Origin of the sequence: Streptomyces sp. NPDC048182, assembly GCF_043202555.1 — a bacterium.
In the GTDB taxonomy this organism is placed as follows: domain Bacteria; phylum Actinomycetota; class Actinomycetes; order Streptomycetales; family Streptomycetaceae; genus Streptomyces.
The window spans coordinates 53,271-166,729 of record NZ_JBIDAQ010000013.1 but is presented as its reverse complement, the minus strand read 5'-3'; the positions used below and the strand labels follow the sequence as shown (position 1 = coordinate 166,729).

Genomic DNA, 113,459 nt, shown 5'->3' with positions numbered 1-113,459 from the left:
CGGCCCACGCCGTGCGCGTCTGGTACGACACCAGGCCGGGTCCCGTGCCGTGGTCCGTCACGCCGGACGCCTGCTCGAACAGCTCCTGGCGGGTCAGGGGCCGCACGCGCCGGCCGGCGGTGGCCGCCCACACGTGCAGCAGGTAGCTGATGGCGATCTCGGCGCGGGCCTCGGGCTCGTACTTCGGCTCGCCGGAGAACTTGGCCATCCGGTGCTCGGGGGGATACGCCTGGTACGCCTCCAGGCGCGCGGCCAGCTCCTGTTCGGCGCGCGCCGCCGCGCGGTCGCCCTTCACCTGGGCGAGGAAGGCGAGGGGGATGACGTCCCGGCCGTAGAGGTGCTCACGGTCGTTCACCATCGGCATCAGCGGCTCGCCCGCGTCGCTCATGACGCCGAGCAGGGTGCGCCACAGGGCCTGTCCGTTCGGCTGGCGCGTCAGCACCTCGGGCAGCTCGCGGCCGGCGGCCAGGAAGTGGGCGGCGTTGCGGCCGGAGGTGCGCCACAACTCCTCCTGGTAGTGCGGGCCGAAGGAGCCGTGGTTCTCCACGATGAAGGTGTCGTAGAGGTTGCGGGCGGTGTTCTCCGAGACGGCGGCCACGCCGTCCACGAGCGCCGGGTTGGCGAGGTCCGCGGGCGGGAGTCCGGCCTCGTTGCGCGACCAGGTCCCGTACCAGGACGCCCAGGTCTTCGCCCGGGGGTCCTCGGGTGCCCAGGCGAGGGCCGGGGCGAGGGTCTGCGCGTACAGGCCCATCTCCTCCAGCTTGGTGTCGCCGACGTGGCCGCCGGTGAGCCCGTTCGGCGTCCAGTCGCCGGAGTCGGGGTCGTCGCCGGTGCCCAGGGAGGCGGTGTAGGCGGCCTGTTCGCGCACGATGGTGTCCACGTCGGCGCGGGTCGCCTCGTCCAGGTCGTGCCACAGCAGGCGGGCGGCGAGCACGAAGTAGGACTGGAAGGTGGTGTCGAAGAAGAGCTTGCGGCCCCACTCGGTGCCGCCGGTGAGCCGGTTGGAGGCCGCGAAGTGCCGGATGGTGGCCAGGGTGCGCTGCCTGAGGGTGTCGCGGTCGACGCCTGCCCGCCGGGCGTCGTAGGTGCCGTGGGTCAGCAGGACCGCGTTGCCGAGGACCACCGCGAAGCCGAAGTCCTTGGCCGTGTAGTGGCCTTGGGCGGCATTCCATTGCGTCTCCGACCAGCGGGTGTGGTCGAGCAGGACGCGGTGGTACGTCGCGGCGGTCTCGTCCGGGGGCGTGCTCGTGGAGGCGGCCGGGGCGGAGGAGGTCGCGGAGGCGGAGGCGAAGGCGGTGGCGCCCGGGGCGCCGGTGAGTTCGGGGAGTGCGGCCAGTGCGCCCGTCAGACCGGCAAGGTGCAGGAAGCGGCGGCGGTGGATGGGCGGGAGGTGGTGCGGCACGGTTACCCCTGAGACTGGACAACGTTGTCAGATCGCTGGCGCCGTCATCCTCGGGTGCGGTGCGGGCCGGAGTCAACGGGTGTGCGGGGACGGGATCGCCGCCCACGCCCGGCCTCTTGCCGGTCCGGCCGGGGCACCTCTACCTTACTTTTCAGTAAGTTAACTTCGGAGTAAGGAGATTGGGTTGGTCGCCTATCGGACGGTCGTCGTCGGCACCGACGGCTCGAAGTCGTCGTTCGCCGCGGTCGAGGGGGCGGCCAGGCTCGCCGCGGCGTGCGGGGCCGAACTCGTGATCGCCTGCGCCTATCTGCCGATGCAGGGCCCGGAACTGGCCCGCGCGCAGGACCAGCTGGGGGCCGAGGCCTACCAGGTCGTGGGCTCGGCGCCCGCCGAGGACACCCTGCGGACCGCCGGCGACCGGGCGCGGGCCCAGGGCGCGGTGGACGTGCGGTCGGTGGCGGTGCAGGGCGAGCCGGTCGCCGCGCTGGTGCGGGTCGCCCAGGAGAGCGCGGCCGATCTCCTCGTGGTGGGGAACCGGGGGCTGCGCTCCCTCGCCGGGCGCCTCCTGGGCTCGGTGCCGGCGGACGTCGCACGGAAGGCGGGCCTCGACGTGCTGATCGTGCACACCACGTGAGCACGGCGGAACCGGCCGAGGACCGGGAGGTTCCGCCGGACGCCGAGGCGCTCGCCCGGCTCGTCGAGGAGGTGCTGCTGGGCGGCGGCCGGCTCTGGACGCGGGGGGACGTCGCGGAGCGGACCGGGGTCGGGGCCGAGCGCACCGCGGAGATCTGGCGCGCGCTCGGCTTCCCGGCGGCCGGCGACGACGAGCGGGTCTTCACCGACGCGGACGTCGCGGCGCTGTCCGCCGGGGAACGGCTCATCGCGGCCGGGCTCATCACGGGCGAGAGCGAGACGATGATGGCGCGGGCCCTGGGGCATCATCTGTCCCGGCTCGCCGAGTGGCAGGTGCACACCCTCTGGGCCTGGCTGAACCGCGACCCCGCGGTGCCGGTGGACGGTACGGAGCTGGCGGACCGCGCCGCGGCACTGCTGCCGGAGATGGAGCTGCTCCAGCGGCACGTGTGGCGCCGGCACCTCGCCGCGTGCGCCGGGCGGGTGCTGGCCGACGCGGAGGCGGAATCGTCGGGGTCGGGACCGGCAGCGGCGCCGGACGCGGGGGCCGGTGTCCGGGACCTGGCAGTGGGGTTCACCGACATGGTCGGCTACACCCGCATGACCCGGGGGCTCGACAGCGCCGCGCTGGTGCGGACGATCGACCATTTCGAGTCCCTGACCGGCGACGTGGTCGCCGAGGGGCGGGGCCGGGTGGTGAAGACCATCGGCGACGAGGTGCTCTTCGCCTGCGCCTCGGCGTCCGACGCGGCCGGCATCGCGCTGGAGCTCACCGGCCGGGCCGCCGCGGACCCGCGCCTGCCGCCGATGCGGACCGGGCTGGCCCACGGCGCCGTCCTCAGCCGCTTCGGCGACGTCTACGGGGCGCCGGTGAACGTCGCGGCCCGGCTCACCGCGCTGGCCCGGCCGGACACCGTGCTGGTCGACACGGCGTTCGCGGGCGAGGTGGCCGACGCCGCTGCCTACCGGCTGAAGGTGCTCCGGGCGGTCTCCGTGCGCGGCTACAGCAGGTTGCGGCCGGTACTGCTGCGGTCGGCTCAGCCGGTCGCGGGGGCGCAGTGAGGCGGGGCCGGGGGCGGCGCCGGGCCGGGCGCTCGGGCGCCAGGTCGCCGGCCGCCCTCGCCTCCGGGCCGCCTCGGCGTCAGGTGGCGGAGGGGCGGCGGCCACCTCGCCGGTCGGCGGCGCGGCCACCGGTCTTGGCGGCGCCACCGCTCTTGCCGCCGCCACCGGTGGCTCCGCCGGCCGCGCCCCGCCGGCCCGCTCCGCGAGCGGCTCGGCCGGAGGCCGTGCCGGTGGCGGACTGGCGGTCTGAGGTGCGGGCCGGCCGGCCCGCACCGGCGCCGGCCGCGGACTGGCGGTCGGACGTGCGGGCGGCTCGGCCCGAACCGCCACCGGCAGCCGGTTGGCGGTCGGACGTGCGGGCGCCGGTGCGGGGCGCGCCGCCGGTGGCCGTGGCCTTCGCCCCCTCGGCCCCGCCGCCGCCACGGCGTCGGCGGCCGGACCGGCCGCCGGGCTTGGCGGTGCTCCTGCCCTCCGGGCGCGACGACGCGGGGGCCGTCGGCTGCGGGACCACGATGGTGACGGCGACGCCGGACGGCTCCCGGGCACCGGTGATGGTGGTCAGGGCCTCGTCGCCCGAGGTGACACGGGCCGTCCTCGGACGGATCCCGGCATCCGACATGAGCCGGGTGACATCCCGCTTCTGCTCGGGCAGGACCAGCGTGACCACGCTGCCGGAGCCGCCGGCGCGGGCCGTGCGGCCGCCCCGGTGGAGGTAGTCCTTGTGGTCGGTGGGCGGATCGACGTTGACGACGAGGTCGAGGTCGTCGATGTGTATGCCCCGGGCCGCGACGTTCGTCGCCACCAACGCGGTGACCTGGCCGTTCTTGAACTGCTCCAGGGTGCGGTTGCGCTGCGGCTGGGAGCGGCCGCCGTGCAGCGCCGCCGCGCGGACGCCGACGGCGAGCAGCCGCTTGGCGAGCCGGTCGGCGGACCGCTTGGTGTCCAGGAAGAGGATCACCCGGCCGTCGCGGGCCGCGATGCGCGTGGTGACGGCCTTCTTGTCGGTCTCGTCCTGGAGGTGCAGCACGTGGTGCTCCATGGTGGAGACCGCGCCCGCCGACGGGTCCACGGAGTGCACCACGGGGTCGGTCAGGAAACGCTGCACCAGGCGGTCGATGTTGCTGTCCAGGGTGGCCGAGAAGAGCATGCGCTGGCCGTCCGGCCTGACCTGCTGGATCAGCTTGGTGATCTGCGGCAGGAAGCCCATGTCGGTCATCTGGTCGGCCTCGTCCAGCACCGTGATGCGCACCTGGCCGAGCACGCAGTCCCCGCGCTCCACCAGGTCGTTGAGCCGGCCGGGGCTCGCCACGACCACCTCGGCGCCGCGCCGCAGCGTGGCGGCCTGCTTGGTGATGGACAGCCCGCCGACCACGGTGGCGAGGCGGAGGTTCACGGCCGTCGCGTAGGGGGTCAGCGCGTCCGTCACCTGCTGGGCCAGCTCGCGCGTGGGCACCAGGACGAGGGCGAGCGGGGCCTTGGGCTCCGCGCGCAGCCCGGCGGTGCGGGCCAGCAGGGCGAGGCCGAAGGCCAGGGTCTTGCCGGATCCGGTGCGGCCCCGGCCCAGCAGGTCGCGGCCAGCGAGCGAGTTGGGCAGTGTGGCGGCCTGGATCGGGAAGGGCGTGGTCACCCCCTGGGCGGTGAGGGTCTTCAGCAGCCCGGCGGGCATGTCCAGACCGGCGAATTCCTCGACGGCGGGAAGTGCGGGGGTCGTGTTCTCCGGCAGTCGGAATTCACGCGGCGCCGGGGCGGGGCGCCGGTTCGGCTTCTGGGGCCTGCGGGGCATGCGGTGTTTGCCTTCCTGGGGAACAGCACAAACCGGGGTCCGCACCATGACGGTGCGGACCCCGGTGAGCGGATACGCGTCCGGCTATCAGGCGGGGACGATGTTCTCCGCCTGCGGGCCCTTCTGGCCCTGCGTGACGTCGAAGGAGACCCGCTGGCCCTCCTGCAGCTCACGGAAGCCCTGGGTCGCGATGTTCGAGTAGTGGGCGAAGACGTCGGGGCCGCCGCCGTCCTGCGCGATGAAGCCGAAGCCCTTTTCAGAGTTGAACCACTTGACGGTTCCCTGTGCCATGACATTCTCCTTGCCGTAGAGCAGATGCTGTAGAGCAGCGGCCCCATCCGGAGATGCCGGAAAACAAAAGTGCGCCTGATGGATAAACATTCCCGTCAGGCGCACATAGGTTCATGGGTACCACAACTGCAACAAGACGAGCGTACCACAGCCCCCACCGGAGGACTGTCGACACCTGACGACGGCCCGGTTTTCCCCGATACAGCACTTTCCGGCCAACATCTCACCGTGTTCCGGGCCCCGCCGAACCGGGCGACCCCTTCCCTCCTCTCACAGCGCGGACACAGCAAGTGCCCCACTCGGAGGACGAGGGAACGATGACCAGAACGCGCATCACCCGGCTGCGGCGACCGCTGCTCGCCGGCACGACGGCCGTCGCCGCCCTGGCCGTGACGGCCGGGCTCGTGGCCGCCACACCGGAGTCGGCCGAGGCCGCGGCCGAGCCCCGGCTGAGCCTCATCGCCGCGACCGGTTCGATCACGCTCACCTCCTGGAAGGAGGATCCGGGCGTCTATCTCGACCTCGGCACCTACCTCACCGCCGAGGGGACGCCGCTGGAGCTGACGGTGACCCGGAAGTCCTACAAGGACCCGGTGACCGTCACGCAGACCGTCTACGAGGGCGGCAGGGCGAAGCACAGGAAGCTGCCCGCCGGCACCGTCAAGGACTTCTCCGGGCTGCCGGGCTTCGCTCAGGTCACGGTCACCGACCGGGCCGGCCGGAAGGTGCTCACCCGCACCGAGGACTTCTGCCCGAACAACGCCAGCGGCCGGGTGCGCCCCGACGCGCCCGCCACCTCGAAGTATCCGGAGAGCTGCCCCACCAACCCCTTCACCCTCGGTTCGGTGTGGGGCGTCGAGAAGGGCTGGGCCGCCAACACCTACGGGGGCTCCTACTCGGAGCCGGTCCAGTTGAAGGCCGGGACGTACACCGCCAAGGTCGGCGTCGCCAAGAAGTACCGCACCCTGTTCGGCATCGCGGACAAGCCGGCCACGGTGAAGCTGACCGTGCAGGAGAAGAGCTACGACGACGAGTCGGCCGCCCTTCGCTCCGCGTCCGGGACCGCACCGGCCGGCGAGCACGCCGAGCACGCCGGGCACCAGGCCCCGGCCGGCCACGCGGGGCACGCCCCGACGCCCGCCGAGGCCGCCGCGCCGGTGACGAGCGGCGCGGGGGCGTCGTACAACGTGGGTCACGGACCGCTGCGGGCGGCGCCGCCCGCCCTGCCCTGGGCGCTGAAGAAGGAGCAGGCCGCCCGGGCGGCGCGGGTCGGCGACACGGGTGGCCAGACCGACGGCTCGCGCAAGGCGCCGGCGCTCACCCCGCTGTCGAAGCGGCCGGCCGGCGCGCCCTCCGTCCCGGACGTCCCCAAGCCCGACCTGCGCTCGCTGCCCGCCTACGGCATCGTCGTCAGCGACGGCGAGCGGAACATCCCCGGCAAGGACTATCTGGCCTTCAGCGCCAACGTGTGGAACGCCGGTCCGGCGCAGCTGGTGGTGGACGGCTTCCGGTCGCCCGGCAAGGCGAAGATGGACGCCTACCAGTACTTCTACGACGCCCGCGGCAAGCAGGTCGGCTACACCCCGACCGGCACCATGGAGTGGGACCCGCGTCCCGGCCATGTGCACTGGCACTTCACGGACTTCGCCAGCTACCGGCTGCTGAAGGCGGACCGGAAGGAGGCCGTGCGCAGCGGCAAGGAGGCGTTCTGCCTGGCCAACACCGACGCCGTCGACTACACGGTGAAGAACGCCAACTGGCACCCGTACAACACCGATCTGAGCACCGCCTGCGGTGAGGAGCAGTCGATCTCCGTCCGCGAGGTGCTGGACGTCGGCTCCGGGGACACCTACTCGCAGGACCTGCCGGGCCAGTCCTTCGACATCACCGGCGTCCCCAACGGCACCTACTACATCCAGGTGCTGGCCAACCCGGAGAAGCGGCTGAAGGAGACCAGCCTCACCAACAACAGCGCGCTGCGGAAGATCGTGCTCGGCGGCACCCTCGACCACCGGACGGTCAAGGTGCCGGCGCACGACCTGGTGAACGCGAACTGACGGGAGAGCGTCACGGGGTCGCGCCCCCTGTCGGGGTGCGGAACGGGAACGGGGCCCGGAGCATGGAAGGACGGCCCCGTTCCCGGCCCGCCGTCGGAGGCACTCATGACCCACACCCGCGAACCGACCGGCAGCACCCAGACCTCGCACCGCCCGCCGGCCCTGCACGGCGGCGGTGTGCTCATCAGCTTCGCCCCCTGGATCATCTTCGACGTGGTCGCCGGGCCGAGCACCTGGAAACTCGCCGCCTTCACCGCGCTCGTCGCCTCGGTGGTGCTCAGCCTGCCCGACCTGCGGCACGGCACGGCGAAGATCCTCAACGTGGCCGCCATCGTCTTCTTCGGCGTGATCTGGATCCTGGGCTTCGTACTGGACCGCCACGACCTGATCTGGCTGGAGACCTACGCGCAGGTGCTGTCCAACGGCGTCCTCGCGGTGGTGGCCCTCGCCTCGCTGCTGACCGTGCCCTTCACCGAGCAGTACGCCCGGGAGTCGGTGCCCCGGGAGCTGTGGAGCAGTCCCGGCTTCCACCGCACCAACTGGGTGCTGACCGCGGTGTGGGCGGCGGTCTTCCTGATCACCGCCGTCCTGGGTCTGATCGCCGTGCACACGACGGGCGCCGGTGACTGGCTGAACTGGGTGATCCCGATCATCCTGCTGGTCCTCGCGATCAAGTTCACCAAGTGGTACCCGGCGTACGTCCGGGGGCGGGGCTCGCGGGCGGGGTGACCCGCCCGGACCATTCGAGCACCAGCCAGCCCCGGTGCGGCACCTGCGCGGCGGCCTCCAGGACGCCGTCGCGCAGGTGCGCGGGCACCTGTACGGGCTCGGCGAGCGGGGCGAGCAGGTGGGCGGCCGGGGCGGTGACCGTGCCGGGCAGGTGGACGCGGACGCGGGCGGGGTCGGCACTGCCGTTGGCGACGGCCAGGCGGTGCCGGCCGTCGGCCGTGCGGGTGTGGTGCGGGATCAGGTGGGGGCCGCCGGTGAGCAGCGGAAGGCGGGGGCGGGGCCCCTCCAGGTGGCGGATCATGGTGTGCAGCAGCCGCTGTCCTGCGTCGTCGTACGGCAGCAGATGGGGAGAGGTGGCGGCCAGGATGCCGACGCGTCCGCCGAGAACGTTGGTGTGCAGGCAGCGGCCGACGCCCCAGAGGCCGCCGTCGGGCGTGCGGATCGTGCTCAGGACGCGGGTGGCGCCGAGGGCGTGCAGCCGGGCCAGGGCGGGCTGGACGTTGACGCTGAGGACGGTGTCGCCCGCGCACTCGTACGCGTAGGGCCCCGGGGAGGTCTCCTGCTCGCGGGTGGCGAGGCCGTCCACGGCGACGCCGAGCAGGTCGGCGTGTCCGCGCCGGGCGAGGATGTGCGCCGCGGTGCCGTCGAGCAGCAGGCCGCCGGCGAGCAGGGCGCGCACCTCGGTGTCGCCGGGGGCCCACGCGGCGGTGCCGAAGAGGGCGCGGACCGGGGCCCGGCCGGCGGTGACGGGGACGCCGTTGCGCAGGAGGAAGTCGGCGGCGGGGGCCGGGTCCACGGTCAGGTCGTCGAGGACGCCGGGCCGGGCGGTGTGCACCCGGGCGGCCGCGCCGGCGGGGGCGACCAGGCCGAGGCCCGCGGTGGTGGAGCCGCGGTGGGCGCGGTCGGCGACGTGGTCGAGGGCGGGGCGGGCCCGGCGCAGCAGGCCGGCGACGCGGTCGTGGTCGCGGACCCGGCCGCAGTGGGTGGGGTGCAGGTTGAGCAGCAGGGCGTCGGCGTCGGTCAGTTGGGCGGCGACCAGTTCCGACCAGGTCTGCGTGTCGGACTTGGACCAGGCGGTGTGCGGCCAGTTCTCGAGCTCGGGCTCGCAGCGCACGTGGGGCGGGCGCAGGGTGCGCTGGTGCTCCAGTTGCCAGACGGCGCCGCTCAGTTCGCGGCCGGGTGTGTCGGAGTAGCCCGTGAAGTGCGGGCGGTGGTGGGCCGTGCCACCGAGGGTGAGGGCGGCGAAGAGGTCGTCCCAGTCGCGTCCCTCGACGTCGTGCGCGGCGGGGAGGGAACTCATCAGGCCGAGCCGGGTGCGGCCGTCCGACTCGCGGTCGACGGCCTCGGCGACGAGGGCCGCGACCTCCGTCTGGGCGGTGTGCCAGACCTGTTGGAGCAGTGCGCGCCACGGGTGCGGCGGGCCGGGGCGGGTGACGGCGGCGACGACCTCCGCACGGCTGACCGGCCGGCCCACCAGCGGCGCGAGCCGGTCGAGCATGACGGGTTCGAAGCCGCCGCCCCAGGTCACGGGGGCGTGGTTGTGGTAGCGGAAGTCGTCCTCCAGCCACAGCACCCGCGGCGCCAGGCGGGCGAAGCGGCCGTAGTGGCCGGTCAGCCAGGCGCGCCAGGTGGGGCACGCGAAGGACGCCTGGGCGGTGGCGGTGGTGCCGTCGGGGCCGGTCATGGGCGCGAGGCCGAGCCGGTCGCGGCGGCCCCGGTCGGCGTGACCGGTGGTCACCCAGGGGTTGAGGGAGACGCCGAGCCCGGCGTCCCGCAGGACGCCGGCCGCCGTCGCCGCCCGGTCGTACAGACGGTCTTCGTCGGTGCCCGCCGGGTGGCCGGGGAAGAACTCCTCGGCGGCGAGCATCAGGACGACCTCGCCGACACCGGTCTCGTGGCAGTACTGGGCGAGTTCGGTGCTGCGGCGGACGGTGTCGGCTCCGGGACGGAGCTGGAACCGCAGGTGGTACCGGGCGGGCATGGGCGTCCTTCGCGGGTGCCGGAGGGCGTGGTGGTGACGGGTAGCGGGGCCGGACGCCGCCGCGCCCGGCGGTGTCCGGCCCCGGTGTTCAGTGGGACCGGGCGGTGGTGAGGGTGAGGGTCTGCTCGGCCGCCGTCCGGGCCCCGCCGACGCCGCCGCCGGTGTCGGTCCAGGCGCGGGCCGGGGTGGTCTCGGCGAGCCGGCCGGAGCGGGCGGACAGGCCGAGGACGAGTCCGCTGTAGCGGTTGACCAGCCGTACGGTGCCGGTGGCGCGGCCACGGGTGTCCCGGCCGGGGACGACGAACCACTGCTGGCCCACGGTGGGTCCGGCCGCGGGCGCCGCGCTCACGGTGGGCTTCGCGCCCCAGGCCCGGCCCGCGTCGCGGGTGGCGTCCACGCCGAGGAGGCCGCCGGTGGCCGCGTTGGCGATGCGGTAGGAGCCGTCGCCGTTCGCCGTGAACACCCAGCGGGCGCGGGGATCGGCGGGGCCCTCGGGCCGGGAGGTGGTGCCGGTGCCGCCGGCGGCCTGGGTGAGGACGCGGCCGGCGCCGCTGCGGATGCCGGTGGGCGTGCCGGTGGTGACGACGGCGGCCGGGCTGCTGGTCGAGATCGTGGTGTCGTAGTACTCGCCGTCCACGCCGCCGGAGCACTGGAAGGAGCAGTAGCTGCGGAAGGTCTTGCCGACGATGGTGGAGCCGGTGCGGTTGACCGGGTCGAGGACCCAGCGGTACCAGGAGCCGGTGTGGTAGGCGCCGGTGTCGCCGATCAGCCGCCATTTCTGGGTGCTCAGGTCGTCGGTGGCGTAGAGGCGCTGGGGTTCGCCGCTGTCCTGGGTGAGGGCCTCGGGCTGGCCGATGTAGAGGCCGAGGTGGGCGTCGTAGGCGATGTTCATGGTCAGCAGGTCGGACTTGGCGGGCAGCTGCCCGGCGGCCTGCTGCTGCGCGACCGAACCGGCGTTCTGCGGGCGGTAGTCGTGGACGACGGGGGTGTAGCCGGTCGGGTGGCCGGCGTCGACGGGTTCCATGTTGCTCTCCAGGCCGCCGAGTCCGGGCTGGGACCAGGCGCCGTCGTACCACTTGCGCCAGGAGCCCGGTGCCATCTTGGCGGACATCGGGGCGCGGGCCACGTGGGCCCGGCTGCCGTCGGTCCAGCCGCCGGGGACGCCGCCCTTCGGGATGACGCGGGAGTTGTAGTAGACGTAGAAGTAGCCGGAGGCGGTGTCGACGAAGAGGCGGGGGTCGCCGTCGCCGTAGTAGTAGGTCTCGTGCGGGAACGCCCCGGTGTCACCGCGCCGGGTGCTGTAGGGCGAGGTCAGGACGTGGTCCTTGATGGACCAGGTGTGCCCCTGGTCGGTGGAGACGGCGTAGTCGATCGCGTCGTAGTGGAGTCCGTCGCCGAAGGGGTCGGGCGTGAACTCGTTGTGGACCAGGCCGATCCAGTCGCCGGTGTCGGGGTCGGGCCAGACGCCCATCAGGTCGCAGTAGTTCTTCTGCGCGTAGCGCGAGTCCGCGGGCGGGAAGGTGGCCTCGCGGCCGGTGGGGCTGTGGTTGCACCGCCAGGTGGTGTCGTCGTTGCGGTCGCGGGGGTTCGCGGGGTCGACGGCCTCGCTGAGGCCGGCGTCGCGGGTGGCCTTGTCGAAGTCCTTGCCCGAGTAGAACACCCACTCGCGAGGGTCGTCGGCGCCGTACAGGGCGTGCGCGGACTGGTAGTGGAAGGAGCCGTCCTTGTCGGTGAGGACGGCGGCGGGCGAGTCGTCCGGGTGCGTCCAGGGGCCCTTGCGGCCGACGGTCACCGTGTAGGCGGGTTCGTGGTGGGTGGCGGCGTGGCCGCGGTCGGTGGCCGCCGGGGAGGCAGGGGTGGCCACCGACAGCAGGGCGGCGGCCGCGCCGAGCGCGGCGGCGATCCGGGTTCGGGAACGGGCTGACACGGAGGGGTCCTCTCCCGCGGGGTGATTAGTTCGACTACAATCCGAACTAATGAGTGGGCATGTCAACCCCTTGACCGGTCCCGACCGGTGATCGGGCCGGCGGCCGGAGGCGGCTCGGGTGGTGTTTGCCAAGATGAGCACGGTCGAGCGCGGGGAGCGTGAGGAACGGGTGAGGAGCGGGGCGGAAGCGGCCGTACCGGTCGCCGACGGGCGCGGGGCGGTGCGGCGGGCCAATCTGGCGGTGCTCCTGCGCCTGCTGCGGGACGCCGGTCCCCGGTCGCGGGCGCGGATCGCCGCGGACACCGGGTTGCCCAAGCCGACGGTCACCGCGCTGGTGGCCGAGTTGACCGCGCTGGGCCTGGTCCGCGAGGGCCCGGTGCGGCGGGAGGGCTCGGTGGGCCGGCCCGGGGCGCTGGTGCACCTCGACGGCCGGGACGTGGTGGGCATCGGCGCCGAGATCAGCACGAGCTACCTGCGCGTGGTCGCACTCGGCCTGGACGGTGCGGTCGCCTTCGAGCGGCGCACCGCGCTGGCGGCCGGCCGGGCCGGTGCGGAGGCGGTGCTGGACCTCGCCGCGGCGGCGGTGCGGGACTGCCTGAGCGCGCTCGGCGCGTCGGGAGCGCGTGCCGTGGGCCTGACGGTGGCCGCGCCCGGAGTCGTGGACGCCGGGCGCGGCACGGTGCTGTTCGCGCCGGCGCTCGGCTGGCGGGACGTCCCGGTCGCCGGCGGGCTGCGCGACCGGCTGGGGGCCGCCGCCCCCGACATCGCGGTGGAGAACGACGCCAAGGCCGGCGCGATCGCCGAGTACCTGCGCGTACGCGGCGACGACGTCCACGATCTGGTGTGCGTCACCGGGGAGCGCGGGATCGGCGCGGGCATCATCAGCGGCGGCCGGCTGCTGCGCGGTGCCGCGGGGTTCGCCGGCGAGGTCGGGCACATGCCGCTGGGTTCCGGGGCGCGGGCCTGTGTCTGCGGGCGGCGCGGCTGCTGGGAGACCGTGGTGGGTCTCGACGCCCTGCTGTCGGAGGCCGCCGACGGCACGGACCGGGTGCGCGACGACGCCGTGCCGCTGGAGGACCGGCTCGCCGAACTGCGCCGGCGGGCGGAGGCCGGGGACCCGCGCACCGGGCGGGCGCTGGACGGGGTCGCGGCGGGCCTGGGGGTGGGGATCGCCCTGCTGGCCGATGTGCTCAACCCGGCGGTGGTGACGCTGGGCGGGTACTTCAGCCACCTCGGGGACCTGATGCTGGACGGTGTGCGGGCGGCGGTCAGGGACCGGGTGATGGCGCCGGACGGCGGCGGCTGCCAGGTCGACCTGTCGGAGCTGGGGTTCGGCGCGGCGGCCCGCGGTGGTGCGCAGTTGGCCCTGGACGCCGTGTACTGCGACCCCCGGCTGGCGGTCCGCTGAACCCCCCGGCGGGGCGGGGTCAGGCGCCGAGGCCGCTGGGCGCGGTGGGGTGGGGAGCCGCGGAGCGGCAGGGATGCGGGTGGACGTACACCGTGGGGGCCGCTCCCGAGCCGCTGTCGGGGGCGATCGGCTTCGCCTCGCCCTCGATCGGCTCGCCGCAGCGGTCGCACAGATGACTCATCGACGATCTCTCCTCCGGGTGCGGATGTCGGGTCCCGTGGGGTGCCTCCCCACGGGTGCCCGCCCCGCTCCGCATGCCGATCCACCCGATCGGGTGAACCTGCCGGGCCGGCTCCTCGGCGGCGCGAACTCGTCCGCCCCCCGAGCACCCGCGCCGTCGATTGTGAGACACAGCCGGGATGCGGGCCGACGATTCGCCCCTCTCCCCTCCCCCGCAATGTCGACAGATGTCGGCCATGGCCGGGCCGCGGAAGCCCCGGCGGCCGGGCTCCGTCCAGGCACGTTCGGCCCGTTGGCCGAATCCCTCGCCGCTCGCCCGTGGCGTCGTTTCCCTCAGGCACCGTCGGTTACGCGAAGGCCACGGCCCGGGCGGGAACAGGCCCGCCGGGCACGCGACTTCGAGGAGCGACGATGAAGCGGACACTGCACAGGCTGGCCCTGCCGATCGCGGGTGCCGCGGCACTGGCGGTGCTGCCCTCGGCGGCGGCCTCGGCCGCCCCGTCGGCGGCCGAGCCGTGCGTCCAGAAGGTCAATGTCGTCAACAACGGCGCCTATGTGCTGTCGTGGCAGGCGAGCAGCCGCACCGGCAGGCTGTCGGCGGCCACGGACGACTACCCGGTCAACCAGACCCGCACGATCGACCTGTCGACGGCCGGCTACGCCGAGGGCACCCAGGTCAGGCCGCTGGTGCAGGCGGTCGCCGGTACGCAGGAGTTCGGCAACCGGTACGTGTCGTACTGCGCCAACGGACAGAGCGCGACCTACAGCGCCACCGGTACCACGCTGGACCCGGCCGTCACGCTGATCGGCTGACCGGCGCCGCGTGGGCGGTTCCGGCGGCGCGGGTGACGGGTCCCGCCCTCCGAGCGTCGCAGGCGGGCGGGGAGCACATCGGTGTGTGAAGCGTCCGGGGTCGCCCCGGGGTGACCCCGGACGGCCGGGCGGTCGAGCCGTACGCGCGACTACCGGTCGGCGCCGGGTGGCCTCCTCCCCCGGGAGGAGACTCTCCCCCTTGCGTACCGCGACGAAGCCGACGCCGACTTCGACGGCCACCGCGGCGCCGAGCAGGAACCCGCGTGACTCGATGCCGCAGACGGCCGTGACACCGTTGCCCCGGAACGGCCCGGCCAGGCCGCCGATCCATTCAGGGCAGGGCGATGCCGTGGTAGACGCGGTCGAGGAGGCGGTACAGCGGGGGGTCGTAGGTCTGGAGTTCGCGGCGGGTGTTGATCTCGTTGTGGACACCGTCGCCGCCGCGCGGGCCTTCCCGGTTGACGTCGAAGTAGCCTTGCAGGCCCTCCGCCCAGTACTCGGACACGTTGCTGCCCGCGTAGGTGTTGTTCCAGCGGCCGGCGGCGCGGGCCTGCTGGTAGGCGGTGTCCAGGTCGGGGCCGAAGGCGGGGTCGATGTGGCGCAGGGCCATGTCGGCGACGGTGTGCCCGAACTCGTGGGCGAACACGTTCTCGCCGCCCTGGTTGTCCATCAGGTTGGCCTCCGTGCCCACCGACACGGGCAGGAAGTCGGTGGCGCCCATGCCGGCCCAGTAGCGGTCGTCGAGGGACGTCCCGAAGGCGGCCCGCACCTCGGGGATCGAGCTCATCCGCTCGGACCTGGCGACCAGGACGACCCGGACACCGCGACCGGCCAGCTCGTTGACCGGGTAGGACGGGTAGGTCCGGGTGAGGGCGTCGAGCTGGCGGGCGGCCTTCAGCAGGGTGGCGTCGCCGGTCTTCGCCGAGCCGAGCACGGCGATGGACAGGCCGGTGTTGACGTCCTTGGGGCCTTCGACGTACTTGGCGTAGAAGCTGGTGTCGAGGCGGTAGCGGTTCACCACCGCCTGGGGCACGGGTTGCTGGACCACGGTGCCGGCCCGCGCGACCCGGATGCCGGGCGCGGTGGGTGACTCCTGTGCGACGGCCTGTCCGGTCGCCGGCCCCGCCCAGGCCGCGGTTCCGGCCAGGAGGACTGCCGCCGCCAGGGTCCGCCACGGGCGCGTGCTCTGTCCGAAGCTCATGACCGCATGATGCGCGGGAGCGCTCCCACACACAAGGGTGCGGACGGGTACCGGACGAGGATCCGGCCATCGGGCCGGCGCATCCGTCGCCGGGCCCGACGCGGAAGTACCGGTGAGGGCCGATCCCCCGTCGCCCTCACCGCCCCCGGACCGGGTCAGGACCCCGACCGGCCGGGGGCGGACCCCTGCGGGCGGACCCCGTCACTCCTTCGTCGCCGTCGCGGACTCATCCGTACGCATCAGAGTCGTCCTCGCGGAGCAGACGGTATAGACCAGAGATCACAGTGACGGAAGGCGGGAGTCCATGGCGGCGACCACTGGGGCGCAGACCGACGGCGCGCAAGGAGCTCGGGGCAAAGCGCTGGGGGTGTCGATCGCCGCGGCGGTGGGCGGGTTCCTGTTCGGGTTCGACTCCTCCGTCATCAACGGCGCCGTCGACGCGCTGTCCGACCACTTCTCCCTCGGCTCCTTCCTCTCCGGCTTCGTGGTGTCGATCGCGCTGCTCGGCTGCGCCGTCGGCGCCTGGTACGCGGGCCGCCTTGCGGACAGCTACGGTCGGCGGCCGGTGATGCTGATGGGCTCCGCCATGTTCATCATCAGCAGCGTGGGCTCCGCGCTGGCCTTCTCCGTGCCGGACCTGATGGTGTGGCGCGTGATCGGCGGGCTCGGCATCGGCATCGCCTCGGTGATCGCCCCGGCGTACATCTCGGAGGTGGCGCCCGCCTCCGGTCGCGGGGCGCTGGGCTCGTTGCAGCAGCTGGCGATCACCATCGGGCAGCTCGTCGTGCTCAGCTCGAACAAGGGGCTGGCGGGCGCGGCCGGCGGCGCCTCGCAGGACCTGTGGCTGGGCATGCAGGCCTGGCGGTGGATGTTCCTGGTCGGGGTGATCCCGGCGGCCGTGTACGGCATCCTCGCGCTGAGCATCCCCGAGTCGCCGCGCTATCTGGTGCTGCGCGGGGAGGACGAGAAGGCGGCCGGGGTCCTGGAGCGCGTGTCGGGCGAGCCGGACGGCGCGGCCAAGGTGCGCGAGATCCGCGAGACGATGCGCGAGGAGCACAAGAGCTCCTTCGCCGACATCCGGGGTTCACGCTTCGGGCTCCACCCGCTGGTGTGGGTGGGCATCCTGATGGCGGCCTTCCAGCAGCTGGTCGGCATCAACGCGATCTTCTACTACTCGACCACGCTGTGGAAGTCGGTCGGCTTCTCCGAGTCCAGCTCCTTCACCACCTCGGTGATCACGGCCGGCGTCAACGTGGTCATGACCGTCGTGGCCATGCTCTTCGTGGACCGGGTGGGTCGCCGCCGGCTGCTCACCATCGGCTCCATCGGCATGTGCGTCTCGCTCCTTGCGACCGCGATCGCCTTCTCCCAGCAGCAGGGCAGCGGCGACGACGTCACGCTGCCCAGCCCGTACGGCACGATCGCCCTGCTGGGCGCGAACCTCTTCGTGGTCTTCTTCGCCCTCTCCTGGGGGCCCATCCTGTGGATCATGCTGGCGGAGATGTTCCCGAACCGGATGCGCGCCATGGCGCTGGCCATCGGCACCGCCGCCAACTGGATCTTCAACTTCCTGGTGACCTTCTCCTTCGAGCCGGCCACCAGCCACATCGGCCTCTCCTGGCTGTACGGCTTCTTCGCCCTGTGCGCGCTGCTGTCCTTCTTCTTCGTGATCGCCAAGATCCCGGAGACGAACCAGCGCACGTTGGAGTCGATGACCGGCGACACGCACGCCCGCACGCGCACCCAGGCCCCGTGAGCCGGGCGGGTGCGTCTCAGCCGAGTCGGTCGGCCAGGTCGGCCAGGTCCTCGGCGTACAGGTCGAAGCGGTCGGCGGGCGCGGGCGGATCGCCGACGGGGCGGGCGAGGTAGGCGGTGCGCAGGCCGAGGCGCTGCGCGCCGCGCAGGTCCCAGGCGTGGGCGGCGACCATCAGCAGCCGCTCGGGCGCCCGTCCGGAGACGGTGACGGCCAGTTCGTACACCGCCGGGTCCGGTTTGTACGTCCCCGTCTCCTCGACGGAGAGCGCCTGGTGCCAGCGCAGTCCGGCGTGGGCGTTGAGCTCCAGCAGCGCGGTCCGGCTCGCGTTGGAGAGCGCGATCAGCGGGAAGCGCTCGGCGAGCCGGGCGAGGCCGGCCACGGTGTCCGGCCAGGGCGGCAGCCGGCGGCCCGTCAGGGCGAGTTCGGCCACCGCCCCCGGGTCGCCCACCCCGGCGGCCTCGGCGACGACGCCGGCCGCCTCGCGGTCGAGGACGTCGCCGTCGACGTAGGGGCGACGGCCCTCGACGACGCGGCGCTGTTCGCGGCCGACGTGCTCCTGCCACCGGGCGACGAGCCGTTCGGTCTCCCGCTCGTCGGCGGCGGGGACGAGGGCGCGGATGCCCCGGCGGATCCCGGCGGGTTCGTCCACGAGGGTGCCGAGGACGTCGAACACGAGGGCTTCGATCTGCGGCGGTGCCATGACGGGTCTCCTCGGCGGCCGGGCGGCGCGGTGGGCCGAACGTAGCGCATCCCCCGGGGCGGCACCGGGAGGGCGCGGTCGGCCACCGCGTCAGCCGTTCGCAGCAGTCCGGATGCCGGTGCCGCGGGGGCGGACCTAGGGTCGCGGGAGGGCGGTGCCCGTGATGGCGCTCCCCCTCCCCCACCGCGAAAGGCGGGTCTCCCGTGCGTGGATCCGGTACGTCCGAGCCGTCACCCCTTTCGCGTCGACGGGCCCTGACGGGGCTCGGGGCGCTGGCCCTGGCCGGTACGGCCGGTACGGCCGGATGCTCCGCCGGCGCCACAACGGAGCGGGGCGCTCCGGCCGCGCGGGCGACCTCGCCGTCGGCCTCCCGGCCGGGCGGGACGCCCGGGGCGCCCGGGGCGATGCAGCTGTTCGACAACCCGGCCTTCAACTTCCAGGCGCTCTTCGCGCTCGGCGGCGCCGGACAGCGGTCGACGGACGTCGGGGAGGTGCTCACCGCGGTCAACACGATCAACGACCGGGGGCTGAGCAACCAGACCTTCACCGAGACCTTCACCGACTGGGGCGACCGGCTGGCCTCCATGGCGAAGAAGGCGAGCGGCGACGGCGAGAAGGAGACGCGCCGCTTCCGGTCGCTGCGCTCCGCCGCCTACCACGAGCAGGCGCTCTACTTCGTCCTGGGCTCCGACTCCCCCGGCGACGAGCGGGACGTCTACCAGAAGGGCCGCGACGGCTGGGACGACTTCGCCGCGCACTGCTCCCCGCCCGCCGAGACGGCCACGCTGCCGTACGCCGGGAAGCGGATGCCGCTGTGGTTCTTCCGCCCCGACACCTCCGCGACGCGACGGCCGACCATCATCCTGACCAACGGCAGCGACGGCCAGAATGTCGACATGTGGACGTACGGCGTCTCGGCGGCCCTGGACCGGGGCTGGAACGCCCTCGTCTACGACGGACCCGGGCAGGGGCAGCTGCTGTTCGTGGACGAGGTGCCCATGACCACCCGCTGGGAGACGGTCGTGACGCCGCTCGTGGACTGGCTGGTGCGGCGCAAGGACGTCGACCCGAAGCGCATCGCCCTCTCCGGGCTGAGCCTGGGCGGCGACCTGGCCCCGCGCGCCGCCGCGTTCGAGCCGCGGCTGGCCGCGGTCGTCGCCTCCCCCGGGTGCGTGGCTCCCTGGTCCGCCTTCCCCGGCGAGATCCGCAAGATCCTCACGCCCTCCAAGGAGGAGACGAACGAGATCTGGAACAAGGAGGTCGTCCCCGAGCTGCCCAAGGAGGACCGCTTCACCCTCAGCAAGCGGTTCGAGCCCTACGACGCGGCCGTGATGACCGCGGCCCGCAGGGGCAAGATGTTCACCGACTTCTACACGCCCGCGCGCGTGCTCGTCGGCCTCGACATCAGCAAGGTCGCGGGCCGGATCACGATGCCGGCCCTGGTGGTGAACTTCCAGGACGACCAGTTCTTCCCGGGCCAGGCGCAGAAGCTGTACGACCTGGTCGGCGGGCCCAAGGACCTGGTCGACATGGACCGGACGCAGGGCGCGCAGCTGCACTGCTCCCCCATGGCGCCCCAGTACTACAACGAAGTGGTGTTCGACTGGCTGACCGAGACGCTCAAGGTCGACTAGGCCGTTTGAGTAAGCTGCACTGATGAAGAGGACCGCGTGAGAGACCGGACCCGTGAGGCGCCCGAGGTGCCGTCGGGATGGTGGCGGCGTCTGCACGAGCTGTGGCTCGCGGCCGTGCGGGCGCAGGACGTCACCGCGCTCGCCACGCTCGTCTACGCCGGTTTCTCCGAGGTGGCCGGAGCCGTCGCGGTCGTCGGAGCGCGGTGGGAGGGACGGGACACGCGCTATCTCCGCCGGTGGACGCCCGACGCGCCCGAGCAGGTCACCTGGTATCCGGCCGCGGCCGACTGGCCCGGCGGGTCGGCGCCGCCGCCGGTTCTCCCGGCCGGGGACCGCCCGGTCGTCCGCCGGTGCGCCCTGGACGGTCCGGCCGCCGTGCCGCCGCTGGTGGCGCCCTCGCTCCGGGAGACCGGCGCGGTCGCCGTGGTGGAGTGCCTCTTCCCGCTCGGGGCCGACGACGCCGCGGGCCTGTGGGTGGGCCTGGACCACGAGCCGTCCGAGGAGGAGCGGCGGGTGCTCGCCGAGCAGCTGGTGCAGGTGGCCGACGTCCTCATGGCGAGCAGTCGGCGCATCCTGGAGGAGGAGGTCCACGAGCGGCGCCAGGCGCGTGACGCCTTCCTGGCCGAGGCCTCGCTCCAGATGGACGAGAGCCTGGAGGTGGAGGAGACGCTGCGCCGGGTGGCGCGGCTGGCGGTGCCCGCGGTGGCCGAGGGCTGCGCGGTGCATCTCTTCCGGCCGGACGGGGAGCTGGAGCCGGTCGCCACCGCCCATGTGGCGGCCGACGCGCAGACCTGGCTCGGCGAGGTCGCCCTGCACGACGCCTGGCTCGCCGCGCAGCTGCACCGGATCGCCGGGCAGCCGCGGGGGCAGGTGCTGGCGGGCGGGGGCCTGACCGGTGGACCCTTCGGGCCGGACGCCGTGGGCGACGGCAAGACGATCCGGGCGCTGAGCGTCAGTCCGCTGCGGGCCCGGGGCCGGGTGCTGGGGACGCTGACCTTCCTCTACCACCGGGACGACACCAGCCTGGCGGACCTGCCGACCCTCGCCGACCTGGCCGGCCGGGCGGCGCTCGCCATCGACACGGCCACCCTCTACGCCCAGCGGCGGCAGCACGTGGAGACCCTGCAACGCCAGCTGCTCCCCCGGGTCCTGCCCGAGGTGCCCGGGGTGGTGCTGAGCGCCGCGTACCAGGTGGGCGATCCCAGTCTCGACGTCGGCGGCGACTTCTACGACGCGGTGATCACCGACGAGCGAATATCGCTGTTCATCGGCGACGTCTGTGGACGCGGGGCCGAGGCGGCGGCGTACACCGCGCTGGCCCGGCACACGCTGCGCACCCTGCTGGCGGACGGCGCGGCACCGGGACCGACCCTGGCGCGACTGAACCGGGCGCTGATCGAGGAGGGCGCCTCCCGTTTCGTCACCGCGCTGGTGGTCACCCTCACCCCGGCCGCCGGGGGTGGCTGGGACGCCGAGCTGGCCGGCGGGGGGCATCCGTGGCCGCTGGTGCGGCGCGCCGACGGTGCGGTGGCGGAGCTGCCGGCCCGCGGGCTGCTGCTGGGCGTCGTGCCCGGCGCCGAGTACGCGGCGCACCGCGTCCCGCTGGCGGACGGGGACGCCCTGGTGCTGTTCACGGACGGCCTCACGGAGGCCAGGGCGGCGGACGGCACCTGTTTCGAGGACCGTCTGCCGGAGGCCGTACGACGGTTCGGGGCGGCCGGTGAGCTGTCGGCGGAGCGGCTCGTCGCGGCGGCCTCGGACTTCCGCGAGATGGGGGACGACGACACCGCCGTACTGATCGCCCGGCTGGAGGGACGAACGTGATGCAGGCGCAGGTACCGGGCAAGCGGCTGGACAACGGCCGGGTCCTGGTGGTGGAGGACTCGCAGGAGGACGCCGAGGCGATCGAACGCGCCCTCGGGCGCAGCCATCCCCAGCTCCGTCTGGAGTTCCTCGACCGGGGCGACGGCCTGGTGGACCGCCTGCTGGGCGAGGACGAGGTGCCCGGCATCGTGCTGCTCGACCTGAACATGCCCGGCGTGGGCGGTCACGCGGTGCTGCGGGCGATCCGCGCGCGGCCGGAGCTGGCGGAGATCACCGTGGTGGTGTTCACCTCCTCGACGGCGCCGCCGGAGGTCGACGCGTGCTACGCGGCCGGGGCGGACAGCTACATCTACAAGCCGCTCAACTTCCACCTGTTCCGCACCGTCCTCAAGGGTGCCCTCGACTACTGGCTGGAGGCCAAGGGTCAGCCGCCGACCTCACCGGGCGGCTCCTCGCCGAGGGTGAAGTAGAAGGCCGTGCCCTCGCCGGGGGTGCTGGTCAGCCAGAGCCGCCCGCCGTGGCGTTCGACGATGCGCTTGACCACGGCCAGGCCCACGCCGGTGCCGCCACCGCGTTCCCGGGGTCCGTGCAGCCGCCGGAAGAGCTCGAACACCTCCTCCTGCCGCTCGTCGGGGATGCCGATGCCGTTGTCGCGGACGACCACGGCGGGCCCGGCCCGTCCGGTGCCGGGGGCCACGGCGTCCTCCATGGCCACCTCCACCGTGCGGTCGGGCCGGTCGGCGGCGTACTTCGCGGCGTTGACCAGCAGGTTCAGCAGGATCTCGAAGAGCCGGTCGGGGTCGGCTCCGACACGGGGCAGCGCCTGGGGCCGCACCACCCGCACCCGCTCCTCGGCGAGGCGGGGTCCGGCCACCTCGAGGGCGGCGTCCAGGACGTCGTCGAGGGCGACGTCCTCCCTGCGCAGGCCGGTGCGGCCCATCCGGGCGTAGTGGAGCAGCGAGTTGAGCAGGTCGTCCATGCGGGCGGCGAGCCGCCGCATGGTCTCCAGGCGGCGCACGCTGGTGGCGTCCAGGCTCTCCGCGGCGTCCTCCAGGGTGAAGGTGGCGGCGTTGGCGATGCCGCGCAGCGGCTCCTTGAGGTCGTGGGCGGCGACGTGCGCGAAGGAGTCGAGGTCCAGGTTGGTCATCCGCAGTTCGTCATTGAGCTGGTCCAGTTCGTCGGCGTGGCGCAGGACCAGCTCGGTGAGCAGCCGGCCCATCTCCGTCGCCGCGGCCTGGTCGCGAGCGGTCCAGGGCAGGCTGCGGCCCCGGATCATCGAGCGGAAGACCGCGCTCGAGCCGCGCGGGGTCAGGCGCTCGCCCTGCGGCCCGACCAGGACGGGACGGGCGGGGTCGGCGGCCCAGTCACGCGGGGTCGGGCGCTCCTGCCGCACCCAGGCCAGGTAGTCGCCACTGCGGCCGACGGGCAGCAGCAGCACACCCGCTGGGCAGGCTTCGGGCGCCGGCCCGGTGCCGTCCGCGGCGAGGAGTTCGGGCAGCCGGTCGGTGGACCAGACGCCGCCGGACGCGGCGCGGGCCGCGTACGGGCCGAGGGCCCGCACGACCTCCTCGGGGACGGGCAGGCCGGCCGAGGACACCCGGCCCCCGCGCACCAGCAGGACGCCGTCGGCGCCCACCAGGTCGCGGACCGCGCTCTCGTGCCGCAGCAGCGAGGCGTCGACGTCCTCCTCGAGCAGTCCGGCGACCGCGGCCACGTCCCGGCCCGAGCGCTCCAGGGCGTCCGCGCGGTGCCGCTCCTCGATGGCGGCCAGCTGCATGGAGAAGGCGGTGCCGAACAGCTCGCACGCCGAGCGCACCTCGGGGGCGAGGGTGCGCGGCTCGGCGCCGTGACAGGCGATGAGGCCCCACAGGCGGCCCTCGCGCAGCAGGGACACCGACATCGAGGAGCGGACCCCGATGTTGCGCAGGTACTCCAGGTGGTAGCCGGAGACCGTGCGCAGCGCGGCACCGGACAGGTCGAGCGGGGTGCCGGTGGCCGGGCGGCGCTCGGGGCGGAGGCGGACGGTGGGGTCGTCGACGTCCCGGATGACGCGGATCCAGTTCTCCTCGTACAGCCGCCGGGCCTGCGGCGGGATGTCGGTGGCCGGGAACCACAGGCCGAGCCAGGGCTCCCAGCCCTCCCTGACGTCCTCGGCGACCACTTCGCCGGGGCCGTCGGCGCCGTCGAACCGGTAGGCGACGACCCGGTCGTACCCGGTGAGCCGGCGCACCTCGCCGACCGCGGCGCGGCAGCAGTCGTCCACCGTGCCGGCGGAGCGCAGCCGGCGCAGGGCGCGGCGGACCTCCTGGTAGAAGCCGGCGAAGCGGAAGGCGTCGCCCTCGTCGCGCGGCTCGAACTCCAGCACCACCAGGCCCTCGCGGCGGTGCGCCGACAGGTCGAAACCCGTCCGGTGCCCGGGGGCACCCGCCGTGACGGGGAGCGTGGCGGCGACGAAGTCGGCCTCGGCGGACGCCGCCAGGGCCTCGGCCCAGTCGGCGTCCGCCAGTACGGCCGTGACGGGCCGGCCGACGAGCTCGTCGGCCGGCGTGCCGAGGAGGGCCGCGGTGTTCTCGGCGGCGGTGTCCACGAGGGCGCTCGCCGGGTCCACCGCCAGCAGGGTGCCGTGCGACTGGACGCCGCCCAGCTGGTGGATCCGCTCCCGCACGCACTGCGAGAGGTCGAAGCCCGTGCCCACCGAGGCCTCGGCCGCCCTGGCCCGTTCCGACAACCACTCGTCCGTCATGGACCGATCATGCCCCACCGGCCCGCCCGCCGGAGCCGGCCCCCGTGGGCGCGCCGCGCAGGACGAGCAGGAGGCCGGCGCCGACCGTGACGACGGTCTGCACGACGCGGGGGTCCGCCTCGACCAGGGCGCGGAAGCCGGCCACCTGGTCGGCGTGGGAGAGGACGTTGTCGACGGCGAGGAGGCCGGACGGGGCGAGGGCGCGGACCAGGTCGGGCCAGTAGCCGGGGTAGGCCGGGCGTTCGGCGTCGAGGAGGATGAAGTCCCAGTGCGCGTCCGGGGACTGCCGCAGGGTCTCCGCGGCGTCCTGCACGCGCAGCTCGACGTCGGCGTGGAGCGCGGCGCGGTCGAGGTTGCGCGCCGCCTGCGCGCTGCGTCCGGGGTCGGTGTCGACGCTGACGAGGTGGCCGCCGGTGTCGCGGAGGGCGTCCGCGAGCCAGAGGGTGGAGTAGCCGTTCGAGGTGCCCAGTTCCAGCGCCCGGCGGGCGCGGCCGGCCCGCACGACGAGGGCCAGGAGGGCGGCGGAGTCGGGCTCCAGGTTGCGGAGCCGGTCGAGGCGGTTGGGCTCGGCGGCGTCGTGCGCCCGGCCGTGGCGGTGCACTTCGCCCAGCAGGGCGGTCAGCTCTGGGTCCATGGAGGCGTCCTACCCGGGAGCGGACGTGCCCGTGCCCCGGAGGCCGGTGCGGTGAACGCGGGCTTCCGGGGCGGGCCGGTGGCGGGTCAGGTGTCGGTGACGGTGATCGCGTGGACGGGGCAGGCTCGGGCGGCCTCCCTGACCAGCGGGGTTCCGGTGCCGTCGGGGCGGTCCGGGAGCAGTGCGCTGAAGCCGTCGTCGTCCTGGGTGAAGACGCCGGGGGCGACCAGGGCGCACTGGCCCGCGCCGATGCAGGTGCCGGTGTCGATGTCGATGTGCATGGCCGCGGGCTCCTACCAGGTCACGGGCAGCTCGAGCATGCCCTGGACGGTGTCGCCCGGCTTGAACGGGACGTCCTCGGCCGGCACCGCGAGGCGCAGTCCGGGGAGGCGGGCGAACAGGGTGTGCAGGGCGATCTCCAGCTCGGCGCGGGCGAGGTTCTGCCCCAGGCACTGGTGGATGCCGAAGCCGAAGGCGACGTGGTGCCGGGCCGGGCGGTGCCAGTCCAGGTCGTCGGGGTCGGGGTAGACGTCCGCGTCGCGGTTGATGACCGAGGTGGAGAAGATCACCGCGTCGCCGGCGCGGATGGTCGCGCCGTCGGTGTCGATCTCCTCCGTGGCGTGGCGCAGCAGGCCGTCGGCGATCGACAGCATGCGCAGCAGTTCCTCCACCGCCCCGGGGAGCAGGGCCGGGTCGGCGCACAGCTCGGCCAGCCGCTCGGGATGGCTCAGGAGCGTGAAGGTGCCCAGGGAGATCATGTTGGCGGTGGTCTCGTGCCCGGCGACCAGCAGGATGGTCGCGAAGGCGATGACGTCGTCGCGGGTCATCGAGCCGTCGCGCAGCCGGCCGTGGACCAGTTCGTCGAGCACGCCGTCACCCGGCCGCGGGGCCGCCGCCTTGGCGTCGATCAGGTCGCCGAAGTAGCCGTCGAGGCGGTCGCGGGCGTCCCGGACGTCCTCCACGCCTGGTCCGCGCAGCAGCCTGCGGGACTGGCCCTCGAAGAACTCGTGGTCGGCGTAGGGCACGCCGAGCAGGGCGCAGATCACGGTGGAGGGCACGGGGAGGGCGAAGGCGCTCACCAGCTCGGCGGGCGGCCCCTGCGCGATCATCGCGTCGATGTGTTCGTCCACGATGCGCTGGATGCTCGGGCGCAGCTCGGCGGCTCTGCGCAGGGTGAAGCGGGGCACCATCAGGCGGCGCTGGTCGCGGTGCAGGGGGTCGTCGACGCCGAGCAGCGCGAGCCTCCGGTTGCGCGCGGCGGCCAGCCGGGGCGTGGTGGCCGGGAATGCCGGGTGGTTCCGGTCGGTCGACAGCCGCTGGTCGACCAGGAGCCGGCGGGCGAGGGCGTGGCCGGTGATCAGCCAGGCCCGGCGGCCGTCGTAGAGGGTGACGCGGGTCAGCGGCCGGTCCTCGCGCAGCGGTTCGTAGCCCTGCGGCGGGTGGTAGGGGCAGGTCCGGTCCTGGGGGAAGACGACGGGTTCCGTTTCCGTCATGGAAGACCTCGCAGACGATGGGATGCGCCGTACCCCTTTAGTAGATGCCCCAGGCATCTATCTGGCGACATGGTCTTCGGCCACATCCGGCGGAGGAGGGCCGAGCGCGGTCGTCAGCTCCGTGCGGTTGCGGACGTCCAGCTTGCGGTAGATGCGGCTGAGCGTGGCCTCCACCGTCTTCGGGGAGACGTACATCCGCTGCGCGGCCTCCTTGTTGGTGGCCCCGGCGCGGACCAGCGCGACGAGGCGGAGTTCGTTCTCGGTCAGCTCGCCCGCCTCGCCACCCGGGCCGGCGGGGCGTCCGGTGAGGTGGGCCAGGTGGCTGTCGGTGAGGGCGGTCCACGGGCGGGCCTGGGCGGTGACGAAGGCGGCTCGGGCGGCCTCCCAGGCGGTGCGGGCGGCGCCGGCCCGCCGGCGGCGGCGCTCGATCCGGCCGCGGGCCAGCAGGGTCCGGCCCTCCTCCACGCCGCGGCCGAGGGCGGCCGGCATGCCCGCGGCCTCGTCCAGCAGCGCGACGGCCCGGTCCGTGTCGCCCTCCCGGTCCACGCACAGCGCCCGGGCCCTGGTGAGGGCGGCGCGCAGGGCCGGGTGGGCGGTGCCGTCGCCCAGGCGGCCGTGGACCTCGTCGAGGAGCGCGTGCGCCCGCGCGGCCCGGCCGGTCGCGGCGAACGCCTCGGCCGCGTCGGCCTGCCAGCGCAGCACGCGGGGGTCGGCCGCGCCGTGGCGCGCCTCCAGCGCGGCGACCTCGGACAGGGCCGCCGCCGCGACCTCGGTGCGGCCGGCGTGCAGGTGCACGGCGCCCAGGATCCACAGGTTCCGCGTGACGTGCAGGACGTCGTTCTCCTCGCGCGAGACCCGCAGCCCCTGGTCGGCGTGGCGCAGCGCGCGGGCGAAGGTGCCGCCGTGGCTCTGCGCGAGGGCGGCGGTGTAGTGGGCCGGGCCGGGTGACAGCTCGGCCGAGGCGGTGAGCGCGAGGGCGTCGGCCGCCCAGTCCACGGCGCGTCCGCAGGAGCCGAGTCCGGCGTCGACCTCGGCGAGGCTGCGCCACAGGTCGACCAGGTCCTCCGCCTCGCCGGACGCGCGCGCCGCGGGCAGCAGGTCCAGGAGGACGCGGCGGGCCTCGGCGAGGTGTCCGTCGAAGACGAGGTGGCGGGCGGTGACGTACTCGGCGCTGTTGCGGATGCCGACCCGGGACGGCGGGACGGCGAGCGACAGGGCGGCGGCCAGGGTGGCCGCGGCCTCGCTCCCGTGTCCCAGCACCCGGGCCATGCGGGCGGTCATGGTCAGGGCCGCCGCACGCAGCGTGGTGTCGCCGCCCCTGCGGGCCAGTGCCGCCGCGTCGTCCGCGTGGCGCAGGGCGCGGGCCGGGTCGCCGTCCGCGACGTTGGCGCGGACGGCGGCTCGCAGTTCGACGGCGCCCCGCAGGACGGGATCGCCGCCGGCGGCGGTGCGGGCGGCGGCGAGCAGGGCTTCGGCGTCGGAGAGGTCCTGGCCCTGGGCGTCGAAGACGGCGAGGAGGCTGTGCACGCGCTGCGCGTCGGTGCCCCGGTCCCGGACGATCAGGGCCGCGGCATGCCGCGCGAGGTCCACGCGGCCCGCGGCGGCGGCGTCCAGGGCGGCTCGGGCGAGGTGGCCGAGGCGGTCCCCGGGCCGGTCGGCGGGGGTGAGGCGGGCGGCCAGCAGCGTCAGTTCGGCGGCGAGCCGGCGCTCACCGGCCGACCGGGCGGTGGCGGCGGCCCGGGCGGTGTCCTCGGCCGCGGCGGGGTCGGTGCCGGCCCGGGCCAGCGCCCGGTGGCGGACGCGCTGCACGGGGTCGCGGACGGCGAGCGCGAACGCGGCGTGCGCGCGGCGGCGTTCACCGGCCGTCGCGGTGCGGGCGGCGGCCAGGGCGAGGGCGCGGGCGGTGAAGCGGACGGGGAGGGACAGGTGCTCCCCGTCCGCTTCACCGCCCGGCCGCGCCGGGGTCAGGACGCCGGCGCGGACCGCCCGGTCGAGGTGGTCCTCGGCCTCGGCGTGACCGGCCTGCCGCAGCAGGTCGGCGTCCGGGTGGTGGGCCAGGGCGGCGGCGCGCAGGGTGGCGCGGACAGGGGCGGGGAGCGTGTCCAGCCAGCCGGCCGCCGACTCGACGACCTGGTGCGGGAGTTCGGGCAGGTGACGGGGGTCGTCGGCGGGGTGGTCCGCGGTGGCGGCGGCGCGCAGGGCTCGGCAGCAGGTGTCCAGCAGGGCGCGGTGGCCGCCGCAGTAGCGGTGCACGGACGCGGTCCAGCGCAGGGGCAGTTCCGAGCGGGCGAGGAGCGCCGTGGTCTCGTGCGGGTCGGCGGGCGGCACGGGCAGTACCGCCGGGTGTCCGCCCAGCAGGCGCGCCGCCGCGGCGGGGTGCGCGGCCGTGCGCTCGGCGGCCACCAGGGCCAGCCGGTCCGCGGGCAGGGTGCGCGCGCAGTGGGCCAGGACGTCGGCGGTGGCGGGATCCACCCACTGCGCGTCGTCGACCAGGAGCAGCACCGGGGCGCCATGCGCCAGCAGGCGGGCGACGGCTGCCCGGCGGACGGCCGGGGGGTCGGTGCCCGGAGCGAGGGCGGGGGTCGGGGCGGGCGCTGGAACGGGGCCGGGCGGGGTCGCGGCGCCGGGGTCGAGGACGGGGCTGGGCGGGGTCACGGCGCCGGGGCCGGGGGCGCACGCGACGCCAGGGGTGGGTGCGGCGCCGGGCGGGGACGCGGCGCCTGGCGGGGATACGGTGCCGGGCGGGAGAGCGGCGGCGAGTGCGGAGAGGGGGCCGGGCCGGGACGCGGCGCCGGGGGCCGAGAACGTACCGGGCGCGAGGGCGGTGGAGGATGCGGCCGGTGCGGGACGGGCAAGGCCCGACGCGGGGTCGGGTCTCGTGCCCGGCCCGCCCCCGGCGACCCCGTCGGGCGCGAGGTCGAGGAGCTGGGCGAGGGTCGCGTACGGCAGGTGCTGGTCGCCGTCCTGGGCGCACAGCCTCAGGCAGCTGAGGCCGGAGGCCCGGGCGAGGTCGTCCAGCAGCGTCGTCTTGCCCGAGCCCCACGGCCCGTGCACGGCCAGCCTGCCGTGCCGGGCGAGGAGTTCGCGGGCCTCGTGGACCAGGGCCGGCCAGGTGGACGCGTCCTCGGGGGCCGGCGCGGTGAGCAGGGTCATGGCGTCACCGCCGTGCCGGTGTCCGTTCACACCGCGCACCGTAGGCGGCGCGGGGGCGCGCGCCAAGGGCGCGGGGCGGGAGCCGCGCCGCCGCAAGGGATCTCCCGGATGCCGGCGGGTCGCACGGCGGGGCGTGGCAAGGACCCGGCGTCCCTCGGATCGCGGTGCGAGGGATCCGCCGGATACCGCCGGGGTGCCGGGGACGGAGACGCTGTCGCCTTCCCGAGGGCCGTCCCCCACCCGGCGCGTCCGGGCCCGGTCGCCTCGGGAGGCGGGCGGATCCGCCGGTGACGTCCGTCGCCACTCCCCCGCCCTCGCCGAAGGAGCCCGGCCCATGCCCCCTGTGCTGCCCCGAGCGATCGCCACCGGCCTGGTGGCCGCGGCCACCGTCGCCACGCTGGCCCCCACCTCCGCCCGAGCCTCCTCACCGTCCGCGCCGCCACGGCCCCCGGCGCCCGCCGTACCGGCCGACGTGCGGGCGGCGATGGCGCGCGACCTCGGTCTCACCGCGGAGGCGGTCAGTGCCCGCATCGCGGACGAGCGGGCGGCGGAACGCGCCGCCACCGCCGTACGCGCCGCCCTCGGCGACCGGGTCACCGCGCTGTGGTTCGACGCCGCCGACGGGCACCTGCACGCCGCGGTGCGCGGTGCGGCCGACGCCGCCGCGGCCGAGCGGTCCGGGGCCGTCGTCCACCGGGCCCGGCTCAGCAGGTCGGGCCTCGACACCGTGCTGGCCTCCGTCGGCCGCCAGGTGCGCGGTGTGCCCGGCGTGGTGTCCTGGGGCCCGGTCGCCTCGGGTGACCGGATCGAGGTCGCCGTCGACCCGGCGCGCGCCACCGCCGCGACGGCCGCCCTGCGCGACCGCCTCGCCGCCCGGCACGGCGACGACGTGCGGGTCGTGGAGACGCACGGCGCCCCCGTGCAGCAGGGCGGCGACGTGATCGGCGGTGAGAAGTGGGTCCCCGGCACCGAGAGTCCGTGCTCGATAGGCTTCCCCGTCACGCGCTCCGGCGGCGCCTCGGCCTTCCTGACGGCCGGTCACTGCACCAACGACGCCGACCAGCCCGCCTACGGCAAGGACGGCAGCCGACTGGGCACGTCGAACCGCCGCGGCACCGGCAGCGTCAACGCCGCCGAGGGCGACTTCGGCATCGTGGAGGTCGACCAGTCCGGATGGCGGGTGGCACCGACGGTGGCCGGCTGGGGGCAGGGCGACGTGACGGTGACCGGGTCGGCCGAGGCCCTGGTCGGGACCGCCGTCTGCCACTCCGGGCAGACCAGCGGGTTCCACTGCGGCCAGGTGACCAAGGTCGACCAGACCGTGGACTACGGCAACGTGGTGATCGGCGGCCTGTCCTACACCAGCGCCTGCTCGGCGGGCGGGGACTCCGGGGGCAGTTACGTCACCGCCTCGGGCGGCAAGGCGGTGGGGCTGCACTCCGGCGGGGGCAGCGCCACCTGCTCCGGCGGCAGCGGTGAGAAGTTCACCATCTTCCAGCCCGTCGGGGAGGCCCTCGCGAAGTTCGGTGTCTCCCTGGTGACGTCGGCACCGCAGCCGGGCCAGGTGAGCGTCGCCGCCGTGTCCGACCGGACCTCCGCCACCGGCACCGCCGTCGAGCTGCGCAACAGCGCGGAGGGCGGCACCGCCCCGTACACCTGGTCGGCGAGCCGGCTGCCGGCCGGGCTGTCCATCGCCCGGTCCACCGGCACCGTGACCGGCACCCCGACGACGCCCGGCACCTCGACGGTGACCGTCACCGCGACCGACGCCGCAGGAAAGACCGGCTCCACCTCGTTCACCTGGACGGTGACCGCCCCCGGCACCGGCGCCCCCACCCTGGCGAACCCGGGCGGTCAGAGCCTCCGCGTGGGCACCCCGTTCACTCTCGCCCTGCGCGCCACGGGCGGCACCGCCCCCTACGCCTTCACCGGGGCCGGCCTGCCCGCCGGACTGACCGTCAACCGCACCACCGGCGTGGTCAGCGGCACCCCGACCACCTGGGGGATGAGCAACGCGACCCTCACGGTCACGGACGCCGCCGGCCGCAAATCCTCCGTCGGCGTCACCTTCACCGTCTGGTTCTGACAGGACCCGTCCCTCAGGCGTCGAGGTGCCGCAGCCCGTCCTTCCAGCGGCGCCTTCGCTCGGCGTCACTCTGCTCCCACCACGGCGGGGCGCCCCGCTCCCCCAGCGCGACCTTCGCCGCGTGCACGCGGTCGCGGGCGGCGCGCTCCGCCGCCTCGTCACCGGCCCGCTTCGCCGCTCCGACGGCGGAGCGGGCCGCCATCAGGTGGGAGCGGAGCCGGGCGGCGGCGTCCTCGGGCACCGCCGGGTCCGTGGCCCGCCAGCGGCGGCCGCGGATGACGACGTGGTGACCGTCGGGGGTGTGCTCGGGTTCCTGGCGCTGTGTCACGAGCCATGCCTACCCGTTCCGGACGACGAGCGGACCGGGGCCGGCAAGTGGACGCCGGCCCCGGTCCCGGGGAGGTGGTGCGGGTCAGCCCACGTTCAGCGTGACGTCGTCGACCACGAAGGACGTCTGGAGCGACTGGTCCTCGACGCCGGTGAAGGCCAGGGTCACCGTCTGGCCGGCGAAGCGGCCGAGGTCGAGGGTCTTCTGGACGTAGCCCGGCGTGCTGTCGGTGTTCGACAGGGTGGCCAGGGTCTGGCCGCCGGCCTTCACGGTGAAGGTGTCATAGGCGGTGTTCTCCGTCTCGTCGGTGTCGATGTGCAGCCAGTAGGAGAGCCGGGCCGAGGTGCAGCCCGCCGGGATGGTGACGGTCTGGGCGGCGCTGTCGGTGTGCGTGGCGCCCCAGCCGTTCAGCCAGGCCATGTAGGAGCCGCCGTGCGGGGCCTCGCCGGCCTGGTTGGTGATGACGCCGCTGCTGGCGGTCCAGGTGGCGGTGCCGTTCTCGAAGCCGCCGTTGACGACGAGCTGCGCCGGGGTGCAGGTGCCGCCGCCCCCGCCGACGGTCAGCGTGTAGGTGGTGCTGTGGCTGACGTTCCCGGCCGCGGTGATCGTCAGGGTGTGGGTGCCCGCCGCGGTGGCGCTCCCGACCTGCACGGACAGGGTGGCCGAGTCGCCGGTGCGCACCGAGGTCGGGTTCAGGGTGGCGGTGACGCCGGTGGGGGCGCCGGTGACGGAGAGGCCGACCGTCTGGGCGGCGCCGCTGACGGTCGCGGTGTTCACCGTCGCCGTGGTGGAACCGCCGGGCTGGGCGCTGCCCGTGGCCGGGCTGACGGCGACGGAGAAGTCCTGCGCCGGGGTGTCGCTGCCGACCGCCTGCTTCCACAGGGCGTAGGCGACGCCGTCGGCGCTGCGGTCCAGGACCGTGGCGCTGATGTTGCTCGCGGTGTCGCAGGAGCTGTGGTAGCAGGAGTCGTAGGCGGCGTTGGCCGTGCCGCCCCACTTCGTGGCCTGCGCCGAGGTCTTGCGGGCGCTGGCACCTGCGGCGTAGCCGGAGGTGGCGATGCCGGCCTGCTGGAAGGAGTAGTCGTCGCTGCGGCCCTGGCCCTCGGTGTTCTCCTCGGGTGCCAGGTTCAGGGCGGTCCAGTAGGCCTTCAGGGGCGCGGCGGCGGTGGAGTTGACGTTGTTGATGAAGTAGCCGCCGTTGGGCGAGCCGACCATGTCGAAGTTGTAGTACGCCTTGATGGCCGAGCGCTGGGCGGTGGTCAGCCGTCCGACGTAGAACTTGGAGCCGTTGAGGCCCTGTTCCTCGTCGGTCCACCAGGCGAAGCGGACGTGCTTGGTCATGGTGGGGTTCTTCTGCGCCAGGACCAGCGCGTTCTCCAGCAGGGTGGCAGAGCCGGAGCCGTTGTCGTTGATGCCGGGGCCGGCCGCGACGCTGTCCAGGTGGGCGCCGAACATGACCGTCTGGTCCTCGGGGCCGCCCGGCCAGTCGGCGATCAGGTTGTTCGACGGGTAGGTGCAGCTGGTGCAGTTCTGCTCGGTGACCGTGTAACCGGCCGCCTGGAGCTTGGACTTCACATATGCCACGGACTGGGTGTAGCCGGCGCTGCCGGCCCGGCGGTTGCCGCCGTTCTGAGTGGCGAGGGTGTTCAACTGGGTGAGGTGCGCCCGGACGTTGGCGACGTCGATGTTCGGCGGGTCGGTGCCCGGCTGCGTGTTGCCGACGTTGAGGTTGTAGTCGACGGTGTGCGCGAGGCTCGCGCCCTGGCCCTTGACGGTGACGGTGGCCGCGCCGGGTGTCGCGTTCGCCGAGGCGCTGAGCGTCAGGGTGGCGGACTGGCCGGACTGCACGGTGGCCGGCGAGAAGGCGGCGGTGACGCCGGCGGGCAGCCCGGAGGCGCTCAGGGTGATCTGCCGGGCCTGGCCGGTGGTGGTGCTGGTGGCGACGGTGGTGGTGACCGAGCCGCCCTGCTGGACGGTGCCGGAGGCCGGGTTCAGGGCCAGCGAGAAGTCGTTCTGGCCGGAGGGCGTGCAGGTGGGGTCGGCGGTCTGGGCGGGCACGCTGATCGCGTCCCAGGCGGCCTTGGTGCGGGTGAACAGGGCGCAGGTGGCGTCCAGGGACTTCGCGGAGCTGAGCGTGGCCGTGCGGTACTTCTTGTACGACATGCTGCTGGTCTTCAGCAGCATCCCCCCGTAGAAGACCTTGCCGGCGTTCTGGATGCCCACGCCGGTCAGCGTGGAGCCGTTGCAGGTGCTGCTGTTCGGCTTGCCGCCGCCGGGGCTGGTGCCCTCGGCGAGCAGGTAGAACCAGTGGTTGAGCGGGCCGGCCGCCGCGTGCACCTCGGTGTTCGGTATGGAGGAGCTGTAGCAGGCGGGGTCGTTGTTGACGGCCGGCGGGTTGTACATGTTGCGGATCGGGCCGCGGCCCTGGAGGTCGATCATCTCGCCGACGGTGTAGTCGGGGACGTCGTACGGGGAGGGCTCGTTGGTGTACGCCTCGGTGAGCGCGCCGAAGATGTCGCCGGTGCCCTCGCCGAGTCCGGCCTCCTGGCCGCTGGTGCCGCCCGGGGTGTTGGTGTCCACGGCGTGCCCGTACTCGTGGGCGACGACGTCGATGCCGGCGATCCACTCGTTGCGGCTGTTGTGCCCGATGGTGACCGAGCTGCCGTCCCAGTAGGCGTTGAGGTCGCTCAGGCCGACCTTGCCGGGGAAGCTGCGACCGTTGCCGCTGACCCCGTTGCGGCCCAGCCAGTTCTTCAGCATGTCCCACTGCTTCTGCGCGGCGAACATCAGGTCCGCGCAGCCGGTCTCCTTGGAGGTGGGGTTGCCGGTGCCCCAGGAGTCGGAGGACTTGGAGAAGACCTGGTTGCTGCTGTAGTCGGCGCAGCTCAGGCCGGGGCGGTTCGGGTCGCGCAGGGAGTATGTCGAGCCCGAGGCGGTGGTGTCGATGGTGAGCGGGGCGGGGCCGTTCCACTTGCTGTTGGCGGTGCCCGCGACCACCTCGTCGTCGGTGGCGAGGACCTTGCCGGTGCGGGCGTCGACGAAGACGTGCAGCTTGCTGGGGGCGTGGGCCGTGCGCCCGGCCAGGACGGTCTCCCAGGCGAGGGCCTGCCGCCCGGCGGTGATCTTCACGACCAGGCGGCTGTCCACGACCTTGTCGACGTGGGCGAGGCGGCCCCGGGAGACGGTCTCGGCGCGCTTGGCGGTGACGGCCGGTTCGGTGGCGACGTCCACCGGTTTCGAGGTCGCGGACTGCACGGCCCGCACGTCGCCGTCGCCGTCGGCGAGCACCACCGCGTCACCGCCGACGACGGGGAGGCCGCGGTAGCTGCGCTCGTAGGCGACGGAGTAGAGGTTCTTCAGCCAGGGGGTGACCTGGCGGCGCTCGTACTGCTCCTGCGGGGCGTTGACCAGGGTGTCGAGGCCGCTGCCCACGGCTCGGTCGGCCGCCGCGACGGCCCGGGCGGCCGGGTCGTCGGCGACGGCCGCGGATCTGGTCTGGGGTGCGGCTGCCGCGGCCGACTGCGCGACGACGGCGCCGGCGAGGCCGGACGTCAGCGCCAGCGCCGCCGCGACGGCCGTGAGTCTGGTGGGGTGCACGGATGGACTCCGTTCGGTGGGGAGCACGCGTGGGGAGAGCGGCGGACCTGCCGTCCGCCTGGGCGGACGGGGCGGGTGCGCCGGGGTGGACAGGTCGTGTCCGCCGCCGAGTATGGGCGTGAACATGACGGCCGGACCCATCCCGGCCGGCCATAAGACGCGCGTTATGGTGCGCCCGGCGGAGGCTGCGTACGCTGCCGCAATGCAGCTGGAACTGCGACACCTCCAGGCGATACGGCGGATCGCCGAGGCGGGCAGCCTCGGCACCGCCGCCCGCCGGCTCGGCGTCTCCCAGCCGGCCCTCTCCGCTCAGCTGCGCCGCATCGAACGAGCGGTCGGAGGTGAGCTGTTCGTCCGTGGCCCGCGCGGTGTGGAGCCCACTCAGCTGGGCGAGTTCGTGCTGGCCCGGGCCCGGCGGGTGCTCAGCGAGATGGACACCCTCGGCGCCGAGGCGCGCGGCTTCGCGCCGGGCGGGCCGCTGCGGCTCGGCTGCATCCTGCTGATCCTGGTCGACGACCTGCTCGACCGGACCGACACCGTCATGGCCGGCCACGAACTCACCGTCGACGTGGGCGTCTCGGTCACCGCGCTGGTCCGCGGGCTGGCCGCCGGGCAGTACGACGCCGTCCTGTACGGCGAGGTCAACGACCACCGCGTCGCGCTGCCCGACAACGCCGAGACCCGCACGGTCGTCCCCAGGGAGCCGTTCTGCGTCCGGCTGTCGGCCGCCCACCCGCTCGCCGCGCGCGAGGCGATCGATCTGCGGGACCTCGCCGGCGAGCAGTGGCTCAACCTGGTGGAGGACGACGACGGCGGGCCCGAGGCCCTCACCGAGGCGTGCGCCCGCGCCGGGTTCACGCCGCAGCTGCGCTACCGGATCACCGACCGCAAGCTCGCGCACGAACTGGTCGCCGCGGGCCGCGCGGTGGCGCTGACCCAGCCGACGGCCGGCGTCACGGCGGGCACGGTGCTGCGCCCGCTGGGCGGCGACCCGCTCACCGGGCGGGTCCGGCTCGCCTGGAACCGGGCCGGCGTCAGCTCGGGGCAGGCCGCCCTGCTGCGCCGGGCGGCCACCCTCGCCTACCTGGCCCGAGCGGACACCAACCCCTTCCTGCGCCGCTGGTGGGACGCGCACCCGGGGCTGCGCCCGGTGGCGGAATGAGTGCGCGCCGGTGTCCGGGACGGTGTGCGCGGGGGTAGTGATCGAGGGTCACACACGACCACGTCGGCCCCCTTCGCCCCGCGGAGCGCTCATGTCCCCCTCCCCCACCGAGACCTTCCCGGCACTCTGCGGCCACAGCCACCTCTTCCCGGGCGCCCGCTGCCGCCTCCAGAACCTCCGCGATCCGGGTGCCTTCGCGGCGGCGCCGTGGCCGGTGGAGGTGGATCTGCGGTTCTCCGACGGGGTCGTGGTCGACGCGGTGCTGGCCTCGGCGGGACCGGGTGACGACGCCCCCGCCGTTCTCACCGTGCCCGCGTACTCCACAGCGGCCGGCACGGCGATCGACGGGCGCACGTGGCTCGTACGGGAGGCGGTCCGCGTCGGGAGCGAGGTCGAGCTGACGATGGGCGGACTCTCCTCCCGGCCAGCAACTTAGGGTAGCCTTACCCGCATGGCGAACGACCGTCGGCTGACGCCGTCGCACCCCCGGATGTTCCGCGCCCGCGTCCTGCGTACGGAGCGGGTGTCGCCCTTCATGCACCGGGTGACCGTCGGCGGGCCGGACCTCGCCGGGTTCCCCTGGCTGGGTTACGACCACTGGTTCCGCCTCTTCCTGCAACTACCCCATCAACGGCGGCTGCGGCTGCCGGAGTTCAGCGGGACCCGGTGGTACCAGCCCTACCTGGCGATCCCCGAGGACGAGCGCCCGCACTGCGCCAACTACTCGGTGGCCGGCTTCCGGGCCGAGGCGGCGGAGATGGACATCGACTTCGTCGTGCACCTCGGGCCCACCGGCGAGGTCGAGGGCAGGGCGGCCGTCTGGGCCTGCGCCGCCCGGCCCGGCGACGCGCTCGCCGTGCTCGACCAGGGGATCCTTTTCGACTGCCCGCCGGACGCCTCCGAGGTCGTCATCGCGGCCGACGAGACCGGCCTGCCGGCCACCGCGGGCATCCTGCGCTCGCTGCCGCGCACCGCGGTGGGGCGCGTCGTCCAGGAGGTCCCCAGCGCGGCCGACCGGCGTCCGCTGGACGCCCCGGCGGGGGTACGGGTCTCCTGGGTCGTGCGCGCGGACCCGCGCTCCGTGCCCGGCGCCGCCGCGCTGGCGGAGCTGCGCCGGATCACCTCGGCCGACCCGGCCGGGTACGCCTTCGTGGTCGGCGAGTCGAACCTGGCCACCGAGGGGCGCCGGCACCTGCGACGGCTCGGGCTGCCGAAGGAGCGCATCACCTTCTCGGGCTTCTGGCGGCACGAGGCGGCGACGGCGGGGACGGCGGCGGCCTGACGTCGCGCGGGCGGCACTCCTACGGCTTCACGCGGGCGGCACCCCCACGGCTTCACACCGAACTCCGACCGTCCGCCCACCCGGACGCAACGGGCGCCGGGCATCGTGTCCCGGTATGGGACGGACACTCGACACCAGAGCGCATGTGACGCGGTTGCTCCAGCGCGCGGGCTTCGACGCGGATCCGGGCGCGGTGGACGAGGCGGAGCGGGCGGGCTTCGAGGCGACGCTCGACCGGGTGCTGGAGTCCGCCACGGACAAGGGCGCCGGCGCCACTCCCCCGCCCGAGCTGGGGCCCTTGCCGCCGCGGAACAGCAAGGCCAAGGAGGGCAAGGCCAAGAAGGGCGGCCGGGCCGAAGGGCAGCAGGACGAGGCGTCGCCCGCGCCCACCCCCACCCCCAGCGCGTCCGGGAAGCCGGAGAAGGACCCCGTACGCATGGCCTACCGCCAGGCGCTCAAGGAGCAGCGTGAGCGCCTGGCCGACTGGTGGCTGGACCGCATGGTGGCCGCCGAGCGGCCGTGGGCCGAGAAGCGGACCCTGCTGTGGCACAACCACTGGGCCACCTCCATCCAGAAGGTGAAGTCCGGCGCGGCGATGCTCCAGCAGAACGAGACGCTGCGCCGCCTCGGCGGCGGCGACTTCCGCACCCTGGCGCGCGCCATGGTGGTGGACCCCGCGCTGATGGTCTGGCTGGACGCCGACGGCAGCAGCGCGAAGGCCCCGAACGAGAACCTGGGCCGGGAGCTGATGGAGCTGTTCGTGCTCGGCGTGGGCAACTACACCGAGAGCGACGTGCGCCAGGCGGCCGCCGCACTGACCGGCTGGACCCTCGACCGGCACGAGCAGCCCTGGAAGCCGCGCTTCCGGCCGCGCCGCCACGCCCAGGGGCCGCAGACGGTGGTGGGCGCGAAGGCCGACTTCACGGCCGCCACCCTGGTGGACCACCTGGTGAGCCTCCCCGCCTCGCACGCCCATGTGGCGGGCCGCATGTGGGGCGCGCTGGTCAGCCACGAGAACGCGCCCTCGAAGGAGGCGCTGGCCCGCCTCACCTCCGCGTACGGACCGAAGCGCGACAGCACCGCCCTGTTCCGGGCGATGTTCCGCGAGGCGGCCTTCGCGGACGCCGACAACGTGCTGGTCAAGCAGCCGGTCGAGTACGTGGTGGGCAGCCTGCGCGCCCTCGGCGTCCGCCCCGCGAAGCTGGACGAGAAGGCCCGGCGGCAGCTGCTGGGCCGCACCCTCGCCGGGCTCGGCCAGGTGCCGTTCGCGCCGGACAGCGTGGGCGGCTGGCCGGCCGGCGCCGCCTGGCTGACCACCTCCGCCGCCCAGGTACGCCTCCAGTTCGCCCAGCAGCTGGTGCGCAAGGCCGACCTCGGCGACGTCGAGGACGCCTCCGCGGCGGAACGCCCCGACCTGCTGGCCCGCAAGCTCGGCGTCGGCGCCTGGGGCGACGCCACCCGCGGCGTGCTCCGCGACGCCGCGAAGGACCCGCGCGCCGTGACGAGCGCCGCGCTGATCGCCCCCGAACACCTCGTACTGCGCTGAAGGAGAGGGACCTTGGACACCTGGACCCGACGCAAGTTCCTCACCACCAGCGGCGTGGCGGGCGGTGTCGCCCTCGCCGCCGGGGCCACCGCCTGGGGCGTGGACGAGCTGCTCGCCTCCGGCTCCGGCACCCCGGACGCCGACGCCTCCACCCTGGTGCTGGTCACGCTGTACGGCGGCAACGACGGCCTCAACACGCTGGTCCCGGCGGCCGACTCGCACTACCAGGACCTGCGTGGCGACCTGGCCTACGGCGAGGACGAGGTGCTGCCCCTGGACGAGGGGCTCGGGCTCAACCCGGCGATGAAGGGCCTGAAGAAGCTCTGGGACGACCGGCGGCTCGCCGTCGTGCGCGGGGTGTCGTATCCCAAGCCCGATCACAGCCACTTCCGCTCGATGGCGATCTGGCAGACCGCCTCGCCCACCGGCCCGTTGCCCTCCGGCTGGCTGGGGCGGTGGCTGGACCACGCCGGCGGCGGCGACCCGTTGAAGGGCGTCTCGGTGGGGGCGACCCTGCCGCCGCTGATGGCCGGGGAGACCACCGCGGGAGCGGCCGTCCGGCTGGGCGGCACCGCGCTGCCGGACGCGTGGCGGCGCCGGTGCTCGGAGCTGTCGCGGGTGGCCGCGGACGAGCCCGCGCTGCTGCGGCGGGCGGGTGCCTCGCTGGCCGACCTCACCAAGGTCTCCGCGGCCTTCGGCGGGGAACGGGAGACGGAGCGGCAGGACCCCGCCGAGCCGGGCGACGACGCGGGCGACGCGGCCGGTGAGGCCGACAAGGGCGCGTCGGCCGGCGGACAGGGCGCCCTCGGCGCCCAGTTGGAGGTCGTCGCCCGGGCCATCGAGGCCGGCGTGTCGACCCGGGCGTACAGCGTGAGCCTCGGCGGCTTCGACACGCACGCCGGTGAGAAGGCCACCCAGTCCCGGCTGCTCGCCCAGCTCGACCACGACCTCGGCGCCTTCCTCCAGCGGGTGCGCGCCACGCCCGCAGGGCGCAAGGTGGTCGTCGCCGTCTACTCGGAGTTCGGCCGCCGCCCGAAGGCCAACGCCAGCCAGGGCACCGACCACGGCACGTCGGGGCCGGTGTTCGTACTGGGCGAGCCGGTCAAGGGCGGCTTCTACGGCGAGCAGCCGAGCCTGACCGACCTCACGGACGACGACCTGCGCACCACGACGGACTTCCGCTCGGTGTACGCCACGCTGCTGCGCAATGTCCTGGACGCCGACCCGGGGCAGGTGCTCGGCGGCTACGACGAGACGCTGGCGTTCGTCTGACCGCCGGGGCGGGGCCGGGGCAGGCGCAACCCGACGCGCGTGCCCTCGCCCTCCGTGCTGGTCAGCACGGCCGTGCCGCCGTGCGCCTCGGCGACCGCCCGGACGATGGCGAGGCCGAGACCGCTGCCGTCGCCGCTGCGGGCCGGGTCGGCGCGGTAGAAGCGGTGGAAGACCAGGGGCAGCGCCTCGGCCCGGATGCCGGGCCCCTCGTCGGCGACCTCGATCACGGCCTCCTCCGCCGCACGCACCGTCACGGACGCCGGGGTCCGGGGCGGGGTGTGGGCGCGCACGTTGGCGAGCAGGTTGTCCACCGCGCGGCGGAGCCGGCCGGCGTCGCCGAGGACCACGGCGCCGGCCTCGGCCCGCACGGTCAGCGGCCGGTCCGGGTCGATGAGCCGGGCGGCGCCGGCCGCCTCCCGGGCGACGGCGGCCAGGTCGACGGGCAGTCGCTCGCCGGCGGGCACGCTGTCCAGGCGGGCGAGGAGCAGCAGGTCCTCCACGAGCCCGCGCATGCGCAGTGCCTCGGCGGTGATGCCGGCCATGGCCCGCTCGCGGTGCTCGTCGGTGGTGAGGGCGCCCTGGTGGTGGAGGTCGGCGTAGCCCAGCACGGCCGTGACCGGGGTGCGCAGCTCGTGGGAGGCGTCGGCGACGAACTGGCGCAGCCGCTCCTGGGTCTCCTGCTGCCCGGCCAGCATCGTGTTGAGCGCGAGGCCCAGGCGGCCGACCTCGGTGTCCTCGTCCGCCGGGGCGACCCGGCCCGCGGTGCGCCCGCCGGCGATCGCGTCGGCGTCGCGCGCCATGGCCTCCAGGGGCCGAAGGCCGCGGCGCACCACCCATAGCCCGGAGGCGGCGAGCAGCACCAGCGTGCCGCCGGTCGCGGCGCCTTCCACGAGGACGAGCCGCCGCAGCGTGCCCTGGACCTGGTCGAGGGGTGCGGCGGCGACCAGGACGCCGCGGCCGGGCACCCGCTGGGTGAGCAGCCGGTAGGAGGGGCCCTCGGACGTGGTGGAGCCGACCGTGACCGGCTCCCGCCCACCGGGCCCCGGCAACGGGTCGGGCAGGCGGGGCAGTCCGGCGTCGGGGTCGCGGAGGCCGGGGACCAGTTCACGCACGGTGCCGTCGGGGCGTCGCAGTTGCAGGAAGAACTCCGAGGCGCCCAGTCCGCGGACGTCGCTGCCGAGCGAGCCGCCGGGCTCGGGGGCCGTCAGCTGCCGGCCGACCCGCTGGCGGACCGCGCGCAGGGTGGTGTCGGTGCGGTCGGTCAGGTAGTCGCGCAGCACCCCGTACACCACGGTGTCCAGCGTGAGCAGGGCCACGGCGGCGAGCGCGAGGAGGGAGAGCAGCAGGCGGCCGCGCAGGGAGCGGGGACGCGTCCATCGGCGGGAGTTCATGGCGTGTCAGGGGCGCGCAGGGTGTAGCCGATGCCGCGGCGGGTCTCGATGAGCGGGGGGCCGAGGGCGTCGAGCTTGCGGCGCAGATAGGAGATGTAGGTCTTCACCACGCCGGGGTCGCCGTCCTTGTACTCCCAGACGTGGTCGAGGAGTTGCTCGTGGGTGAGCACCCGGCCCGTGTTCTCGAGCAGGCAGTGCAGCAGGCGGTACTCGGTGGGCGAGAGGTCGACGCGCTGCCCGGCCCGGCGGACGGTGTAGGTGTCGGTGTCGATCTCCAGGTCGGCGCAGGTGAGGACCGCGCCGCGCGGGGTCCGCTCCTCGTGCCGGCGCAGCACCGCGCGCACCCGCGCGGCGACCTCGGCCAGCCGGAAGGGCTTGGTGACGTAGTCGTCGGCGCCGAGGTCGAGGCCGCGCACCACGTCCGCGCCGTCCTCCCGGGCGGTCAGGAAGACGACCGGCACCTTGGAGCCGCCCTGGCGCAGCCGCCGTACCACGTCGAAGCCGTCGAGGTCGGGCAGCATCACGTCGAGCAGCACGAGATGCGGGGAGGTGTCCCGGACCGCCGCGAGCGCGGCCCGGCCGTCGGCGGCCTCCGTCACCTCGTAGCCGAGGAAGCGGAGCGAGGTCGCCAGCACGTCGAGGATCGCGGGCTCGTCGTCCACGACCAGCAGGCGGGTGCCGGGGGGAACGTCGGGTGCCGTCATGATCCGCATTCTGGCACCCGAACCTGTGCGCGGGCGAGGCCCGCCCCGGCGGGGACCGGAACGGGCCGTGCGGTGCGGTCGCGGTGGCTCAGCGCTCAGGGCTCAGGGCTCAGGGCTCAGGGCTCAGGGCTCAGCCGAAGTAGCCGTCGAACGTCCGCGAGAACTCCCCGCCCCCGAACCGGTCCCAGTTGACCGACCAGGTCATCAGTCCGCGCAGGTCGGCGTGGGTGCCGCCGCGCAGGCTGTACGAGCCGCAGTTCGCGCCCTTGGTCAGGCAGTCCAGGGTCTTGGTGACCTCGGCCGGCGCCACGTACCCGTTGCCGGCGTTGGTGGTGGCGGGCATGCCGATCGCCACCTGGGAGGGGGCGAGTGCCGGGAACCGGTTGGCGGTGTTGCCGGCGACGGGGAAGCCGGCCAGCAGCATGTCGGTCATGGCGATGTGGAAGTCGGCTCCGCCCATGGAGTGGTACTGGTTGTCCAGGCCCATGATGGGACCGGAGTTGTAGTCCTGGACGTGCAGCAGCGTCAGGTCGTTGCGCAGGGCGTAGATGACCGGCAGGTAGGCGCCGCAGCGCGGGTCCTGGCCGCCCCAGGGTCCCGAGCCGTAGAACTGGTAGCCCTGCTGCACGAAGAACGTCTCGGGCGCCATGGTGAGCACGAAGGACGAGCCGTACTTCGCCTTCAGCGTCTTCAGCGCCGAGATGAGGTTGACGACGACCGGGGTGGTCGGGTTCTTGAAGTCGGTGTCGCCGGTGTTGAGGGAGAGGGAGTGGCCCTCGAAGTCGATGTCGAGGCCGTCCAGGCCCCAGGTGTCGATGATCTTCGAGACCGAGCCGACGAAGGCGTCCCGGGCGGCGGCGGTGGTCAGCTGGACCTGGCCGTTCTGGCCACCGATGGAGATGAGCACCTTCTTGCCCTGCGCCTGCTTGGCCTTGATGGCCGCCTTGAAGTCGGCGTCGCTCTCCACGGTCGGGCACTCGGTGACGGGGCAGCGGGTGAAGCGGATGTCGCCCGAGGTCACCGAGGTGGGCTCGCCGAAGGCCAGGTCGATGACGTCCCAGGAGGCGGGGACGTCGGCCATGCGGGTGTAGCCGGCGCCGTTGGCGAAGCTGGCGTGCAGGTAGCCGACGAGGGCGTGCGCGGGCAGGCCCTGGGAGGGCGGCGGGGTGGGAGTCGGCGTGGGCGTCGGAGTCGGCGTGGGAGTCGGTGTGGGGGTGGGCGTCGGGGTCGGGGTCGGCGTGGGGTTGGTCGGCGTCGGGGACGGTGGCGGGGTGCCCGGGCCGTCGAGGACGACGTCGTCCGCGTAGTAGGTGCCCTGGCCGTACCAGCCGTGGAGGTAGATCTGGGCACTGGTCTGGCTCGCCCCGGCGGTGAAGGCGACGGTCAGCTTGGACCAGCCGCCCGAGGTGGACGGCGTCCAGGTGCTCGCTCCCCCGGTGACGCCGAGGTAGACGTAGGCGCCCTTGACCCAGGCGGAGAGCGTGTAGGCCGTGCCCGGGGTGACGGTCACGGTCTGCGCGCACTGGGCCGTGGACGCGGCCGAGGCGGCGCCGGCCAGGGCCCGGGTGCCGGAGTGCGGGGCGCTGGTGGTGACGCTCGCGTCGGAACAGGACCAGCCGGACAGGCTGCCGGACTCGAAGTCCCCGTTCGTGAGGTACTGGCCGGCGTAGGCGTTGGGGGCCGCGCCCAGTCCGGCGAACACGGCCGCGACGGCGGCGACGACCAGGGACACGGTGGCGGCCAGGACACGCCGCCACCGTCTCGGGGAGGTGGGGGCGAGGGGACGGGATCTCCGCATGAGGGTGCTCCTCACTCGACACGCGGGGAGAACGGGGGCACGCCGCGGCGAGGGCCGGCGGGTGAACTTCTCCCGACGGCCACGCTTTGGACTAGACCAACTGAACTGGCTCTGCGCCGTGCATGTCAATGGCGGGGACGGCGGCACCGACGACCTGAGTAGGAGCGCTCATGTGCGCCGGGCCGCCCGCCGGCAGGGTCCGGCCCATGACGACTGGCTGGTGGTGTCGGCCTGGACCGGTGGCGGGGCCGGGGTGCAACTCCCGGTGCTCGCCGTGGGAGTGCCCTTGGCGGTGGGGATGCTGATGCTCGCGGGCACGGTGGCGCGGGCCGTGGTGCCGTGGTGCGGCACCACGGCGCGGCGGCTCGGCTGGGCGGTCCTGGTCTTCACCCTGGGCACGATCGGCGTGGCGCTCGGGCCGGCCGTCTACAGCAGAGGCGTGGGCCTGGGCAGTGCCGAGGTCCGGATCGCCCTGACCGGAGCCGCGTACGCGGTCGCCGCGGCGCTCTTCGTGCCGAGCCGGTGGGTGCGGTCGGCCGGGCTCGGCGCGCCGGCGCTCGCGGTGGCCTAGGACGGCTTCGCCGGTCCGGCGCAGGCGCGGGAGCGGGAGCACGCGGCGGAGGTCGCGCGGTACCGGGAGCATCCGGAGCTGCTGTACCTGGGCGCCGCGCCGCCCGGTATGGCGCTCTCGCGCGCGACGGTCGGCCCCGCCTCCTTCGGCGTCGACTACCGCGCCGCCCGGCCGGACGCGACGGCGTACGTCGGTCTCGCCGTGCGCCCCGCGCTGACGCCCGTGCTCCGCTGCCCGGAACCGATGGAGAGAAGGGTGTGGCCTGCGCGGTGGACGCGCGCGGGGAGACGCGGACGGTGCGCGGGCTGCCCGGCGGGGTCCGCGCCGTCACGCTCACCCGCCGGCTCGGACCGGCGAGCTCGGCGGAGGCCGAGGTCAGCAGTCAGACGCTCGGCGAACACGTCCGCGATCGCGTCCCGGAGACGCCCCCTAGGATGCACGGGTGGACACCGAGGCGCTGCGTTCGTTCGTCCGGGCGGCCGAGCTCGGGCAGGTGCGGCAGGCCGCCGACGAGCTGGGCGTGACGCAGCAGGCGGTCTCCAAGCGGATCGCCGCCCTGGAGCGCGAACTGGAGGTCCGCCTGTTCACCCGCACCCCCCGCGGGGTCGAACTGACCCTCGACGGCCAGGCGTTCCTGCCGCACGCGCGGGACGTCGTCGCGGGTGTCGACCGCGCCCTCACCGCGGTCCGGCCGGGGTCGCGGGCCCTGCGGATCGACGTCCTCGGTCTGCGCAGCGCGCAGGCGGTGGTGCTGCACGACTACTGGCGGTCGCGGCCGGGCACCGATCTGGACGTGGTGACGCTCCGGGTGAACGACCCGGCCGTGCCGGTCGCCGCCGTGCGGTCGGGCGAGGTCGACGCCTCTTTCCGCACCCAGACCGACCCGGCCGCGCTGCCCGACGACGTCCGGATGATCCACGCCTTCGACTCGCCCCTGGAACTGCTCGTCGGCCCCCGGCACCCGCTCGCCGCCGCGCGGCGGGTGACCCCGGCGCGGCTGCGCGGCCACCGGATCTGGGTGCCGGGCATCGCGCCGGGCAGCGAGTGGGCGGAGTTCTACGACCAGCTCGCCGCGGCCTTCGACCTGCGGGTGGACGCGGCGGGGCCGAACTTCGGGGACGAGGTGCTGCTGGACACCCTCGCGGAGTCCGCGGACGTGGCCACGCTGGTGGGGGCGCGGGACCGGTACCTCTGGCCGGCCCACCACGACCTGCGCCGCATCCCGGTGGCGGGCCCGACGCTCGCCTATCCCCTCTCCCTCCTGCTCCCCCGCGCCGACCCGCACCCCGGTCTGCGCGACCTGGTCACGCACCTGGAGAGCCTGCCGGGGCTCCCCGGCGAGGTCTGGCGCCCGTCGTGGGCGACGAGGGCGGCGCAGGACGCCGGGGAAGCCGGCGCCCTCAGGGCGTAGGCCGTCGGCCAAGCCTCGGTGCGCCGCATGGCGGCGGCGGTCGCGGCATACCCTGGCGCCCGTGACGCACGACGACGATGACGACCTCGACGCCCTGGTCCGCAAGCGGATCCGAGCGCTGCGGCTGGCCCAGGGGTGGTCCCTGGAGGAGCTGGCGGCCCGGGCCCGGATCAGCCAGTCCACGCTCAGCCGCATCGAGACCGGCCGGCGCCGGCTGGCCCTGGACAGCCTGGTCACCCTGGCCCGGGCCCTGGACACCACGCTCGACCAGCTGGTGGAGACCGGCGCGGACGACGTGATCGTCAGTCCGGTGATCGACGCGGCCCGCGGCCAGCTGCGGTGGCCGCTCAAGGCCGAACCAGGCATGACCGTGGTGCGCCAGCGGATGACCGACCCGCCGCCCGACAGCCCGGCCCGCCTGCGGGCCCACCCGGGGCGTGAGTGGCTCGTCGTGCTGTCCGGCACCGCGATCCTGCTGCTGGGCAACCGCCGCCTGCGTGTGGAGACCAACCAGGCGGCGGAGTTCCCCACGATGCTCCCGCACGCGATCGGGGCCGAGGGCGGTCCCTGCGAGGTCCTCGGCATCTTCGACCGCGACGCCCGGCGGGGACACCAGCGCGGCGAGGGAGGCCGCGAGCCCGTCTGACGGGCCCGAGCCGCCGGGCTTGCGTGATCGGCAGCCCGCACGGGCAATGGTGTGCCGATCCGGCAAGGGTTCGTGCTCCTGACGCAGCACAGGTCTACGGTGGCGCCATGAACCACGCACACCACCACGACGGCGCCGGCGACCTGGCGGAGGTCCTGGACCTGGACGCCGAGGTCCTCGCCGACCACACCGCGTCGATCACCGCCTGGCTGCCCCTGGAGGCCGGCCCGCGGCACATCGTCGACCTGGGCTGCGGCACGGGGGCCGGCACCTTCGCCCTGCTCGACCGCTTTCCCGAGGCCCGCGTCAGCGCCGTCGACTCCTCCGCGGTCCATCTCCAGCGGCTGCGCGAGAAGGCGTGCGCCCACGGGGTGGAGGACCGCGTCCGCGCCGTCCAGGCCGACCTCGACGGCGACGACTGGCCCGACCTCGGCACACCCGACCTGGTGTGGGCGTCGGCCTCGCTGCATCACATGGCCGACCCGGTCCGCACCATCCGCCGGGTCCACGACGCCATGGCGCCCGGCGGGCTGCTCGCGGTGGTCGAGATGGCCGGCTTCCCGCGGTTCCTGCCCGCGGACGCCCCCGCGGACCGGCCCGGCCTGGAGGAGCGCTGCCACGCGGCGGGCGACGCCGCGCACAACGCCCGGCTGCCCCATCGCGGCGCCGACTGGGGGCCGCTGCTGACCGCCGCCGGGTTCACGGTCGAGGGCGAGCGCACCCTGGACATCCGCGTCGAGGGCTCCCGGGACGAGGCGGTCGGCCGCTACGCCCTCGGCGGCCTGCGGCGCCTGCGGAGCGCCGTCGCCGACGCGCTCGCGCCGGACGATCTGGCCGCCCTGGACCGACTGCTCGACACCGCGGGACCGCAGAGCGTCCTGCACCGCGACGACCTCGTGGTACGCACCGAGCGCACCGTCTGGGCCGCCCGGCGCCGAAGCTAGTTATACAGGCAACCTGGACAGTTTGAGCTGAGGGAATTACTGTAGGGGGCATGGAAGTGACCCCCCACTCCCCGCCGTCGGCCGTCCAGGGCTCGCAGGCGGTGCGGTCCGTGATCAGCCGGCTGAGGCGCCGTATCCGCGCCGCCTCCGCCGCCGATGACCTCACGCAGGCGCAGGCGGCGGTGCTGGCGCGGCTCACCGCCGGCGAGGGGCTGTCGACCAGCGACCTCGCCGCCGCCGAAGGGGTACGGCACCAGTCGATGGCCTCGACGGTCACCGCGCTGACCGGCCTCGGGCTGGTGGAGCGGCGCCCGGATCCCTCCGACGGGCGGCGCCTGCTGATCGCCCTGACGCCGGGTGGCCGGCACCGGGCCGAGGAGGACCGGCAGGCGCGGGGCGAGTGGCTCGCCGGGCGGCTGCGGGACAGGTGCACGGAGGAGGAGCGGCAGACCGTCCTCGCGGCGATGGCCGTACTGGAGCGGCTGACCCATGACTGACGGGGACACCGCCACGCGGCAGGGAGAGCGGCCGGAGACGCGTTTCGACCGCCGGCTGATCCCGCCGATGATGCTCGGCTCGGTGCTGAACCCGGTCAACTCCACGATCATCGCGGTCGCCCTGGTCCCCATCGGCTCGGCGCTGGGCGCGCCGCCGTCGCGGACCGCCTGGCTGGTGTCGGCGCTGTACCTGGCCACCGCCCTCGGCCAGCCGGTCGTGGGACGGCTGATCGACCTCTTCGGGCCCCGCCGCCTCTTCCTGGTGAGCACCGCGCTCGTCGGCGTGGCGGGCGTCGTCGGGACCACGGCGCCGAACCTCGGGGTGCTGATCGCGTCGCGCGTGCTGCTCGGCTTCGGCACCTGCGCCGGGTATCCGGCCGCCATGGCGCTGGTGCGCAGCGAGGGGCGGCGCACCGGGCAGGACAACCCGGCGGGCGTGCTGACCGCGCTGGCGGTGGCGAACCAGACCGTCGCGGTGATCGGCCCGCTCCTCGGCGGCCTGCTGATCGGGCTGGGCGGCTGGCGGTCCACCTTCGCGCTCAACGTCCCGCTCTCGGTGGCCGCGGTGCTGCTCGGCCTGCGGCTGCCCAAGGGGGCCGGGACCGGGGCGTCGCCACGGCACGGGCGCCTGGCCGCGCAGCTCGACCTGCCCGGCATGGCGCTGTTCGCCGCCACGCTGCTGTCGCTGCTGCTGTTCCTGATGAACCTGCGCCCGAGCAGCTGGTACCTGCTGCTGATCACCGCCGTCGCCGGAGCGGGCTTCGCGGTGCGCGAACTGCGGGCCGGGACGCCGTTCATAGACCTGCGCGTGCTGGCCGGCAACGCGCCGCTGCTGGCCACCTACGGGCGCGCGCTGGTGGCCTACGTCGTCTCGTACGCGTTCCTGTACGGCTTCACCCAGTGGACCGAGGAGGGCTACGGCCTCTCCCCCTTCCACGCGGGCCTCGTGCAGATCCCGATGTTCCTCATGGCGATCGTCGTCTCCCTGGTCACCGGGCGCCGCAAGGCGGTGCGGGGCAAGCTCCTCATCGGTGCCGTCGGTCAGATCGCCGCCTGCCTGCTGATGCTGACCCTGACCGCCGACAGCCCGGTGTGGCTGCTGCTCGTCCTCGCCCTGGTCTTCGGCGTGCCGCAGGGGCTGAACAGCCTGGCGCTGCAGAACTCCGTGTACCACCAGGCCGATCCCGAGCGCACCGGCTCCTCGGCCGGCCTGCTGCGCACCTTCGCCTACCTGGGTTCGATGGTGGCCTCCGCCACCACCGCCGCCTCCTTCGGCCCGCACGCCGGCACGGACGGCATGCACCAGCTGGCCTGGATCATGCTCGCCGCGGGCGTCCTGTTCCTCCTGATCACGGTCCTCGACCGCGGCCTGCGCCGCGCCGGCACACCGCCGGCGGCGTGAGCGCCACCAGTACCAGCACCACGGAAGCCCCACGGAAAGGCACACCCATGTCCCGCACCGCCCTTCTCGCCATGGACCTCCAGCGCGGTCACCTGGCCCACATCACGGACGACGGCTACCTCACCCGCGCCGCCCGGGCGCTGGAGACGGCCCGCGCCGCCGAGGTGCCGGTCGTGCACGTGGCCCTGCGGCTGCGGCCGGGGCACGTCGACGCCCATCCGCGCAACAAGATCTTCGGCGCCCTGCCGCACCACCTCTTCACCGCGGACGACCCGGGTGCCGCCATCCACCCCGACGCCGGTCCGCGGGACGGCGAGACGGTCGTGTACAAGAACCGTGTCAGCGCCTTCGCCGGCAACGACCTCCACCAGATACTCGCCGCCCAGGACGTCGGGCACCTCGTCCTGGCCGGGGTCGCCACGAGCGGGATCGTGCTGTCCACCGCCCTCCAGGCCATCGACCTCGACTACCGGGTGACCGTCCTGTCCGACGCCTGCGCCGATCCGGACCCCGCCCTGCATCGCGTGCTGCTCGACGGGATCCTCGCCCGCCGCGGTGACGTCTTCACCACCGAGGAATGGGCGGCGGCGGAACTCCGACCGGTGTGACCTGCCCGAGCTTGCCGTTAGCATGTTCGGGCTCACGACGATCACCCCGATCGCCCGATTGTCCGACATCTACAAATTGGGCCCAGACAATTGAAAACCCCTATACCCGTATCCATATCCCCGCGGATGAGCGGTCGTGCCCTGCTGTGGACGGCGGTCGGCGTGGTCACGCTCGCCTTCCTCGTCGTGCTGGAGGTCGTCGCGCACCACTACGGCCTGCGGGGGCCGATCACCAACCAGGCACGGGAGGTGATCTGGGCGCCCAAGTCGGGGCCGCTGCTCTACGGCGGTCTGGCGCTGACGATGGTGGTGCTCACCTGGCGGCAGCGGTGGATCGCGCTCGGCACCGCGGTCGGCATCGACGCCGCCTTCGGTGTGATGCGGCTGATCGTCGGCGCCGCCCCGAACTTCGGCAACGGCGCGCTGTGGGTGGTCCTGGGCTGTGCCGTCATCGCCGTCACCCGCCGCACCGGGCCGGAGCGGCTGCTGCTGCTCAAGGGCGTCGGCCTCGGGCTGCTCCTGGTGGCCGGGCACAAGATCGGTGACACCTGGCTGCTCATCACGTCGAAGACCCGCCCGGAGGTGCTCGACCTGTATGTGGCGACCGCCGACCGGGCGCTGGGAAACCCGTCGTGGGTGGCGGGCCGGATCGTCGAGGCCACCGGACCGGTCGGCTACCACATCCTGCACCTGGTCTACAGCCAGCTCCCGCTGGCCGCCGCCGTCACCGCGCTGTACCAGCTGCGCAACGTGGCGGTCGAGCGCCGCTTCCCCGGTCACCACCTGGTGCGGACCTTCCTGGCCATCGGGCTGCTCGGGCCGGCCATCTACATGGTCTTCCCGGTCGTCGGACCGGTCTTCGTCTACAGCACCGGCGCCTTCGGGACGGGCGGCGAGGGCTGGGCGATCGCCGACATCTGGCCGCACGTCCTGCCGCGGATCGGCACCCCGCACCCCGTGCTCTACGACCAGATCACCCCGCGCAACTGCATGCCCAGCCTGCACACGGCCTGGGCGGTCACCCTGTTCCTGCACTCCCGCAAGGGGTCCAGGCCGCTGCGGTACGCGGGCACCTTCTGGCTGGTCGCCACCCTCGCCGCGACGCTGGGCTTCGGCTACCACTACGGCACGGACCTGATCGCCGGCGTGGTGTTCGCGCTGACGATCGACGTGGCGATGCGGGCGCTCGCGCAGGGCTGGGACCGGTCGAGCATCCAGCTGGTCGCCCACGGCGCGGTGGTCTTCACCGCGCTCCTGGTGGCGTACCGCTGGCTGCCGGTCCAGCTGGCCGCGCATCCGTGGGTGTGCGGTCCGCTGCTCCTCCTGGCGATGGGCTCGGTGATCCACGGATATGTGCGGACCACCAGGTCCGTCGACCCCGCGTCGGCGCCGACGCTGCCCGGCCCGCGCTCCCCGGAGCCGCAGCCGGAGCTCGTCTGAGCGCACGGGCCGCGCGCGAGCGCGTGCCGGAGGACGGACGGCGCCGAGCGGCGGCGGCGAGGGCGGCTGGGGCGGGACGTCAGCCGGCTGCCGGCGGGCGGAACTGCGGGCCGTAGTTGCCGGGGGCGTCCGGGATGGTGGTCTCCATCAGCTGGACCGCCGGGGTCTCCAGGCCGCGCATCTGGCGCACGGCCGTGCCGAGGGCGCGCGCGCCGCCGCCGTCCCAGGCGTGTTCGAGGCTGCCGAGCACTTCGGCGTAGGCGGTGTCGAAGCGGTCGAGGAGCGTCGCGACCTGCTTCGCGGGGTGCGGCCAGCCGCCGGAGGGGACGCGGGCCATCGGCCGGGCCGCGGGGAAGGGCACGGCCGCGCCGGTGAACTTCCAGACGCCGTCCTCCTCGCGCAGCTGCCGTCCGTGGTAGATCTCGCCGAAGGCGTAGTAGTGGGCCGGGTGGTCGTCGCCGAAGGCGTCCTCCGGGGAGCTGGTGGTGCCCTCGCCCTGCTCCTTGATGATGCCGATCGCCTCCTCGACGCCGTCGAGGCTGCCCACCGGCTTGAGCTGGTCGGCGCCGATGCGCTCGGAGAGCTGGCCGCGGGTGGTGAGGTCGGGCGAGGCGGACCGGAAGGCGTCGAGCAGGTCGTCGTAGAACTCGCCGATGGTGGGCGCGTCGCGGGTGTCGCGGGCGAGCGGCTCCTCGGGCGCCTCGATCGCCATCATCACGTCGTGCACGAAGGACCTGGTCAGCCCGGAGAGGTAGACGTTGACGCCGCTGCGCACGCCGCCGGGCAGCGGGCCGGGGTAGGACGGGGCCGCGGCGCTGATCCTCGGTCGGCCGCCGACCGCCACCAGCAGGTTGCACACCACGCCCATGTGGAACATCTCGTCGCCGATGATGCGCCGGATCAGCCGGGCGGCGTGGCTGCCTCGGTCCTCGATGGACCACCACGCGCACAGGTAAGGGGGCAGGGTGGCGAGCTCCAGCTCGACGGCCACCTGGAGGGCGTCGCGGAGCCAGCCGACGTCACGGCCGGCGTGCGGGACGGCCAGCAGCCGCGCCACCGACGAGCAACCGGAGGCGGCGGTGCAGCCGTCGCCGGGCAGCGCGGCCGCCCGGGCCGGGGCGGCGACCGCGGCGGGTGCCGTCGCCGTCAGGACCGCCGACGCCACGAAGGTCCTGCGCCCGAGCGGGGTCTTCGACCCGGACGGTTCCTCGCGCACACCAGTCACCATGCCTCCACAGCCATGCCTGCGCCTCGGGAGCGAGGCGTCCGGAATCTCCGGCGGCTGGCGAAACTAGCAGCGATCACGGCGCTCACCTGCGGCACGCGGCAGCGCGGCCGTCATCCCCCACCCGGTCGGCCCTAACCGGCGGCCCGGGGAACGCGGAGGGGGGGGGGGGGGGCGCGCCGCCCCCCCCCGCCTCCTGCCGGTCCGCCTCAGCTCTGCGGACGGCTGCCGTGGTTCGCGCCGTTCTTGCGGCGGGCCTTCTTCTTGCGTCGTCGTTTCGAGGACATGGAAGCCTCCTCTGCTCCGTTGCTGCCGGTCTCCGACCCGGGAGTCGCCTCCCGGGGTCAGGAGAGCACCTTGCCGAAGTCGCGGGGTGGCAAACGCCACCGGGCGGACCCGATCGGGTGGCGCCGGTCACGGTGCCGTTGACGCACAGCCGCTGCCCGGGTGGTGGGCGGCGCGGCGGCGTTAGGGCGGCGCCGCCCCAGGGAACCCCCGTTCCCATGGGTGACTACGACAACGCGATCACGGTGGACGTTCCCGCCGACCGGCTCTTCGCGTACCTCGCCGACGTCAAGAACCTCCCCTCCTACATGCCGCGCCTGACGGCCGCGCGCCCCCACGACGGCGACCGCGTCACCGTCACCGCCCACATCGACCCGCCCGACGCCCCGGAGCAGGACGTCACCAGCGAGGCCTGGATCCGCGTCCTGGAACAGGGCAAGAGCCTCGAGTGGGGCGCCCCGGGGCCGCACGACTACCACGGCCGCCTGCACGTCGACGCCGGGGACACCGCCGGCACCTCCCGCCTGACGGTGGACCTGCACACCGAGCGGGTGGAGGGCGGCCAGGTGGACGACGGCCTCCAGGAGACGCTGCGCGGCATCAAGCACGCGGTGGAGAGCGCCGAGCACTGAACCGGCCGCCCCGGCCGCCGGTTCAGTTCAGCAGCCAGGCCGCGGTGTCCCGGGGCAGCCGGCCCTCCTCGTCCAGCGGCCCGCTGGTGAGCAGGACGGCGGTGTGGGCGGGCAGTGCCGTGGGGTCGGCGCCGGTGTTGACGACGCAGACCAGGCCGCCCGGCCGGGCGAAGGCCAGTACCGCCTCGGGGGCGTCCAGCCACCGCAGCGGCCCGTCGCCGAAGCCGGGCTGGGTGCCACGCAGGCGGATCGCCTCGCGGTAGAGGCTGAGCATGGACTGCGGGTCGGCGGCCTGGCCGTCCGCGGCGTACGCGGCCCAGCCGGGCGGCTGGGGCAGCCAGGGCTCGCCGCCGAAGCCGGCGTGCGGCGCGTCGGCCGTCCAGGGCAGCGGGACGCGGCAGCCGTCGCGCCCCGGGTCGGTGCCGCCGGAGCGGGCGTGCATCGGGTCCTGGATGCGCTCCAGCGGGATGTCGGCCTCGGGCAGGCCCAGTTCCTCGCCCTGGTAGAGGTAGACGGCGCCGGGCAGGGCGAGGGAGAGCAGGGCGGCGGCGCGGGCGCGGCGGGTGCCCAGGGCCGGGTCGGTGGGGGTGCCGAAGCGCTTTGCGGCGAAGGAGAAGCCGGACTCGGTCCGGCCGTAGCGGGTGACCGTGCGGGTCACGTCGTGGTTGCACAGCACCCAGGTGGCCGGCGCGCCGATGCCGGCGTGCTCGCCGAGGGTGCCCTCGATGGAGGCGCGCAGCTCGGCCGCGTCCCAGGGGCGGGTCATGAAGTCGAAGTTGAACGCGGTGTGCAGCTCGTCGGGGCGCAGGTAGCGGGTGAAGCGCTCGGTGTCGGGGAGCCAGACCTCGCCGACGAAGACGGCGCCGTACTCGTCGGCGATGGCCCGCCAGGAGCGGTAGACGTCGTGCAGCTCGTCGCGGTCGACGAAGGGGTGCGGGTCGCGGCCCGCGACGAAGTCCGGCAGCTCGGGGTCCTTCACCAGCAGCGCCGCCGAGTCGATCCGGACGCCCGCCGTGCCCCGGTCGAACCAGAAGCGCAGGATCTCCTCGTGCTCCTGGCGCACCGCCGGGTGGGCCCAGTTGAGGTCGGGCTGCTCGGGGGTGAACAGGTGCAGGTACCACTCGCCGTCCGGCACCCGGGTCCAGGTGGCGGCGCCGGGGAACTCCGACGGCCACTCGTTGGGCGGCAGTTCGCCGTCGGCGCCGCGTCCGGGGCGGAAGTGGAACAGCTCGCGCTCGGGGCTGCCGGGTCCGGCGGCGAGGGCGGCGCGGAACCAGGGGTGCTGGTCGGAGACGTGGTTCGGGACGATGTCCACGATGGTGCGGATGCCCAGCTCGCGAGCCTCCGCGATGAGCTTCTCGGCCTCGGCGAGGGTACCGAAGGCCGGGTCGATGGTGCGGTAGTCGGCGACGTCGTAGCCGCCGTCCTTCAGCGGGGACAGGTACCACGGGGTGAACCACAGGGCGTCCACGCCGAGCCCGGCCAGGTAGGGCAGCCTGGCGCGCACGCCCGCGAGGTCGCCGGTGCCGTCCCCGTCGGCGTCGGCGAAGCTGCGCACGTACACCTGGTAGATGACGGCGGAGCGCCACCACTGCTCGTCGGCCGCGTCCATGGGAGTTCCTTTCGGGCATGCGGGTCCCGCTCCGTGGCCGTGCGGGGCCGGGAGCCGGGCTGGATAGGGGGTGCGGCGCGGTGCTGCGCGCCGCCGCCTCCGCCGGCGGGGACATGGATGTGGGACGGAGGCGGCGGCGCGCAGGACGGGGAGGCGGCCGGCTCGGGAGCCGGCTCAGCCCTTGGTGCTGCCCGCGCTGATGCCGGCGATGATGTGCCGCTGGAAGACGAGGAACAGGGCGACCATGGGGATGCTGGCGATCACCATGGCGGCGATGAGGACGGTCAGGGGCAGGTTCTGCGAGAGCTGGACCAGGGCGACGCTGATCGGCTGCTTGTCGGTGTCGGAGAAGACCATCAGCGGCCACAGGAAGTCCTGCCAGACGGCGACCAGGGCGAAGATCGACACCACGCCGAGGACCGGGCGGGACATGGGCAGCACGATCGACCACAGGACGCGCAGCTTGCCGGCGCCGTCGATGTCGGCGGCCTCCAGGACGTCGCGGGGTATCTGGTCGAAGAAGCGTTTGAGCAGGTAGAGGTTGAAGGCGTTGGCGACGGCCGGCAGCCAGATGGCCAGCGGGTCGTTGAGCAGGTTGGTGTGGATGAAGGGCAGGTCGGCGACGGTGAGGTACTTCGGCACGACCAGCGCCTGCGCCGGGACCATCAGCGTGGCCAGGATGCCGGCCAGGATCACCTTGCCCAAGGCCGGCTTCAGCTTGGACAGGGCGTAGGCGGCGGCCGTGCACAGCACCAGCTGGAAGACCCACGCGCCGACGGCCTGGACCAGGGTGTTGACCAGGTGGGTCGGCAGGTCCATCTGGTCCCAGGCGTCGGAGTACCCGGAGAGGTGCCAGTCGTCGGGGAACAGGGTGGGCGGGGTGCGGGTGACCTCGTCCGGCGACTTCAGGGCGCTGGTGGCCATCCAGTACACCGGGAAGAGGAAGGCCAGCGCGAACAGCACCACCACGGCGGTGAACACCGTCCAGTACGCCGTCTTCCCGCGCCGGCGGGCGAGGGTGGCCGGGGAGATCAGGGTGCGCGGGGTGCTGCTCATGCGTCCTCCCCGTCGGAGCGGGTGAGCCTCAGGTAGAGGGCGGAGAAGGCGCCGAGCAGGACCAGGAGCATGACGCTCAGCGCGCAGGCGCCGCCGAAGTCGTTGTAGAGGAAGGCGTACTTGTAGATCAGGTACAGGATCGTCACGGTGGAGTTCTCCGGGCCGCCGCCGGTGATGACGAACGGTTCGGTGAACACCTGCATGGTGGCGATGATCTGCAGGAGCATCAGCATGAGGATGACGAACCGGGTCTGCGGGATCGTCACGTGCCGCACCCGCTGGAGGAGGTTGGCGCCGTCGAGTTCGGCGGCCTCGTACAGCTCGCCGGGGATCGACTGCAGGGCGGCCAGGTAGACGAGGACGGTGCCGCCCATGTTGGCCCAGGTGGCGACGATGACCAGGGAGACCAGTGCGGTGTCGGCGCCGTTGGACCAGTTCGAGGTGGGCAGGTGCACCGCGCGCAGCACCTCGTTGGCGAGGCCGGCCCCCGGATCGTAGAACCACTTCCACAGCAGGGCGCTGACCACCGGCGGGATCATCACCGGCAGGTAGACGACCACGCGGAAGAAGGCGCGGGCGTGGCGCAGTTCGTTCAGCACCAGCGCGAGTACGAAGGGCACGGCGAAGCCGATGAGCAGGGCGAGGACCGTGAAGGTGAGCGTGTTGCGCCAGGCGTCGGCGAACTCCGGGTCGTGCCAGACCTGGTCGAAGTTGGCCCAGCCGACCCACTCGGGGTCGGAGCCGGGCGTGTACTTCTGGAAGGAGATCACCACCGCGCGCAGCGCCGGGTACCAGGAGAACAGCGCGAAGCAGAGCAGGCCGCCGATCAGGAAGCCGTACGCGCGGACCTGGTCGGTGAGGCGGCGGCGGCGCAGCTCCCGGCCGGCCGCCGCCGGGGGGCGGGCCCCCGGCGGCGTCGGCGTCTTGGCGGTCCGCACGGGGCGTTCAGCCGTCTTGGTCACGGTCAGCTCCGGGCCAGGATGCCGTCGATCTTGCCGGAGGCGTCCTTCAGCAGCCGGTCGATGTCGGCGTCCTTCTTGGTCAGCACCGCGGAGACCACGCCGTCCAGGACGGAGTAGATCTGCTGGGCGTTGGGCGGCTCGATCTTCAGCTCCAGGGACTGGTTGCCGTCCAGGAAGGGCTGGTAGTTGCCCACCGGCACGTTGGCGTTGGCCTTCTTGACCTCCTGGTCCTTGGCGTCCGCGGCGCCGGTGAACAGGCGGGGTTCGGGCAGGCCGACCGGCGCGTCGGTCTTCTTGGCGCGGGCGTAGTCGCCGAGGAAACCCTTGCCGGGGGTCAGGAACATGGCGTCCAGCCACTTCAGGCCGGCCCGGATCTGCTCGGGGCCGGCGTTCTTGTTGAACATGTAGCCGTCGCCGCCGATGAGGGTGCCCTTGCCGCCGGGCATCGGGCCGAGGGCCAGGTCCTTGTAGTTGCCGCCCTTCTCCTTGACCAGGATCGGGATGTTGTCCGGGGCGGACAGGTACATGCCGAGCTTGCCGGAGCCCATCATCTGCTGCGCGTCGTTGATGACGAGCAGCTGCTTGCTGCCCATCGAGTCGTCCGTCCAGCGCATGTCGTGCAGGGTCTGCAGCACGGCGCGGCCCTCGGCGCTGTCGACCTGGGACTTCTTGCCGTCCGCGCTGACGACGGAGCCGCCCTGGGAGTACATCTCGGCGGTGAAGTGCCAGCCGCCCTGGTTCTGCGCGCTGTAGTCCGCGTAGCCGACCGTGCCCTTGCCCAGGGCGGCGATCTTCTTGGCGTCGGCGCGGACCTCGTCCCAGGTGGTCGGCGGCTTGTCCGGGTCGAGGCCGGCCTTCTCGAACAGGGCGCGGTTGTAGACGAGGCCCATCGAGTAGCCGGTGCGGGGGACGCCGTAGATCTTGCCGTCGACGGTGTAGACGTCGCGCAGCTGCTGCTGGATGGTGCTGTAGCTCTTCAGCTCCTTGACGTACTGCGTGATGTCCGCGGCCTGGTGGATGTCGACGACGTGCTTGGCGTCGGTGAAGTACGTGTAGAACACGTCCTCCATCTGACCGCCCGCCAGCTTCGCGTCGAAGGTCTTGGGGTCCTGGCACGGGAACGCGTCGTGCGCCACCACGTCGATCTTCGGGTTCGCCTTCTCGAACGCGGCCACGTCCGCGGAGAAGAAGCTCCGGTCCACCTTCGCGCTCTTGGGCGGCATGCAGTTGACCGTGATGCGCGTCTTGCCGTCCGCCGAGCTCCCGTCCTCGTCCGAGCTGCACGCGGTGAGGCCCGAGAGAGCGAGGACGCCGGCTATCGCGGCGACGGTGGTGCGACGGAACCCGGTACTTCTCATCGGTGACCCCTTCGGCCCTGAATGGGATGCCCGCACGGCGGCTCGCGGTGGGGCGGCCCACACTCAACCATCCCCGTCAATGCGGCGCAAGATCTCGCGCAGAATTCGTAAATCCTTGACAGTGCCAGCAATCAGCGCCCGGAACCGATGGCGTCACGACCGTGGACTAACCGACTGGCGTCTGCAATATTGCGATGACTCGACGCAAGAAGCTGCGCAGCCGCCGGTTCGAGTTGTCCCAAGGCCCCACCGCTCTGCCCCCGACACGAGCCGCCTCGCGTCGCCCGACGGTACGCGAGCCCCCGCAGGGAGGGACCCCCCGCATGACCCCACCCCGTTCCTGGAGACGCCGCACGGCCTCGGCCGCGCTGGTCTCCACCGTCATGGTCCTCGGCCTGCCCGCCCTCGGCGCGCACGCCGAGGGCCGCTCCGCCGAGGACCACTCCGCCGCCCGGATCGGCGACGGCGACCCCGACACCTACTGGCAGGCCGCGAAGAACGCCCCGCAGTCGGTGCAGACCGACCTCGGACGCGCCCAGCGGGTCCGCGAGGTGGTGCTGCGGCTGCCGGCCCACTGGCGCACCCGCACCCAGACCCTCGCGCTCCAGGCCAGCGCCGACGGCAAGAGCTTCACCACCCTCAAGTCCTCGGCGCGCTACGTCTTCGGACCCGGCAACGGCAACACGGTGCGGGTCTCCTTCCCGGCCACCCTCGCCCGCTACGTCCGCGCCGACTTCCAGGGCAACTCCGTCGCCGGCACCGCGCAGCTCGCCGAGATGCAGGTGCTCACCACCGCCGCCGCCGCGGGCCCCAACCTCGCGCAGGGCAAGCCCTTCAGCGAGAGCGGCCACGCCGACGTGTACGGCGCGGCGAACGCCGGCGACGGCAACCGCGCCACCTACTGGGAGAGCGCGAACAACGCCTTCCCGCAGTGGGTGCAGGTCGACCTCGGCTCGTCGGTCCGGGTCAACCAGGTGACGCTGCGGCTGCCGAACGGCTGGCCGAGCCGCAGCGAGACCCTCAAGATCCAGGGCTCGACCGACAACCGCTCCTTCACCGACCTGACGGCCTCGAAGGCGTACACCTTCGACAGCGGCAACGGGCAGTCGGCGGACATCGCCTTCGACGCCACCACCACGCGGTACGTGCGCGTGCTGGTCACCGCCAACACCGGCTGGCCGGCCGGGCAGCTCGCCGAGCTGGAGGTGTACGGGCCGGCCACCGGCGACACCCAGGCGCCCTCGGCCCCCGCGAACCTCGCCTACACCGAGCCCGCCTCCGGGCAGATCAAGCTCACCTGGGGCGCGGCCACCGACAACACCGGTGTCACCGGCTACGACGTGTACGCCAACGGCGTGCTGCGGGCCAGCGTCGCCGGGAACGTCCTCACGTACACCGACAACCAGCCGGCCGGCAGCGACGTCAGCTACTTCGTGCGGGCCAAGGACGCCGCGGGCAACGTCTCCGCCAACAGCAACACCGTGGTGCGCAAGGGCACCGGCGGGGACACCCAGGCGCCCACCGCGCCCGGCAACCTCGCCTACACCCAGTCGGGCGCCGACGTGAAGCTGACCTGGCAGGCGTCCAGCGACAACGTCAAGGTGACCGGGTACGACGTCTACGCCAACGGGCAGCTCCTCAGGTCGGTCGCCGGCGACGTCACCACCTACACCGACACCCCGGCGGCGACGGCCACCGTGACGTACTCCGTGAAGGCGAAGGACGCCGCCGGCAACGTCTCGGGGGCGAGCAACAGCGTCACCCGGGCCGGCTCCGGGGGCGGTGGCGATCTCGCCCAGGGCAAGCCCATCGAGGCGTCGTCCAGCGTCTTCACCTACGTCGCCGCCAACGCCAACGACGGTCAGACCAGCACCTACTGGGAGAGCGCGGGCGGCGCCTACCCCGCCACCCTCACCACCAAGCTGGGCGCCAACGCCGACCTGAGCCGGGTCGTCGTCAAGCTGAACCCGGACGCCGCCTGGGGCGAGCGGACGCAGAACATCCAGGTGCTCGGCCGCGACCAGGACGGCTCGTCCTTCACCAGCCTCGCGGCGGCGAAGGACTACACCTTCTCCCCCGCCGGCGGCAACACGGTGACCATCCCGGTGTCCGGCTCCGCGGCGGACGTCCAGCTGAAGTTCACCAAGAACACCGGCGCCCCGGGCGCGCAGGTGGCCGAGGTGCAGGTGATCGGCACGCCGGCCGCCAACCCGGACCTCAAGGTCACCGGGATCACCAACAGCCCGGCCGCGCCGGTCGAGTCGGACCCGGTCAGCCTGACCGCCACCGTCACCAACGGCGGCAGCAAGGCGGCCGCCGCCACCGACCTGAACTTCACGCTCGGCGGCACCAAGGTCGCCACCGCGTCCGTGCCCGCCCTCGCCGCGGGTGAGTCGAAGACGGTCACGGCGAGCATCGGGGCCCGGGACGCGGGCAGTTACCCGGTCGGCGCGGTCGTGGACCCGTCCAACAAGGTGATCGAGCAGAACGAGGCGAACAACACCTTCGCCCGCTCCGACGCCCTGGTGGTCAAGCCGGTCGCCAGCTCGGACCTGCTCGCCGCGCCGGTCGCCTGGTCGCCGTCCAGCCCGTCGGCCGGTGACGACGTCAAGTTCAGCGTCGCGATCAAGAACCAGGGCTCGACGGCCTCGGCCGCCGGCGCCCACGGGGTGACGCTGACGATCCAGAACGCGCAGGGCGCCACCGTCAAGACGCTCACCGGCTCCTACACCGGCACCATCGCACCCGGGCAGACCACCGCCCCGGTGAACCTCGGCTCGTGGACGGCCGGCAACGGCAAGTACACGGTGAAGACGGTCATCGCCGACGACGCCAACGAGCTGCCGGTCAAGCGGACCAACAACACCACCACACAGGCGCTGTTCGTCGGCCGCGGCGCCGACATGCCCTACGACCACTACGAGGCCGAGGACGGCACGCCGGGCGGCGGCGCCAAGGTCGTCGGCCCGAACCGCACCGTCGGCGACCTCGCCGGCGAGGCGAGCGGGCGCAAGGCGGTCACGCTGACCGGCACCGGCCAGTACGTCGAGTGGACCACGCGGGCGGCCACCAACACCCTCGTCACCCGCTTCTCGATCCCCGACGGCACCAACACGACGCTCAACGTGTACGTGGACGGCCAGTTCCTGAAGGCGATCGACCTGACCGCCAAGTACGCCTGGCTGTACGGCGCCGAGACCGCGCCCGGCAACGACCCCGGATCCGGCGCCCCGCGGCACATCTACGACGAGGCGAACCTGCTGCTCGGCAAGACCGTGCCGGCCGGTTCGAAGATCCGGCTCCAGAAGGACGCGGCCAACACCTCCACCTACGCGATCGACTTCGCCGACACCGAGCTGGCGACCGCGGTCGCCAACCCGGACCCGGCCGCGTACACGGTCCCGGCCGGCTTCTCGCACCAGGACGTGCAGAACGCCCTGGACAAGGTCCGCATGGACACCACCGGCAAGCTGGTCGGCGTCTACCTGCCGGCCGGCGACTACGAGACGTCCAGCAAGTTCCAGGTCTACGGCAAGGCCGTGAAGGTGGTCGGCGCGGGACCGTGGTTCACCCGCTTCCGGGCGCCCTCCTCGCAGGAGAACACCGACGTCGGCTTCCGGGCCGAGGCCAGCGCCAACGGCTCCTCGTTCACCGGCTTCGCCTACTTCGGCAACTACACGTCCCGGATCGACGGTCCCGGCAAGGTCTTCGACTTCTCGAACGTCTCGGGCGTGACCATCGACAACATCTGGGTCGAGCACATGGTGTGCCTCTACTGGGGCGCCAACACCGACGGCATGACCATCAAGAACTCCCGCATCCGCGACACCTTCGCCGACGGCGTCAACATGACCAACGGCTCCACGGACAACCACGTCGTCAACAACGACGCCCGGGCCACCGGCGACGACAGCTTCGCGCTGTTCTCCGCGATCGACGCGGGCGGGGCGGACGAGAAGAACAACCTGTACGAGAACCTCACCTCGACGCTCACCTGGCGCGCCGCGGGCCTGGCCGTGTACGGCGGCTACAGCAACACGTTCCGCAACATCCGGATCGCCGACACCCTGGTGTACTCCGGGATCACCATCTCCTCGCTGGACTTCGGCTACCCGATGAACGGCTTCGGGACCGAGCCGACGACCATCGAGAACGTCTCCCTGGACCGGACCGGCGGCCACTTCTGGGGCTCGCAGGTCTTCCCGGCCATCTGGTGCTTCTCCGCCTCGAAGGTCTTCCAGGGCATCCGGGTCAACGACGTCGACATCGACGACTCGACCTACGGCGGTGTGATGTTCCAGACCAACTACGTGGGAGGGCAGCCGCAGTTCCCGGTGAAGGACACGATCTTCACCGACATCTCCATCACCAACTCCAAGAAGAGCGGTGACGCCTTCGACGCCAAGTCGGGCTTCGGGATCTGGGCGAACGAACTGCCGGAACCGGGTCAGGGCCCGGCGGTCGGCGAGGCCACTTTCCGCAACCTGCGGATGAGCGGCAACGCCGAGGACATCCGGAACCGGACCACCACCTTCAAGATCAACGTCGAGTAGCGTCCGCGCCCGACGCCGGCACCCGGCCGGGGCCGCCCCCTCTCAGGGGGTGGTCCCGGCCGTCGTGTCGTGGGGCAGGGTCGCCGTCAGGGCCAGGGCGGCCTGGTCGTCGTCGTTGTCCTGGCCGGCGGTGAAGGCGTGGACGGCGCGGGTCAGCTGCTCCAGGAGGGCGACCGCGCCGGGCCGGCGCGGGGCGTCGCCCAGGGCACGGGCGAGGCGCTCCTCGCCGAACTGCTCCCCGTCGGTGCCGCGGGCCTCGGTGATGCCGTCGGTGTACAGCAGCAGGCTCTCGTGCGCGGCCAGACGCAGGCGGTGCGGGACGAGGTGCGGGTCGGGGGTGATGCCGAGCAGCGATCCCGGCGACTCGACCGCGCGGACGCCGCCCCGCGCGTCGACGACGAAGGGCAGGGTGTGCCCGGCGCGGACCAGTTCGACGTCCAGGCCGTCGGCGGTGGCGGCGAGCTGGCCGTAGACGAGGGTGACGAAGCCGGTGCCGTGGCTGCCGTGGCGGTTGAGGAGGGCCTGGTTGATCGCGGTGACGACCGCTCTGGGGTCGGGCAGCAGCGGGGCGACGGCACGGGCGGTGTGCCGGACCAGGGCGGTGGTGGTGGCCGCGCCGGCGCCGCGCCCGCACACGTCGCCGAGCATGAACGCCCAGCGGCCGTCGGCCAGGCGGAACACGTCGTAGAAGTCGCCGCCGATGTCGAGCCCTTCGCCGGCGGGGTGGTAGTAGGTGGCGACGTCGGCGCCGGGGATGTCGGGCAGGTCGGGCAGCAGCAGGCCGGCCTGGAGGTCGCGGGCGAGGTCGACCCGGTGGGTGTACTGACGGGCGTTGAGCGCCGCCGAGGCGGCACGGCGGGCCAGTTCCTCGGTGAGGGCGACGGTGTGCCCGTCGAAGACGTCCTCGCCGGTGGTCAGCAGGGTCAGGGTGGCGAAGGTGCGTCCGCGGTCGAGCAGGGGCACGCACAGGTAGCCGGTGACCGCGAGGTCGTGCCAGGGTCCGGGGCCGGTGGGAACACGCCGGGCGACCTCGCTCATGCCCGTGGCCAGCACGCGGGCGACGGCGTCGTCGTGGGCGTCGTAGACCGGGATGTGGGAGGCGAGCAGGGCCTCCTCGGCCGGGGTGGGGCCGCTGGTGGCGATGCGGCGGACCCGGCCGGCCTCGACGACGTCGACCGCGCACAGCGGCGCGAGGCGGGGGACGCAGACCCCGGACAGGCGCTGGAGCGTCTGGGTGTAGTCCAGGTCGGCGCCCAGTGCCGTGCTGGCCTCGAGGAGGAAGGCCAGGTCGTCGCGGACCGCCTCCTCCTTGGCCTCGGCGGCGACGCGGGCCTCCTCGGCCCGGTGGCGCTCGATGGCCAGCGCGGCGGTGTCGGCGAAGACCCGGGCCAGGGCGAGGTCGGCCTCCTGGGGTGCCCGCGGGGCGCGGTGGTACATCGCGAAGGTGCCGAGCAGCGAGCCGTCGGCGGCCAGGATCGGGGTCGACCAGCAGGCGGCGAGGCGGGCCCGGTCGGCCAGGTCGCGGAAGGCCTCCCAGTACGGGTCGGTGGCGATGTCGGTGACGATCACGGGCCGGCGCCGGTGCGCGGCCGTGCCGCAGGAGCCGACGCCGTCGCCGGTGGCGATGCCGTCGATCGCCTCGTTGTAGAAGTCGGGCAGGCTGGGGGCCGCGCCGTGCCGCAGGTGCCGGCCGTCGGGGTCGGCGAGGAGTACGGAGACGAGGACCTCCTCGGGCGCGAGGTCCTCGATGACCCGGGCCATGCCCTCCAGGGTCTGGTGCAGCGGGGCCTGGCGGGCGATCTGTTCGAGGAGCGCCCGGTGTTCGGCGGTCAGCCGCTGGGCCTGGATGACCTGGGTGGTCTCGACGCCGATGACCCGGACGCCGACGATGTTGCCGCCGGCGTCCGAGCGCGGCTCGTAGGTGAAGTCGAAGAACGCCTCCCGCGCGGCGGAGCCGGTGCCGAGCAGGACGCGGGCGTTGTGCCCGGTGTGCGGTTCGCCGGTGCGGTAGACGCGGTCGAGCAGCCGGATGAAGCCCTGCTCCACCAGCTCGGGCATCAGCTGTCCGATCGGCACGCCGGTGCGGGCCCGCTCCGCGCCGCCGATCGCGGCGAAGAACGCGGCGTTGGCGGCCTCCACCATGTGGGCGGGGCCGGCCAGCGAGGCGAACACGGCCGTGGACCGGCCGAACAGGGCGCGCAGGTCCTGCTCGTGCCGACCGGTGCCGGTCTCGCCGGCGTCCTCGGACCCGGCCTGGACCGGCCTCTGTTCCGGAGCGCGCGTCATGACCCTGCTACCTCTCACTCGCCGAACGTGACGGGGCCGGAGTCTCCCCGTCGTGAAGCTCAGGGGCACCCGCCCCATCCGCACCGACGGCGGCCACGGCGTCCCACGCCGTGGGGTGCGCCGGGATGGCCTGGTCCAGGCCGGTCAGGGAGAACACCCGCGCCACCGAGGCGGGCACGGCCGCGAGGCGCAGGGCACCGCCCCGGGCCGCGAGCCGCAGGTGCATGCGCACCAGCCAGCCGATCCCGGACGAGTCGCAGAACTCGAGGCCGGAGCAGTCGACCACGACGAGCCCCGGCTCGGGCACCGCGGTGTACAGCCGCTCGGCGGCTTCCTCCAGCTGGACCGCGCTGGCGTGGTCCAGCTCGCCGCGCAGGGCGAACACCCACGCCTGAGCCATCGGCCCGACCTCGACCGCGAACACCCTCAGCCGCCTCCACATCCCCGTGACCCGGACGTCACGATGATAGTGCCGCCCGCGGGGTGGACGTGAGGGCCCTTCGGCCCGAGGTCGAGCGCGGAGACGGGTTCGTCGCAGACGACCAGCCGGGGCCGCAGGGCCAGGGTGCGGGCGTCGGAGCAGCCGGCGCAGGCCGCCGCGCGGTAGGGGTCAGCGGGTCTTCGCCCGTTCGGTCTCCCCGCCGGCGGCCGGCCGGCCGAAGCGCTCGTGCAGGGCCCGGTCGATCTGCTCGGCGTCGCGGCCCCGGGTCTCGGGGACGTACGCGCTGACGAAGACGAAGGCCAGCGCGCAGATCGCGGCGAAGATCCAGAAGGTCTCGCCCTGGCCGACGGCGTCCGCCACCGGCAGGAAGGCGAGGCTCACGGCGAAGTTGGCGATCCAGTTGACGGCCGTCGACACGCCGGAGCCCTCGGCCCGCACCGAGGGCGGGAAGATCTCGCCGATCAGGGTCCAGAAGACCGGGCCGAGGCCGCCGGCGAAGGCGGCGATGTAGACGACCATGAAGAGGAGGGTGAGCAGGGAGTTCATGCCGGTGACGAAGGCGAGCCCGAGCAGGAACACCGAGACGGTCATCACCGCCAGGGACACCAGGATCATGGGCCGGCGGCCGGCCCGGTCGACCACCCGGACCGCCACCACCGTCATGATCAGGTTGATGGCGCCGATGCAGACCGAGTAGAAGATCGAGTTGGAGGCGTTGAGGCCGGTCTGCTGGATGATGGTCGGCGCGTAGTAGATGATCGTGTTGATGCCGCCGAGCTGCTGCACCGCGGCGAGGGTGAGGCCGACGATCAGGGCCGGGCGGACGTCCGGGGCCAGCAGCCGCCTCGCTCCGCCGGCTCCCTTGCGGCCGGAGTCCGCCTCCTGGGCCGCCCGGTCGTCCTCGATCCGCTGCTGTGCGCGGCGCACGATCTCGTCGGCGGTGTCCTCGCCGGCGAGGGCGGCGATCCCGCTGCGCGCCCGCTCGGCCCGGCCGTGGGCGATCAGCCACTGCGGCGACTCGGGCAGGAGCCACAGCGCCGCGGCGACGAGCAGCGCGGCCGGGATCGCCCCGACGGCGAACATGGCCCGCCACGTCCCGCCCCCGGCGAAGGCCAGGTTGACGAGGTAGGCGACCAGGATGCCCACGGTGATCATCAGCTGGTTGAGCGTGAGCAGACGGCCCCGGACGGCGGTCGGGGAGATCTCCGACAGGTAGACCGGCACGGTCGCGGACGCCGCCCCGACGGACAGGCCGAGGACGACGCGGCCGGCGATCAGCGTGCCGTAGCCGCCGGCGAAGGTGACGACGGCGGTGCCGAGCAGGAAGACGACACCCACCAGGCCCAGGGCGCGGCGCCGGCCGAGCCGGTCGGCCAGGGTGCCGGCGCAGGTGGAGCCCACGGCGGCGCCGACGAGCAGGACGCTGACCACGCTGCCCTGCTCGAAGGAGTTCAGGTGGAAGTCGCTCTTCAGGTAGAGCAGGGCGCCGGAGACCACTCCGGTGTCGAAGCCGAAGAGGAAGCCGCCGAGGGCGATCGCGACGGCCCAGAGCGTGATCTTCCGGATCGCCCGCGGTGGGAGGTCGGGCAGCGGGCCGCGGGTGCCGGGTTCGCGTGAGAAGCCCTGAGCCATGTCGCGTCCTCGCATCCCGCCGGTTCGGTCCGTGCGGCCATCCTCGGCAGGGGAGGTTCGCGGCGACACCGGTGTGCCCAGGACGGGTGAACGGGTTCACGCCGCGGGGTGGGCTGGTGGGGGGAGTTACCGGGCGGTGTCCGGGGCCGGTGCCCGGCGGCCCTGCCGGGAGGCCGGGGCCAGGAAAAGGGTCAGCACCGGGACGAGGTACAGGGCCCAGACGACGACCTGGAGGACCGTGGGGTCGGGCTGGAAGTTGAAGATGCCCTTGAGCAGGGTGCCGTACCAGCTGTCCGGCGGGATCGTGGTGCTGATGTCGAACGCCGTGTCCGGCAGCCCGCCGAGGATCCGCGCCTCCTGGAGGTCGTGCACGCCGTACGCCAGCACGCCCGCGGCGACGACGACCAGCATGCCGCCGGTCCAGGTGAAGAAGCGGGAGAGGTCGATGCGCAGGGCGCCCCGGTAGAAGAGCCAGCTGAGGGCGACGGCCGAGGCGATGCCGAGCAGCGCCCCGGTCACCGGCGCGGCCGAGCCCCCGGTGTCCGCTGCGGCGCGCACCGAGGTCCAGACGAACAGCGCCGTCTCCAGGCCCTCCCGGCCCACCGCCAGGAACGCGGTGAGGACCAGGGCGGCGGTGCCGGTCTGCAGGGCGGCCTCCAGCTTGCCGTGCAGCTCCGCCTTCAGGTGGCGCGCGGTGCGGCGCATCCAGAAGACCATCCAGGTCACCAGGCCGACGGCGACGATGGACAGGGAGCCGCCGAGCGCTTCCTGCGCCTCGAAGGTCAGCTCCTGGGAGCCGAACTCCAGGGCCGCGCCGAAGGCCAGCGCGGCGGTGCAGGCCGCGGCGACGCCCGCCCAGACCGGCTTCAGGGCGTCCCTGCGGCCCGTCTTGACCAGGTAGGCGACGAGGATGCAGACGACCAGGCCGGCTTCCAGGCCCTCGCGCAGGCCGATGAGGTAGTTGCCGAACATGCGCCCGGTCCCTTTCCGTCGTTGATTCCGCTCGGTTCTACTCGGTTCCGCTCAGGAGAACAGCGCCCGGCCCCACCAGTCGTCCCGGTCCCGGACGCCCGGCGGGATGGCGAACAGCGCCGAACCCACGTGCTGGATGTATTCGTTGAGCCCGTCGTGCGCGGCGAGGCCGCGCTGCACCGGCACGAAGCCCCGGGCCACGTCCCGCTGGTAGGCGAGGAAGAACAGGCCGGCGTCGAGGCGGCCGAGTCCGTCGGTGCCGTCGGTGAAGGAGTAGCCACGGCGCAGCAGGCGGGCCCCGCCGTTGGAGTCGGGGTGCGCGAGGCGCACGTGGGAGGTGGGCAGCATGGCCGGCAGGAAGGGCTCGTCGCGTTCGTGCGCCTTGCCGACGGGGGCGCCCTCGCCCTTGTCCCGGCCGAAGACGTCCTCCTGCTCCTGCAGCGAGGTGCGGTCCCAGGTCTCGATGTTCATGCGGATGCGGCGCGCGACCAGGTAGGAGCCGCCGGCCAGCCAGGCGGGGCCGTCCTTCTGCGACACCCACACGTGCTGGTCCAGGGCGGCGGTGTCGGTGCCCGCGATGTTGCGGGTGCCGTCCTTGAAGCCCATGAGGTTGCGCGGCGTCTGCTCGTCGGGCGTGGTGGACGACGTCTTGCCGAAGCCGAGCTGCGACCAGCGCACCGCGACCCGGCCGAAGCCGATGCGGGCGAGGTTGCGGATGGCGTGCACGGCCACCTGCGGGTCGTCGGCGCACGCCTGCACGCACAGGTCGCCGTCGCTGCGGGCGGCGTCGAGGTTGTCCCCGGCGAAGGCCGGCAGGTCGGTCAGGGCGGCCGGGCGGCGACCGCGCAGGCCGAACCGGTCGTCGAAGAGCGAGGGCCCGAAGCCGACGGTGAGGGTGAGCCGGGAGGGCTGCAGGCCGAGGGCCTCGCCGGTGTCGTCCGGCGGGGCCTCGGCGGTCCCGCCGTAGGCGCCCTCGCCGACCGGTCGGCCGGTCGTCATGCGCTCGGCTGCCCTGGTCCAGTCCCGCAGCAGCCGGGCCAGCTCGGCGCGGTCGTCGGTGCGGACGTCGAAGGCGGCGAAGTGCAGCCGGTCCTGCACGGGGGTGGCGATGCCGGCCTGGTGGGCGCCGTGGAAGGGCACCTCCGTGTCGTCGGCCGCCGGTGTGTCGCCGCCCCGCGCGACGGCCACGGCCCCCGCGGACGCGGCGCCGCCCAGCGCCAGGCCGGCGGCGCCCCAGCCGAGCACGGCGCGCCGGGAGGTGCGGGTCTCGTGTCCTTCTGCCATGTCGTGCCGGTCCCCGGAGCTACTTCACGACCGCCGCGGCGAGCTTGGACAGCGGCTCGGCCAGGGCGTTCACCGCGTCGGAGAGGTCCTTGCGCTGGGCGGTGGTGACCTTGTCGTAGGAGGTGAAGTCGTAGGAGGAGGTGTTCGGGCGGTAGCGGTCGAGCAGGGTGTTCAGCGCGGCGAACTGCTTGTCCAGCTCCGTGACGAGTGCGGGGTCGTTCTTCGCCGCGACCGGCTTGAGCAGCTCGTAGGAGGTCTGGGCGCCCTCGACGTTGGCCTTGAAGTCGACCAGGTCGGTGTGCGAGTAGCGCTCCTCCTCGCCGGTGACCTTGCCGGTGGCGACCTCGTCGAGCAGCTCCTTGGCGCCGTTGGCCATGGAGGTGGGGGTGATCTCGGCGGTGCCGACCTTCTGGACCCAGACCGCGAGGTCCTTGTCGAGGGTGTCGGCGAGGGTCTTGTCCTCGGCGCCGAGCTTGCCCTCCTTCCAGAGGGACTTCTCCAGGCGGTGCCAGCCGGTCCACTTCTCGCCGGGCTTCAGGTCGGCGACGCCGTCCTCGCGCAGGTCGACCTTGGGGTCGATGTCGCCGAAGGACTCGGCGACGGGCTCGGTGCGCTCCCAGCCGATGCGCGAGGCGGCGTACACCTTCTTCGCGGCGTCCAGGTCGCCGGCGCGGACGGCGTCGGTGAACGCCTTCGCCTTGGGCAGCGTCTCGTCGGCCTGGCGCCGCGCGTACTCGCGGTAGCCGGCGACCGCCTTGTCCATCTCCGGGGACCGCTTGGCGGGCGTCCCGCCGGTGGCCTTGACCGGGCGGCGGAAGCCGTCGCCCTTCATGCCGGGGCGGCAGGTGACGGCGTAGTCCCCGGCCTTCACCTCGGCGGTCAGCCGAGCCTTGGTGCCGGGGCCGATGTTCTCGCGCTCGGTGACGATGCGGTCGTCGGGGAAGAGCAGATAGACCTCGGTGACCTTGGAGCCCTTGTTCTCGATGTCCAGGCGCACGTGGCCGGCCGGGAACTCCTTGGTGGAGACCTCGCAGGAGTCGTCCTTCGCGGTGACCGCGACGGCGCCGTCGCCGTCCTTGGCGTCGGACTTCTCCGTGCAGCCCGTGACGGCGGTGAGCACGGTCACCGCGGCCAGGGCGGTGACGGCGGACAGGCGGGCGGGTCGCATGGGGGCTCCACGGAGATGAACGGCACGGCCCCGGTCGGAGATCGGCGGGGCGGGTTCAACTTAGTCGAGCCTTACCTAAGTACTGGCAACAACGGCATCACAGCTTCGCCAGGACTCGGCCTCAGCCGGGTCAAGCGCTGACAAAGACGCCCCCGGCGGTCTTCCCGCCGGGGGCGTCCTGACGACCTGCCGCGGATCGCTCCTATGCCTTGTGCTGCATGCTGGAGCGCGCCGGGTTGCCCTGCTCCTCGCGCTTGGGGTCCTTCTCGTCCGCCTTGGCGCGCACGCCCTGCCGGATCCGGTCGCCGATCTTCTCGTCGATGTTCGACCAGTAGGTGAAGGCCCGCTCCAGGACCGGCTCGGTCACGCCGTTCAGCAGGTGGCCCACCACGTTGTCCACCAGGCGGTCGCGGGCCGCGTCGTCCAGGACCTCGCGGACCATGGTGCCGGCCTGGCCCCAGTCGTCGTCCTCCGCGTGGTCGACGTAGGCCGCCCGGGTGATGTCGCCGTCGGCGTACCAGGAGGGCGGGGTGCCGTACTGCGCGGTGTCGGCGGCGGGGCCGCCCTTGGAGTTCGGCGCGTAGACCGGGTCGGTGGTCTTGCGGAACGCCATCGCGCCGTCCTTCGAGTAGGTGTTCACCTCGACGACGGGGGCGTTGACCGGGAGCTGCTGGTAGTTGGCGCCGATGCGGTAGCGGTGGGCGTCGGCGTAGGAGAACAGCCGGGCCAGCAGCATCCGGTCCGGGCTGGGGCCGATGCCGGGCACGAAGTTGTTCGGCTGGAAGGCCGCCTGCTCGATCTCGGCGTGGTTGTCCGTCGGGTTGCGGTCCAGGGTCATCCGGCCGACCTCGATCAGCGGGTAGTCGCCGTGCGGCCACACCTTGGTCAGGTCGAACGGGTTGAACCGGTAGCCGGCGGCGTCCTCGTACGGCATGACCTGCACGTACAGCGTCCAGCTCGGGTACTCGCCGTCGCGGATGTGCTCGAACAGGTCCCGCGTGTGGTAATCCGTGTCCGCCGAGGCCATCTGGTCGGCCTCGTCCTGCGTGAAGTGCTCGACGCCCTGGTCGGTCTTGAAGTGGTACTTCACCCAGAAGCGCTCACCGGCGGCGTTGATCCACATGTAGGTGTGGGAGGTGTAGCCGTTCATGTGGCGCCAGGTGCGCGGGATGCCGCGGTCACCCATCAGCCAGGTCACCTGGTGCGCGGACTCCGGCGAGAGGGTCCAGAAGTCCCACTGCATGTCGTGGTCGCGCAGGTTGTTGTCGGCCCGGCGCTTCTGGGACCGGATGAAGTGCTGGAACTTCATCGGGTCCTTGACGAAGAAGACCGGCGTGTTGTTGCCGACCATGTCGTAGTTGCCTTCGCTGGTGTAGAACTTCACCGCGAAGCCGCGCGGGTCGCGCCAGGTGTCCGGGCTCCCGCGCTCCCCGGCGACGGTGGAGAAGCGGATCACCAGGTCGGTCGTGGTGCCGGGCTGGAACAGCGCGGCCTTGGTGTACCCGCTGACGTCGCCGGTGACCTCGAAGTGGCCGAAGGCGCCGCTGCCCTTCGCGTGCGGCTGGCGCTCGGGGATGCGCTCCCGGTTGAACTGCGCCATCTGCTCGATCAGGTAGGCGTCCTGCAGCAGGATCGGGCCGCCCGGTCCCACGGTGAGCGAGTGCTCGTCGCTCTCCACCGGGGCGCCGGAGTCCGTGGTCGTCGGCTTGCGAACGTCGTCCGTCATGCCCTTCTCATCTCCTCGGGTCTCCGCTTACGAAGCACCAGTGACCGTGTTTGGACGGTGTCAAACCTAGGATCTGCTCAGAGTGGAATGTCCGCCTCCGGGAACCCGCCCGGCATGCCTCTCCTGCTGGTCCTCTTCGGCGCCACCGGCGACCTGGCGAAGCGCATGCTGTTCCCCGCCCTGTTCGAGCTGTACTCCCGCGGTCTGCTCCCCGAGGAGTTCGTGGTCGTCGGCTCCGGACGGCACTCCCCCGGGTCCGACGCGGACTTCCGCCGCGACGTCGCCGAGGCGGTGCTCACCGCGGCGGGCGGCGCCGACCGCGACGCGGTGCGCGGCTTCGCCGAGCACGTCACCTTCGCGACCGCCTCGGCCGAGGACGGCTCCGCACTGACCGAGGCCGTCGCCGGACACCGGTCCCGGCTGGGCGAGGGGTGCCGGACGCTGGTCTACCTCTCGGTGCCGCCCGAGCACCTGGGCGGGATGCTCCGCATGGTCGGGCGCGAGGGCATCGCCGACGGCGCGGCCCTCATGGTGGAGAAGCCGCTCGGCGAGGACGTCGGCAGCGCCCGCGAGCTGAACGCCCTGCTGGCCTCCCTGGTGCCGGAGGACCGGATCCTGCGCGTCGACCACTTCCTCGCCAAGGAGCCGGTGCGCGACCTGCTCACCCTGCGCACCGCCAACGGATGGCTGGCCTCGCAGTGGGACGCCGGCCACATCGCCTGGGTGCGGATCGACGTTTCGGAGACCATCGGCATCGAGGGCCGGGCGTCGTTCATGGAGAGCACCGGCACTTTCAAGGACATGGTCCCCACCCATCTGGGCCAGGTCCTCGCGGTCGTGGCGGCGGAGCCGCCCGCGGGGCCCGGCGCCGACGCGGCGCGTGCGGCGCGGCTGCGCCTGTTCGAGCAGACCCGCCCCTTCGACCCGGCGGAGACGGTGTTCGGCCAGTACGAGGGGTACCGCGACGAGGACGGCGTGGCCGCCGACTCCGGGACCGAGACGTTCGCCGCGCTGCGGGTGTGGGTCGACAACGACCGCTGGCGGGGCGTGCCCTTCCTGCTGCGCACCGGCAAGGCCCTCGGCTCGTCCGACGCGCGGGTCACCCTCCGCCTGCGGGCGCCCGCCGGGGACGGGACGGAGGCGGACGGCAGTGACCTCGTCGTCGGTCTGGGCGAGCCGGGTGACCTGCGGCTCGGCGTCCGCCTGGGCCGGCCCGGGCCCGAGCCGGGAGTGGTCGAGCGGGCGCTGCGCCCGGCGCCGCCCGCCGGCGGGGACACTCCCGGGCTCAGCGCGTACGCCCGGGTCTTCCGGCACGCCCTGGAGGGCGACCGCACGGTGTTCACCTCCGCCGCCGAGGTCGAGCGGCTGTGGGAGCTGGCCGCGCCGATCCTGGAGCGGCCGCCGCGGGCCCGTCCCTACCCGCGCGGCTCGTCCGGGCCCGAGGACGCCGAGCGGCTCGCCCCGGACGGCGGCCGGCGGGAGGAGGCGTGATGAGCGGGGCCGGCACCGGGGCGGACGCCGGCGGCTACCCGCCCATCGCGGAGCACGGCCTGATCGGGGACCTGCGGACGGCGGCCCTGGTGGGCACGGACGGGCGGATCGACTGGTTCTGCGCCCCCCGCTTCGACTCGCCGAGCATCTTCGGCGCCCTGCTCGACGCGGAGAAGGGCGGCTCCTGGGGGATCGAGCCGACCTGCGAGGTCACCGCGCACCACCAGTTCTACTTCCCCGACACCACCATCCTGGTCACCCGGCTGCTCACCGAGGAGGGCATGGTCGAGGTGCAGGACCTCATGCCCGTGCTGCGCGCCCGCGACCCCGAGCACCGCCAGCGGCTGGTGCGCCGGGTCAGCTGCGTGCGGGGCAGCATGCGGCTGCGGACCCGGATCGCGCCGCGCCCCGACTACGGCCGCGCCGAGGTGCGCGCCGAGCGGCACGGCGACGCCGTGGGCTTCCACTCCCCCGGCCTGACCGTCCGGCTGCGCGCCACCGTGCCGCTGGAGACCGACGGGGCCGACGCCGTGGCCGAGTTCGACCTGGTCCAGGGCGAGACGGCGGTGTTCGTACTGACCTGCGGGGAGGACGCCTGCTCCGGGGAGGGCACGGCCCCGCTGGCGGCCGAGGAGGCGGCCGGTCTCTTCGACGCCACGGTGGCGTTCTGGCGGAGCTGGATCTCCCGCTCCGCGTACACCGGGCGCTGGCGCGAGATGGTGCACCGCTCGGCGCTCACCCTGAAGCTGCTCACCCACGAGCCGAGCGGCGCCATCGTCGCCGCGCCGACCCTCGGCCTGCCCGAGGTGGAGGGCGGCGAACGCAACTGGGACTACCGCTACGTGTGGATCCGCGACGCCGCGTTCTCGCTCTACGCGCTGCTGCGGCTGGGCTTCACCGACGAGGCGGACGCCTTCATCGGCTGGCTGACCCGCTGCCTGAGCAACGTGCACGCCGACGGCAGCGGCCCGCTGCGCTCGATGTACACCATCGACGGGGAGCCGGTGCACGAGGAGTCCGTCCTGCACCACCTGCACGGCTACGCCGGTTCCTCACCCGTCCGCCTCGGCAACCAGGCGTCCGGGCAGCGCCAGCTCGACGTGTACGGCGAGGTGGTCGACAGCATCTACCTGTTCAACAAGCACAGCGCCGGCATCTCGCACCAGACCTGGAGCGATCTGCGGCGGGTCCTGGAGTGGCTCCTGGAGCACTGGGACCAGCCGGACGAGTCGATCTGGGAGACCCGGGCGGGCCGGCAGGACCACACCTACTCGCGGCTGATGTGCTGGGTCGCGGTGGAGCGCATGATCCGCATGGCCCGCCAGCGCGGCCTGCCCGGCGACATCGCGCGCTGGAGCGCCGTGCGCGACGAGATGTACACGCAGATCATGGAGCGGGCCTGGAACCCGGACATCGAGAGCTTCGTGCAGACCGTCGCGGGCCCGGGTGAGACCCCGCGGGCCGTCCTCGACGCGGCGCTCCTGGTGATGCCGATGGTCAAGTTCGTCTCGCCGACCGACCCGATGTTCGCCACCACCCTGGCCGCGGTGGAGAAGGAGCTGGTGGCGGACAGCCTGGTCTTCCGCTACCAGCCCTCGATGGCCCCCGACGGCCTGGACGGCGCCGAGGGCACCTTCTCCATCTGCTCCTTCTGGTGGGTGGAGGCCCTCACCCGCGGCGGCCGGGTGGAGGAGGCGCGGGTGGCGCTGGAGAAGATGTTCACCTACTCCAACCACGTGGGCCTCTACGCCGAGCAGATCGCCGTCACGGGCCGACAGCTGGGCAACTTCCCCCAGGCGTTCACCCACCTCGCCCTGATCAGCGCGGCGGTCAACCTGGACCGGATGCTGCCCTAGCTCTTGGGTGCTTCGCCGAGGGTGTCGGTGTCGATGACCGCGCGATAGCGGACGTCGCCGCCGACCACCTTGTCGTAGTACTCGTCCACCTGGTCGGCGGAGATGACCTCGACGGTGGCGGTGATGCCGTGCTCGGCGCAGAAGTCGAGCATCTCCTGCGTCTCGGGCAGCCCGCCCACCATCGAGCCGGCGACCGCGCGGCGCATGGTGAGCACGGAGAAGGCGCCGAACTCCAGGGTGTCGCTGGGCGCGCCGAGGTTGACCATGACGCCGCCCCGGCCGAGCGTGCCGAGGAACTTGTCCAGCGGGATGTTGGCCCCGACGGTGTTGACCAGGACGTCGAAGGTGCCCTGGAGGTCGTCGAAGACCGACTCGTCCTCGGTGGCGTAGTAGTTGCGGGCGCCGAACTCCTCGCCGTCCTTCTTCTTGGCGTCGGTGCGGCTGAGCACGCTGACCTCGGCGCCGAGCGCGGCGGCGATCTTGACGGCGACGTGGCCGAGGCCGCCCATGCCGATGATGCCGACCTTGGTGCCGGGGCCGACGCCGTGCCGCTTGAGCGGGGCGTAGGTGGTGATGCCGGCGCACAGCAGGGGCGCGGTGCCGGCGAGGTCGACGCCGTCGGGGATCTTGACCACGAAGTGGTCGCGGACGACGATCTGACGGCTGTAGCCGCCGCGGGTGACCTCGCCGTCGTAGTCCTCGGTGGCGTAGGTCTGCACGACGCCCTTGGCGCAGAACTGCTCCTCGCCGTCCCGGCAGGCCTGGCATTCGAGGCAGGAGTCGACGAAGCAGCCGACGCCGACGGTGTCGCCGACCCGGTGACCGGTGACGTCGGCGCCGACCTCGGTGACGGTGCCGACGATCTCGTGGCCGGGGGTCATCGGGAAGATGGCCACGCCCCACTCGTCGCGGGCCTGGTGGATGTCGGAGTGGCAGATGCCGGCGTAGCGGATGTCGATACGGACGTCGTTCGGGCGCAGGTCGCGGCGTTCGATGGTGACGGTCTCGAACGGGGCGCCGGCGTTCTCGGTGGCGAGGGCGGAGACGGTGGTGGTCACGAGCGGTACTCCCGGTGTGTGGGGGTGGTCAGGCGAGGTCGCTCAGGAAGTCGAGGAGGACCCGGTTGAACTCCTCGGGGTGCGAGGCGTTCAGGCCGTGCGGGGCTCCCGGGACGACGACGAGCCGCGCGCCCGGCACGGCCTCGGCGGTGCGCCTGCCGCTGACCTCGAAGGGGACGATGGCGTCGGCGTCGCCGTGCACGACGAGGGTGGGCACGTCGACCTTGCCCAGATCGTCGCGGAAGTCGGTGCGGGCGAAGGCCGCTATGCAGTCCAGGGTGCCCTTGGGGGAGGCGAAGGCGGCGATCTGCTTGGCGTACAGCCGCTGGTCCTCGGAGACCTTGAGCGTGCCCTCGGCGGAGAAGAAGTTCGTGGTGAACTCCTCCAGGAAGGCGAGGCGGTCCTGCTTGACGCCCTGCTCGAAGCTCTCGATGGTGGCGTCGTCGAGGCCGCCCTCGGGGTTGTCCGGCGCCCGGTAGAGGTACGGCGGCACGGCGGCGGCGAAGACGGCCGCCCTGACCCGCTCGCGGCCGTGCCGGGCGAGGTAGCGGGCGACCTCGCCGCCGCCCATGGAGAAGCCGACCAGGGTCACCTCGCGCAGGTCGAGGGCGGTGAGCAGAGCATGCAGGTCGTCGGCGAAGGTGTCGTAGTCGTAGCCGTCCCAGGTCTGCTCCGACTCGCCGAAGCCGCGCCGGTCGTACGTGACCACGCGGTGGCCGGCCTCGACCAGGGCGCCGACCTGCGCCTCCCAGGAGCGGCTGGACAGCGGCCAGCCGTGGATGAGGACGACGGGCGCGCCGGAGCCGACGTCCTGGTAGTGGAGGGCGAGCGCGGAGTCGGGCGGGGTGAGGACCGGCATGGGGGTCTCGCTTTCGGCCGTGCGGGGGCGTTGTGGGGGTCTTGCCGCCTGCACGGGTGCCCAGGTGGGGCGGGGTGATGCGCGGGACCACGGGGGCGCCGGCCCGCCTCTGGTGCGAGGGGGGCCGGCGCGGAGGGGCGAGGGGTCAGAACTGGAGCGACCAGGCGTTGACGTAGCCGGTGTCGTTGACCCAGTTGTCGGTGACGCGCAGCTTCCAGGTGCCGTTGGCCGTCTCGGCGGAGGCGTCGACGGGGTAGGTGGCCTGGACGTTGTCGGCGCCGTCGTTGCTGTCGTAGCCCTTCAGCGGGTAGGCGGTGCCGTCGGGGGCGATCAGCTCGACCTTGAGGTCGCCGCGGAAGGTGTGCCGGATGTCCACGGTGACGGCGAGGTTCGCCGGGGCGTTGCCGGTGACGCCGGTGACCGGCAGGGGCGACTCGACGGTGGCGTTGTCGCGGATCTGGTAGTCGTCGGTGTTCTCGAACTTCTTGCCGGTGGGCGGCGGGGTGGTCCCCCCGGTGCCGGTGTACAGCAGCCGGTTCGGGGAGCCGGTGCGGGCGTCGGTCACCTTGTTCGGCGTGGCGTCGGAGACGAGACGGTCGCGCACCTGGGCCGGCGTCCAGGTCGGGTTGGCGGCGAGCAGCAGGGCGGCCGCGCCGACCACGTGCGGGGTGGCCATGGAGGTGCCGCTCATGGTCTGCGAGGCGGTGTCTCCGGCGTTGGAGGAGGAGACGATGCTGTCGCCGGGGGCGAAGAGGTCGAGGCAGGAGCCGTAGTTGGAGCCCTGGCCGTTGCTCCAGCCGGTGGCCCGGGCGTCCCGGCTGTTGGTGGCGCCGACGGTGATCGCGGCCGGGGTGGACGACGGGGAGTAGGAGCAGGAGTCGGCGTTGTTGTTGCCGGCCGCGACCACCCAGGTGACGCCGGAGGCGATGGAGGAGGCGACGGCGTCGTTGACGGACTGGGTCTTGCCGCCGCCGATGCTCATGTTGGCGACGGCGGGCTTCACGGCGTTCTTGGTGACCCAGTCGATGCCGGCCAGGACCGGCGCCCAGGTGTCGCCCGAGGTGCCCTGGCAGTTGAGCACCCGGACGCCGATCAGCTTGACGCTCTTGGCGACGCCGTACGACGCGCCGCCGACGGTGCCCGAGACGTGCGTGCCGTGGCCCTGGCAGTCGGAGGCGTTGGAGTCGTTGTCGACGAAGTCGTACCCGCTGACCGCCCGGCCGCCGAAGTCGCGGTGGGTCATGCGGATGCCGGTGTCGACGATGTAGGCGTTCACGTTGGCGGCGCCGGTGGCGTAGCTGTAGCTGCGGTCCACGGGCAGGTCGCGCTGGTCGACGCGGTCCAGGCCCCAGGAGGGCGGGTTGGGCTGGGTGTCGACGGCGTAGGCGGCGGCGTCGGCCTCGACGCGGGCGACGGAGGGGTCGGCGGCCAGCTCCTTCGCCTCGTCCTCGCTCATCCGGACGGCGAAGCCGCGCAGGGCGGCGGTGTAGGTGTAGCGCACACTGCCCGCGTGCTCCCTGGCCAGGGCCTTGGCGGTGGCGGGTATGTCGGTGCGGGCGACCGAGTCCCTGAAGGTGACGAGGTAGGACCCGTCGACGGCGCCGGGGCGGTCGGCGCCGACGATGCGGCCCTCGCCGTTCCCGGGGGGTGTGGGGGCGGCGGTCGCCGCGGTGGTCGAGGCGGTCGCGACGAGTACGGCGGCACTGGCGCCGGCGGCCAGCAGGCGCCGGAGGGCGCGGGCCTTGAGCTCCATGGTCTCTCCCTTGAAGCGGGGCCGTAGCGCCATGGGCATGACAGGCTACGGCCCGGATGTGGGGGTGTGGCAGCGGCCAGAGCCTGGGGCAGGGAGGCGGAGCGCAGCAATCCGTAGCGCTACCCAAAGAGTGGGGACGCCCCCTGGAGCATTCCGTAGGTGGCCGCCCCCCTATTGCGAGCGGCGGCGCGGACGGGTAGACCACGTGCCCTGGCGGGAGGTGGGTCCGTGGAGAGACGCTTCGTCGGCCGGGCCGAGGAGGTGCGGCTGCTGCGGCGGGCGCTGCGGGCCGGCCCGGGCCTGACCGTGGTCCGCGGGGAGCCGGGAGCCGGGGTGTCGCGGCTGGTGGACGAGGTGCTGGACGGTTCCGCGGACGAGGCGGGGTGCGCGGGGTGGACGCAGCTGCGCGCCGGCTGCCCCGACGGCCCGCCGGACGCGGCGCCGCCGGGGCCGGTCGCCGACGCGCTGGCCGGCCTGCCGCACCGGCCGTTCGAGGCGCCGCCGCCCCCGGTGACCGGCGTGCTGGCCCTGGTCGTCCCCGAGCTGGCCGACCGGCTGCCGCCGCCCCCCGCCGCGGCGGCCGACCCCGAGGTGCGGCGCGGGCTGCTGCCGCGGGCGGTGGCCGCGCTGCTCGCGGCGCTCGGGGACACGGTCCTGGTGGTGGAGGACGTCCACCGGGCCGACCCCGCGAGCCTCGCCATCTTGCGCCACCTGACGGCAGCGCCGCCGGCCCGGCTGCGGCTGCTCGTCACCGAGTCCACGGCGCCGGGGCTGCCGCTCCTCGCCCTCCCGTCGACGGGCCGGCTGCCCGTCACGGAGGTCGCGGTGCGGCCGTGGACGCGGGCGGAGACGGAGGAGTACGTCGGCCACTGGCTGGCCCGCCACCACGCGGGCCGGCAGCACGAGCGCCCGGCCCTCACGGCCCTGGTCCACCACCTGACCGCCGGCCTCCCCGGCCCGGCGACGGCACTGCTGGACGCCGCCGCACCGGGAGCACCGGGAGCACCGGGAGCGGCCGGGGAGCCTCGCCGGGAGCCAGAGGCGGGGGCCGGGGCCGGGGGGCTGGCGGGGTGGCCGCCGGCGGATGCGGTACCGGCGTTCGGCGGCCCGCCGGCCGGCGCGGGCCCACCTCCGGTGCCGGCGCAGCACCCGGCCCGGCACCGGGAACGGGCTTCGGCCGACGCGTGGGCATGGAGCTCGGCACGCCCGGGTCCGGGACCGCTCCCCCGGCAGGGAGAGCGGACGCCACAGCCGGAGCCGGAGCCGACCACCCTCGTCACCCGGTGGGCCACCGGCGAGCCGCCCGCCGACGACGACACGGAACCCTTCCGCGGGCCCGACCGCCCCCATACCCGGCACCCGGCTCCGGCGCCCGGCCTGCCGTACCCGGAGACGGAACCGCCCTCCGGGGCCGGGTGGACGCCCGCCCCGCACGCGGAGGCGCCACCCGCTGCGGAAGGGTCGACCGGCACCCCCCGCCCGGTGGGGGCATCTCCCGAGCGCCCCCGGACTGCCGACGTCCCGTGGGCCACCGCCCCAGGGGGGACCGGCACCCAACAGGGCGACGTGGTCCGTGTCGTGCGCGAGATCGGTGTGCCGGCCCGCGTGGCCCGGGAGTTCGCCGGACGGTGCGAGCCTCTCGGGGAGGACGCGCGGCGGGTCGTGGAGGCGGCGGCGGTGCTGGGCCTCGCGGCGGACATCGACGTGCTCGCCGAGGTGGCCGGGGTGGGGCCCGCGCGGGCCGGGGCCGCCGCGGAGGCGTGCCTCGGCCGGAGTGTGCTGCGCGCCGACGGGCGGCGCGTCGGCTTCCGGCATCCGCTGGAGCGCGGGGCCGCGCTGACCCGGCTGTCCGGGCCGCGGCTCGCCCGGCTGAGCCTGCGCGCCGCCCGGGCCCTGCGCCGCGGCCCCGACGGGCCGCCGCCGCTGACCGAACTGGCCCGGCTGTACCGGGCGGCGGGACGGGAGCGCGAGGCGGTGCGCTGCCTCGTCGTGGCGGCCGACCGGGCGGCGGCGGTCGCCGACTACACCACCGCCACCGACCTCTACACCCGCTCCGTGGTCGAGGATCCGCGCGCCGCGGGACGCGTCAGGACCGCCGTGAAGCTGGCCCGCACCGCGCAGCTCGCCCGGGCCGGCGAGGACGTGGTGGCCGCGGTGCGGCGGGTGCTGGAGGAGGACGACCCGCCACCGAGGCTGCGCGGCGAGATCCGGCTGCACCTCAGCGTCGTCCTGCGCAATCAGAGCGGTATGGCGCTCGACAGCCTCAACGAGGTCGCCCGCGCCGTCCCCGACCTGGAGGCATCCGACCCGCAGACCGCCGCCCGGGCGATGGCCGTGGCCGCCATCCCCTCCATCAAGGGCTGGCCCGTCGAACGCCACCGCGCCTGGCTGGAGCGGTGCGAGGCGCTCGCCGACCGCGTCACCGAGCCGGTGGCCCGTGCCGCCGTCGCCGCGAACCGGGCCACCGCGCTGATGCTCCTCGGCGACCCGCGGTGCTGGTCCGCCGCCGAGGCGCTGCACGGCCCGGCCGGCTCCGCGATGGAGGCGGCGCACCACACCCGCGGCTGGACCAACCTGGCGCACGCCGCCACGGCCCTCGGGTACGGGGAGCGGGCACACGGGTTCCTGGGCCTCGCGGCGGCCGGGCTCGCGGACACCAGCAGCCCGTACGTGGAGGGGCTGACCCGGACCGCCCGGCTGGTGCTCGCCTGGCACGAGGGCGCGTGGCAGGACCTCCACGAGGCGGCCGACCGCACCGCGCGGCTCTACGCCGAGATCCCCGACCTGACCGCCGAGGCCATGCTGGTGCGCGGCCTGACGGCGCTGCACGTGCTCGGCGACGTCCCCCGGGCCCGCCGGGACCTCGTCGAGGCGGCCCGCGTCACCCGCTACGACACCGGCGTCATCCTCACCGCCTCCGCCGCCGCCCTCGCCCGCGTCCACCTGGCGGCCGGCCGGCCCGGGCAGGCGTGCGAGGCGGTGGAGGAGACGCTGGGCCGGCTGGCCAGGACCGGCGGCTGGGTGTGGGCCGGCGAGCTGGTGCCCACCGCGGTGGAGGCCCTGCACGCCAGCGGCCAGGGCGACCGGGCCGGGCGCCTCGTCGCCGACTTCGCGGCGGGCGTCACGGAGTGCGACGCGCCGGCGGCGCGGGCCGCGCTGACCACGGCGCGAGCCCTGCTCGCCCGGGCCGAGGACCGCGCCGAGGAGGCCGGCGCCCTGCTGGCCGGCGCGGCGGCGGCCTGGCGCCTGGTCGGCCGGCCCTTCGACGCCGCCCGGGCGGCCGAGGCCCGCGGGGAGTGCCTGCTCGCGCTGGGCGACGCGGGCGGGGCGGCGGCCGTCCAGGAGGTCGCGGAGGTCTACCGGGAGCTGGGCGCCCGCTGGGACGTGGCCCGCTGCGGGCGGCTGCTGCGCCGCCACGACATCGTCACCACCCACCGCAGGGGCCGCCTCGGCTACGGCGACCAGCTCTCACCGCGCGAGCGGGAGGTGGCCCACCTGGTGGTGCAGGGCAGGGCCAACCGGGACATCGCCGAGAGCCTCGTGCTGTCCACCCGGACCGTGGAGCACCATGTGGCCCGCATCATGCGCAAGCTGAACGTGGCGTCCCGGACCGACATCACCACCACGTGACTCGCCCCTCACCACCACTTGATTTCGCCGTACACGCATCTCCATAATGCCCTTATGCATAAGCGGGTTATGGAATCTCCGGCCGCCGACGAGTCCGCCGAGCTCATGACCGCCGTGGAACAGCTGGTCCGCTATGTGCGGCGCGGCGCCACCACCGGCGGGCTCAGTCCGGCGGCCTCGTCCGCCCTCAACCGGCTGGGCCGCGAGGGCCCGCAGCGGCTCACCGAGCTGGCCCGCGCGGAGGGCGTCACCCAGCCCAACATGACGCAGCTCGTGCAGCGCATGGAGCGCGCCGGGCTGGTGCGCCGCACCGCCGACCACGCCGACGGCCGGGCCGTGCTCGTGGAGGTCACCGACGCCGGCCGGCAGGTGTGCCGGCAGCGGCAGGACGAACGGGCGCGGGCGCTGCGGCGGCTCGTCGAGCGGCTGACCGACGCCGAGCGGGAGGCGGTCGCGGTCGCCCTGCCGGCGCTCGCCCGCGCCGTGCACGAGGTCTGACCGCGACACGTACGGAACGAACGGAACGAGTGGAGAAGAGAGAGCGGCGATGAGCGCACCGCACGAGAAGCCCGCCAGTCCCTTCCGGCAGCCCCGGGCCGTGTGGGCCGTGGCGTTCGCCTGCGTGATCTCGTTCATGGGCATCGGCCTGGTGGACCCGATCCTGCCCGCCCTGGCCGAGAGCCTGGACGCCACGCCCAGCCAGGTCTCCCTGCTGTTCAGCAGCTACCTGATCGTCACCGCCGTCGCCATGATCTTCGTCGGCTGGATCGCCGGCCGGATCGGCGCCAAGCGCACCCTGGTGGTCGGCCTGGCGGTGATCGTCGTCTTCGCGGCCCTGGCCGGCTCCACCGGTTCCATCGACGGCATCGTCGGCTTCCGGGCCGGCTGGGGTCTGGGCAACGCGATGTTCATCGCGACCTCGCTGGCGGTGATCGTCGCCTCGGCCAGCGGCGGCTTCGGCGGCGCGATCATCCTCTACGAGACCGCCCTCGGTCTGGGCATCGCCGTCGGCCCGCTGCTCGGCGGGCTGCTCGGCGACCTCAGCTGGCGGGGGCCGTTCTTCGGGGTGGCCGTCCTCATGGCGATCGCGCTGACCGCCACGGTCCTGTTCGTCCCCGCCACGCCCCGGCCCGAGCGGCCCGTCTCCCCCATCGCCCCGCTGCGGGCGCTGCGCCACCGCAGCCTGCTGACGATGGGCGTGGTGGCGCTGATGTACAACTGGGGCTTCTTCACCATGCTGGGCTACGCCCCCTACCCGATGGAGCTGGACGCCGTCGGGCTCGGCCTGGTCTTCACCGGCTGGGGCCTGCTCGTCGCCGCCTTCAGCGTCTTCGGCGCGCCCCGCCTCCAGGCCCGCTTCGGCACCGCCCCCGTGCTCTACGCCAACCTCGCCGCCCTGGCCCTGATCATGGCGGTCATCGCGGCGTGCGTGGACACCCCGGTCGTCGTCATGACCGCCGTCGTCCTGAGCGGTGCCTGCATCGGGATCAACAACACCCTCACCACCCAGGCCGTCATGCTCGTCGCCCCCGTCGAGCGTCCCGTCGCCTCCTCGGCCTACGGCTTCCTGCGCTTCATCGGCGGCGGCATCGCGCCCTACGTGGCCGGCAAGCTGGCCGACGCGGCGGGGCTCGGCCTGCCCTTCTACGTCGGCGCCGCCTCCTTCCTGCTGGCGATCCCGGTTCTCGCCACCGGCCACCGGATGCTGCGCGCCGCCGAGACGGCACCGGCCGGGGTCGGGCCCGCGGCGCCGGCGTTCGTCCCGGTGGGCGCCGCGCCGGCCGGCGGGCCGCCCCGGGTGATCGTCGCCGTGGGGGCCAGGGCGGGGGCCGCCGCCGTGGTGGACGCCGCCGCCCGCCTCGCCCGCGACACCGGCGGGCCGCTGGAGGTGGTGCACGTCCGGGAGACGGCCGTGGTGGAGGAGCAGGCCACCGACACCGAGTCCCTGGACGCGGCCCGCGCCGCCGTCACCGCCCATCTGGACCGGGTCGCCGCCACCGGCGTCGCCGTCCGGGGCCAGATCCTCACCAGCGTCGGCGACCACGCCGCCGCGGGCCGGGCCCTGGCCGACCACGCGGCGCGCACCGGCGCCCGCACCGTGGCCCTCGGCCGCTCGCCGCGCGGCTCCTTCGCCCAGTTCGCCGACGGCAGCTTCACCAGCGCGCTGACCCACTCGGCGCGGTGCACCGTCGTGCTCGTCGGCAGTGCCGCCGGAGTCGAGGCGGTGACCACCGGCAACCTGGCCGCGCTCCGCGAGGGCCGCGGCTGAGGGCAGAGGCGGAGGCGGAGACGAGGCGGGCTCGGTGCCTCCAGCGTCTTTACATCGATGTAAGCGGCATGGTGCCATGCCATGAACAGCCGTCACCCGGCCCCGCCCGGAACGGCGTTCACGACACCCGCGCATCCCCCACACCCAGGAGCCGCCGATGTCCGCCCGCTCCCGCACCATGCTCGTCACCCCGCTGGTCACCCTGCTGTTCGCCCTGCTCGCCGGCCTGGTCGCGGTCCCGCAGACCGCGGCCGGCTCGCCGAGCGCGGCCACGGCGGCGGCGGGGACCTTCCGCAATCCGCTGAACACCGGCCCCGACCCGTACATGACCTACGCCAACGGGAACTACCACCTCACCACCACACAGGGCGACAGCATCAAGATGTGGCGCTCGCCCTCGCTGAGCACCCTGCTCGACGCCGAGCCGATCACCGTCTGGCGGGACACCGACCCCTCCCGCAACCAGCACCTCTGGGCGCCCGAGTTCTACCGCGTGGGCAACCGCTGGTACCTGTACTACACGGCCGACGACGGGGTGGACGACCACCACCGGCTGTACGTCCTCGAGTCGGACGCCGACGACCCGGCCGGTCCGTACCACTTCAAGGCGAAACTCACCCCGCCCAACCACGCCAACGACTTCGCCATCGACCCCGGAATCCTTCAACTGGGCGGCCGGCTCTACCTCGCCTACAGCGGCATCAACGCCTACCAGCACAACGGGTTGAACCTCGCGCCGCTGTCCAACCCCTGGACCGTCTCCGGCAACGCGGTCGCGCTGAACGGCGCCGGCGGCTGCCCGGAGGTCCGCGAGGGACCCGAGTTCCTCTACCGCAACGGCCGCACCTGGATGACGTACTCCACCTGCGACACCGGCAAGCCCGACTACCAGCTCTGGATGATGTCCCTGCCCGACGGCGCCGACCCCCTGGTGCCGGGCAACTGGACGCAGCACAGCGGCGCCGTGTTCTCCCGCAACGACGCCCGGGGCGTCTTCGGGCCGGGCCACCACGCCTTCTTCCGCTCCCCGGACGGCCGGGAGGACTGGATCGTCTACCACGCCAAGACCACCAAGGAGTTCACCTACTCCAACCGCACCACCCGCGCGCAGAAGATCGGCTGGCGCGTCGACGGCAGCCCCGACCTCGGTACCCCGCTCGCCCTGGGCGCCACGCAGGACCTGCCCTCCGGCGACCCGGGCTCGGGCAACCACTGGATCAACGACGACGGCCGCTCCAGCGGCAGCGGCACGGTGGCCTTCGGGGGGACGTGGAACTCCGGCACCGGCTGCGCCGCGCAGTGCTTCTGGGGCGACGACCATTGGAGCGACCGGGCGGGCAACACCGCGACGTTCCGGTTCACCGGCACCCGGATCGCCCTGCTCTCCGTGCAGGACACCGGCAACGGCATCGGGGCCGTCAGCGTCGACGGGGGCGCCGAACGGCGGGTCGACTTCTACGGCGCGATCCGCACCGGCGAGACGCTCCAGTACCTCAGTCCACGCCTGCCCTACGGCACCCACACGCTCACGGTCCGGGTCACCGGGGAGCGCAACGCCTCCGCCAAGGCGGCGTTCGTGAGCGTGGACCGGGCGGAGGTGTACACCGACTGAGTCCGCCGGAGCAGGCAGCGGTCCCTCTACCATCATGCGTCACACCGGCCGTCGGGTTCCGGCCTAAGTCGGGCCGAGCGTCCACGAGATGGCCTGGGCGATCAACTCACCCTCCGGGGTGACTAGCATGAGGCAGTGTCCGGTCGGAAGATCGCCTTCCCTTTGGCGACCCCTCCTGCGGACTGAATGCTCTTACGGACTGAGGGACCGCGGAATGCCAGTGCCTGCACCACCCAGTCAGCACCGATCCGCCAAGGTGCCGCGCACCACGTCGGCCGCGCCCGCGGCGGTGCTGGTGGTGAGTGCCATGGCCGCCGGCGCGGCGGTGGCCATGGCGCCGGCCGGCGCCGGACCCTGGTCGCTCGCGGTGGCCGCGGTCGCCTGGGTGTGCCTGACCGTCGCCGTCCTGGCCGGCCACCGGCGCGTCCAGCGGGCCCGCCACACCGCCGCCGCGCAGGCGTCGGAGGCCGACCACCTGAAGACCTCGGTGACGCGGCTGTCGTCGGAGATCGCGCACCTCGCCAACGTGACGCTGCCCGCGCTCACCAAGCGGCTGCGGGACGGCGCGAGCGCGGCCGACGCGCTGGCCGGCACGGCGCCGCCGGCCGACCCGCAACTGCACCGCCTGGTCGGGGCGTTCGCCGCGGTGGTCGAGGAGGACGTACGGCGCGCGGCAGCGCTCGACGGTGAGCGCCGGCAGGCCCGGCACGACCTGGACCGGGCGGCGGGCGAGCTGGAGCGGCTCGCCGGGGAGACCCTGCCCGGCGCGGTCGCGCGGCTGCGCGAGGGCCAGTCGGCCGACACCGTGCTCGGCGAACTCGACCTGCCCCGGCTGGCGATGCTGCGCACCCCGGCCGAGTCCTTCGTCCGCGAGCTGGCGCTCAGCGAGCGGCGGGCCGCCGCGGCGCAGGCCGCCTCCGCCAAGGCGCTCAGCCGCGTCCAGGCCAAGGCGGTCGGCATGCTGGCCGACCTGCGGGACATGCAGGAGCGGCACGGCGAGGAGGTCTTCGGCGACCTGCTGCGCCTGGACCACAGCACCTCGCAGCTCGGCCTGATGACGGACCGCCTGGCCCTGCTCATGGGCGGCCGGTCCAGCCGGGCCTGGAACAAGCCGATCGTCATGGAGAGCATCCTGCGCGGCGCCGCCGGCCGCATCGCCGCCTACCAGCGGGTGCGCCTGCACTGCTCGACCGCCACCGCGATCTCCGGCTTCGCCGCCGAGGGCGTCATGCACCTGCTCGCCGAGCTGATGGACAACGCGGCGAACTTCTCCCCGCCCATCGACGAGGTGCACGTCTACGTCGAGGAGCGCAGCGCGGGCGTCGTCGTCACCATCGAGGACAGCGGCCTGAAGATGGCCGACGCGGCGATGCGCCACGCGGCGGCGGCCGTCGGCGGCCACACCGGCGACCTCGCCTCGCTCCAGGGCACCCGGCTCGGCCTCGCCGTGGTGGGCCGGATCGCGGTGAAGTACGGCATCAGCGTCAACTACCGCCCGTCCTCGCGGGGCGGCACCGGGGTCGTCGTCCTGCTGCCCCGGCAGCTGCTGGCCCAGCGGCACGGCCGGGAGGCGCAGGGGCCCACCCTGCTCACCGCGCCGGCGCCGGCCTCCGCGCCCGCCCCCGCCCCCTCTCCGGCGCCCCCGGGAGCAGAAGCCCCCGTCGGCCCCCTGGCCTCCGAGGTGCCCGCCGCCGAGGCCCCCGCGGCCACCGGACCCGCCGTGGCCGCGGAGCCCCTCCCCACCCGGGTGCCGCTGCCCGAACAGGCCGCGCGCCCGGATCCCACCGGCGCCACGCCGAACGGCCTGCCCGTCCGCACCCCCGGACGCACCATGGCCGAGGCGGAGCGGGAGCGCGAGCAGCGCCGTTCCGCGCCGGCGGCGGACGACGCCGCCGGGTCCGGCGGGCGCCCGGCCCGCGACGCCGGTGCCCGCTTCGGCGCCTTCCACCGCGGACGCCGCGGCGGCGGCACCGGCACCGGCACCGGCCCGGCGACCCCGCCCGAGCCGGGCCCGCCGGCCGGTCCGTAGGCCGCCGCACACCCCGTCCTTCCCCGCCCACTCCCCCGCCCCAGTTCCCCCCGGATTGGAGGACCGGGCCGGTGACCGGCCAGCCGGATGCCACCGCCCCGCCACCGTCATGCAGACCACCGACAACAGCCTCACCTGGCTCCTGCAGAGGCTGCTGGAGCAGACCCCCGGCACCCGCCACGCGCTGGTCCTCTCCCGCGACGGCCTGAAGCTGTGCTGGACCGAGTACCTCTCGCTCGACCAGGCCGACCAGCTGGCGGCCATCTGCTCCGGCATCCAGGCCCTCGCCCAGGGCGCGTCCATGGAGTTCGGCGACGGCACCGGCGGCGTCCGGCACTCCATGACCGAGTTCCACGGCGGACTGCTGTTCATCGTGGAGGCCGGGCAGGGCGCCCACCTCGCGGTCGTCGCCGACGAGAGCGCCGACCCGGGCGTGGTGGGCCATCAGATGACGGAGCTGGTCGAGCAGATCGGCGAGCACCTGCGGGCCGAGCCCCGCAATCCGGCAGGGGGGAGCGCCACGCCGTGACGCGCAAACCCGTCGACACCGGCGATCCCGACCGGCTCTACACGGTGACCGGCGGACGCAGCCGTGCCGAGGACTCCTTCGACCTGGTCACGCTCATCGTGAGCGAATGCCGGCCCAGCGGCGGGATGCAGTCCGAGCACGTCCGCATCCTGGAGCTGTGCGAGCACCCGACGGCCGTGGTCGAGATCGCCGCCGAACTGGGCCTGCCGGTCACGGTGGTGCGGATCCTGCTCGGCGACCTGCTCGGCACGGGGCGCATCACCGCCCGCCACCCGCGCGCGGCCCGCTCCCTCGCCGCGCTCCCGGATTCCGACCTTCTCAAGGAGGTGCTCCATGGGCTCCGCAACCTCTGAGCTGCCGTCCCACCGCACGCCGCTCGCCGACGGGGCGGAGACCGGCCTGAAGATCGTCGTCGTGGGCGGCTTCGGCGTGGGCAAGACGACCCTGGTCGGCTCGGTGAGCGAGATCCGGCCGCTGAACACCGAGGAGGTGATGACGCAGGCCGGCGTCGGCGTCGACGAGACGAGCGCGGTGGCGGGCAAGACCACCACGACGGTGGCGTTCGACTTCGGGCGGATCAGCCTGAACGACCGCATGGTCCTGTACCTGTTCGGCGCGCCGGGCCAGGAGCGCTTCTGGTTCCTGTGGGACCGCCTCTTCTCGGGCACCCTCGGCGCGGTGGTGCTGGTGGACACCCGCCGGATGGACGACTCCTGGTACGCCATCGACCGCCTGGAGCACCACCGGACGCCGTTCGTGGTGGCCGTCAACCGGTTCGACGACGACGCGCACCGCTACTCCCTGGACGAGATACGCCAGGCGCTCGCGCTCCCCGCGCACGTGCCGATGGTCGACTGCGACGCGCGGGTGCGCCAGTCCAGCAAGGACGTGCTGATCACCCTCGTGGACCACCTCTACGAACTGGCCATGGCCCAGGAGGCGACACCGTGACCGACACCGGTTCCCCGTCCGCGCGGACGGCCGCCGCGGGCTGCCCGGCGCACCCCGACGCGGTGCGCCTCGGCGGCCTCGAGTACCAGCAGACGCCCTCGCAGCTGTACCGCGCGCTGCGCCGGGAGCACGGCGCGGTGGCGCCGGTGCTGCTCGACGGGGACATTCCGGCCTGGCTGGTGCTCGGCTACTCCGAGGTCTCCTACGTCACCAGTCACGACGAGCTGTTCGCGCGGGACTCCCGGCGCTGGAACCAGTGGCCGAACATCCCCGCGGACTGGCCGCTGCTGCCGTTCGTCGGATACCAGCCCTCGGTGCTGTTCACCGAGGGCGACGAGCACCGGGTCAGGGCCGGGGTGATCACCGAGGCCCTGGAGGGCGTCGACCAGTTCGAGCTGGCCCGGGACTGCCGGCTCATCGCCGACCAGCTCATCGACGCCTTCGCCGGCACCGGCCACACCGAGCTGATGGCGTCGTACGTGCACGCGCTGCCGATGCGGGCCGTGGTGCAGGTGTGCGGCATGCCGACCTCGGGCGGGGACACCGAGCAGCTCGTGGACGACCTGCGGATCTCGCTGGACGCCGCGGAGGGCGACGACCCGGTGGCGGCGTACGGCAGGGTGGGCGCGCGGCTGCGGCAGCTGGTCGAGGACAAGCGGGCCAACCCCGGCGCCGACGTCACCTCGCGGATGCTGCGGCACGCGGCGGGGCTGACGGACGAGGAGATCGTCCAGGACCTCATCTCGGTGATCGCCGCGGCGCAGCAGCCGACGGCGAACTGGATCTGCAACACGCTGCGGCTGCTGCTGACGGACGAGCGGTTCGCCGTGAACGTCTCCGGCGGGCGGCTCAGCGTGGGCGAGGCGCTCAACGAGGTGCTGTGGCTGGACACGCCGACGCAGAACTTCATCGGGCGCTGGGCGGCGCGGGACACCCAGCTGGGCGGGCGGCACATCCGGGCCGGCGACTGCCTGGTGCTGGGGCTCGCCGCGGCCAACACCGATCCGCAGATCTGGCCGGAGTCCCATGTGGGCGCGGAGAACGCCGCGCACCTGTCGTTCAGCAACGGGGAGCACCGCTGCCCCTATCCGGCCCCGCTGCTCGCGGACGTGATGGCGCGCACGGCGGTGGAGACGCTGCTCGACCGGCTGCCGGACCTGGTCCTCGCGGTGGAGCCGGCGGAGCTGGCGTGGCGGCCGTCGATCTGGATGCGCGGCCTGACGGGGCTTCCGGTGCGGTTCACGCCGGTGGTGCAGTAGGCGCCGTGCGGTGGGCGGCGGTTCCCGCGGCGCCCGCGGGCGCCGGGGCCCCGCCCGCGAGGGGCCCGTCGCCGCGCCGCTCGCCCGGGGTCAGCCGGTCACGGGGGTGAAGCGCACCGGCAGGGTCCCCGGGCCCCGGGTGAAGACGCCCTGCTCGACCGGGTCGAAGCCGTCGGCCAGACGCAGGTCGGGCATGGCGTCCAGGAGCTGGTCGACGCCGGTCTCGACCTCGGCCTTGGCGAGCAGCGCGCCGACGCAGAAGTGCCGGCCGAGGGCGAAGGCCAGGTGGTCGGCGGCGGCCGAGAAGGCGGTCGTGGCGGTGAGGTCGTCGCGGAGGATGTCGAAGCGGTCCGGGTTCTCGTAGCGCCGCTCGTCCCGGTTGGCGGAGCCGATCAGGCAGGTGACGGTGGCGCCGGCGGGTATGGTGCCGCCGCTCAGCTCGACGTCGGTCGCGGACTGCCGCATGATCATGTGGACCGGCGGGGTGAAGCGCAGGGTCTCGGCGAAAGCCCGCGGGATCAGGCTGCGGTCGGCGCGGACGGCGGCGAGCTGGTCGGGGTTGACCAGCAGGTTGGCGAAGATGCTGGCGATGGCCTTGTCGGTGGTCTCGCCGCCGGCGGCGAGCAGCAGGCTGCAGAACGCCTTGATGTCCTCGTCGCTCATCTTCACGCCGTCGACCTCGGCGGCGCACAGCGACGAGAGCAGGTCGTCGCCCAGGTTGTCGCGTCGCTCGCGGATGATCGGCAGCATGTACTCGGCGAACTCGACGCGGGTGCGGTCGCCGGCCGCGGCCACCTCGGGGTCGCCCGAGAGGTTGCCGAGGAAGGCGATGACGGCCGTGTACCAGCGGTGGAAGCGGGCGTGGTCGGCCTTGTCGAGGCCCAGCATGTCGGCGATCACGTTGACCGGGAAGCGGGTGGCGTAGTCGGCGACCAGGTCGGCGGAGCCGGTGTGCCGGAAGCCGTCGATGAGTTCGCGGGAGTTGCGGTCGATGACGGGCAGGAACTTCTCCTGGAGGTCGCTGCCGCGGAAGGCGGGGGCGATCAGGGCGCGGCGCACCGCGTGCTCGCGCCCGCTGAGTTGGAGGATCGTCTTGCCGTGCACCGGCTCGATCTGCCAGTCGTAGTTGTCGGTGGTGAACTGTCCGGCCTTGTCCTTGAAGACGCGCTCGACGTCCTCGTAGCGCGAGACGATCCAGCTCTGGGTGGCCTCGTGCCAGAAGAGGGGCGCGCTCTCGCGCATCACGCGGTAGGCCGGGTAGGGATCGGCCGCGAACTCGGGCGAGAGGATGTCGGGCACCTGCTGCGCGGTGGACATGAAGGCTCCTGGGATCAGTGACGGGGCGTCGGCCACCAGGCTATTGATCATTTCGCGGGCGAAACAGTCCCGATGGCTCCCCGGTTGATCCCTGAACGATCGTTGGCCGAAAATCGCCGGTGGGGATCTTCCGGAACGATGCGTGCCCCCGAACGTGCCCCTCGAAGAGGAAGGGAGGATTCCACCCGGATTCGGGGGGTACCCGCCGTCACGTACGACGCACGTCCGAACACGGGAGGTATCCCACCATGGGCAAGCTGGGCGATATGGCGAAGAAGGCCAAGGACATGGCCAAGGGTCACCCGGACCAGGCCGATAAGGGCGTCGAGCGCGCCGAGCGGATGGTCGACGAGCGCACGGGCAACAAGTACGACGCGCAGACCGACAAGGCCGCCGACGCCGCCCGCCGCAGTTACGGCGGCGGCACGGACAAGCACTGACGCCTCGCGTCCCCCCGCGCCCCCGGCACTCCCGCCGGGGGCGCGGCTATGCCTCGGCCGCCTCGGCGGCGATGCGGTCGAACTGGGCGCCCATGGCCTCGGCGAGGGCCTGGGCCGCGGAGAGCGGGCGGACCATGACCGTCAGGTCGTCGATCAGGCCCTCCTCGTCGAAGTGGAGGAAGTCGCAGCCCTGGATCCGCTTGCCGCCGACCGTCGCGGTGAAGACCAGCGCGTGGTCCCGGCCGCCGGGGTCCGCGATCTCCCGCTCGTAGGCGAAGTCCTCGAAGACCCGTAGGACGCCCCGCAGGATCGCCGCGGTGATGGCCTTGCCCGGGTACGGCTTGAAGGCCACTGGGCTGGTGAAGACGACGTCCTCGGCGAGCAGCGCCTCGAGGGCGGCCGGGTCGCGGTTCTCGACGGCCTTGCGGAACGGGTGCATGGGACCACCTCTGGGCGATGCGACGGGCAGGTGGGCCCAGGCTAGCGAGCAGGGCCGGTCACGCCTCCGCCGGGCCGTCCTCGTCGAGTTCGAACCAGACCGTCTTGCCCACCGGTTCGGGGCGGACGTTCCAGCGGTGGGCCAGCAGGTCGAGGAGGACCAGGCCGCGGCCCGAGGAGGAGAGCTCGCCGGGGGCGCGCTGGTGCGGGATCTCGTCGCTGCGGTCGGTGACCTCCACCCGGAGCCGGCGGTGGCCCGGGGCCCCGCCCACGTCGGCGCGCAGCACGGCCGCCTGCTCGGTGTGGACGAGGACGTTGCCGAGCAGCTCGGAGGCGAGCAGCACGGCGGTGTCGACCTGCTCGGAGCGCGCCCAGTCGTGCAGCAGCCCCTGCAGCTCCGTGCGTGCCTCGGCGAGGCCCTGCGCCTGGTCCTGCTCCAGGGTGAGGAGGAGGTGCCGCTCGGGCAGGGCGGGGCGCGGCCCGCGGGCGTCGCGGCGCAGCAGGAGCAGGGCGATGTCGTCGTCGGTGCGGGAGGCGAGGTGGCCGAGGTGGGCCGGCGCCTGGGGGCCGACGACGGCGCCGAGGAGCCGGTCCGCGAGGCCCTCCAGGTCGTCGGGTGTGCCGGGGGTGAGGGCGCCGCGCACCCGGAGCCAGCCGGAGTACATGTCGTGGCCGCCGGTCTCGATCAGGCCGTCGGTGCAGAGCATGAGGATCTCGCCCTCCTGGAGGGTGAGGACGTTCACCGGGTAGTCGTCCTCCCCGAGGGTGAGGCCGAGCGGCAGGCCGCCGCGCAGGTGCTTGAGCAGGCAGGTGCCGTCGGGCAGCCGCAGCACCGGGTGCGGGTGCCCGGCGCGGGCGATGCGCAGGACGCCGGTGGCGGGGTCGGCCTCCAGGTAGACGCAGGTGGCGAAGCGGTCGCCGTCCAGGGCCGCGAGGAAGTGGGAGGCGCGGACCAGGACGGCGTCGGGGCCGTGCCCCTCGGCGGCGTAGGCCCGGATCGCGGTGCGCAGCTGGGACATCAGCCCCGCGGCGTGGGCGTCGTGGCCCTGGACGTCGCCGATGACCAGGGCGAGGCGGCCGTCGGGCAGGTGGAGGCTGTCGTACCAGTCGCCGCCGACCGTCAGGCCGCCGCCGGTGGGCACGTAGCGGGCGGCGACCGAGAGGCCGCCGACGCCGGGGCCGACGCGGCCCATGCTGGTGCGCAGGCTCTGGGCGAGCGCGAGTTCGGCCTCGCCGGTGTGGGCGCGCTGCATGCTCTGCCCGAGCAGCCGGCCGACGGCGGCCAGGAGGGTGCGCATCCCCTCGGTCATCTCCAGGGTGGTGGCGAAGGCGGCGCCCCATACGCCGGTCAGCTCCCCGTGCGTGGTGAGCGGCAGGTAGGCCCAGGCCCGCAGGCCCTCCCAGTCCGAGCGCTGCCAGGCGGCGGGGAACCGGGTGCGGTACTCGTCCGGGGAGCCCAGGAAGACGGCTTCCCCGGTACGGGCCACCTGGGCGGCCGGATGGTGGGTGCCGAGCGGCACCCGCAGGCCGTGGTCGCCGCCGCGGGTCCGGAGGCCGAACTGGGCGGTGTCCTGCAGGGCCCCGCCGTCCAGGCGCAGCACCACCTGGGTGCGCAGCGGCAGCGAGGCGTCGGCCAGCCGGGAGACCAGGGCGAGCGCCTCCTGCGGTGACTCGGCCCGGGCCAGCGCGTGCCCGGTCGTCAGCACGTCGGCGGCGCGTGCGTGGGCGCGGTCCGCGGCGTCGCGGGGCGGGGGCGCGGCGGCGTCCCGGGCGCTCATCCGGTTGAGGGCCTCGACCTGGCGCACCTCGGTGACGTACTCGTCGGAGTCCCGGTGTTCCCGCTCACCGCCCACCCGTGCCGCTCCCGTCCACTCGCCGGTCTGCCCGTCCCCACCCATGGTCGGCCGTCCGGGCCCGGAGCGCCTGCGCAGTCCGCCCACCGGGGTGCGCGGGCCGGCTCGGAGCCGGGTGTCAGGACGGCGCGAGGACGCAGAACTCGTGGCCCTCCGGATCGGTCAGGCAGGTCCACGGGGCGTCGCCCTGGCCGAGGTCGAGGTCGGTGGCGCCGAGCGCCCGCAGCCGGGCGGCCTCGGCGGCGGGGTCGTGGCCGGGGTACGGCAGGAGGTCGAGGTGGACGCGGTCGGGCGCGGCCTTCCCGCCGGGCTTGCGGAGGAACTCCAGGTACGGGCCGGTGCCCTCGGCGGAGCGCAGGGTGGCGGACCCGTCGGTGACCTCGTGCATGGTCCAGTCCGTCGCCTCGGCCCAGAACCGGGCCATGGCCCGGGGATCGGCGCAGTCGACCACCACCGCGGCGAGCGGCCCGGTGTCCCGGTACACCTCCCGGGGGTCCAGCACGCAGAACTCGTTGCCCTCGATGTCGGCGAGGACCGTCCACGGCACGTCGCCCTGGCCGACATCCACGGGCGTCGCGCCCAGGGCCGTCAGGCGGGCGACCACTTCGGCCTGGTGTTCCGCGGAGGTGGTGGCGAGGTCGAGGTGCGTACGGTTCTTGGCCGCCGTCTTCGGTCCCGGGACCGGCACGACGTCGATGCCGAGGGTGTGCGGGTCCGGCCAGACCAGGCCGCCGGCGGGTCCGACGTAGGTGGTGACGTCGAGGTGGTGGGCGTGCAGGCCGAGTGCCTGGGCCCAGAAGCGGCCGACGGCCCTGCTGTCGACGGCCTTGATGTTCACCTGCACGGGTCGCAGAGCCATGCGGGTGATCCTAAGCGGCCACCGCGCCCACCCGGCGGACGGCATGTCCTCGCCGGTGGCGCGGCGGGCACGCAGGCCGCCCCCCTCGGGGCACCGGGCCGGGGTTACCCGTCAGGTAATCGACCCATGACCCCGGTCCCGGAAGGATCGGGGTCATCGAGCCCGACCCTCCGGAAGGACCCCGGCCATGACCGCCTACGCCATCGCCCATCTGCGTGACGTCGCCCCGCACCCCGACATCGCCGAGTACATCGAGCGCATCCCGTCGACCTTCGAGCCCTTCGGTGGCCGCTTCCTGGTGCACGGCGCGCAGCACGAGGTGAAGGAGGGCGCCTGGCCGGGCCATGTCGTGGTGATCGGCTTCCCCTCCCTGGAGCGGGCCGGCGCCTGGTGGGACTCGGTCGCGTACCAGGAGATCGCGCCGTTGCGCTCCCGGCACATCGCGGGCGACATCATCTTGGTGCCGGGCGTCCCCGAGGACTACGACGCCCGGGCCACGGCGGCGGTGATGCGGTCGGCGATGTCCGCCTCCTAGGCACCGCCCCGTTCGCGCCCCAGCCACTCGTCGAGGAGGGCCGCCTCGGCGGGGCTCAGCCGGGGCAGGCGGGGCACCAGGGCGCGGAATGCCGTCACCGCGGCGGCGGTGTCGTCCGTCGGCAGGGCGGGCGCGTCGGTGAGCACCGAGCGGGCGACGGCGTCGAAGAGGGCGTCGGCCAGGCCCGGGTCGCGCCGCTCGGGCGGCAGGGCGAGCAGGGTGTGCAGGGCCCCGGTGCCCGCCGCGTGGATCAGGTCGACGGCGCGTTGCTCGGCGACCGCCAGGCGGCCGGCGGCGGCGACGCGGCGCACCCGCTCGCGCAGGACCTCCATGCCGCGGGCCAGCGCCGGGGTTTTGCCGGCCCGTACGGGGTCGGCGGTGAGCAGGAACGCGGCGGGGTTGGCCAGACCGAACTCGATCTGCGTGCGCCAGCCCGCGCGCAGCTCCGCGACCGGGTCCTCCTCCCCGGCCGCCGAGTCCGCGGCGGCGGACCGCTTGGCGGCGACGTGCTCGGCGTAGACGTGCTCGACGGCGGCGTCCAGGAGGGCGTCCTTGTCGGCGAACAGCCGGTACAGGGCGGGCGGTTGCAGACCGGCCGCCTGGGCGACGGCGCGGGTGGTGACCGCGTCCGTGCCGCCCTCGGTCAGCAGGCGGGCGGCGGTGCGCACGACGCGGTCCCGCGTGTCCTCGCGCCTGGCCCGGCCCGCCGGCCTCTCCGCCCCCGCGATCTCACTGCCCATGGTCATGGTAACGACGATAACGCAGCACCCGAACACCGGTGATACCGTCGATATCACTAACACGTTTCCAGCGTTTCCACCGGAATCGAGAGCAGTCATGATCATCGTCACCGGAGCCACCGGCAAGCTCGGCTCCCGCACCGTCGAGCAGCTTCTGACCCGCGTCCCCGCCGACCGCGTCGGCGTGAGCGTCCGCGAACCGGAACGGGCCTCCGGGCTCGCCGAACGCGGCGTGCGGGTGCGCCGGGGCGACTTCGCGCGGCCCGAGACGCTCGCGCACGCCTTCGAGGGCGCCGAGCAGGTCCTCGTCGTCTCCGCGGCGACCACCGGCGCCGAGGCGCTCGCCCTGCACACGGCCGCCGTCGAGGCCGCCCGCGAGGCCGGGGCCCGCCGGGTGCTGTACACCAGCCACCAGGGCGCCTCGGCCACCTCGGCCTTCGCGCCGATGCCCGACCACGCCGCCACCGAGAAGGTGCTGGCGAAGTCGGGCGTGGCGTACACCGCGCTGCGCAACGGCTTCTACGCGAGCACCCTGGACCTGCTGGCCGGCCCCGCGCTGCGCACCGGCACGCTGGCCGCGCCGGCCGACGGGCCGGTCTCCTGGACCGGGCACGACGACCTGGCCGAGGCCGCCGCCGCCGTCCTCGCCGAGGAGGGCCGGTTCGACGGGCCCACTCCCCCGCTGACCGGCCCCGAGGCGCTGGACCTCGACGCCGTCGCCGGGCTGCTCGGCGAGATCACCGGCCGTCGTGTCGAGCGGGTCGTCGTGCCGGAGGAGGAGTACGTCGCCACGCTGACCGGCAGCGGCGTGCCCGAGCACGCGGCCCGGCTGCTGCTCGGCATGTTCCGCGCCGCACGGGCGGGCGAGTTCGCCACCGTCACGCCCGACCTGGCCGGGCTCCTCGGCCGCCCGGCCACCACGGTCCGGGCCCATCTGGAGGGCCTGGCCGCCGGCTGACCGGTCCGGCTCACCGCCGGGCACGCACGAGGTCGGGGTCGGCCACGCCGGGCCGCTCCGACCAGAAGGCCGGCGCCGTGAGCCGCCGGACGACCATCAGGACCACGCCGACCAGCGTGATGCCGATGCCGATCACCAGCGGCGGGCCGAGACCGAACCAGGAGACGCCGCTGTAGGAGTTGGCCGGGTCGGCCATGTCGGCGACCGACTCCACGAGGAGCCAGGCGAGCAGCCCCGCGCCGATCAGCGGGCCCGCGCCGATCAGCAGGAAGCCCCGCACGCTGTCGGTGAGGTGGCGCCGGTGGTAGACCGCGCAGGCGACGCCGGTCAGGGCGTAGTAGAAGGCGATCAGCAGGGACAGGGCGGTCAGCGAGTCGAACAGGGCGTTGGCGCTGATGAGGTTGACCGCCACGTACCAGGCGATGGCGATGCCGGCCACCCACCAGGTGCTGACGTCGGGGGTGCGGAAGCGGGGGTGGACGTGGCCGAAGGTGCGGGGCAGGGCGCCGCGGCGGGCCATGGAGAGCGCGGTGCGCGACGCCGGGATGATCGTGGTCTGCGTCGAGGCGAGCGCGGAGGTGCAGACGGCGAGCAGCACCACCCAGTCCCAGCCGCCCATCGCCTCGTGGGCGAGGAGGGCGAAGAGGAACTCCTCCTCCTCGGCGTTCTCCGCGAGGTAGCCGGGTCCTGCCTGGGCCACGACGGCGTAGGCCACCGCCACGTAGGTGACCAGCAGGATGACCGTCGACCAGACGGCGGCCTTGCCCGGCGCGGTGGCCGGGTCCTCGGTCTCCTCGGTGAGGTTCACCGCCGACTCCCAGCCCCAGTAGGTGAAGACGCCGAGGAGGAGGGCGGCGGTCAGCGGCGCGCCGCCGGCGCCGAACGGGTCGAGCCAGCGGATCGACGGGGTGAGCGAGTGCAGCGGGCTGGTGCCGGCGTAGACCCGGTAGAGGGCCACCACGGCGAGGGCGAGCAGGCAGACCACCTGGGCGAGGATGAGGACGTTCTGCACCTTTGCGGACAGCTCGGTGCCCACCACGCAGACGGCGGTCATGGCGATGATGACCAGCACGGTCAGCACCCGGCGCAGCGCGTCGTTCTCGGCGAGGCCGTCGAGGCCGACGGTGAGCAGGCCGAAGGTGACCGCGACGTCGGCCAGCGAGCCCACCACCAGCACGCCGGTCATGGTGATGGCCCAGCCGCCGAGCCAGCCGGCCCAGGGGCCCATGGCCCGGGTGACCCAGGAGAAGGTGGTCCCGCAGTCCTGGTCGACGCGGTTGAGGTAGTAGAACGCCGACGCGATGAGCAGCATCGGCACGAAGGAGGCCAGCAGCACACCGGGGGCGTAGACGCCGACGAGCACGACGACCGGGCCGATCACGGCGGCCAGGGAGTACGCCGGGGAGGTGGAGTTGAGGCCGATGACGAGCGCGTCGAGGAACGAGAGCGCGTTCGGCTTCAGTCCGTCCGGTGTGCCCGCTTCCCTGCCCGCCTCGGCCATGCGCCCTCATTTCGCCGGTAATCGCCGGTAATCGCCGGTTCCTGAGGGCATCCAACACGCCCCGGCGGTGCCTGCCGGGCTGCGAGCGCCGTCCGGGGCCGCACGTCACCCGAGTGCGCGGCAGGGGGTCAGGCCCGGCGGGCGTCCTCCCGCTCCGCCGTCGCGGTCTCGGGGTCCTGCGCCGCGGTGCGGCCGACGCGGATCACCCGGGAGCGGCTGTGCAGGCGCAGGGAGACGGTGGCCAGGGCGACGGCGACCAGGGCCATGGCCGCGCCGGCCCAGGCCGTGGCGGCGTAGCCGAAGCCGGCGTCGATGACCGTGCCGCCGAGCCACGGGCCGCCGGTGTTGCCCAGGTTGAACGCGGCCGTGGTGGTGGCGCCTGCGAGGGTGGGGGCGGCGCCGGCGACGTTGAACAGGCGGGCGTTGAGCGCGGGGGCGGTGTAGAAGGCGGAGACGCCCAGCAGGAAGGAGAGCGCGATCACGGCGGCGAGGCTGGACGCGGCCAGCGCGAGGGCGGCGAGCAGCACGGTGGAGGCGGTGATGCCCGAGACGAGCACGCCGAAGAGGTGGGCGTCGGCGACCCGGCCGCCGACAGTCGTGCCGACCAGCGCGCCGAGGCCGAAGAGGGCCAGCACGGTGGGGACCCAGCCGTCGGGGAGGCCGGCGACGTCCGTGAGCAGCGGGGCGAGGTAGGAGAAGGCGCAGAAGACGCCGCCGGCCGAGAGGGCGGTCATCGCGATGGCCAGCCACACCTGCCGGTCCCGGTAGATGGCGAGTTCGCCGCGCAGCCGGGGGCGCCGCTCGGGCAGCGGGATGCGCGGGATGAGGGTGACCACGCCGACGAGGGCGACGGCGGAGGCTGCGCCCACGGCCCAGAACGCGGAGCGCCAGCCGAGGTGTTCGCCGAGGAAGGCGCCCGCCGGGACGCCGAGCACGTTGGCGATGGACAGGCCGCCGATCATCACCGCCATGGCCCGGGCCCGCGCGGTGAACGGCACCATCGCGACGGCGACGGCCGCGCCCACCGCCCAGAACCCGGCGCAGGCCAGGGCGCTGACCACGCGGGAGGCGAACAGGACGCCGTAGCTCGGGGCGAGGGCGCCGGCGATCTGGCCGAGGCCGAAGACCGAGATCAGCGCGACCAGGGTGGTCTTCCTCGGCAGCCGCAGGGTCGCGGCGGCGAGCAGCGGGGCGCCGATCACCATGCCGATGGCGAAGGCCGATATCAGCAGTCCGGCGCGCGGGATCGACACGTCCATGTCGTCGGCGATGGGCGGCAGCAGGCCGGAGAGCATGAACTCGCTGGTGCCCAGGGCGAACACGGACAGGCCGAGGATGTAGACGGCGAGCGGCATGCGGGCGGCGGCGGAATCGGCGGGCCGAGCGGAGGGTTCACGCATGATCGTCGTCAACGACGGCCGGCCCCCCTGCCATTCCCGCGCAGCCGGGCATCTCGGCAGGCGGACGGCGGTCAGTCCTCCGTGCGCGCCACCCGGGGGATCCGCCGCTCCCAGGTGCGGTGGAAGACGACCTGCTCGCCCTCGCGGCAGACGACCTCGTTGGTCGCGAGGAAGTCCGTCGCGTCGCAGGCGGTCTCTGAGCGCGTCTCGATGCGCACGTCCCAGCCGCGTTCCGGGCGGTGCAGCCGGATCGTCCAGGCGGACCGGGCCCGGGCGGAGAGCGGGTCGTCCTGCTGGATGGTGTACGTCTCCAGCGCGTCCTCGGAGAACTCCAGGCCGTCGGGGTAGACGCGGGTGCCGCCGTAGCGCGGGTCGACCTCCAGACGCCACACGCCCTCGGCGACGTCCCGCACCACCAGCCGCTCGGGTCGCTCCTCCTCCAGGGTCGCGGGCACGGCGACGCGCAGCGGTTCGGCCTGCTCGGGCGGTTCGAAGGCGATGGCGGCGTCCTCGGCGGAGGTGTCGCCGTCGCGTACGGGGAGTTCGAGCGCGGAGCCGGCCGGGTCGAGGACGAAGCCCGCCGCAGAGCCGGACTGCGGCCAGATCCAGGGCCAGTAGGCGGAGGAGACGGCGAGGCGGACGCGGTGGCCGGCCGGGAAGGCGTGGCCGATGCCGTTGAGCTCGAAGGTGACCGTCTCGGTGGCGCCGGGCGGCCAGGGCACGCTCCGGTCGCGGCCCTCGCGTGCCGCGAGGTTGAGGGCGCCCCGGGTGACCAGCGTGGAGGAGCCGTCGGGCGCCACGTCACACAGCCGGGCGACCACCTGTCCGAAGGGCACGTCCATGCGCAGCCGCAGGGTGACCCGGGGGCGGCCGAGGATCTCGACCGGGGCGTCGGTGACGGGGAACTCGTAGCAGGCGGAGCGGGCGTCCTCCTCGCGCTGGTCGGGCGGCAGGTCGGCGTCGTTGCCGAACGGGAAGAAGCGCCCGGCGTCGACGCCGGTGTGCTGCGGGGAGCGGACGAGGACCGGGTCGCCGCCCAGGGTGTGGGTGGAGGGGGTGACGTTCGGGGACGGCCAGGCGGTGTCGCCGACCCAGCGGCCGGGGAGTTCGGGGTAGACGGTGGCGGGGCGGTGCGAGTCGCTGATCCAGGAGCGCAGCAGCGGTTCCGTCATGATGCCGGTGTCCCGGCCCTTGAGGTGCTGGTCCCACCAGCGCAGCGTCTCCTGGAGGAAGCCGATCGCCGGGCCCGGCGGCAGGCCCCGGTCCGGGTACTGGTGGGACCAGGGGCCGATCAGCCCGCGCACCCGGTCGGCCGGCAGGTGCTCCACCAGGCGGAGCACGGTGTCGCGGTACGGGTCGTGCCAGCCGCCGACCGCGAGGACGGCGGCCCCGATCGCGCCGTAGTCCTCGCAGACGCTGCCGTGCCGCCAGTACGCGTCGCGGGTCTGGTGGGCGAGCCAGGTGTGCAGGAAGGGGTCGACGTCCTCCAGGCGGGTCAGCCACAGCTCGCGCCAGTCCTCCCCGGCGTACTCCGGGTCGGGCGGGCGGCAGACGAAGGCCAGCATGGTGGCGGCCCAGGCGTGCATGTCGACGCCGAGGACGGAGCCGCCCATGTAGTGCACGTCGTTGTCGTAGCGGTCGTCGGCGGAGCAGACGGTGACGACGGCCTTGAGGGGTTCGGGGGCGAGGGCGGCGATCTGCAGGGAGTTGAAGCCGCCCCAGGAGATGCCGAACATGCCGACCCCGCCGTCGCACCAGGGCTGCGCGGCGAGCCATTCGACGACCGCGACGCCGTCGGCGAGTTCGGTGGCGTCGTACTCGTCGCCGGGCAGGCCCTCGCTGTTGCCGTGCCCGCGCACGTCGACGCGGACGGAGGCGTAGCCGTGTCCGGCGTACCAGGGGTGGCGCTGGCTGTCGCGGGGCGCGGTCCAGTCGCTGAGGCGGTAGGGCAGGTACTCCAGGAGGGCGGGGACCGGCTCGCCGGTGACGGGGCGCCAGATCCGCGCGTACAGCCGGGTGCCGTCCGGCATCGGGATGCGGACGTCCTCGCGGGTCGTCTCGTACGGGAAGTCCGTGGCGATGCGCATGGGCGGTACCTTCCGGCGGGCCGGTGGGCTGTTTCAGTGGACGGGGTGCATGGTGCGGCGCAGCCAGGGCGCGAGGGCGACGACGACCAGGCCGAGGAGGACGGCCACGGCGCCGTTGACGCCGAAGTAGGCGGGGTGGGAGACGTCGTCGTAGACCTTGACCACCTGGGCCTGGATGCCGTTGGCCATGGCCAGCGAGAGGAACCACAGGGCCATGGTCTGGCTGGAGAAGGCCCGCGGGGCGAGCTTGCTGCTGGCCGAGAGGCCGGACGTCTCCAGGAGCACGTCGCCGAGGCCGAGCAGCAGGTAGGAGCCGACGATCCACCAGGCGGCCATCAGGTAGTCGTCGCCGGAGTGACCCGAGGTGGGGATCACCATGAGCAGGAAGGACAGACCGCCGAGGATCACGCCGAGGGCGATCTTGTTGGAGACGTGCGGCTGGCGGCGGCCGAGCCGCACCCAGACGGCGGCGACCACGGGGGCGAGGGCCACCTCGAAGGCGCCGAGCGCGGAGGCGTACCAGCTGGAGGGGAAGTCGAAGCCGAGGATGGTGCTGCGGGCGTTGGTGGAGGCCAGCAGGATCATCGTCGAGTACGCCTGGAAGAGGATGAAGTTGAAGACGACCGAGGCGAGGAAGAGCACGATGTAGGGCCGCAGCCGCCCGCGTTCCTCGGCGCTGACCCGGGGACTGGTGAACATCACCCAGAAGTAGACGACGGGGGCGATCACCGAGACGATCGTGAGCACGTCCACGAACCGGTCCATGGTGAGCCAGCCGACCCCGGCGAGCAGGCCGCACAGCGCGGCGAAGGCCACGGCGCCGACGATCATCAGCCGGACCGCGCGGCGCAGTGCGGGCGGGCTCAGCGCGAACTCGGCGGCGTGCTTGCGGCCCGCCAGGTGGCGCCGCCCGGCGACGTACTGGATCAGGCCGAGGGTCATGCCGAAGGCGGCGGCCGAGAAGCCCCAGTGCCAGCCCTGGTGCTCGCCGAGCCAGCCGGTGATCAGGGGGCCGGCGAAGGCGCCGATGTTGATGCCCATGTAGTAGAGGGCGAAGCCGGCGTCGCGGCGCTCGTCGTCGGTGGCGTAGAGCTTGCCGACCATCGCGGCGACGTTGGGTTTGAGCAGGCCGGTGCCGGCGCTGATCAGACCGAGGCCGACCCAGGTCATGGTGGCGGTGGGCACGGCCATCGAGTAGTGGCCGAGCGCGATGAGGACGCCACCCCACAGGACGGCGCGGTAGGAGCCGAGGATGCGGTCGGCGAGCCAGCCGCCGGCGACGGAGACCAGGTAGACGAGGGTGCCGTAGGCGGCGGACACGGAGGCCGCGGTGCCCTCGTCCATGCCGAGGCCGCCGTGCGCGACCGTGTCGGCGAAGTACAGCACCAGGATGGCCTGCATGCCGAGGAACGAGAAGCGCTCCCAGACCTCCAGACCCGACAGGGTGAGCAGACCCCTGGGCTGCCCGAAGAAGGCGCGGTCGTCCCGGGTGGGCGGTTCCTCAACGTCGGCCGTCACGCTCTTCAGCGTGGCACATAAGCCGCATACCGGCGCTTCCTCAGGGCTCGTCCACCATGGTTCGCGCGGCATCGCACGCGTGATCGAGTGCGCCCCTTAGGGTGACGCGCATGTCTGCCACCCTGGATTCCGCGCGCACCCGCGGCGCGCTGCGCACCACCGCTCGCGTCAGTCTCGACACGCTGCTGGTCCTCGCCATGGCCGCGGTGACCCTGTGGCTGCTCGGCCGGATGTGGTCGGTCGTGTGGCCGCTCGTGCTGGGTCTGCTGCTGACCACGCTGACCTGGCCCGCGGCCCGGTTCCTGCGCCGGCGGGGGTGGCCGCCGGCCCTGGCCGCGTCCGTGGTGACCGTGGGGTTCCTGCTGGTCGCCGCCGGGATCGTGGCGCTGATCGCGGTGCCGATGGCCTCGCAGACCGACCAGCTGACCGACGGGGTCGCCGAGGGCGTGCAGCGGCTGCGCGACTGGGCGGCCGGGCCGCCGCTGAACATAGGCGACGACCAGGTGGACAAGGCCGTCGACTCGGCGATGGCGCGCGCCCAGGACGGCCTCGGCGCCACGCTGACCACGGTCGCCACCGGCGTCAGCTCCGTGGTGAACGGCCTGGTCACCGCGGTCCTCGCGGTCTTCCTGATGTTCTTCTTCCTCAAGGACGGGCCGCGCTTCCTGCCCTGGCTCACCCGCCAGCTGCCGGGCCGGCTCGCCACCGACGTGCCGGTGGTGGCCCGGCGCGGCTGGCAGACGCTGGGTGCCTTCGTCCGCTCGCAGGCGCTGGTCGGGCTGCTCGACGCGGTGTTCATCGGGCTCGGCCTGTGGATCATGAACGTGCCGCTGGTGCTGCCGCTGGCGGTGCTGACCTTCGTCTCCGCCTTCGTGCCGATCGTGGGGGCGCTGTTCGCCGGGTTCGTCGCGGTGCTCATCGCCCTGGTGTCGGGCGGGGTGACGGACGCGCTGATCGTGCTGGCGATCATCGTGGTGGTGCAGCAGCTGGAGGGCAACGTCTTCCAGCCGATCATCCAGAGCCGCGGGCTCGGCCTGCACGCGGCGGTGGTGCTGCTCGTGGTGACGCTGGGCGGCAACCTGGCCGGCGTGGTGGGCAGCCTGCTGGCGGTGCCGGCGGCGGCGCTGATCGCCGTGGTCTGGGGCTACGTACGGGACCAGCTGACCGAGCCGCCCGGGGAGCCGGCGCCCGTCGAGCCCTGAGCGGGGCCGGTCGAGCCCTGAGCGGAGCCGGTCGCGCCCTCGCTGATGGCCGCGAGGTCGGCCGACAGGGTCGCCAGCCAGTTCTCCACGTCCATCAGGACCGGGAGCACGCCCGGCGGCACCGCCGACTCCACCGTCGCCGGCACGCGCGGCGGGCGCGGCCGGACGCCGCCCGGCGGGAAGGCGGCGGCCCGGGCCATGTGCGCCGCCGTCGACCCGGCGGCCGCGCACGCCCACCGGACCGCGTCGGCGGGCACTGCGCCGGCCACCGGGGCGCGGGGCAGCCAGTAGGCGCCGACCAGGGTGTGGACGCCGCAGTTCAGCGCGGCGGACCAGTCCCGCTCGGGCCGCCCCCGCCCACGCCCGGGCTCGCACCGGAGCTGCGCGTAGGCGGCCTCGGCCAGCCGGAGCCGGTGCAGGGTCCGCCACGGGTCCCCTGCGGAGCCGGGTGCCGGCGGCGGGGCGAGGGTCGTCGTCACCGTGGCCGGGAGCAGGGCGGCCGCCTGACGGAGGAGGGCGGCCATGCCGCGGCGGACCTCGGGGGCGGCGCCCGCGGGCCAGGCCAGGACGCCGCACAGGAGGCCGACGGCGGAGCCCGTGAGGACGTCCACCGCGCGCGCCTCGCCGATGTGCCAGGTGATCGGCTCCAGCTGGGCGAAGGCGGTGGAGACGACGAGGGTGAACAGCCCCTGCGCCCAGGCGACACCGGCCACCGGGCCCACCGTGAAGGCCAGCAGCATCACCGGGACGAGGGCCGCGGCGTACACCTCCGTGGCCCCGCCCGCCCCCAGCGCGAGGCCGGCCGCCGCCAGCGCCCCGGCGAAGGTGCCGGCCACCGCGGAGCGCACCGCCGACCAGGTGGCGCCGGCCGTCGTGCGGCCCAGGGTCAGCACGGCGAGCAGCACCCAGAAGCCGTGGGACAGGTCGAGGGAGCCGGCGACCAGGCGTGCGACGCCGAGCCCGAGGGCCGTGCGCACCGCGTTCTGGAACACCACCGAGCGGGGCGTCAGGTTGCCGGCGAGGCGGCGCAGCAGCAGCCGGGCCGAGGAGGGGGCCGCGTACCAGAACTGCTCGGCCGGCAGCCCGGCCACCTCGCGCTGGCCGCCCAGCGCGACGGACAGGGCGGTCCGGGCGGTGACGGCCGAGGACGCGGTGGCGAGCACGGCGGCCTGCCGGCGCAGGACGTCCGGCGGCGGGGGGCGCTCCGCGAGCGCCGCCCGGGCGCGGGCGGCGAGGAACTCCGCGACCATCTCCTCCAGTGCCTCGGGGCCGGCCACGGGGCCCCGGCCCCGCAGGTCGCGCGCCATGGCGGCGCACTCCGCGCCGACACCGTGCAGCAGCGTCGCCGAGGCGAGGTCGCGGTCCGGCGGCGGGGCGGGGCACCCGGCGGTCCGGGCCAGCTGGTCGAGGAGCCGCCGGGTGGCGGAGCCGGTCTGGGCGAGCCCGCGGGCGGTGCGCCCGGCGCCGGTGGGACGCACGGCGGGCGGCAGCCGGGAGAGCCGCAGCCGCTGGCCGGCCGCGCACAGCTCCCGGGCCAGGGCGGGGTCGGCCGGGCCGCCGGCCGCCGCGGCCCGCGCGCCGTGGGCGGCGGTCTCCAGCGCGGCGGCGACCCTGTGCCGGTAGCGCACCGCGGCGGGCGCCGGCAGCAGCAGCCACTCGCACAGCGCCAGCAGGGTGCCGCCGGTGAGCAGGCCGAGCAGCCGTTCGGGCAGGGCGTCCGGGACGTACGGCGGGAAGCAGGCGAGGATGTAGAACAGCTGGAGCCCCGGCGCGGCGCCGGCGGCGGCCGGGCCGAGGGCGCCTCCGAAGGCGAGCGCGAAGCCGACGACGACCATCCCCGCGACGGCCGGCGCCGTGGCCACGGCGAGGGCGGTGCCGAGCGCGGTGAGGGCGAGGGCGGCGGGCAGCACCCGCAGCACGGTGAGCGCGCGGTCGCGGCCGGAGCCGGGCAGCGGGGACAGGATGCCGAGCGCGACGGGCGCGAAGAAGCCGTAGAGCCCGCCGACCGGCGCGTCGAGGACGTACACCGCCAGGTAGAAGACGGCGCTCGCGGCGGCGGTGACCCGCACCGCCCGCCGCGCGGCCGGCGCGCGCTCGGGGGACGACGACCGCGTCGGCATGGCGGCTCCTTCCCGCGGCCCCGCGGCCCCCGCCCGGGGCACCGCCCCGCCGCCGTACCTCCATTGTCGGCACCGGCGCCCCGCGCACGACTCCGGCGGCTCAGCCGGCCAGCTCCCCCAGCAGGGCCCAGGTGCGCAGCCGGTCGGCGTCCCCGGCGAGGTCGGTCAGGGAGAACGCCACCTCGGTGGCACCGGCGTCCCGGTAGCGGCGCACCTCCTCGGCGACCGCGCGCTCGTCGCCGATCACGGCCAGGTCCACCGCGCGCCGGGCGCCGGATGCCTCGATGGACCGGGCGTAGGAGGGGATCTGCTCGTAGAAGGCCAGCTGTCCGGCCGCCTTCTCGCGGACGCCGGCCACGTCGTCGGTGACCACGCCGGGCACCAGGGCCACCACGCGCGGCGCCGGGCGTCCGGCGGCCTCGGCGGCGGCGGTGACGGCCGGGACGATGTGCTCCTCCAGGGCGCGGGGCCCGGCGAGGTAGGGCAGGATGCCGTCCGCGAGTTCGCCGCTGACCTTGAGGGCCTGCGGGCCCATCGCGGCCACGAGGATCGGCACCCCGTCGTCGGCGCCCGGCACGACGGCCGGCACGGGGGTGCCGGCGGTGATCAGCTCGCCGTGGAAGTCGGCCGTGCCGGTGCCGGTCACCTGGCGCAGCACGGTGAGGAACTCGCGCAGCCGGGCGACGGGCCGCTCGAAGGGGAGGCCGAACGCCCCCTCCCCGATCAGCTTGCTGCCCAGCGCGATGCCGAGGTGGTAGCGGCCGTGCGTGGCCGCCTGCGCGGTGAGGGCCTGGGAGGCCACGGTGAGCGGGTGGCGGCCGACGATCGGGATCGCGGAGGTGCCCACCTGCAGCTCCGGCACCTCCCGGCCGACGATCGCGGCGAGTTGGGGTGAGTCGGCGCCGAGGGTCTGGCCGAACCAGGCCGAGCGGATTCCGGCGTCCGCCGCCTGCCTCGCCAGTTCCACGGTGGCGTCGATCTGGTTCTCGGTGTCCGTCGTGTGCAGCGCCACTCCGATAGTCATGACTACGGGAACCGGGCGGGCCCCGCGGCCGATTCCCCGTCGTTTGTGACAAGCATGTGTCGGCGTTCCAAGTGCCGGCGCCGTTCCGGCCGAACGTGCTTTGACATCGCTCGCACGTTCGGTCATGGTTCAGCGCATGTCGTCCCAGCACGCCTCCGCACGCGCCGCCATCGAGCTGGCGCTGATCGGCGTGACCCCGCTCTGCGTGGCCGACATCCTCTGTCGCTGACGTCCGCCTCCGGCGCGCGCGGCGCCTTTCCCGGTGCCTGGCGCACGCCCGTTCAGCATTTCGTCGCCTCGTGGTCGCGCTGCTCCGCCCCGCGCCCGGAGCCGTGCCGTCCGCCACACCCTTCCCCTGTGTCACCGCCGTCCCGAGATCCGGGACGGCTCGTCCGAGAGGTCGTCCTCCGATGCGTCATCCGTCCCGCAGATCGCGCGCCGCCGCCGCGCTGACCGTCAGCCTGCTCGTGACGGCCGGTGCCGCCGCGTGCGGGCCCGAGGACCAGGACGCGAAGTCCGGCGACGCCGACACCGCGCCCCACGAGGGCGTCACGCTCAGCGTGCTCAACGCCGACCCGCAGGAGGACTTCGACCCCGCGCGCCTGTACACCTCCGGCGGCGGCAACATCCCCTCCCTGGTCTTCCGCACCCTGACGACCCGCAACCGGGAGAACGGCGCCGAGGGCGCCAAGGTGGTGCCGGACCTCGCCACCGACACCGGGCGGTCGAGCACAGCCCGGTGGGCGAGGTGCTGGGCGCGCCGGCCGCGCCGTACACCCGGCGGCTGCTGAAGGCGGTGCCCCGGGTGGACGTGCCCCGGCGGCGGGGCCCGGCGGAGGCGGCCGGGGGATCCGGGGAGACCGCGCCGGTGGTGCTGGCCGCCGACGGGCTGCGCCGGGTCTTCGGGCGCGGGCCGAGGGCGTTCACGGCGGTCGACGGCGTGTCCCTGGAGGTCCGCCGGGGCGAGACGCTCGGCGTCGTGGGCGAGAGCGGCAGCGGGAAGACGACGCTGGGCCGGATGCTGGTGGGGCTGCTCCCGCCGACGGCCGGCCGGGTGCTGCGGGACGGCGTGCCGGTGAGCGGGGTGCGGCCGGACGTGCAGATGGTGTTCCAGGACCCGGTCTCCTCCCTCAACCCCCGGCGCACCGTGGGCGAGTCGGTCGCCGACCCGCTGCGGGCCCGCGGGGAGCGGGATCCGGCGGTGCGGGAGCGGGTGGCGGAGCTGCTCGAGCGGGTCGGTCTGGAGGCCGGGCACCACGACCGCTACCCGCACGAGTTCAGCGGGGGCCAGCGGCAACGGGTCGGCATCGCCCGCGCGCTCGCCGCCGGGCCCCGGGTGCTGGTCTGCGACGAGCCGGTCTCGGCGCTGGACGTCACGACGCAGGCCCAGGTGGTCGCGCTGCTCGACGAGTTGCGCCGGGAGCTGGGGCTCGCCCTGGTGTTCATCGCCCACGACCTGGCCGTGGTGCGGCAGGTCAGCGACCGGCTGGCGGTGATGCGGCGGGGCCGGGTGGTGGAGTGCGGCCCGGCGGAGGAGGTGTACGGGGCGCCGCGCGACGCCTACACCCGGCGGTTGCTGGCCGCCGTGCCGTCCCCCGACCCGGCGCTGGCGGCGCGACGAAGGGCTGAGCGCAGGGAGGCGGCCGGAGTCTGAGACTCCGCGGTCCGCCCGCACCGGCGAGGTGCGGGCGGACCGGGCTCGGGCGCTCAGACGAAGGCGCTCTCGCCGGTGACCGCCTTGCCGACGATGAGGGTGTTCATCTCCCGGGTGCCCTCGAACGAGTAGATGGCCTCGGCGTCGGCGAAGAAGCGGGCCACGTCGTAGTCGAGCACGATGCCGTTGCCGCCGAAGATCTCCCGCGCCCAGGCGACGACCTCGCGCATCCGCGCGGTGACGTGGGCCTTGGCCAGCGAGGAGTGCTCGTCCTTGAAGACGCCCGCGTCCTGGAGCCGGGCGAGCTGGAGCAGCATGCCCCAACAGGCGGTGATGTTGCCGAGGCACTTGACGAGCAGGTCCTGCACGAGTTGGAAGCCGGCCAGCGGGCGGCCGAACTGCTCCCGCTCGTGCGCGTAGGCCAGGGCCGCCTCGTAGGCGCCGATCATCACGCCGAGGGCCTGCCAGGCTACGCCGCTGCGGGTGGCCCGCAGCACCTCGGCGACGTCGCGGAAGGACGCGACGTTCTGGAGCCGGTCGCGCTCGGGCACCCGGACGCCCTGCAGGGTGATGTCGGCGTTCTCCACGATGCGCAGGGAGGTCTTGTTCTCGATGCGGCGCGCGGTGAAGCCGGGGGCGTCCTTGCCGACCACGAACCCCTTGACCTGGTCGTCCTCGACGTCACGTGCCCAGACCACGACGAGGTCGGCGAAGGTGGCGTTGCCGATCCAGCGCTTGGCGCCGTCGAGGATCCACTCGTCGCCCTCGCGCCGGGCGGTGGTGCGCATGCCGGCGGCCACGTCGGAGCCGTCCAGCGGCTCGGTCAGGGCGAACGCGCCGATCGTGTCCATCGCGGCCATGCCGGGCAGCCAGCGCTCGCGCTGCTCCTCGTCGCCGCCGGAGTGGACCGCGTACATGGCGAGGCCGTTGTGGACGCCGAAGAAGGTCGCCACCGAGGCGTCCACCCGGCTCATCTCCATCGCCATCATCCCGGTCAGCAGGTGGCTGACGGCGGGGCGGTGCTCGCCGTATCCCTCGTAGGACAGCCCGGCGAGGCCGCTGTCGCGGAAGCGGGCGACCAGTTCGAGGGGGAAGCGCCCCGCCGTCCACGCCTCGTTGACCAGCGGGGCGACCTCCTCGCGCATGAACCGGCGGGTCCGGTCGAGGATCTTGCGCTCGTCGTCGGGCAGCGCGCCCTCGAAGTCGTAGAAGTCGTGGGAGGCCGGTTCATGCGT

88 protein-coding genes and 2 pseudogenes (2 of these 90 cut by a window edge) are annotated in these 113,459 nt (G+C 74.1%); 44 read left to right on the top strand and 46 right to left on the bottom strand.

All coding sequences use genetic code 11. The features are described from left to right. Nucleotides 1–1,402, bottom strand: partial view of a discoidin domain-containing protein gene (locus tag ACGFZL_RS24405; protein WP_393694697.1) — the 5' portion only. Its footprint begins 1,769 nt before the window's first position; only the first 1,402 of its 3,171 coding nucleotides appear in the window; its start codon is at nucleotides 1,400–1,402; the stop codon falls past the left edge of the window. 184 nt (nucleotides 1,403–1,586) lie between these two features. On the opposite strand from ACGFZL_RS24405, the gene ACGFZL_RS24400 reads away from it, so the two are divergent. Next, a complete protein-coding gene (locus tag ACGFZL_RS24400; RefSeq protein ID WP_393694695.1) occupies nucleotides 1,587–2,036 on the top strand; it encodes a universal stress protein in 450 nt (149 codons plus the stop codon). Continuing rightward, nucleotides 2,033–3,097: an adenylate/guanylate cyclase domain-containing protein gene (locus ACGFZL_RS24395; protein WP_393694693.1), complete on the top strand. Its 1,065-nt coding sequence runs from the start codon at nucleotides 2,033–2,035 to the stop codon at nucleotides 3,095–3,097. The genes ACGFZL_RS24400 and ACGFZL_RS24395 overlap by 4 nt, the downstream gene beginning before the upstream one ends. 79 nt (nucleotides 3,098–3,176) lie before the next feature. On the opposite strand, the gene ACGFZL_RS24390 is transcribed toward ACGFZL_RS24395, so the two are convergent. Next, complete coding sequence (locus ACGFZL_RS24390) at nucleotides 3,177–4,880, bottom strand: DEAD/DEAH box helicase (protein ID WP_393694691.1); 1,704 nt, start codon at nucleotides 4,878–4,880, stop codon at nucleotides 3,177–3,179. Between the two features lie 87 nt (nucleotides 4,881–4,967). Beyond that, nucleotides 4,968–5,171: a cold-shock protein gene (locus ACGFZL_RS24385; RefSeq protein ID WP_020943502.1), complete on the bottom strand. Its 204-nt coding sequence runs from the start codon at nucleotides 5,169–5,171 to the stop codon at nucleotides 4,968–4,970. Between the two features lie 317 nt (nucleotides 5,172–5,488). Between ACGFZL_RS24385 and ACGFZL_RS24380 the strand changes: the two genes are divergently transcribed. Then, on the top strand, nucleotides 5,489–7,228 hold the full coding sequence (locus tag ACGFZL_RS24380; protein ID WP_393694689.1) for a lysyl oxidase family protein: 1,740 nt from the start codon (nucleotides 5,489–5,491) through the stop codon (nucleotides 7,226–7,228). 105 nt (nucleotides 7,229–7,333) lie between these two features. Beyond that, nucleotides 7,334–7,957 carry a hypothetical protein gene (locus ACGFZL_RS24375; RefSeq protein WP_393694687.1) on the top strand — a complete coding sequence of 208 codons (624 nt, stop codon included), beginning with the start codon at nucleotides 7,334–7,336 and terminating at the stop codon, nucleotides 7,955–7,957. Here the strand turns inward: ACGFZL_RS24375 and ACGFZL_RS24370 are convergent. After that, nucleotides 7,905–9,938 (bottom strand): hypothetical protein, encoded by a 2,034-nt coding sequence (locus tag ACGFZL_RS24370; RefSeq protein ID WP_393694685.1) that lies wholly within the window; start codon nucleotides 9,936–9,938, stop codon nucleotides 7,905–7,907. The two genes, ACGFZL_RS24375 and ACGFZL_RS24370, sit on opposite strands and share 53 nt — an antisense overlap. A gap of 88 nt (nucleotides 9,939–10,026) precedes the next feature. Beyond that, nucleotides 10,027–11,865, bottom strand: a complete 1,839-nt coding sequence (locus ACGFZL_RS24365) for an RICIN domain-containing protein (protein ID WP_393694683.1) — start codon at nucleotides 11,863–11,865, stop codon at nucleotides 10,027–10,029. A 133-nt stretch (nucleotides 11,866–11,998) separates the two neighbouring features. Between ACGFZL_RS24365 and ACGFZL_RS24360 the strand changes: the two genes are divergently transcribed. Next, complete coding sequence (locus ACGFZL_RS24360) at nucleotides 11,999–13,273, top strand: ROK family protein (RefSeq protein WP_393694681.1); 1,275 nt, start codon at nucleotides 11,999–12,001, stop codon at nucleotides 13,271–13,273. A 19-nt stretch (nucleotides 13,274–13,292) separates the two neighbouring features. On the opposite strand, the gene ACGFZL_RS24355 is transcribed toward ACGFZL_RS24360, so the two are convergent. Next, on the bottom strand, nucleotides 13,293–13,454 hold the full coding sequence (locus ACGFZL_RS24355; RefSeq protein ID WP_355171705.1) for a hypothetical protein: 162 nt from the start codon (nucleotides 13,452–13,454) through the stop codon (nucleotides 13,293–13,295). 410 nt (nucleotides 13,455–13,864) lie between these two features. On the opposite strand from ACGFZL_RS24355, the gene ACGFZL_RS24350 reads away from it, so the two are divergent. Beyond that, nucleotides 13,865–14,266: a hypothetical protein gene (locus ACGFZL_RS24350; protein WP_393694679.1), complete on the top strand. Its 402-nt coding sequence runs from the start codon at nucleotides 13,865–13,867 to the stop codon at nucleotides 14,264–14,266. A gap of 331 nt (nucleotides 14,267–14,597) precedes the next feature. Here the strand turns inward: ACGFZL_RS24350 and ACGFZL_RS24345 are convergent, their stop codons facing one another. Continuing rightward, nucleotides 14,598–15,467, bottom strand: a complete 870-nt coding sequence (locus ACGFZL_RS24345) for a hypothetical protein (protein ID WP_393694677.1) — start codon at nucleotides 15,465–15,467, stop codon at nucleotides 14,598–14,600. A 304-nt stretch (nucleotides 15,468–15,771) separates the two neighbouring features. Here ACGFZL_RS24345 and ACGFZL_RS24340 point away from each other — a divergent pair, with 304 nt between their 5' ends. Further along, nucleotides 15,772–17,223, top strand: a complete 1,452-nt coding sequence (locus tag ACGFZL_RS24340; protein ID WP_393694675.1) for a sugar porter family MFS transporter — start codon at nucleotides 15,772–15,774, stop codon at nucleotides 17,221–17,223. A 16-nt stretch (nucleotides 17,224–17,239) separates the two neighbouring features. Here the strand turns inward: ACGFZL_RS24340 and ACGFZL_RS24335 are convergent, their stop codons facing one another. Then, nucleotides 17,240–17,923: a haloacid dehalogenase type II gene (locus ACGFZL_RS24335; protein WP_393694673.1), complete on the bottom strand. Its 684-nt coding sequence runs from the start codon at nucleotides 17,921–17,923 to the stop codon at nucleotides 17,240–17,242. A gap of 404 nt (nucleotides 17,924–18,327) precedes the next feature. Between ACGFZL_RS24335 and ACGFZL_RS24330 the strand changes: the two genes are divergently transcribed. Genes ACGFZL_RS24330 through ACGFZL_RS24320 form a run of 3 tightly spaced genes read left to right on the top strand, consistent with a single transcriptional unit; the run spans nucleotide 18,328 to nucleotide 21,851 of the window. Next, nucleotides 18,328–19,557 carry an alpha/beta hydrolase family protein gene (locus ACGFZL_RS24330; RefSeq protein WP_393694671.1) on the top strand — a complete coding sequence of 410 codons (1,230 nt, stop codon included), beginning with the start codon at nucleotides 18,328–18,330 and terminating at the stop codon, nucleotides 19,555–19,557. Nucleotides 19,558–19,593: 36 nt separating this feature from the next. Further along, nucleotides 19,594–21,381, top strand: a complete 1,788-nt coding sequence (locus tag ACGFZL_RS24325; protein ID WP_393694669.1) for a PP2C family protein-serine/threonine phosphatase — start codon at nucleotides 19,594–19,596, stop codon at nucleotides 21,379–21,381. After that, the gene (locus ACGFZL_RS24320) at nucleotides 21,381–21,851 is read left to right on the top strand and encodes a response regulator (protein WP_393694667.1); all 471 of its coding nucleotides are present in this window, start codon (nucleotides 21,381–21,383) and stop codon (nucleotides 21,849–21,851) included. Before ACGFZL_RS24325 ends, ACGFZL_RS24320 begins: the two co-directional genes overlap by 1 nt. On the opposite strand, the gene ACGFZL_RS24315 is transcribed toward ACGFZL_RS24320, so the two are convergent. The 5 genes from ACGFZL_RS24315 to ACGFZL_RS24295 all read right to left on the bottom strand — a co-directional run bounded on the left by ACGFZL_RS24315 (nucleotide 21,806) and on the right by ACGFZL_RS24295 (nucleotide 29,434). After that, the gene (locus ACGFZL_RS24315) at nucleotides 21,806–24,124 is read right to left on the bottom strand and encodes an ATP-binding protein (RefSeq protein WP_393694665.1); all 2,319 of its coding nucleotides are present in this window, start codon (nucleotides 24,122–24,124) and stop codon (nucleotides 21,806–21,808) included. The two genes, ACGFZL_RS24320 and ACGFZL_RS24315, sit on opposite strands and share 46 nt — an antisense overlap. 7 nt (nucleotides 24,125–24,131) lie before the next feature. Continuing rightward, nucleotides 24,132–24,758, bottom strand: coding sequence for an O-methyltransferase (locus ACGFZL_RS24310; RefSeq protein WP_393694663.1), 627 nt, complete (start codon nucleotides 24,756–24,758; stop codon nucleotides 24,132–24,134). Nucleotides 24,759–24,844: 86 nt separating this feature from the next. Next, entirely contained in the window at nucleotides 24,845–25,039 is a 195-nt protein-coding gene (locus ACGFZL_RS24305) for a ferredoxin (RefSeq protein WP_355171725.1), read from the bottom strand. A 12-nt stretch (nucleotides 25,040–25,051) separates the two neighbouring features. After that, nucleotides 25,052–26,251, bottom strand: a complete 1,200-nt coding sequence (locus tag ACGFZL_RS24300; protein ID WP_393694661.1) for a cytochrome P450 — start codon at nucleotides 26,249–26,251, stop codon at nucleotides 25,052–25,054. 57 nt (nucleotides 26,252–26,308) lie between these two features. Next, a complete protein-coding gene (locus ACGFZL_RS24295; protein WP_393694659.1) occupies nucleotides 26,309–29,434 on the bottom strand; it encodes an AAA family ATPase in 3,126 nt (1,041 codons plus the stop codon). Between the two features lie 304 nt (nucleotides 29,435–29,738). Between ACGFZL_RS24295 and ACGFZL_RS24290 the strand changes: the two genes are divergently transcribed. Beyond that, nucleotides 29,739–31,490, top strand: coding sequence for a putative Ig domain-containing protein (locus tag ACGFZL_RS24290; RefSeq protein ID WP_393694657.1), 1,752 nt, complete (start codon nucleotides 29,739–29,741; stop codon nucleotides 31,488–31,490). A 13-nt stretch (nucleotides 31,491–31,503) separates the two neighbouring features. On the opposite strand, the gene ACGFZL_RS24285 is transcribed toward ACGFZL_RS24290, so the two are convergent. Then, nucleotides 31,504–31,818, bottom strand: coding sequence for a hypothetical protein (locus ACGFZL_RS24285; protein ID WP_393694655.1), 315 nt, complete (start codon nucleotides 31,816–31,818; stop codon nucleotides 31,504–31,506). An 84-nt stretch (nucleotides 31,819–31,902) separates the two neighbouring features. Then, nucleotides 31,903–35,541, bottom strand: a complete 3,639-nt coding sequence (locus ACGFZL_RS24280; protein ID WP_393694653.1) for a M28 family peptidase — start codon at nucleotides 35,539–35,541, stop codon at nucleotides 31,903–31,905. 76 nt (nucleotides 35,542–35,617) lie between these two features. Here ACGFZL_RS24280 and ACGFZL_RS24275 point away from each other — a divergent pair, with 76 nt between their 5' ends. From ACGFZL_RS24275 to ACGFZL_RS24255, 5 genes are all read left to right on the top strand, one after another. Continuing rightward, nucleotides 35,618–36,577, top strand: a complete 960-nt coding sequence (locus tag ACGFZL_RS24275; RefSeq protein WP_393694651.1) for a LysR family transcriptional regulator — start codon at nucleotides 35,618–35,620, stop codon at nucleotides 36,575–36,577. A gap of 91 nt (nucleotides 36,578–36,668) precedes the next feature. Further along, entirely contained in the window at nucleotides 36,669–37,013 is a 345-nt protein-coding gene (locus ACGFZL_RS24270) for a hypothetical protein (protein ID WP_393694649.1), read from the top strand. A gap of 15 nt (nucleotides 37,014–37,028) precedes the next feature. Continuing rightward, nucleotides 37,029–37,859, top strand: coding sequence for a siderophore-interacting protein (locus ACGFZL_RS24265; protein WP_355171737.1), 831 nt, complete (start codon nucleotides 37,029–37,031; stop codon nucleotides 37,857–37,859). A 115-nt stretch (nucleotides 37,860–37,974) separates the two neighbouring features. After that, nucleotides 37,975–39,405, top strand: coding sequence for a DUF1800 family protein (locus ACGFZL_RS24260; RefSeq protein ID WP_393694647.1), 1,431 nt, complete (start codon nucleotides 37,975–37,977; stop codon nucleotides 39,403–39,405). Nucleotides 39,406–39,417: 12 nt separating this feature from the next. Continuing rightward, entirely contained in the window at nucleotides 39,418–40,677 is a 1,260-nt protein-coding gene (locus tag ACGFZL_RS24255) for a DUF1501 domain-containing protein (protein WP_393694645.1), read from the top strand. Here ACGFZL_RS24255 and ACGFZL_RS24250 read toward each other — a convergent pair. The 3 genes from ACGFZL_RS24250 to ACGFZL_RS24240 form a co-directional block, all read right to left on the bottom strand. After that, nucleotides 40,650–42,068: an ATP-binding protein gene (locus ACGFZL_RS24250; RefSeq protein WP_393694643.1), complete on the bottom strand. Its 1,419-nt coding sequence runs from the start codon at nucleotides 42,066–42,068 to the stop codon at nucleotides 40,650–40,652. The two genes, ACGFZL_RS24255 and ACGFZL_RS24250, sit on opposite strands and share 28 nt — an antisense overlap. Further along, on the bottom strand, nucleotides 42,065–42,772 hold the full coding sequence (locus tag ACGFZL_RS24245; protein ID WP_393694641.1) for a response regulator transcription factor: 708 nt from the start codon (nucleotides 42,770–42,772) through the stop codon (nucleotides 42,065–42,067). Before ACGFZL_RS24245 ends, ACGFZL_RS24250 begins: the two co-directional genes overlap by 4 nt. Before the next feature lie 130 nt (nucleotides 42,773–42,902). Next, complete coding sequence (locus ACGFZL_RS24240) at nucleotides 42,903–44,570, bottom strand: chitinase (RefSeq protein WP_393694639.1); 1,668 nt, start codon at nucleotides 44,568–44,570, stop codon at nucleotides 42,903–42,905. Between the two features lie 118 nt (nucleotides 44,571–44,688). Between ACGFZL_RS24240 and ACGFZL_RS24235 the strand changes: the two genes are divergently transcribed. The 8 genes from ACGFZL_RS24235 to ACGFZL_RS24200 all read left to right on the top strand — a co-directional run bounded on the left by ACGFZL_RS24235 (nucleotide 44,689) and on the right by ACGFZL_RS24200 (nucleotide 52,089). Continuing rightward, complete coding sequence (locus ACGFZL_RS24235) at nucleotides 44,689–45,141, top strand: hypothetical protein (protein ID WP_393694637.1); 453 nt, start codon at nucleotides 44,689–44,691, stop codon at nucleotides 45,139–45,141. 442 nt (nucleotides 45,142–45,583) lie between these two features. Continuing rightward, nucleotides 45,584–46,552 carry a LysR family transcriptional regulator gene (locus ACGFZL_RS24230; protein ID WP_393694635.1) on the top strand — a complete coding sequence of 323 codons (969 nt, stop codon included), beginning with the start codon at nucleotides 45,584–45,586 and terminating at the stop codon, nucleotides 46,550–46,552. A gap of 61 nt (nucleotides 46,553–46,613) precedes the next feature. Beyond that, the gene (locus ACGFZL_RS24225; RefSeq protein ID WP_393694633.1) at nucleotides 46,614–47,198 is read left to right on the top strand and encodes a helix-turn-helix domain-containing protein; all 585 of its coding nucleotides are present in this window, start codon (nucleotides 46,614–46,616) and stop codon (nucleotides 47,196–47,198) included. A gap of 107 nt (nucleotides 47,199–47,305) precedes the next feature. Next, nucleotides 47,306–48,142 (top strand): class I SAM-dependent methyltransferase, encoded by an 837-nt coding sequence (locus tag ACGFZL_RS24220; protein ID WP_393694631.1) that lies wholly within the window; start codon nucleotides 47,306–47,308, stop codon nucleotides 48,140–48,142. Nucleotides 48,143–48,192: 50 nt separating this feature from the next. Further along, on the top strand, nucleotides 48,193–48,639 hold the full coding sequence (locus ACGFZL_RS24215) for a MarR family winged helix-turn-helix transcriptional regulator (protein WP_393694629.1): 447 nt from the start codon (nucleotides 48,193–48,195) through the stop codon (nucleotides 48,637–48,639). Beyond that, a complete protein-coding gene (locus ACGFZL_RS24210; protein WP_393694627.1) occupies nucleotides 48,632–50,041 on the top strand; it encodes an MFS transporter in 1,410 nt (469 codons plus the stop codon). Before ACGFZL_RS24215 ends, ACGFZL_RS24210 begins: the two co-directional genes overlap by 8 nt. Nucleotides 50,042–50,088: 47 nt before the next feature. Then, nucleotides 50,089–50,649 (top strand): cysteine hydrolase family protein, encoded by a 561-nt coding sequence (locus ACGFZL_RS24205; protein ID WP_393694625.1) that lies wholly within the window; start codon nucleotides 50,089–50,091, stop codon nucleotides 50,647–50,649. A 141-nt stretch (nucleotides 50,650–50,790) separates the two neighbouring features. After that, entirely contained in the window at nucleotides 50,791–52,089 is a 1,299-nt protein-coding gene (locus tag ACGFZL_RS24200) for a DUF5933 domain-containing protein (protein WP_393694782.1), read from the top strand. A gap of 79 nt (nucleotides 52,090–52,168) precedes the next feature. Here ACGFZL_RS24200 and ACGFZL_RS24195 read toward each other — a convergent pair whose 3' ends face one another. After that, nucleotides 52,169–53,317: a ferritin-like protein gene (locus tag ACGFZL_RS24195; RefSeq protein ID WP_393694623.1), complete on the bottom strand. Its 1,149-nt coding sequence runs from the start codon at nucleotides 53,315–53,317 to the stop codon at nucleotides 52,169–52,171. Between the two features lie 206 nt (nucleotides 53,318–53,523). Beyond that, on the bottom strand, nucleotides 53,524–53,601 hold the full coding sequence (locus ACGFZL_RS24190) for a 50S ribosomal protein bL37 (protein ID WP_370443954.1): 78 nt from the start codon (nucleotides 53,599–53,601) through the stop codon (nucleotides 53,524–53,526). A gap of 216 nt (nucleotides 53,602–53,817) precedes the next feature. Here ACGFZL_RS24190 and ACGFZL_RS24185 point away from each other — a divergent pair, with 216 nt between their 5' ends. Then, nucleotides 53,818–54,231 carry an SRPBCC family protein gene (locus ACGFZL_RS24185; protein WP_393694621.1) on the top strand — a complete coding sequence of 138 codons (414 nt, stop codon included), beginning with the start codon at nucleotides 53,818–53,820 and terminating at the stop codon, nucleotides 54,229–54,231. A 22-nt stretch (nucleotides 54,232–54,253) separates the two neighbouring features. On the opposite strand, the gene ACGFZL_RS24180 is transcribed toward ACGFZL_RS24185, so the two are convergent. From ACGFZL_RS24180 to ACGFZL_RS24165, 4 genes are all read right to left on the bottom strand, one after another. Next, the gene (locus ACGFZL_RS24180; RefSeq protein ID WP_355171765.1) at nucleotides 54,254–55,843 is read right to left on the bottom strand and encodes a glycoside hydrolase family 13 protein; all 1,590 of its coding nucleotides are present in this window, start codon (nucleotides 55,841–55,843) and stop codon (nucleotides 54,254–54,256) included. A gap of 174 nt (nucleotides 55,844–56,017) precedes the next feature. After that, nucleotides 56,018–56,899, bottom strand: coding sequence for a carbohydrate ABC transporter permease (locus tag ACGFZL_RS24175; RefSeq protein WP_393694619.1), 882 nt, complete (start codon nucleotides 56,897–56,899; stop codon nucleotides 56,018–56,020). Continuing rightward, nucleotides 56,896–57,861: a sugar ABC transporter permease gene (locus ACGFZL_RS24170; RefSeq protein WP_355171769.1), complete on the bottom strand. Its 966-nt coding sequence runs from the start codon at nucleotides 57,859–57,861 to the stop codon at nucleotides 56,896–56,898. Before ACGFZL_RS24170 ends, ACGFZL_RS24175 begins: the two co-directional genes overlap by 4 nt. A gap of 2 nt (nucleotides 57,862–57,863) precedes the next feature. Continuing rightward, nucleotides 57,864–59,219, bottom strand: coding sequence for an ABC transporter substrate-binding protein (locus tag ACGFZL_RS24165; protein WP_393694617.1), 1,356 nt, complete (start codon nucleotides 59,217–59,219; stop codon nucleotides 57,864–57,866). 323 nt (nucleotides 59,220–59,542) lie between these two features. On the opposite strand from ACGFZL_RS24165, the gene ACGFZL_RS24160 reads away from it, so the two are divergent. Beyond that, a complete protein-coding gene (locus tag ACGFZL_RS24160; RefSeq protein WP_393694615.1) occupies nucleotides 59,543–63,772 on the top strand; it encodes a discoidin domain-containing protein in 4,230 nt (1,409 codons plus the stop codon). 42 nt (nucleotides 63,773–63,814) lie between these two features. Here the strand turns inward: ACGFZL_RS24160 and ACGFZL_RS24155 are convergent, their stop codons facing one another. From ACGFZL_RS24155 to ACGFZL_RS24125, 7 genes are all read right to left on the bottom strand, one after another. Continuing rightward, the gene (locus ACGFZL_RS24155) at nucleotides 63,815–66,058 is read right to left on the bottom strand and encodes a GAF domain-containing SpoIIE family protein phosphatase (RefSeq protein ID WP_393694613.1); all 2,244 of its coding nucleotides are present in this window, start codon (nucleotides 66,056–66,058) and stop codon (nucleotides 63,815–63,817) included. Between the two features lie 7 nt (nucleotides 66,059–66,065). After that, nucleotides 66,066–66,458: an STAS domain-containing protein gene (locus tag ACGFZL_RS24150; RefSeq protein WP_393694611.1), complete on the bottom strand. Its 393-nt coding sequence runs from the start codon at nucleotides 66,456–66,458 to the stop codon at nucleotides 66,066–66,068. A gap of 210 nt (nucleotides 66,459–66,668) precedes the next feature. Further along, nucleotides 66,669–68,132: a sugar porter family MFS transporter gene (locus ACGFZL_RS24145; protein WP_393694609.1), complete on the bottom strand. Its 1,464-nt coding sequence runs from the start codon at nucleotides 68,130–68,132 to the stop codon at nucleotides 66,669–66,671. A 126-nt stretch (nucleotides 68,133–68,258) separates the two neighbouring features. Next, complete coding sequence (gene efeU, locus ACGFZL_RS24140; protein ID WP_393694607.1) at nucleotides 68,259–69,104, bottom strand: iron uptake transporter permease EfeU; 846 nt, start codon at nucleotides 69,102–69,104, stop codon at nucleotides 68,259–68,261. Nucleotides 69,105–69,155: 51 nt separating this feature from the next. After that, a complete protein-coding gene (efeB, locus tag ACGFZL_RS24135; RefSeq protein WP_393694605.1) occupies nucleotides 69,156–70,388 on the bottom strand; it encodes an iron uptake transporter deferrochelatase/peroxidase subunit in 1,233 nt (410 codons plus the stop codon). 19 nt (nucleotides 70,389–70,407) lie between these two features. Continuing rightward, on the bottom strand, nucleotides 70,408–71,556 hold the full coding sequence (gene efeO / locus ACGFZL_RS24130) for an iron uptake system protein EfeO (protein ID WP_393694603.1): 1,149 nt from the start codon (nucleotides 71,554–71,556) through the stop codon (nucleotides 70,408–70,410). 202 nt (nucleotides 71,557–71,758) lie between these two features. Beyond that, nucleotides 71,759–73,282, bottom strand: a complete 1,524-nt coding sequence (locus ACGFZL_RS24125; protein WP_355171788.1) for a catalase — start codon at nucleotides 73,280–73,282, stop codon at nucleotides 71,759–71,761. A 114-nt stretch (nucleotides 73,283–73,396) separates the two neighbouring features. Here ACGFZL_RS24125 and ACGFZL_RS24120 point away from each other — a divergent pair, with 114 nt between their 5' ends. Together ACGFZL_RS24120 and ACGFZL_RS24115 are read left to right on the top strand one after the other, a co-directional pair. Then, a complete protein-coding gene (locus ACGFZL_RS24120; RefSeq protein WP_393694601.1) occupies nucleotides 73,397–74,773 on the top strand; it encodes a glucose-6-phosphate dehydrogenase in 1,377 nt (458 codons plus the stop codon). Continuing rightward, nucleotides 74,773–76,629 carry a glycoside hydrolase family 15 protein gene (locus ACGFZL_RS24115; RefSeq protein WP_393694599.1) on the top strand — a complete coding sequence of 619 codons (1,857 nt, stop codon included), beginning with the start codon at nucleotides 74,773–74,775 and terminating at the stop codon, nucleotides 76,627–76,629. Before ACGFZL_RS24120 ends, ACGFZL_RS24115 begins: the two co-directional genes overlap by 1 nt. On the opposite strand, the gene ACGFZL_RS24110 is transcribed toward ACGFZL_RS24115, so the two are convergent. The 3 genes from ACGFZL_RS24110 to ACGFZL_RS24100 form a co-directional block, all read right to left on the bottom strand. Then, a complete protein-coding gene (locus ACGFZL_RS24110; protein WP_393694597.1) occupies nucleotides 76,626–77,687 on the bottom strand; it encodes an NAD(P)-dependent alcohol dehydrogenase in 1,062 nt (353 codons plus the stop codon). The genes ACGFZL_RS24115 and ACGFZL_RS24110 overlap by 4 nt on opposite strands. Nucleotides 77,688–77,715: 28 nt before the next feature. Next, nucleotides 77,716–78,546 (bottom strand): alpha/beta fold hydrolase, encoded by an 831-nt coding sequence (locus tag ACGFZL_RS24105; RefSeq protein WP_393694595.1) that lies wholly within the window; start codon nucleotides 78,544–78,546, stop codon nucleotides 77,716–77,718. A gap of 145 nt (nucleotides 78,547–78,691) precedes the next feature. After that, nucleotides 78,692–80,299, bottom strand: coding sequence for a S8 family peptidase (locus tag ACGFZL_RS24100; RefSeq protein WP_393694593.1), 1,608 nt, complete (start codon nucleotides 80,297–80,299; stop codon nucleotides 78,692–78,694). Nucleotides 80,300–80,527: 228 nt separating this feature from the next. Between ACGFZL_RS24100 and ACGFZL_RS24095 the strand changes: the two genes are divergently transcribed. The 9 genes from ACGFZL_RS24095 to ACGFZL_RS24055 all read left to right on the top strand — a co-directional run bounded on the left by ACGFZL_RS24095 (nucleotide 80,528) and on the right by ACGFZL_RS24055 (nucleotide 92,578). Beyond that, on the top strand, nucleotides 80,528–83,929 hold the full coding sequence (locus ACGFZL_RS24095; RefSeq protein WP_393694591.1) for a LuxR C-terminal-related transcriptional regulator: 3,402 nt from the start codon (nucleotides 80,528–80,530) through the stop codon (nucleotides 83,927–83,929). A gap of 54 nt (nucleotides 83,930–83,983) precedes the next feature. After that, nucleotides 83,984–84,427, top strand: coding sequence for a MarR family transcriptional regulator (locus tag ACGFZL_RS24090; protein WP_355171802.1), 444 nt, complete (start codon nucleotides 83,984–83,986; stop codon nucleotides 84,425–84,427). Nucleotides 84,428–84,476: 49 nt separating this feature from the next. Next, the gene (locus ACGFZL_RS24085) at nucleotides 84,477–86,198 is read left to right on the top strand and encodes an MFS transporter (RefSeq protein ID WP_393694589.1); all 1,722 of its coding nucleotides are present in this window, start codon (nucleotides 84,477–84,479) and stop codon (nucleotides 86,196–86,198) included. Nucleotides 86,199–86,355: 157 nt separating this feature from the next. Continuing rightward, nucleotides 86,356–87,810: a glycoside hydrolase family 43 protein gene (locus ACGFZL_RS24080; protein ID WP_393694587.1), complete on the top strand. Its 1,455-nt coding sequence runs from the start codon at nucleotides 86,356–86,358 to the stop codon at nucleotides 87,808–87,810. A gap of 214 nt (nucleotides 87,811–88,024) precedes the next feature. Then, a complete protein-coding gene (locus tag ACGFZL_RS24075) occupies nucleotides 88,025–89,839 on the top strand; it encodes an ATP-binding protein (protein WP_393694585.1) in 1,815 nt (604 codons plus the stop codon). 109 nt (nucleotides 89,840–89,948) lie between these two features. Continuing rightward, nucleotides 89,949–90,368, top strand: a complete 420-nt coding sequence (locus tag ACGFZL_RS24070) for a roadblock/LC7 domain-containing protein (protein WP_355171809.1) — start codon at nucleotides 89,949–89,951, stop codon at nucleotides 90,366–90,368. Continuing rightward, the gene (locus tag ACGFZL_RS24065) at nucleotides 90,365–90,721 is read left to right on the top strand and encodes a DUF742 domain-containing protein (protein WP_355171811.1); all 357 of its coding nucleotides are present in this window, start codon (nucleotides 90,365–90,367) and stop codon (nucleotides 90,719–90,721) included. Before ACGFZL_RS24070 ends, ACGFZL_RS24065 begins: the two co-directional genes overlap by 4 nt. Beyond that, the gene (locus tag ACGFZL_RS24060) at nucleotides 90,702–91,319 is read left to right on the top strand and encodes an ATP/GTP-binding protein (RefSeq protein ID WP_393694582.1); all 618 of its coding nucleotides are present in this window, start codon (nucleotides 90,702–90,704) and stop codon (nucleotides 91,317–91,319) included. Before ACGFZL_RS24065 ends, ACGFZL_RS24060 begins: the two co-directional genes overlap by 20 nt. Then, nucleotides 91,316–92,578: a cytochrome P450 gene (locus tag ACGFZL_RS24055; protein WP_355171815.1), complete on the top strand. Its 1,263-nt coding sequence runs from the start codon at nucleotides 91,316–91,318 to the stop codon at nucleotides 92,576–92,578. The genes ACGFZL_RS24060 and ACGFZL_RS24055 overlap by 4 nt, the downstream gene beginning before the upstream one ends. 90 nt (nucleotides 92,579–92,668) lie before the next feature. On the opposite strand, the gene ACGFZL_RS24050 is transcribed toward ACGFZL_RS24055, so the two are convergent. Beyond that, the gene (locus tag ACGFZL_RS24050; RefSeq protein WP_393694579.1) at nucleotides 92,669–93,895 is read right to left on the bottom strand and encodes a cytochrome P450; all 1,227 of its coding nucleotides are present in this window, start codon (nucleotides 93,893–93,895) and stop codon (nucleotides 92,669–92,671) included. A 248-nt stretch (nucleotides 93,896–94,143) separates the two neighbouring features. Here ACGFZL_RS24050 and ACGFZL_RS24045 point away from each other — a divergent pair, with 248 nt between their 5' ends. Then, nucleotides 94,144–94,335 (top strand): antitoxin, encoded by a 192-nt coding sequence (locus tag ACGFZL_RS24045; protein WP_355171819.1) that lies wholly within the window; start codon nucleotides 94,144–94,146, stop codon nucleotides 94,333–94,335. Between the two features lie 46 nt (nucleotides 94,336–94,381). Here ACGFZL_RS24045 and ACGFZL_RS24040 read toward each other — a convergent pair whose 3' ends face one another. The 3 genes from ACGFZL_RS24040 to ACGFZL_RS24030 form a co-directional block, all read right to left on the bottom strand. Beyond that, the gene (locus ACGFZL_RS24040; protein ID WP_355171821.1) at nucleotides 94,382–94,774 is read right to left on the bottom strand and encodes a nuclear transport factor 2 family protein; all 393 of its coding nucleotides are present in this window, start codon (nucleotides 94,772–94,774) and stop codon (nucleotides 94,382–94,384) included. A gap of 58 nt (nucleotides 94,775–94,832) precedes the next feature. Beyond that, complete coding sequence (locus ACGFZL_RS24035) at nucleotides 94,833–96,671, bottom strand: SpoIIE family protein phosphatase (protein WP_393694576.1); 1,839 nt, start codon at nucleotides 96,669–96,671, stop codon at nucleotides 94,833–94,835. A gap of 73 nt (nucleotides 96,672–96,744) precedes the next feature. Then, complete coding sequence (locus tag ACGFZL_RS24030) at nucleotides 96,745–97,485, bottom strand: VOC family protein (RefSeq protein ID WP_393694574.1); 741 nt, start codon at nucleotides 97,483–97,485, stop codon at nucleotides 96,745–96,747. A 187-nt stretch (nucleotides 97,486–97,672) separates the two neighbouring features. On the opposite strand from ACGFZL_RS24030, the gene ACGFZL_RS24025 reads away from it, so the two are divergent. Next, entirely contained in the window at nucleotides 97,673–98,020 is a 348-nt protein-coding gene (locus ACGFZL_RS24025) for a DUF1330 domain-containing protein (protein ID WP_393694572.1), read from the top strand. Here ACGFZL_RS24025 and ACGFZL_RS24020 read toward each other — a convergent pair. Continuing rightward, nucleotides 98,017–98,766 (bottom strand): TetR/AcrR family transcriptional regulator, encoded by a 750-nt coding sequence (locus tag ACGFZL_RS24020; protein ID WP_393694570.1) that lies wholly within the window; start codon nucleotides 98,764–98,766, stop codon nucleotides 98,017–98,019. The genes ACGFZL_RS24025 and ACGFZL_RS24020 overlap by 4 nt on opposite strands. A gap of 91 nt (nucleotides 98,767–98,857) precedes the next feature. Between ACGFZL_RS24020 and ACGFZL_RS24015 the strand changes: the two genes are divergently transcribed. Continuing rightward, nucleotides 98,858–99,718: an NAD(P)H-binding protein gene (locus ACGFZL_RS24015; protein ID WP_393694568.1), complete on the top strand. Its 861-nt coding sequence runs from the start codon at nucleotides 98,858–98,860 to the stop codon at nucleotides 99,716–99,718. 10 nt (nucleotides 99,719–99,728) lie between these two features. Here the strand turns inward: ACGFZL_RS24015 and ACGFZL_RS24010 are convergent, their stop codons facing one another. The 4 genes from ACGFZL_RS24010 to ACGFZL_RS23995 form a co-directional block, all read right to left on the bottom strand. After that, entirely contained in the window at nucleotides 99,729–101,219 is a 1,491-nt protein-coding gene (locus tag ACGFZL_RS24010) for an APC family permease (protein WP_393694566.1), read from the bottom strand. A 128-nt stretch (nucleotides 101,220–101,347) separates the two neighbouring features. After that, on the bottom strand, nucleotides 101,348–102,574 hold the full coding sequence (locus tag ACGFZL_RS24005; RefSeq protein ID WP_393694780.1) for a Cmx/CmrA family chloramphenicol efflux MFS transporter: 1,227 nt from the start codon (nucleotides 102,572–102,574) through the stop codon (nucleotides 101,348–101,350). Nucleotides 102,575–102,690: 116 nt separating this feature from the next. Continuing rightward, on the bottom strand, nucleotides 102,691–104,706 hold the full coding sequence (locus ACGFZL_RS24000; RefSeq protein WP_393694564.1) for a CocE/NonD family hydrolase: 2,016 nt from the start codon (nucleotides 104,704–104,706) through the stop codon (nucleotides 102,691–102,693). Nucleotides 104,707–104,739: 33 nt separating this feature from the next. Further along, nucleotides 104,740–106,224, bottom strand: coding sequence for an oligopeptide:H+ symporter (locus ACGFZL_RS23995; RefSeq protein WP_355171838.1), 1,485 nt, complete (start codon nucleotides 106,222–106,224; stop codon nucleotides 104,740–104,742). 110 nt (nucleotides 106,225–106,334) lie between these two features. Between ACGFZL_RS23995 and ACGFZL_RS23990 the strand changes: the two genes are divergently transcribed. After that, on the top strand, nucleotides 106,335–107,426 hold the full coding sequence (locus tag ACGFZL_RS23990; protein ID WP_393694562.1) for an AI-2E family transporter: 1,092 nt from the start codon (nucleotides 106,335–106,337) through the stop codon (nucleotides 107,424–107,426). Here ACGFZL_RS23990 and ACGFZL_RS23985 read toward each other — a convergent pair. After that, on the bottom strand, nucleotides 107,369–109,546 hold the full coding sequence (locus tag ACGFZL_RS23985) for an FUSC family protein (protein WP_393694560.1): 2,178 nt from the start codon (nucleotides 109,544–109,546) through the stop codon (nucleotides 107,369–107,371). The two genes, ACGFZL_RS23990 and ACGFZL_RS23985, sit on opposite strands and share 58 nt — an antisense overlap. A gap of 100 nt (nucleotides 109,547–109,646) precedes the next feature. Beyond that, entirely contained in the window at nucleotides 109,647–110,570 is a 924-nt protein-coding gene (locus ACGFZL_RS23980; protein WP_393694558.1) for an LLM class F420-dependent oxidoreductase, read from the bottom strand. Between the two features lie 136 nt (nucleotides 110,571–110,706). Between ACGFZL_RS23980 and ACGFZL_RS23975 the strand changes: the two genes are divergently transcribed. The 3 genes and pseudogenes from ACGFZL_RS23975 to ACGFZL_RS23965 all read left to right on the top strand — a co-directional run. Further along, on the top strand, nucleotides 110,707–110,799 hold the full coding sequence (locus ACGFZL_RS23975; RefSeq protein WP_355171846.1) for an Ms4533A family Cys-rich leader peptide: 93 nt from the start codon (nucleotides 110,707–110,709) through the stop codon (nucleotides 110,797–110,799). A gap of 181 nt (nucleotides 110,800–110,980) precedes the next feature. After that, nucleotides 110,981–111,295, top strand: a pseudogene (locus ACGFZL_RS23970) (ABC transporter substrate-binding protein); the annotation flags it as partial. Further along, a pseudogene (locus ACGFZL_RS23965) lies at nucleotides 111,283–112,224 on the top strand (ABC transporter ATP-binding protein); the annotation flags it as partial. The pseudogenes ACGFZL_RS23970 and ACGFZL_RS23965, both read left to right, overlap by 13 nt. Nucleotides 112,225–112,277: 53 nt before the next feature. On the opposite strand, the gene ACGFZL_RS23960 reads toward ACGFZL_RS23965, so the two are convergent. Further along, nucleotides 112,278–113,459, bottom strand: the 3' portion of a protein-coding gene (locus ACGFZL_RS23960; protein WP_393694555.1) for an acyl-CoA dehydrogenase family protein. It continues 12 nt past the right edge of the window; the window shows 1,182 of its 1,194 coding nt (coding positions 13–1,194); its start codon lies beyond the right edge, outside the window — the gene reads right to left on this strand; it ends in the stop codon at nucleotides 112,278–112,280.

What these genes read in the sequence shown, in the direction of transcription:
- ACGFZL_RS24390 (WP_393694691.1), bottom strand. Translation starts at nt 4,880, where the DNA reads ATGCCCCGCAGGCCCCAGAAGCCGAACCGGCGCCCCGCCCCGGCGCCG.
- ACGFZL_RS24385 (WP_020943502.1), bottom strand. Translation starts at nt 5,171, where the DNA reads ATGGCACAGGGAACCGTCAAGTGGTTCAACTCTGAAAAGGGCTTCGGC.
- ACGFZL_RS24380 (WP_393694689.1), top strand. Translation starts at nt 5,489, where the DNA reads ATGACCAGAACGCGCATCACCCGGCTGCGGCGACCGCTGCTCGCCGGC.
- ACGFZL_RS24375 (WP_393694687.1), top strand. Translation starts at nt 7,334, where the DNA reads ATGACCCACACCCGCGAACCGACCGGCAGCACCCAGACCTCGCACCGC.
- ACGFZL_RS24370 (WP_393694685.1), bottom strand. Translation starts at nt 9,938, where the DNA reads ATGCCCGCCCGGTACCACCTGCGGTTCCAGCTCCGTCCCGGAGCCGAC.
- ACGFZL_RS24360 (WP_393694681.1), top strand. Translation starts at nt 11,999, where the DNA reads ATGAGCACGGTCGAGCGCGGGGAGCGTGAGGAACGGGTGAGGAGCGGG.
- ACGFZL_RS24355 (WP_355171705.1), bottom strand. Translation starts at nt 13,454, where the DNA reads ATGAGTCATCTGTGCGACCGCTGCGGCGAGCCGATCGAGGGCGAGGCG.
- ACGFZL_RS24350 (WP_393694679.1), top strand. Translation starts at nt 13,865, where the DNA reads ATGAAGCGGACACTGCACAGGCTGGCCCTGCCGATCGCGGGTGCCGCG.
- ACGFZL_RS24345 (WP_393694677.1), bottom strand. Translation starts at nt 15,467, where the DNA reads ATGAGCTTCGGACAGAGCACGCGCCCGTGGCGGACCCTGGCGGCGGCA.
- ACGFZL_RS24340 (WP_393694675.1), top strand. Translation starts at nt 15,772, where the DNA reads ATGGCGGCGACCACTGGGGCGCAGACCGACGGCGCGCAAGGAGCTCGG.
- ACGFZL_RS24335 (WP_393694673.1), bottom strand. Translation starts at nt 17,923, where the DNA reads ATGGCACCGCCGCAGATCGAAGCCCTCGTGTTCGACGTCCTCGGCACC.
- ACGFZL_RS24330 (WP_393694671.1), top strand. Translation starts at nt 18,328, where the DNA reads ATGCAGCTGTTCGACAACCCGGCCTTCAACTTCCAGGCGCTCTTCGCG.
- ACGFZL_RS24320 (WP_393694667.1), top strand. Translation starts at nt 21,381, where the DNA reads ATGCAGGCGCAGGTACCGGGCAAGCGGCTGGACAACGGCCGGGTCCTG.
- ACGFZL_RS24315 (WP_393694665.1), bottom strand. Translation starts at nt 24,124, where the DNA reads ATGACGGACGAGTGGTTGTCGGAACGGGCCAGGGCGGCCGAGGCCTCG.
- ACGFZL_RS24310 (WP_393694663.1), bottom strand. Translation starts at nt 24,758, where the DNA reads ATGGACCCAGAGCTGACCGCCCTGCTGGGCGAAGTGCACCGCCACGGC.
- ACGFZL_RS24305 (WP_355171725.1), bottom strand. Translation starts at nt 25,039, where the DNA reads ATGCACATCGACATCGACACCGGCACCTGCATCGGCGCGGGCCAGTGC.
- ACGFZL_RS24300 (WP_393694661.1), bottom strand. Translation starts at nt 26,251, where the DNA reads ATGACGGAAACGGAACCCGTCGTCTTCCCCCAGGACCGGACCTGCCCC.
- ACGFZL_RS24290 (WP_393694657.1), top strand. Translation starts at nt 29,739, where the DNA reads ATGCCCCCTGTGCTGCCCCGAGCGATCGCCACCGGCCTGGTGGCCGCG.
- ACGFZL_RS24280 (WP_393694653.1), bottom strand. Translation starts at nt 35,541, where the DNA reads ATGTTCACGCCCATACTCGGCGGCGGACACGACCTGTCCACCCCGGCG.
- ACGFZL_RS24275 (WP_393694651.1), top strand. Translation starts at nt 35,618, where the DNA reads ATGCAGCTGGAACTGCGACACCTCCAGGCGATACGGCGGATCGCCGAG.
- ACGFZL_RS24270 (WP_393694649.1), top strand. Translation starts at nt 36,669, where the DNA reads ATGTCCCCCTCCCCCACCGAGACCTTCCCGGCACTCTGCGGCCACAGC.
- ACGFZL_RS24265 (WP_355171737.1), top strand. Translation starts at nt 37,029, where the DNA reads ATGGCGAACGACCGTCGGCTGACGCCGTCGCACCCCCGGATGTTCCGC.
- ACGFZL_RS24260 (WP_393694647.1), top strand. Translation starts at nt 37,975, where the DNA reads ATGGGACGGACACTCGACACCAGAGCGCATGTGACGCGGTTGCTCCAG.
- ACGFZL_RS24250 (WP_393694643.1), bottom strand. Translation starts at nt 42,068, where the DNA reads ATGAACTCCCGCCGATGGACGCGTCCCCGCTCCCTGCGCGGCCGCCTG.
- ACGFZL_RS24245 (WP_393694641.1), bottom strand. Translation starts at nt 42,772, where the DNA reads ATGACGGCACCCGACGTTCCCCCCGGCACCCGCCTGCTGGTCGTGGAC.
- ACGFZL_RS24240 (WP_393694639.1), bottom strand. Translation starts at nt 44,570, where the DNA reads ATGCGGAGATCCCGTCCCCTCGCCCCCACCTCCCCGAGACGGTGGCGG.
- ACGFZL_RS24220 (WP_393694631.1), top strand. Translation starts at nt 47,306, where the DNA reads ATGAACCACGCACACCACCACGACGGCGCCGGCGACCTGGCGGAGGTC.
- ACGFZL_RS24215 (WP_393694629.1), top strand. Translation starts at nt 48,193, where the DNA reads ATGGAAGTGACCCCCCACTCCCCGCCGTCGGCCGTCCAGGGCTCGCAG.
- ACGFZL_RS24210 (WP_393694627.1), top strand. Translation starts at nt 48,632, where the DNA reads ATGACTGACGGGGACACCGCCACGCGGCAGGGAGAGCGGCCGGAGACG.
- ACGFZL_RS24205 (WP_393694625.1), top strand. Translation starts at nt 50,089, where the DNA reads ATGTCCCGCACCGCCCTTCTCGCCATGGACCTCCAGCGCGGTCACCTG.
- ACGFZL_RS24195 (WP_393694623.1), bottom strand. Translation starts at nt 53,317, where the DNA reads ATGGTGACTGGTGTGCGCGAGGAACCGTCCGGGTCGAAGACCCCGCTC.
- ACGFZL_RS24190 (WP_370443954.1), bottom strand. Translation starts at nt 53,601, where the DNA reads ATGTCCTCGAAACGACGACGCAAGAAGAAGGCCCGCCGCAAGAACGGC.
- ACGFZL_RS24185 (WP_393694621.1), top strand. Translation starts at nt 53,818, where the DNA reads ATGGGTGACTACGACAACGCGATCACGGTGGACGTTCCCGCCGACCGG.
- ACGFZL_RS24180 (WP_355171765.1), bottom strand. Translation starts at nt 55,843, where the DNA reads ATGGACGCGGCCGACGAGCAGTGGTGGCGCTCCGCCGTCATCTACCAG.
- ACGFZL_RS24175 (WP_393694619.1), bottom strand. Translation starts at nt 56,899, where the DNA reads ATGAGCAGCACCCCGCGCACCCTGATCTCCCCGGCCACCCTCGCCCGC.
- ACGFZL_RS24165 (WP_393694617.1), bottom strand. Translation starts at nt 59,219, where the DNA reads ATGAGAAGTACCGGGTTCCGTCGCACCACCGTCGCCGCGATAGCCGGC.
- ACGFZL_RS24160 (WP_393694615.1), top strand. Translation starts at nt 59,543, where the DNA reads ATGACCCCACCCCGTTCCTGGAGACGCCGCACGGCCTCGGCCGCGCTG.
- ACGFZL_RS24155 (WP_393694613.1), bottom strand. Translation starts at nt 66,058, where the DNA reads ATGACGCGCGCTCCGGAACAGAGGCCGGTCCAGGCCGGGTCCGAGGAC.
- ACGFZL_RS24150 (WP_393694611.1), bottom strand. Translation starts at nt 66,458, where the DNA reads ATGGCTCAGGCGTGGGTGTTCGCCCTGCGCGGCGAGCTGGACCACGCC.
- ACGFZL_RS24145 (WP_393694609.1), bottom strand. Translation starts at nt 68,132, where the DNA reads ATGGCTCAGGGCTTCTCACGCGAACCCGGCACCCGCGGCCCGCTGCCC.
- efeU (WP_393694607.1), bottom strand. Translation starts at nt 69,104, where the DNA reads ATGTTCGGCAACTACCTCATCGGCCTGCGCGAGGGCCTGGAAGCCGGC.
- efeB (WP_393694605.1), bottom strand. Translation starts at nt 70,388, where the DNA reads ATGGCAGAAGGACACGAGACCCGCACCTCCCGGCGCGCCGTGCTCGGC.
- efeO (WP_393694603.1), bottom strand. Translation starts at nt 71,556, where the DNA reads ATGCGACCCGCCCGCCTGTCCGCCGTCACCGCCCTGGCCGCGGTGACC.
- ACGFZL_RS24125 (WP_355171788.1), bottom strand. Translation starts at nt 73,282, where the DNA reads ATGACGGACGACGTTCGCAAGCCGACGACCACGGACTCCGGCGCCCCG.
- ACGFZL_RS24120 (WP_393694601.1), top strand. Translation starts at nt 73,397, where the DNA reads ATGCCTCTCCTGCTGGTCCTCTTCGGCGCCACCGGCGACCTGGCGAAG.
- ACGFZL_RS24115 (WP_393694599.1), top strand. Translation starts at nt 74,773, where the DNA reads ATGAGCGGGGCCGGCACCGGGGCGGACGCCGGCGGCTACCCGCCCATC.
- ACGFZL_RS24105 (WP_393694595.1), bottom strand. Translation starts at nt 78,546, where the DNA reads ATGCCGGTCCTCACCCCGCCCGACTCCGCGCTCGCCCTCCACTACCAG.
- ACGFZL_RS24100 (WP_393694593.1), bottom strand. Translation starts at nt 80,299, where the DNA reads ATGGAGCTCAAGGCCCGCGCCCTCCGGCGCCTGCTGGCCGCCGGCGCC.
- ACGFZL_RS24090 (WP_355171802.1), top strand. Translation starts at nt 83,984, where the DNA reads ATGCATAAGCGGGTTATGGAATCTCCGGCCGCCGACGAGTCCGCCGAG.
- ACGFZL_RS24085 (WP_393694589.1), top strand. Translation starts at nt 84,477, where the DNA reads ATGAGCGCACCGCACGAGAAGCCCGCCAGTCCCTTCCGGCAGCCCCGG.
- ACGFZL_RS24080 (WP_393694587.1), top strand. Translation starts at nt 86,356, where the DNA reads ATGTCCGCCCGCTCCCGCACCATGCTCGTCACCCCGCTGGTCACCCTG.
- ACGFZL_RS24075 (WP_393694585.1), top strand. Translation starts at nt 88,025, where the DNA reads ATGCCAGTGCCTGCACCACCCAGTCAGCACCGATCCGCCAAGGTGCCG.
- ACGFZL_RS24070 (WP_355171809.1), top strand. Translation starts at nt 89,949, where the DNA reads ATGCAGACCACCGACAACAGCCTCACCTGGCTCCTGCAGAGGCTGCTG.
- ACGFZL_RS24060 (WP_393694582.1), top strand. Translation starts at nt 90,702, where the DNA reads ATGGGCTCCGCAACCTCTGAGCTGCCGTCCCACCGCACGCCGCTCGCC.
- ACGFZL_RS24050 (WP_393694579.1), bottom strand. Translation starts at nt 93,895, where the DNA reads ATGTCCACCGCGCAGCAGGTGCCCGACATCCTCTCGCCCGAGTTCGCG.
- ACGFZL_RS24045 (WP_355171819.1), top strand. Translation starts at nt 94,144, where the DNA reads ATGGGCAAGCTGGGCGATATGGCGAAGAAGGCCAAGGACATGGCCAAG.
- ACGFZL_RS24040 (WP_355171821.1), bottom strand. Translation starts at nt 94,774, where the DNA reads ATGCACCCGTTCCGCAAGGCCGTCGAGAACCGCGACCCGGCCGCCCTC.
- ACGFZL_RS24035 (WP_393694576.1), bottom strand. Translation starts at nt 96,671, where the DNA reads ATGGGTGGGGACGGGCAGACCGGCGAGTGGACGGGAGCGGCACGGGTG.
- ACGFZL_RS24030 (WP_393694574.1), bottom strand. Translation starts at nt 97,485, where the DNA reads ATGGCTCTGCGACCCGTGCAGGTGAACATCAAGGCCGTCGACAGCAGG.
- ACGFZL_RS24025 (WP_393694572.1), top strand. Translation starts at nt 97,673, where the DNA reads ATGACCGCCTACGCCATCGCCCATCTGCGTGACGTCGCCCCGCACCCC.
- ACGFZL_RS24020 (WP_393694570.1), bottom strand. Translation starts at nt 98,766, where the DNA reads ATGACCATGGGCAGTGAGATCGCGGGGGCGGAGAGGCCGGCGGGCCGG.
- ACGFZL_RS24015 (WP_393694568.1), top strand. Translation starts at nt 98,858, where the DNA reads ATGATCATCGTCACCGGAGCCACCGGCAAGCTCGGCTCCCGCACCGTC.
- ACGFZL_RS24010 (WP_393694566.1), bottom strand. Translation starts at nt 101,219, where the DNA reads ATGGCCGAGGCGGGCAGGGAAGCGGGCACACCGGACGGACTGAAGCCG.
- ACGFZL_RS24005 (WP_393694780.1), bottom strand. Translation starts at nt 102,574, where the DNA reads ATGCCGCTCGCCGTCTACATCCTCGGCCTGTCCGTGTTCGCCCTGGGC.
- ACGFZL_RS24000 (WP_393694564.1), bottom strand. Translation starts at nt 104,706, where the DNA reads ATGCGCATCGCCACGGACTTCCCGTACGAGACGACCCGCGAGGACGTC.
- ACGFZL_RS23990 (WP_393694562.1), top strand. Translation starts at nt 106,335, where the DNA reads ATGTCTGCCACCCTGGATTCCGCGCGCACCCGCGGCGCGCTGCGCACC.
- ACGFZL_RS23985 (WP_393694560.1), bottom strand. Translation starts at nt 109,546, where the DNA reads ATGCCGACGCGGTCGTCGTCCCCCGAGCGCGCGCCGGCCGCGCGGCGG.
- ACGFZL_RS23980 (WP_393694558.1), bottom strand. Translation starts at nt 110,570, where the DNA reads ATGACTATCGGAGTGGCGCTGCACACGACGGACACCGAGAACCAGATC.
- ACGFZL_RS23975 (WP_355171846.1), top strand. Translation starts at nt 110,707, where the DNA reads ATGTCGTCCCAGCACGCCTCCGCACGCGCCGCCATCGAGCTGGCGCTG.